We start from the raw sequence: 108,974 nt of genomic DNA on the forward strand, positions 1-108,974 counted from the left end.
GCGGCGGACCTGCCGCCCGGGTGTGGGCCGAGGGGCTCGAGGAAACGGACGCCGGCGGGGTGCCACGCTTCGACGTCGACGTGCTGGAGGCCGCCCTGCGGCCCGTCCACGAGCGGCCCCGGTGGGAGGAATGGGGGCAGATCGCCGCGCCAACCCTGCTGATCACCGGGGAGAACGGGTACGTGCCCGCCGGAGAGCTGGACGAGATGCGGCGGCGGCGCCCGGATGTGCGGCACGTGCAGATGCCCGGCGCGGGGCACGACGTGCACCTGGACGCGCCCGAGCGGGTGGCCGAGCTCGTGCGGGGGTTCGCGGCCTGATTGATCTGGGGCAGGATCACCCCATGGACCACAAGCAGATCCTCCACGACGGGCTGCGCCGCCAGCGTGCGGCCCTCCTGCACAAGCTCGAGGGCCTCAGCGAGCGCGACGCCCGCCTGCCGCGCACCCCCACCGGCACCAACCTGCTGGGACTGGTCAAGCACGCCGCCGTCATCGAGCTGGAGTACTTCGGTGGGACGTTCGGCCGTCCCGCGGAGGTGCAGCTGCCCTGGGCGGCGGCGGGGCAGCCGGAGGAGGACAACGTGGACATGTTCGCCGCCGAGGGCGAGTCCCTGGAGGACGTCCTCGAGTTCGCCCGCCGCTGCTTCGTCCACGCGGACGCGACCATCACGGCCCTCGGCGCCGACGCCCCCGGGCGGGTGGCGTGGTGGCCCGACGACAAGGCGGAGGTCACGCTCGCGCAGATCATCGCGCACGTCGCCCTGGACGAGGCCCGGCACGCCGGCCACGCGGACATCCTGCGGGAGCAGATCGACGGGCAGGTCGGCCTGCGCTCCCCGGGGAACAACCTGCCCCCATGGGACGCCGACCGCTGGGCCGCCCACGTGGACCGTCTGACCGCCATAGCGGAGGGGAGCGGTGGGGTGGGCTGGAACTGAAGGCACACGCCTCCCGTGCCCGACCTGCCCGCCTGCCTCGAGCGCAAGCCGCTGACCCGCGCCGTCGTCACCGGCTACGCCGCGAAGGTGACCGCCGAGGCGCTCGCGGCCCTCGGCGTCGACCTCGCCGACGTCATGGACCCGTGGAAGCCGGCCGTGGAGGCGGGGGAGGAGCCGACGTCGTGGGCAGTGCGCCGACGCCTGCTGGAGGCCGGAGCGCACGGGCTCATCGACCCGTCTCGCACGGCCCCCGGGCTGTGGCACCTCACCCTGTTCCGGTGGAACGAGGACGGCGCACCCCGGGTGACCCGTAGGCCCGCCCCCTCAGCCCCGGTCGCTCGCGAGCGTCGCGTAGACGAGGGTGTCCGTCCACTCGCCCTTGCTCCACCAGTCCTGCCGGTGGTGAGCCTCCCGGCGCAGACCGACGGCCTCGGCCAGCTGGGCGGACGCGGTGTTGCGGGCGTCCATCTGCGCCACCACCCGGTGGAGGTCGTATGTCTCGAACGCCAGGGTCAGCAGCGCGGCCGCGGCCTCCCGTGCGAACCCCTGCCCGGCGTGCTCGGGGTGCAGGGCCCAGCCGATCTGCGCGACGCCGCGCTCGCGGTCCGTCAGCCAGAGGATCACGTCCCCCACCGGCACGCCGCGGTGCTCGACCACCAGGGACACCGCCCCGGATGGGCCGGCGAGGCCGTCCCACGCGATGCGCTTCGCCAGCTTCTGCCGGGCGGTCGCCTCGTCCCACGGCTCGTCCAGCAGGTGGCGCACCACCTCCGGCCGGGCGTACATGTCCCGGAGCCAGCCGAGGTCATCCTCCCGATGCGGGCGCAACGTGAGGCGCTCAGTTCGCAGCGGCCAGTCGGGGGCCGGGCCGACCGCCGCCGCGCCCTCCCCGTGCTCCACCTGGGGCGGGACGTCGACCTCGGCGGGGACCGGCGTCGTCGTGCCGGTCTCCCAGTCCTGCCGCAGGACCGCGTACGCCACGGACGCGAGCGGCTCGCCGCCCTCCACGGGCCACCCCCGCCGGTAGTGCGCCTCCTTGACCCAGCCGGCCCGGCGGAAGGTGCGCAGCATGGGGACGTTGTCCTCGCGGGTCTGCCCCTCGAAGCGGTCCACCGCTGGCATCGTCTCGAACACGAGTCGGGTGAGCGCAGTGAGGATCGGCGCGCCGAGCCCGCGCCCGCGGAAGCGCTCGGTCACGCGCAGGTCGAACAGGGGGGTGGGGTCCGTCAGCTCATCCAGGCGCACCACCCCGACGCGCCCGTGCTCGGGATGCTCGATCCAGAGGGTGCGGTGGTCCTCGTCCTCCCAGGCGCCGCCGTCGACGGCCTCCTCCGCCTCCGACCGGGTAATGCGCGGGCGCATGTGGAACGGCCAGACGTTCTCGGTGAGCAGGGCGACGAGCGCGTCCCGGTCGGCGCCCGCCGGGTCGAGCGGGGTGAAGGTGACGTCCATGGGGCCGAGCGTAGGGGAGGAGACGTCACCGCCGCCCGCTACCGTGACCCCATGGCCACGCCCCTCCTCGACCTCGCCGCGCGCCGCGGCGTCGCCTTCCCGCTGCGCACCGAGCGGCTCACCCTGACGCCGTTCACTGCCGTCGACGCCCCCGCCGTCTGGGACTTCTGCCGCCTCGAGGAGGTCCGGACATGGACCTCCGGGCGGGCCGGCTCGGCCGCCGAGCTGCGGGAGGAGTACCTCGCCACCGGGGACCGGCTCACGGTGCGGGACGGCGCGGGCGACGTCGTCGGCGTCGGGAAGCTGGCCGTGCAGGACGCGTGGAGCCAGGGCGGCCCCCACCCCGACGCCCGGGACGCCCAGGCCGAGCTCGGCTGGACGGTCGCCCCGGAGCACGCGGGCCGGGGCTACGCCACGGAGATCGGCCGGGCCCTGCTGGACCTCGCGTTCAGGGGCCTGGGCGTGCGGCGCGTGGAGGCGGGGGCCTTCGCGGACAACGCCCCCAGCCTGCGCGTCATGGCGAAGATCGGCCTGCGCCACGAGGGCACGTTCCTGGGCGAGTCCCTGCACCTCACCCGCGGCTGGATCGACGGGGTCACGTTCGCGCTGCTCGCCTCGGAGTACGAGGGCGGCGCGGCGGCGAGTCGGGCCTGATCCGGCGGGCGCGGACTCAGGCCTGGCGCAGCCGGGCCGTGGGCAGGGGCAGCCGCACCGTGGCGGTGAGGTCCAGCGACTTCGCGACGGCGGCCGAGTCCAGCGCCGGAGCCACCACCACCGCGTCCCGCGTGACCTCCAGGATGCGCACGCACAGGGGCTCGTCGCCGTCGGCGTCCAGGATCCAGTCCTCGGCGAGGAGGCGCAGGCCGATCTCGTCCAGGACGGCCTCGGCCTCCTCAAGGCCGCCCGGCTCGCCCCTGCGCCGGCGCAGCAGGTCGTACGGGACGAACGCGCCGTCGTCGGTCATCTCGATGTACCCCACGTGCTCGCGGTCCTCCGCGCGGAGGTGGTCGAAGTCGGTCATGCGGTCAGCGTAGCCCCGGCGCCGCGCCAGGCTCCCGGCGTCCTGGCCGGCCACGACGGCGTCCCACAGAGCCCGCAGAGCGGGGGCGTCCGCGCCCTCACCCCTGCGCCGCGGCGTCCGCGAGGTCGTTGAGCTCGTAGGAGCCCGTGCCGTCGATGCTCTCCCGGATGAGGTCCGCGTGGCCCACGTGGCGGGCGACCTCGGCGGTCACGTGCAGCAGCGCCCACCGGGCCTCCCACGTCTTCAGGTCCGCCGGGAACCACGGTGCGTCCGGCACGGGCACGGGGGCCGAGAGGTCCGCCACGGCCGCCAGGTTCTGCCGGGCCACCTCCACGCACCGGTCGAAGCGCTCCAGCACCTGGGCCAGCGGGCGCCCGTCCGCCACCAGCTCGTCGAGGCTGTGGTCCTCGTTCACGTCCTCCGGGAGCACCGGCTCCCCGGGGGCGGAGGCGGCCGCCGCGGTCCAGTAGACGGCCACCTCCCCGGTGTGCAGGAGCAGGCCGGTGAGGTTGAGGGCGGAGGCGGACGGGACGCTGTGGGCCTGCTCGTCGGTCAACCCGTGCACCGTGGTGCGCATCTGGGCCAGCTGCTGCAGGGCGTAGGTGGTCAGCACGGCGAGCTCGCCGTGCGCCTGGGGGGTCAGGAAGCCCATGGTGTTCTCCTTCGTCGGTGGTCCACGGGGGGCCAGGGTCGGGCCGGCAGGGCCGCCGGGCCCGTCTCGACGCCGGAGGTCCCCGGCGTCGAGACGAGCGTCCACCCCGATGCGGACAGATCCTGTCCTCGACATCCGGCACCATGGGGGCCATGACCGACCCCACCTCCCGGGCCCTGCGCCTGCTGGGCCTGCTCGAGGCCCGGGCCGTCTGGACCGGCGCCGAGCTGGCCGAGCGCCTCGGCGTCACCTCGCGGACCCTGCGTCGCGACGTGGACCGGCTCCGCACCCTCGGCTACGTCGTCGAGGCCGATCCCGGCCCCGGCGGCGGCTACGCCCTCGGCCGGGGGCAGGTGGTGCCCCCGCTTCTGCTGGACGAGGACCAGGCGGTGGCCGTCACCCTCGCCCTGACGCGCGCGGCCCACGCGGGGGACGGCGTCGCCGCGGAGTCGGCGCTGCGCGCCCTCGCCACCCTGGACGCCCTCATGCCCGCGGACCTGCGGCACCGCCTCGAGGGGCTGCGCGCCGCGTCCACGGTCGGCGCCGGGGACGGCCCGCCGGTCGGCCCCGAGCTGCTCGCCTGCGCCGACGCGGTGCGCCGGCGCGTGCGCCTCACCTTCGGCTACCGGGACCGGCGTGGGGCCCGCACCGAGCGCCGCGTGGAGCCGCACCGGCTCGTCGCCCGGGCCCGAGCCTGGCTCCTGGTGGCCCACGACCTGGACCGGGACGACTGGCGGACCTTCCGCGTGGACCGGATCGTGGACCCCGCCGTCGGCACCTGGGCCTTCACTCCGCGGCCGGACCTCGCCGAGGCCCTGGCCCGGCTCGACGAGCCGACCCCGCCGGAGGCCTGGCGGCATCGCGTGAGCGTCCGCGTGCACGCGCCGCTCGAGTCCGTGCGGGCGTCCCTGCCCGCCACGGCCGGCCGGCTGACCGCCCTCGACGCGCGGACGACCGCGTTCGAGACCGGCGCGGACGACCCGGCCGAGGCCGCCCGGTGGCTGGCGTTGCTGGGCCACGAGTTCGAGGTGCTCGGGGACGAGCCGGTGCGCGCCGCCGTCGCGGCCCTGGCCGACCGGCTGCACCGGTCCACCGTCCAGGTGCTGCGCGGGTAGCGTCCACCCCATGGCCTTCGAGGTGCACCCCCTGACCCTGGACCGCGTCGACGACTTCGCGGACGTGGTCAACCCGAACCGCCGGTCGACGCACTGCTGGTGCCTCTCCCACCGGCCTCGGCGCCGCAGATGCGCGAGTTCGGTGAGACCCGTGGGGACGCGATGCGCGCGCTCGCGGCCCGCGACGTCGCCCCGGGCGTCGTCGGGTACGCCGACGGCGAGCCAGTGGCGTGGTGCAGCATCAGCCCGCGCCCGCAGATCCCGCGGCTCGAGGCCTCACAGCTGATGCCCCGCACCGACGACGTCGACGTGTGGAGCGTCATCTGCTCGGGGCACCGGCGTCAGGGGCACACCACGCGCCTGCTCGAGGCCGCGGTCGCCTTCGCCCGCGAGCACGGCGCCCCGGCCGTCGAGGCGCACCCCGTGGACAATCGGCCCGACGGCGGCGGGGCGGCTTCCGGCACCGACGCGCCCGACCGCATCGACACCACGATGGCGTTCGCCGGCACGTGGTCGATGTTCGACCGCGCTGGCTTCGAGGTCGTGGGGGAGACCGCTGCGAAGGGTTCCGGCCGGCCGCGGCTGGTGATGCGCCGGGACTGCTGACGGGCCGTCGCCGTCCGTCGGCTCAGATCAGCTCGCGCAGGTCGGTGGCCGAGGCGAACACCTCCGGCACGCCCCGCTCGACGTCGAACAGCGTGTACACGGCCTCCATGGCGGTGCGCACCGAGTACTCCGTGGTGAACACCGTGTCCCGCGTGGGGGATTCGGCGAAGTTGCCGATGAAGGCCAGGTTCATCGAGCCCTCCGGCATGACGGCGGGACGGTCGCCCGCCCGGCGGGGCATGAAGTAGGACGTGATGAACGGCATGTACACCAGCACCGTGTTCACGGACTCCTGCGCGGCCGGCTCCGGGATCCGGTCCTCCGGCACACCCAGGTGGTACAGCCACTCCTGCGTGATCTCCTCGCCGGTGCACTCGGTGACCGGCTTCTTCACGTAGGCACCCTCGGTGTCCGAGTAGAGGGCATGGATCCACACGATGGTCTGGTCCGGCCGCTGGGTGGGGAAGTGCGGCTGGCGATGCACCGTGAAGCTCAGCATCCACGGGGAGTCCGTGGCCGTGACGATGCCGCCGGTGTTGACCTTGCCGTCGTGCAGCGGGCGCTGGGTCAGCCGCTCGATGTGCTCCTCCACCTCCCGGCTCTCCACGGTCGCCGTCGCGGAGACGAACCAGCTGCGCTCCGGCAGGCCCCGGTAGAAGACGCCGGGGCGCCCGAACAGCGGCGACTGCTCGGCCAGGTTCTCCCACAGGGTCCAGCTGCCGCCGGGCTCGGTGGTCGACGGGGCGGGGGTGTGGTGGTCGCCGTAGGTGGTGGACTCGGTGATGGAGCCGTTGGTGACGGACACCAGGTCGTCCTCGCCGACCTCCTGCTCCTGCTGCACGCCGTCCACGGTGAGGAGCAGCCTCTCTGCCCGGACCTTGCCGTCGGCGGTCTCCACCCGGACGTCGCGCACCGTGGTGCTGTAGCGGAAGTCCACGCCGTGGGGCTCGAGGTAGGCCAGGAGGGGCTTCACCATGGAGTCGTACTGGTCGTAGCGGTTGAACTTCAGGGCGCTGAAGTCCGCAAGCCCGTCGATCGCGTGGACGAAGCGCAGCAGGTAGCGGCGCATCTCGGCCAGCGAGTGCCATGTCTCGAACGCGAACATGGTGGCCCAGTAGGTCCAGAAGTTGCTCTCGAAGAAGTCCTCGGAGAACCACTCCCCGATCGTGCGGCCCTCGAGTGAGGACTCCGAGGCGATGAAGAGCTTGACGATCTCCTTCTGTGCCCTGTCCGAGAGGGTGAAGTCGCCGTCCGTGGGGACGCGCTCGCCCTGCTGGCGGATGAGGCGCCCGTGGGAGGAGTCGGAGTCGAGGACCTTGTGCGGTTGGAGGCTTTGGACGGCCTGGTCGCCCCTGACTTTCCCCACACGCCCGCCTCGCATCACGACCCGCTGCCGGCCGACCTCTCCGCCCGGATCGCTGGTGGAGACGCTCGAGCCTTCGGAGCCTTCCACCGCGGTGAGCTGGTGGGCTTCACCGTCGTGGTGCAGGCGAAGGAGCGGTGGGAGGTCGACCGTACGGCCGTGGATCGGCGGTGGCGCGGCCAGGGAGTCGCTCAGGCGGTGAAGGCCAGCTCCGTTCTGGACACCTATGCCGACGGGGTCCGTGTCTGGGGCACGGGCGGGGCGGCGGTGAACACGGCGTCGCGTCGGATGAACGAGGCGCTTGGTTTCGTCCTCGAACCGTTCTGGCTAGCCCTGGTTCCGCCGGTTGGTTGGCGGGAGTACGCGGAGTCCGGGCCAGGTGGCATGCGTGTCGAATCATGAAGAGTTCACCGAGTTGCACTGTGCGGTCTTCCTTGCATCTCTACAGAAACCTTCGCTGCATCTCGACAGGCGCGTTAGGCGTCCAACCGGGTATACCATCATGAACACCCCGTGCCGGCGCCTGCCGGGGCGGCACTTGCGAGCCTCTACCAAACCCGGGGCGATTCAGCACAGGGTGTCCAGGGCGTCGATCAGTGCGCCGGGGCCGACGGGAGGAGCGGTCGACGCGGTATCCCGGGCCATCGCAGTGAAGTCCTGCCCCGCCTGGATTACCAGCGCGGACTCGCCGACGGCGTCGGCGACCCCGTGCGTGTGCGCATCCAGGAGGTCACGCGCACGGTCGTGACCGTCGCTCCAACCGTGAACGGCGCCGTGGGGGAGGTCGCCAAGAGCATCGACCCCGCTGCGAGCATCACCCTGTCCCTGCCCACCGAGCGGCTGTGCCCGGCGTCGTGAGGACGTGTGGGGAGCCACGCGCATTCTGCGCACCAAAGTTGCTCAAAGTTATGGCAAGCATGCCCCAACATTGGTTCGAGTCCTCATAACTATGGATACTTATGGGATGGACCTTGGACCCCTCCTCGCCGCGGGCGAGACCCTGGACGTCGAGTTCAAACGACGCCTGGGGAAGGACGACCTCTACCAGGCCGTCGTCTGCATGGCCAACGGCATTGGAGGCCGGATCCTCGTCGGGGTCGACGACGACGGCACCGTCGTCGGGACGACGGCCGACCATGGCGGTGCCGTGGACGCAGACCTGCTGGCCGGTCGCATTCAGAACGGGATCGAACCACCGTTGAGCGTGGACGTGGAGGTGGTGCCGTGGGAGGGCAAGGACGTGGCGGTCATCACCGTCCCCCAGGCGAAGTCCTCGTTCGTCGGCACGCGCAAGGGGTTGTTCGTCAAGCGCGTCGTGGGGCCGGACGGTCGCCCCGCGTGCATGCCCATGACGCCCATGGACGTCCTGCGGGCTGGGTTCGACGGCGTCGGCCTGGACTATGCCCGGGCGGAAGCGCGCGGGGCCGAGTGGGGCCACCTCGATCCAACCGAGTTCGACCGGTTCCGGCGACTGGCCGGCCAATCGGCTGGTGACAGCGGGCTTGCGGAACTCACGGATGCGGAACTGCTGCGGACACTGGACCTCCTCACTCCGGACGGCGGCATCAGTCTCGGCGCGGTTCTGGTCTTCGGCACGTCGGAAGCGCTGCGCAGGTGGGCCCCGACTGCGGAAGTCCTCTTCCAGGACTCCCGACCCCACGGTGTGGAAGCGAATGAGGACCTGCTGCTTCCCCTGTTGAACGCATTCGAGGAGATCGAGACCCGCTTGGCTCTGCGGAACTCCATCACACCCGTGGAGGTGGGCCTCGTCCGCGTCGATGTACCTCTGCTGGCCGAGAGCGTGCGGCGCGAGTCGATCGCCAATGCCCTTGTGCACCGTGATTACGCCGAGGCGGGGCCGATCCAGGTGACCCTCACCGGGTCCACGTTCTCCGTCGCAAGCCCTGGCGGGTTCCCCCGTGACGTTTCGCCAGCCAACATACTGAACCGCTCGGCTCCCCGCAGCCCTGCCCTGGCGAATGTGTTCAAGCGCGCCGGGCTCGTCGAGCGCCGGGGCAAGGGTGTGCAGGACATGTTCGCCTCGCAGCTCCGAGCTGGCCGGGGTGCGCCGGACTACAGTCGCTCCACGCATCGGTCCGTGATCGTCGACATCCCCTTGGGTGATGAGGACAGGGAGCTGCTGATCTTTCTGGCCCGTCGGCAGAACGAGGGCCAGCGTGCACTCACCCTGACCGAGCTGCGGGTGGTCCACGAGATCAAGCACGGGGGGCCTGCGGGGGCGGCGGAGGCAGCGGAACGCCTTCGACTGCCCGTGGCGGACGTGCGCGCAGCTGCCACCGCGCTCGTTGAGGCCGGCGTCCTGGAATCGAGGGGGAACGGCCGGGCGCAGCGGTACATGCTGACCGCGCGGTTCTACGAGCTGGCCGAAGACCGAGCCGCCTACCTGCGCCTGCGTCCGGTCGACCGAATCCAACAGCGACGGCTGATTGCCGATTACATCCGCGAATACGGATCCATCACCCGCGGCAAAGCCGCGGAACTGTGCCAGATCGCGCCCACGGCCGCGCGGGCAGTGCTCAAAGGCATGACGGAGGAGGGTCTCCTCGAACTGCGCGGGGAGCGGCGCGCAGCGCACTACGTGCTCCCGGACTCGTAGCGGTGTGCTCGACCGCGCGTGCCGAGGCGATCGCGCGGCTCAGCAGCGTCCGTGCACAACGATGGTTCCTACGCAACGATCAATCCATATCGTTACGTAACATGCCTGCATGGGCATGGATCAGACCATCAGCACGGCCGTCGGCTGGGAGGAGCGCCCCTGGACCGCGGACCCCGACGACGCCGGCGCCCTCACCCGGCGCGCTCGCGTGCGCGCGTCGGGCCCGTATCGAGCTGCGCTCCCAGCCCGTATCGCCCGACTCGGGCTCGACCTGCCCTCCGATCTGGCGACCGCGGTCGAGGAGGCGACGGCCGCCGTCGTGCGCTTCGACGCCGAGATCAGCCACGCCCTCCCGGGGCTCACTGGAGAGATCGCCCCGATCGACGCGGTGCTCCTGCGCACCGAGTCCGCGTCCTCCTCGCAGATCGAGCACATCACCGCGGGCGCGCGAGCCCTCGCCCTGGCGACTCTCGGCGAACGCACCCGCCCCAACGCAGCGCTCGTGGCGGCGAACGTGAAGGCCATGGGCGCTGCTTCCCGGCTGGCCGCCGACCTGGACGAGCCCGCCCTGCTGGCCGCCCATCGTGCCCTCATGGACGGTCAGGAGCATGCCCGGCCGGGCGCCTACCGCGATGCGCAGGGGTGGATCGGGGGAGGGGCGCCCACGCCGCACACGGCGCAGTTCGTCCCGCCCCACCCGGAGCGCCTGCATGCCGAGATGGACGATCTCTTCGCCTACCTGCGACGCACGGACGTGCCCGCCCTCGTGCAGGCCGCCATCGCGCACGCCCAGTTCGAGACCATCCACCCGTTCGCGGACGGCAACGGCCGCACCGGGCGCGTCCTCGTGCACGCCGTGTTGTACCGGGCCGGCGCGATCACCCGTATGGGGGTGCCCCTCTCAGCGGGACTCCTCACGGACACGGCCGGATACTTCGACGCCCTCACCGCCTACCGCGACGGCGACCCCGAGCCCATCGTGCGCCGCTTCGCGATGGCCGCCCTGGCCGCCGTCGGCAACGGCCGGGAGCTCGTCGCGGACCTGGACGAGGCTCTGACCGGCTGGCGCGAGCGGCTCACCGCCCGGCGGGACGCGGCGGTCTGGCGGGCGCTCGCGGTGATCATCGCTCAGCCTGCCGTGACCGTGGACCACCTGGCCCAGGTGCTGGGGGTCTCGCGCCCGGCCGCCCAGCGGGCCGTGGACCAGCTTGTCGAGGCCGGCGCTCTGCAGGCCGTGTCCGCTCAGCGTCGGAACCGGGTGTGGCTGGCCACCGAGGTGCTCGCCTGTCTGGACGAGTTCGCCGCGCGTGCGGGCCGCCGGGGCTGACGGGGGGTGGTCTACAGGGCTGACCAGCCTCAGTGCCGTGTGTCGTGCCCCGACCATCCGGGCGGGCGTCGGGTTGCGGGCGTCCATCTGTGCTACCACCCGGTGCAGGCCGTACGTCTCGAACCCCAGGTTCAGCAGGGGCACCGATCCGGCAGGGCCGGCGAGGTCGTCCTCCCGGTGCGGACGCGGCGTCAGCCGCGCGGTGCGCAATGGCCAGTCAGGGGCGGGGCCGCCGGCAACCGCGCCCTCCCCGCGCACCCCTGACCTGCACAGGACTCGGCTGACAGCCGCCCCGCATGCCCGCTTCGACAGGCGCCGGCATCTTGTGCCCCTCCCCACCCGCGCCCCTTCCGAGTCCGACACAATGCATACATCCATGCATGCATCTGATTATTCTGGCCCGCATGACTCCACTCTCCGACCCCTTATGGGGCAGTCGTGCCACGGCTGCCGGCCGCCTGGCCCACGACGTCGCCTGGCGCATCGTCCGCGGTGAGATCGCCGCGGGGGAGATGCTCACCGAGGTCCAGCTCTCCACGGACGCCGGCATCTCCCGGACGCCGGCCCGGGAGGCCCTCCTCCAGCTCGAGCGTTGGGGTCTGGTGCGGCTCCTCCCCAAGAAGGGTGCGGCCGTGCAGGCCCTCACGCCGCAGAGCGTGGCCGACCTCACGGCCCTGCGCGGCCTCCTCGAGTCCACCGCCCTCGCCACGGTCGCCGCGCGGCCCGACGCCGTCGGGCCCCTCGTCGCCACGCTGACCGCCAACCTGGAGCAGCAGCGCGCCGCCCTGGACGCCGGCGACCTCGCGGCGTTCTCCGCGCTGGATGTGCGCTTCCACCGCGACGTGATCGCCATGTGCGGCAACGCCGCCTTCGACGAGATCATGGGCACCTTTGCCCCCCGCCTGGCACGCCTCATCCACGCCGCCACCGGCGGATCCGTGGACGCCGCCCGCCGCCTCCTCGATGGGCACGTCCAGATCTGCGCGCAACTGGCCGCCGGGCGCGCCGCAGACGCCCAGCGCGCCCTGCAGGCGCACCTCGACGCCGCGGGGGCCGGCGTCGTCGTCCCCGGCCTGCTGCCCGTGGGCTCGTCCGAGGCAGGTGAGCCCCGATGATCGAGGGCCTGCTGATCCTGCTGCTCTGCCAGCTGGCGGGCACGCTCGTGGCCGACACGCTGCACCTGCCGATCCCCGGGGCCGTGCTGGGCATGCTCCTGCTGCTCGGCCTGCTCGCGTGGCGCCGGCCGGCCGAGGACGCGCCCGTGATCACCGCGAGCCACCAGTTGCTCCAGCACCTGCCGCTGCTGTTCGTCCCGGCGGGAGTCGGCGTCGTCGCGGTGCTGGGCCTCATCCAGGAACACCGGGCGCTGATGCTGGTCGGCTTCGTGGTGCCCTGGCTGCTGGGGCTGGTGGTCACGGCCGGCGTCGCCGCCCCGCTCGCCCGCCGCCTCACGAACAAGAAGGAGGACGCACAGTGAACGCCGCCGAACTCACCGACTCCCTCGCCGAGGCCTGGGACGCGCTCCTGCACACACCGCTGTTCGGCATCGCGCTGACCCTCGCCGTCGCCGTGCTCGCCCGCCGCCTGTGGCTCGCCGCCCGGCAGACCGCCCTGCTCACGCCCGTGCTCGTGACGATCGTGCTGGTGGCCGCGTTCCTGGCCCTGACCGGCATCGACTACGAGACTTACATGATCGGCGGCAGCTACCTCACCTTCCTGCTCGGTCCCGCCACCGTGGCCCTCGCCGTCCCCCTGTACCGGGCCGGACCTGACATCCGGAAGCTGCTGCTGCCGGTCGCCGTCGGGGTCACCGCCGGCTCGCTGACCGCCATGGTGAGCGCCGTGCTGATCGTGCGGGTGATGGGCGGGGACGCCGCGCTGGCCGCCACGTTCGCCCCCAAGTCCGCGACGACGCCGATCGCCATGGCGGTGGCCGACGCCGGCGGCGGCATCGTCTCCCTCGCCGCCGTGCTCCCCGTCCTCACCGGAGTGCTCGGCGCCGTGCTCGCCCCCTGGGTGCTCGACCGGCTGCGCGTGCGCGACCCCCGCGTGCGCGGCCTGGCCATCGGCGTGAGCTCCCACGGCATCGGCACCGCCCGCGCCCTCGCCGAGGGGCCGAAGACCGGCGCGTTCTCCGCCCTCGCCATGGCCTGCTCCGGTGTGCTCACCGCCCTGCTGGCCCCGCTGGTGCTGGCGATGACGGGGTGAGGGGTCGGGCGGCTGCCCCCCGACAGAGGTCGGGCAGCCGCCTCGACCCGCTCCGGCCGCGGCGACCTCCTTACCGTGTCCACCCCTCCTGCCGCCCTGGCCCTCTTCCTTCCCCGCGGGCCGCCCGCCGGCCCTCGCGGGTGCGGCGACGCGGCCTGGCTGGCGCTCACGCACGGGCAGTCGCCGGTCGGCGTGCGGCACCTGCCTGCCGAGCTCCAGCTGCTCGGTGCAGTGACCACCGCCGGCGCGGCCATGATCAGCGACTGGGACTACCCCCGCGCCACCGCCATCGCGACGGCGGCCGCCTCCATCCACGTGCCGATCGCGGGGCACGTCTACACGCCGGGGCAGGGGGTCATCGCCGCGTTCGTGGCGGCCGTGGCCGCCAAGGCCCTCCGACTGCTCCCGAACCGGGGATGGAGGGCCGCGTGGCCACTCGGCATCCTGGTCGCGGTGTCGGCGACCGTCTTCAGCGACGGGCTGCGGTGGATCCCCGTCTCCGTGGCCGTCGGCGTGAGCGTGCACATCCTCGGCGACGCCCTCACCAACAACGGGGTCGCCCTGCTCTGGCCGCTCAGCCCGGAGCCTCCCGCGCGCCTGTGGTGGTGGCAGTCCTCCGGACGGTTCCGGCTTCCCCTCCTCGGCCGGACCGGGTCCTGGCGGGAGTGGGCGCTCGTCTCGGTGGTCACCGCGTTCACCGTGGTGCGGGCCGTGCGGCTCGTCCCGCTCGCCGCTCGGGGGGCGGCACTGTTCTGAGCGGCGGCGCCCAGCGACTCCGCCCCCTCACGCCTCCGGGAACCACCCCGCCCGCACGGTCGCCTCGGTCCCGCGCGGCAGCCTCGGGCGGCCGCCGGCGGCCAGGTCCCGGCACGCGTCCTTGAGCGCCTCGAACGGCCATCCCGGGACCCGGCCCTGTCCCTCGGCCGTGCCGTCCGAGCGCCAGTGCACGTGCCAGTCCCGGCGCCGCAGCCCATGACGGCCCCGCAGGTTCACCCCCGTCCCGACTGCGCTCGCGACCGCCTGATCCACGGCCTCGAGCAGCTCATCCGACCCGGGGCCGCAGGCGTCGCATCCGCAGTCCGGGAGCAGCGCATGCACCTGCCCCGGGGCGCCGACCGCCACCCGGATCACCGGCAGCACCCCGCCGTCGTCGTCCTGGGGCACGTCCGTCTCCAGCAGCCACCAGGGGGAGGCGCCGTCGACGCCGGCCGGCGGCGCCACCCGCAGCGCCCGGTCCACGGGGACCGTCAGGTCGGCGCGCCCGGCTTCGTCGAGCGGGATGCCACGCACCGGGTCCGGCACGACGACGGCGCCCGTCTCCGCGAGCACCTCGGCCCACACGCGGGCCCGGGCGGTCACCCCGAGATCACTCCGCCGGCGTCAGCTCCCGCTTGAGGATCTTGCCGGTGGCGGTCTTGGGCAGCCCGTCCCGCACCCTCACGGTGCGCGGGTACTTGTAGGGGGCCACCTGGGACTTCACGTGCTGGATCAGCTCCTCCTCCGTGGCGTGCGCGCCGGGAGCGAGCACCACGTGCGCGGCGACCTCCTGGCCGAGCTCCGGGTGGGGCACCCCCACCACGGCGGCCTCCGCGACGGCCGGGTGCTCGTAGAGCACCTCCTCGATCTCGCGCGGGTACACGTTGAGCCCGCCGCGCAGGATCATGTCCTTCGTGCGGTCCACGATGTAGTAGTTGCCCGCGGCATCACGCCGGGCGATGTCGCCCGAGCGGAACCAGCCGTCCTCGGTGATGGCCTGGGCGGTGGCCTCCGGCTTGCCCCAGTAGCCCTTCATCACGTTCTCCCCGCGGATCCATACCTCGCCCAGGGTCTCCTCGTCGTCCTCGGGCACCACGGCCCCGTCCGGCGTCACCAGCTGCATCTCGCACCCGCGGACGGCGCGTCCGATCGAGCCCGGCTGGTGCTCTTCGCCCGGATGGTTGAAGCACGCCACCGGGGAGGTCTCGGACAGGCCGTAGCCCTCCAGGATCTCGCAGTCGAAGGTGGCCTCGAAGCGGCGCAGCAGCTCCACCGGCAGGGCGGACCCGCCGGAGACGCCCAAGCGCAGGCTGGCCAGGTCCTCCGGATGGTCCTTGGCCGCGGCCAGCACGGCCCCGTACATGGTGGGCACGCCGATGAACACATCCACCGCGCACTCCCGGACGGTCTGCGCGGCCACGGCGGGATCGAAGCGGGGGATCAACGCCAGGCTGGCACCCGTGGTGACGGGCGCCATGAGCGCGCACGTGAGGCCGAACACGTGGAACAGCGGCAGGCAGCCGAGCACGGTCTCCCCGTGCTGGAGCTGGATCAGGGTCTCCGCTGCGGTGTCCGCGTTGGTGCCCATGTTCCGGTGGGTCAGCTGGGCCCCCTTGGGGCGGCCGGTGGTGCCGGAGGTGTAGAGGATGACGGCGTCGTCCTCAAGGTCCCGCTCGACGGTCTCGGTCACCGGGCCGGGGCTCTCCGCGAGGTGCGGGGCGAGGCCGTCCTCGCCGAGGGTGCGCAGCGGCACACCGCGTTCTCGGGCGCCCTCCACGGCTTCCTCGGACGGCACGGACCACAGCATCGACGCGCCCGAGTCCTCCAGGTAGTACTCGATCTCGCGGCGCTTGAACAGCGGGTTCATCGGGACGACGACGGCGCCCAGCTGCAGGGCCGCGAAGAACACCACCGGGAACGCCGGGATGTTCGGCACCATGAGCGCCACGCGGTCCCCTGGGCCGATGCCCTCCTGCCGCATGAGCCCGGCCAGACGCTGGGACTGGTCCTGCAGCTCGGCGTACGTCATGCGGTTCTCGCCGAGGATCAGGGCGGTGGAGTTCGGGTGTTCGGCGGCGGTGCGCTCGAGGCGGGCGGGCAGGGTGAGGGTCATGACGGGCCTCCGAGGGGAGTCGGATGTGATGGGAACCACAGCGTAACGCCCGGCGTCGCTCATTCGCTGTGAGCCGAGTGGCGCGCGGTCATCCACCGGCCCCACCTGCGCCGCCGATGTGTCGTCTCCACGGCCCAGGGGCGCAAGACTGGTCCCCGCACACCGCCGCCCGGACCGCCGGGCCAGACCGGAGGACAGACCATGACCGCACAGACCCCCACCACCCCTGCCATCCCCGAGACGATGAAGGCCGTCGTCATGCGCGCGCCCGGCGACGTCGTCGTCGAGGAGGTGGACACCCCGCGCGTCGTTCAGCCCACGGACGTGGTCCTGAAGCTGGCCGCCGCGTGCGTGTGCGGCTCTGACCTGTGGCCCTACCGAGGCCACAACGACGTCGACCACCGGCGCATGGGCCACGAGTACGTCGGCACGATCGTGGAGAAGGGCGAGGACGTCGCCACCCTCGAGGTCGGCGACTTCGTGATCGGCTCCTTCATGCTCTCGGACAACACGTGCGAGATCTGCCAGGCCGGCTACCAGTCCCGCTGCGTCAACGCCGGCGAGTACACGGGAAGCCAGGCGCAGTACATGCGCGTCGAGCTCGCCGACGGCTCCCTCGTGAAGGTGCCCGGGGGCGAGCCCTCGGACCCGGACCGCCTGGCCGACTACCTCGCCGCCTCGGATGTGCTCGGCACCGGATGGTACGCCGCCGTCGCCGCGCAGGCCGGCCCCGGCAAGACCATCGCCGTGGTCGGCGACGGCGCCGTCGGCCTGTGCGCCGTCCTGGCCGCCAAGACCCTCGGCGCGGAGCAGGTCATCGTGTTCTCCCGCCATGAGGATCGGGCCGCGCTCGCCCGTGAGTTCGGCGCGGACGTCGTGATCGCCGAGCGCGGCGAGGAGGGTGCCGCCCAGGTGCGCGAGCTCACCGGCGGCTACGGTGCGCACGGGGTGTGCGAGGCCGTCGGCACGCAGGGCTCCATGGACCAGGCCCTGGCCTCGGTGCGCCCCGGCGGGTACGTCGGGTTCGTGGGCGTCTCCCACGACCAGACCCTCGACGGCTCCGACCTCTTCGGCCGTGAGATCCACCTCGAGGGCGGCCCCGCCCCCGTCCGCCGCTTCCTGCCCGAGCTGATCGAGCGCATCCAGTCCGGGGAGATCCAGCCCGGCCGCGTGTTCACCGCGCGCATGCCGCTCGACGACGCCGCCGAGGCGTACCGGGCCATGGACGAGCGCCGCGAGATCAAGGTGTTGCTGGAGGTCTGAGGCCGTCGGTCTCGAGCAGGCTGGGCGACGCTTGACCCTCCCCTTGGGGGAACGCCCACGCTGGGAACACCTGAGAGAAAGGTCGCCCCATGAGCCCCCTGATGACCGTCGGCGAGTTCGCCCTCGCCACCGGACTGAGCGCGAAGGCGCTGCGCTTCTACGACGAGCGCGGCCTCCTCGCCCCCGCCGACGTCGACGCCCACTCCGGCTACCGCCGCTACGAGCCCGGCCAGATCCGGACGGCCGCGCAGATCCGCGTCCTGCGGGCGGCCGGCCTCACGGTCGACGACGTCCGGTCCGTCCTCGCGGACCCCGCCTCCCTGCCGGCGCGGCTCGAGGCGCACGCGGCCGAGGTGCGACGCCGCCGCGACCTCGAGGACCGCGCGCTTGCGCTCGCGGCTGCCGGTGTCTACGCGGCCCCGGATCCCGACGACGACGGCGGCCCCGCCCGTCCCGGCCCCGTGGCGGAGCGCACGGTCGGGCCGACGCCGTGGGCCGGCGTCGTGCAGCGGGTGGCCCTGGACGAGGCCGGTGAGGAGGCCACCACCGAGCGCGCGAACGCCGCCTTCGCGACGCTGTTCCAGGCACTCGCGGAGGCGGGGTCGGCACCCGCCGGGCCGCCGTGGACGGCGCTGCGTCCGGTGCCGAGCGCCGCCGACGTCGTGGAGACCGTCCTGGCCGTCCCGCTGAGCGGTCCGGCTCCCGCGGGCCTCAGGGTCGACGGGCACGAGGTGGTGACCGGAACGCTGCCACGCCGCGTGGAGCGGTACGTGGACGTGCGCGCCGATGCGGGCGAGGTCGACCTCCTCGACGACGCCCCCGGCGGCGCGCTGCCCCATCCGGGCCTGCTGGGACTCATGGACGCGTTCGACGTGGAGGACGCCGGCACCGCGCCGGAGATCCGCCAGATCCTCGCGGACCCGGAGGCCGGACACGTCGAGCTGGCGGTGACGGTGCGGGAGGAGGCGGGGGCGGGGCAGGGGTGAGCTGGCCCGGGGACCGGACGGCGTGTCTGGCCGGCCGACCCTGCCGGTCCCGCGCCGACCCCCGGGGGGCTCAGGGGTGCCCGGGGTGGCCCGAATGTGATGGAGTGCACGGATCCTGTCCGCGACCTGGGAAGTGACCATGGAGCAGTTCGTCACCGCCGCCAACTCGATCATGTGGAGCCTGCCCATGGTCGTCGGGCTCCTCGCCCTGGGCCTGTACTTCACGATCCGCATGGCGGCTCCCCAGGTGCGGCTGCTCAAGGACATGGTGGGTCAGCTGGTCAGGGGAGGATCGTCGTCGGCGGGGATCAGCTCGTTCCAGTCGTTCGCCATGGCCCTGGGCGGGCGCATCGGGGTCGGCAACATCGCGGGCGTCGCGGCCGCGATCTACCTGGGCGGCCCGGGCGCGCTGTTCTGGATGTGGGTGACGGCGATCCTCGGCGCCCCCGTGGCGCTCGTGGAGAGCTCGCTGGCGCAGCTCTACAAGCACAAGGTCCGCGGCGAGTACCGCGGCGGGCCCGCGTACTACATCCTCGAGGGGCTCGGCCGGAACTGGCGGTGGCTGGCGGTCGCGTACGCCGCGGCCACCGTGTTCGCGACGGTCTTCACCGGCCCGCAGATCCAGGCCAACGCCGTCACCGCCGCCACGACCGAGGCGTGGGGCTGGGACCCGCTGTGGGTGGGTCTCGGGATGGCCGTGCTGTTCTGCGTGATCGTGTTCGGCGGCATGCACCGCCTGGGCCGCACGGTGGGCCTCGTGGTCCCGTTCATGGCCGGCGCGTACATCCTGGTGGGGCTGCTCGTCGTCGGGCTGATGTGGCAGCAGGTCCCCGCGATGTTCGGGCTGATCTTCTCCAGCGCGCTGGGCCTGGACTCGGTCTACGGCGGCATCCTCGGCGCCGCCGTCGCGTGGGGCGTGCGCCGTGCCGTGTACTCCACCGAGATCGGCACCGGTTCGGGCGCCCAGGCCTCGGCGGCCGCCCACGTCTCCCACCCCGTGAAGCAGGGCCTGGCCCAGGCGTTCTCCGCCTACGTGGACACCCTGTTCGTCTGCACCATGACCGGCCTGATGATCCTCGCCACGAACAGCTTCAACGTGCTGGGCCCGGACGGGGAGAGTCTGCTCGCGGAGAACGTGCCCGGCGTCGAGGAGGGACCGGCGTGGGTCCAGATCGCCATCGACGCGGCACTGCCCGCCTTCGGTCCGTCCTTCGTGGCGATCGCCGTCTTCCTGTTCTCCTTCACCACCCTGCTCTCCTTCGCGTTCTACGCGGAGACGAACGTCGCCTACCTCATCCCGAACAAGACGGCGCAGCGCGCGGTCATCGCGATCGCCCGGCTGCTGCTGGCCGGCTCCATGGTGTTCGGGTCCGTGCAGAGCTCGGCCCTCGTGTGGGCGTTCGCCGACTTCGGCGTCGGCCTCTACACGTGGGTGAACATCGTGGCGCTCATCCTGCTGAGCCCCGTGGCCATCCGGCTGTTCAAGGACTACGACCGCCAGCGCCGTGCCGGCCAGGACCCCGTGCTGGACCCGGCGGCGATCGGCGTCCGCAACGCCCGCCTGTGGGAGCAGATTCACGCGGCGTACCAGCAGACCGGGGACCTCGACCGCGCCATGGAGCACGTCGCCGACACCGCCCCGGACACCCGCGCGATCACCGTGGTGCGCGGGGGCCCGGAGCGCGGGGAGGGGTGAGCGGGACGGGGTCGGCCCTGGGCTCGCGACGATCCGAGGCTGTCCGGCCGGCCCCCTGGCCGCCGCCTCAGCGGGCCCGCTCGTACAGGCCCAGCGCGTCCCAGGCCACCCAGCCGCCCTCGGCGAGGGTGAACTCCACGACGTTCTCGCCTGCGGCCAGCGCCCCGGTCGGGAGGGTGAACTCGTGGTACGAGCGCAGCAGCGTGGACCCGGGCAGCGTCGCGTCGCCCTCACGGGAGCCGCGCGTCGCCCCCTTCGCCAGCTCCACGGACCGTACGCTCTGCCCGTTCACCGCCACGTCGAGACGCCCGCCCAGGCGCGTGGTGTCCACGAACCACAGCGCCAGGTCGACCTCCCGCTGCGGGGCGGCGTCGAGGGTCACCGTCCAGCGGGCGCGGTAGGCCTTCCGGCCGGCCCAGGCGTCGCCCGGACCCGGCAGCAGGTACGGCCAGGCCTCGGCGGGGGTGTCCACACCCTGGACGTAGTCGATCACGGCCTTCGGGTAGGCCTTCGGAATCTGCCCGTACTGGGCGGGGGCGAAGCGCAGCTCGAGGGACTTCCCGTCGAACTCGCCGATCCGTGCCAGCTCACGGCCGGTCGCGGTCACGGACCTCTGGGACTCGCCCACCACCGCCGAGGACGGGCGACCGCGCCGGCCCGCGTCGGACACCGCGACGACGACGTACCGGAACGCCTCCCCGGCGGGGTCGAGGCCGTGGTGCACGAAACGCGGATACACGGTCTTGCCCACCAGGTGCGTCTCGTCGGGCGTCCCGCCCCTGCCGGACGTCGGCAGGGCGTACACACGATAGTGGTCGATCAGCGGCTCCCACGGCAGGGGTGTCCAGGTCAGCTCGACGCGGGAGATGGCGCCGGTGGCGGCCACGTCGGTGACGGTCTGCGGGTTCTTGCTCATCGGTGTCCTCCTCAGGCCTCGATCAGGCGGCTGCTGCCGGCGGGGGTGGTGAAGCGGGCACTGAGCTCCTTGGGCGCGGTGTCGTCCGACTCCACCCAGGGCACCACCCAGAACGAGGACGTCAGCTGCGCCGGCGTGAACCGCAGGTGCAGGTAGCCGCGCCGCCCGTCGTAGTGGCGCACGTAGTCGTGCCGCACCCAGTCCGGCGTGTACTTGTCCGTCTTCGCACCGTCGCCGTCGGAAGCCGCGGACGTCGTCACCAGTTCGACGCCGGCCGGCCCGGCCGGCAGGCCCGCCGACTCGCCGCGGAGCTCGGCGGCCACGTGCTTGTGGATGTCGCCGGTGAGCATCACGGCGTTGCCCGCGCGCTTCATCTCCGTCAGCAGGCGACGGCGGGCGGCCGGGTAGCCGTCCCACTGGTCGGTGCGGTCATCGGAGATCGGCGCGAGCACGACGCCGCCGGCCAGCACGTTCCACTGACTCTGCGACGTGCGCAGCCGCTCGGTGACCCACCGTTCCTGGGCCGCGCCCAACATGGTGCGGTTCTCGCGCTCGCGGTCGGCGGCGTCGGCCGGCGGGGCGTCTCGGAACTGGCGGGTGTCCAGCAGGGAGATGCGGGCCAGCGCGCCGACGTCGAGCCCCGCCACGATGTCCGACTCCGGCCCCTCCGGCAGGGCGTCGATGTCCACGGGCAGGTTCTCGTAGAAGGCCCGGTAGGCGACGGCGATGCGGTGCGCGAACAGCTCCTCGGGGATACCGGTGGAGGAGGCGGCGCCCACGTAGTTGTTCTGCACCTCGTGGTCGTCCCAGATGGCGACGGCGGCCGCTCGGGCGTGCAACGCCTGCAGATGCGGGTCCGACTTCGTCAGGGCGTACCGCAGCCGGTACTGCTCGAGAGTCTCGATCTCCACGGCGTGCGCGGGCGTGACCTCGGCCCCCTGACGCCACAGGTTCGCGGCGGTGATGCCGTACTCGTAGATGTAGTCGCCGAGGAAGACGGTGAGGTCCAGGTCCTCTTCCTGCGCCAGGTGGCGGTGAGCGGCGAAATGGCCGTGATACCAGGCCTGGCAGGAGATCAGGCCCACGGTGTAGTCGTCCGTGGCGGCGCCCGCTGCGGGGAGGGTGACGAAGCGGCCGACGGGGCTCGTCTGCGGGCCCACCACGAAGCGGTAGAAGTGCTCCGTGCCGGGCGCCAGGCCCTCGACGCGCGGGTGGACGGAGTGCGCGAGCTCCGGCTGGGCCAGCGCGGTGCCGCGGGCCACGATGCGGCGGAAGTCGGCGGTCCGCGCGACCTCCCACTTCACGGGCACCGAGCGCAGCGGCATGCCGCCGTGCCCGTTCTCCGCCAACGGCTCCGGTGCGAGCCGGGTCCACAGGACCGCGCCGTCCGGCCGCGGATAGCCGCTGGCCACCCCGAGTCCGAAGAGGCCGTCCCGCTGGGGCAGCGGCTCGGCGTGTGCCGCGTCGGGGGCGTTCACCCCGAGGGCGAGGACGGCGGCGCTCGCTCCGCTGAGGCCGAGCAGGCGCCGGCGGCTGAGGGTCGGGGAGGGGGAGGACATCGTGGCCTTTCGTGCGTGGGTCGGGTCCGGTCCAGGGGGACCGGCGTGTCGCACCGTAGGGGCGCGGTGTGAACGGCGAGCGAGCGTGTGGTGGCTGCCCGGGAACGGGAGGGGGTCGGCCGGTGCATTTCGTGGACACCGGGCCTAGGCTCGACAGCGGGGGCACAGGATCGACGTCCCGCCCGACCCTCCGCAGCCGGCTCCCGCACCCGAGAGGACCCCGTCATGACCGACGTCTCCACCTCCACCGACACCGCCGTCGGCGACTCCGACACCCGCCCCGCCGCCGCGCGCACGGACGCCCCTGCCGCCACGGTGCTGCTCGCCGGCCGGGCCGCGCTGGTCACGGGCGGCACGCTGGGCATCGGCTCCGGCATCGCCGCGTCGCTGCGGGATGCCGGGGCGCGGGTCGCCGTCACGGGGCTGACCGAGCAGGAGTGCGCGGCCGCCCGCGAGGCCGGGTTCCCCGCGTACGTGCTGGATGTCCGCGACCGCGCGGCGTGCGCCGAGGTGGTGGGCGCCGTCGTCGAGGAGTTCGGCGGGCTGGACGTGCTCGCGTCCAACGCGGGCATCTACCCCCAGGCCCGGATCGCGGACATGACGGACGAGGACATCGACCTGATCTTCGACGTCAACGTGAAGGGCACCATCCACGCGGTGCAGGCGGCGCTGCCGGCGCTGGTCGCCTCGGGCCGGGGCCGCGTGGTGATCACGAGCTCCATCACCGGCAACCACACGGGCTACCCGGCGTGGTCGCACTACGGGGCGACCAAGGCGGCGCAGCTGGGCTTCGTGCGGTCCGCGGCGATCGAGCTGGCGCGCCAGGGCGTCACCGTGAACGCGGTGCTGCCGGGCAACATCATCACGCCGGGTCTCGAGGAGATGGGCCAGGAGTACCTGGACTCGATGGCGCGGTCCGTGCCTGCCGGGCACCTCGGCGAGCCGGCGGACATCGGGGCGACCGTCGCGTTCCTCGCCTCCGACGGCGCCCGGTACATCACGGGTCAGGGCATCGTGGTCGACGGCGGCCAGATCCTGCCGGAGACACCGGAGGCGCTCGAGGGGCTCTGAGGGCCCGCGCGGGGCCGCCGAGGCAACGGTGGTCGAGTTATCACGGGTTTTCGCGCCCAGGACCCGCGATAAGTCAACCAGCGTTGCCTCGGGCGGCAGATCCGGGGCCGCCAGCTCCTCTGGTGAATCCGCGCCCGGCGCCCCGGCAGAATGACCCCATGGCATCCCCGCAGCCCCCCGCCTTCGGCCCCGTCCTCCACCACCGCGCCCACGGCATGGCCCCCGGCGACGCCATCTCCCCGCCGCTGGTGCACGCCTCCGCGTTCCACCTGCCCGGGGCCGGGCCCGACGGCGCCCCCGTCGCCCCCGGTGCGGACGTCGCCTTCCAGTACGCCCGTTGGGGCACCCCCACCTGGGCCGCGCTCGAGGCCGCCCTCGGCGTGCTCGAGGACGCGGACGTCGCCGTCGTCCCCTCCGGCATGGCGGCCATCGCCGCCGCCCTGCTGCCCGTGCTCCGCCCCGGCGGCCGCGCCCTGCTGCCCTCGGACGGCTACGGCGCCACCCGCGCCCTCGCCGCGGAGCACCTCGTGCCCGCCGGCGTCCACGTGGACTTCGTGTCCACGCCGGGCCTCGCGGACGCCGGCTTCTCCGCCTACGACCTCGTGTTCGTCGAGACCCCCTCCAACCCCGGGCTGCGCGTCGCGGACCTGGCCGACGTCGCCGCCCGCGCCCACGCGAACGGGCGGCGGGACGGGAAGGGGGCGCTCGTCGTCGTGGACAACACCTCCCTGACCCCGCTGGGGCAGCGGCCGCTGGACCTGGGGGCGGACGTCGTCGTCGCCTCGGACACGAAGGCCCTCAACGGGCACACCGACGCCCTCGGCGGGCACGTCGCGTCCCGCGACCCCGAGCTGATGACGCGCGTGCGCGGCTGGCGCACCCTGGCCGGCGGGATCCTCGGCACCCACGAGGCCTGGCTGATCCACCGCGGTCTGGAGACCCTCGAGGTCCGCTTCGCCCGCATGTGCGCATCCGCGCTCGCGGTCGCCGAGCTCGCGGCCGGGCACCCGGCCGTGCGTGCGGTGGCCTACCCGGGGCTGCCGGACCACCCGGACGCGGCGATCGTCGCGCGCCAGATGACGGCGGCCGGCGGCGTCGTCGGGCTGGAGTTCGCGGACGCGGCCGCGGCGGAGCGGTTCATCGGGGCGGCCGCGTACGTGGTGGCGCAGACGAGCTTCGGCGGCACCCACACCGCGGCGGAGCGCCGCGCCCGCTGGGGCGACGACGTCCCGGCCGGTTTCGTGCGCCTGTCCGTGGGCGTCGAGCCGACGGCGGAGCTCCTCACCGACCTCGCCCGGGCGCTGGACGCGGCGGCCGGGCCCGCCTGAGCCCGACCCTGCCCGCCTGAGCCCGGCCCGGCTACGCTCGCGAACCATCCCCCGCCGCCCCGCCCCAGGAGACCCGCCCCATGCAGCTCGACCTGATCGTGGAGAACGCCCGCCTCATCACCGGCGACCCCGCCCGGCCGTCGGCCTCGCGGCTGGGGGTGTGGCGGGGCGTCGTCGTCGGGGTGGACGAGGAGCTGGACGGCCTCGCAGCGGGCGAACGCCTCGACGCGCGGGGGCGCACCGTCCTCGCCGGGTTCAACGACGCCCACGCGCACAGCGTCTGGTTCGGCCAGTCCCGGCTGGACGTGGACCTCGAGGGTGCGCGCACCGCGGAGGAGGTCCACCGCCGGGTCCGCGCCCGCGCCGCCGAGCTCGACCCCGGCGCCTGGGTGACGTGCACCGGCTTCGACCCCGGCCACCTCACCGGACCCCAGCCGGACCGGGACAGCCTCGACGCCGCCGCCTCCGGGCGCCCCGTGCTCATCCGCCACAACACGGGCCACGCCGTCACGGTGTCCGGGGCGGTGCTGGTCCTGGCCGGTGTGGGGGAGCAGGTGCTGCAGCAGCCCGAGGGCGGGCGGATCCTCACGGACGCCGCCGGCCGCCCCACCGGCCTGTTGGAGGAGACCGCCATGAGCCTGGCGACCCGGCTGCTGCAGCCGGAGTCCCACGAGCACATCGGTGCGTGCCTGGCGCGGGCCTCGCAGGAGTACGCGGCCGAGGGCATCACCTCGGTGACGGACGCGGGGGTGGCCGGCGGGTGGATCGGGCACAGCCCGCTCGAGTTCGGGGCGTATCAGCGCGCCCGGGACGCGGGGCTGCTGCGCACCCGATTCCAGACGATGGTCACCCTGGACGCGCTGCGCCCGGTGGACGGCCATCCCGACGACGGCACGCACCTCACCCTCGACGCCGGCGTGCGCACGGGGGTGGGCGACGAGTGGCTGCAGATCGGGCCGGCGAAGGTGTTCACGGACGGGTCGATGCTGGGCCAGACAGCCGCGATGACCGAGGACTACTGCGGCCACGGCCACGGCCGCGGCTACCTGCAGCAGGACGCGGGGGAGATGCGCCGGGCGTGCCTCGGTGCGGCGGCCGCCGGCTGGGCGCTGGCCCTGCACGCGATCGGCGACGCCGCCCTCGACTTTGCGCTCGACGTGATCGCCGAGGCGCGGGGCCGGTTCGGCCGCCCCGTGATGCCGCACCGCGTGGAGCACGGCGGGGTGGTCCGCGACGATCAGGTGGCCCGCATGGCCGAGCTGGAGGTCGTGATGGCCACCCAGCCGAACTTCATCAGCGCGTTCGGCGGGTCGGTGCGGGAGCGGATCGGGCCGGAGCGGGCCGCGCTGTCGTACCCGGCCGGGCGGCTGCTGCGCGCGGGCCTGGTGCTGCCGGGCAGCTCGGACCGCCCCGTGGCCGGCGGCCGCCCGCTGGAGGTCATCCAGGACTTCGTGCTGCGCCGCACCGAGACCGGCGAGCAGTATGGCCCGGACGCGGAGCGGCTGACGGTGGCCGAGGCCCTGCACGCCTACACCGTCGGCTCCGCCGAGGCGACCGGCTGGGGCGGGCGCAAGGGACGGCTCGCCGCGGGCCAGCTGGCGGACTTCACGGTGCTCAGCGAGGACCCGCGCGCGGTGCCGAGCGACCAGATCGCGGCGATCGACGTCGTCGCCACCGCCGTGGGCGGGGAGTTCGTGCACGGCGGGCTGTGACGCCCAGCCTGGCCCCGGCCCCCCGCGACACCCGGCCCCCCGCGACGAGCCCTGCGATATGGCCCCTACCCGCCTGGTTGAGGGGCCATATTGCAGGGCTCGTCGTGCAGGGCGGGCGCGGAGCCGCATCGTGAGACGTCCGTCGTGCGCCGCCGGCCCCGCTGATAGCTTCTGCGCATGACCCTCACCGTGGCGCTGCTCTCCTTCGCGCTCCTGGCCCTGCTGATCACGCTCACGCCCGGCCTGGACACCGCCCTGGTGCTGCGGTACGCCGGCCGTCAGGGCTCCGGGGCCGCGTTCGCCGCGAGCGCCGGCATCTGCGCCGGCCTGTTCGTGTGGGCGGTCGCGGCCGCCCTCGGGGTCAGCGCCCTGCTGGCCGCGTCCGAGCTCGCGTACACCGCGCTGCGCTGGATCGGCGCCGCCTACATGGTCTATCTCGGCGTGCGCATGCTGATCGCGGCGGTCCGGGGCACGTCCGGGGACCACGACGGCGACGCCGCCCCCGCCCTCGTCCGCCGCGGCCAGGCCTTCCGCACCGGCTTCACCGTGAACCTGCTGAACCCGAAGGTCGGCGCGTTCTACGTGGCGCTGATCCCGCAGTTCATGGTCCCCGGTGTGGCCCCCGCGGTGATGGGCGTGCTCCTGGCGGTCGTGCACATCGCGGTCTGCCTCGCCTGGTTCGTCTTGCTGATCGCGTTGGTGGGCGTGGTGAGCGGCTGGCTGCGACGCCCGGCCGTGCAGCGCGGGATGGACGGCGTGGTCGGCACCGCCCTCGTGGGCTTCGGCGCCCGCCTGGCGCTCGCCAAGGCCTGACCCGGCCCGCGGGCCCGCCCGGCCGCACCCCCGCCCCCACGCCCGTTCCCTTCCGCCCCCATGCCCGTCCGCTTCCGCCAGGGCTGGCAGACACGCCGCTACCTCGCGGGGATTGCGGCGTGTCTGCCAGCCCTGGCGGGGGGGCGAGGGCGGGGGGCTTCGCGGGGACCGGGCCGGCGCGGGGCGGCCCGCCCAGGCCGGTCAGAGCGTGAGCGTCCCGTCCACCAGCACGGCCGCGCGCCCGCCCACCCAGATGCGCGCGCCGTCGTCGTGCACGTGGATCCGCCCGCGCCGCCCCACCTGCGAGCCCTGCGCGGCCGCGTACCGCGGCGGCACCAGTCCGGCCCCGCGCAACCACTGCGCCAGCGCGCCGTTGAGGCTGCCGGTCACCGGGTCCTCACCGCCGTACGCGAACGCCCGCACCTCGTAGGCGGTCTCCGCGCCCTCGGGCTCCAGCCCGACGACGCCGACCTTCAGCTCCTCGTGCCCGCGCGGCTCCAGGGCGCGCACGGCCTCGGCGTCGGCCACCCGGACGAGCTGCCAGCCCGGGCCGTTGTCACCCCACCCGTGGTCGAGGATCGCATCCCGGTCGATGCGCAGACCCGCCGCGATCGCTCGGACGTCCTCCTCACCCAGCGGCCCGGAGCGGCGGAGCGGCGGCGTGGCGAAGGCGAGGAGGCCGTCGCCGGCCAGGGTGACGGGGACGAGACCCGCGCCGCACTCCTGCACCAGCGCCGTCGAGCCACCGCCCCGCCCCGGGGTGCGCGGCGTGCCCCCGGTGTGCAGCCAGGCCAGGGCGGTGCCGAGGGTGGGGTGCCCGGCGAAGTCGAACTCCTCGCGCGGGGTGAAGATGCGCACGCGGTAATCCGCGGCGGGGTCCGTGGGCGGCAGCAGGAACGTGGTCTCGGAGAAGCCGGTCCACGCGGCCACCGCCTGCATCTGCCCGTCCGTGAGGCCCTCGGCGTCCACGACGACGGCCAGCGGATTGCCCGTGAGCGGCCCGGTGGCGAACACGTCCACCTCGAGGAAACGGCGCGGGCGGGCGGGGGAGCTGTCGGGAAAGGGTGCGTGCGACTCGGTCATGGGCACCATCCTCCGGCACGCCGGACCGGCACACCCGTGCGGCATCATGGACACATGACCCACGCAGGAGATCGCCCTTCCCGCGGCGGCCACCCCGCCCGCCGGGCCCTCGGCATGTTCGCCGGGGCGGCCGCCGTCACCCTCGGCGCCGGGGGCTGTGCGGTGCCGGAGACGGTGGTGTGGGGACCCGACGGGGCGGCCGTGAAGTCCGCCACCCGGGACGTCATCGCCGCGGCCCAGCGGGGCGGGGACGGCCTGCCCGCGTGCCCCGGAGTCTCCGTGGTCACGGGTGATCCTGCGGCCTGGCGCGGCGCCGGCGCAGGCGAGCCCGAACGGCCCGGTCCGGACCTCCCCGCCGAGCTGACGCGGGGTGGCGAGCCGGCCTGGGTGATCAACGTGGAGGCCGGGGCCGAGGCGGCCGCCCCTGGGGCGCGGGTCCCGGGCTCGCTGGCCTTCTCCGACCTGGCCGACGGCGGCCTCTGCCTCTCTGGGCTCGACTGGGCGAACGTCGGCGGGTGAGCGCCACCGTCGTCCACAGCTGGCTGTCGCCCCGCTGACCCCGCCCCTACGGTGACCCCATGAGCACCCTCTCCGAGACGCACGTCATCGACTTCCCCGGCTTCCCCACGGTGGTGGTGCATAGCCCGGGCCAGGCGATGGGCACGCTGCCGCAGTTCATGGACACTGCGTTCCGCGCGCTCGGCGCCGCCGTGCAGCGGGGCGCGTGCGCCCCCGCGGGCCCGGCGTTCTCCAAGTACCGCGGGCTGACCGGCGGCTCCGGTGAGGCGCCGGAGTCCGCTGACCGGGGACGTCGGTCCATCGATCCTGCCGTTGGTCTGCGGACGAGAGGGCCGGGTGCGCTGGTGCCGGATCCCGAGTTCGTGGCAGGCCAACTGGACTGGCCCGTCTCGAAGGCGAAGACGGAGGTGGATGCAACGCCCGGTCGTAGTGGGGTCAGTCGTGCATGGGCTTGCCTGTCTCAATCCAGGTCTTGATGTTGGAGATGAGGAACAGGCTGCCGGGCCCGACCTGTCGCGCCGTTTCGGTGGATGGGTCGAGCTCGTAGTGCTCGACAGTGAGCAGGGTGGCCCCGCCCTGGGCAGCGAGCGACCACACGAGGCGGAACGGGGCTTCCGGCGTCACCGCGTCGTCCCAGGTCGGCGAGAAGGTCATCTCGAGGCGCTGACCGGGGTCGGCGGCGATGATCGTGCCCTCAGCGGCCCGTCGTCCGTCGGGGTAGGTGTAGGTGTAGTCGCTGCCCGGTTCCAGCGATGAGTTGAGCGTGGTGGCGAAGAACCAGGAGGAGCATTCCTGGGTGAGGGCGGTCCAGACGCGTTCGGGCGTGGCGTCGATGACGATGGCCTGGCGGTGCAGGGGCGCGGCGGTGGTCATGGCTTCCGGTCTCCGTTCGGACGTGCTCTTGAGGCGGTTCAGTGCCTGCCCCCAGCCGAGGGCGTAGTCGTCGAGCCAGCGTTGCGCCAAGGCGACCAGGGGGGCGGCGTTGAGGTAGCAGAGGCGGGTTCGCCCTGCCTTGTGGGACGTGACCAGACCGGTGTCCTCCAGGACGCCGAGGTGCTTCAGCACTGCATGACGACCCAGTTCGGGCAGGGCCTGTCCAAGATCGGTCACGCTCTGGCCGTCGCGCTCGTGCAGGGCATCGAGCAGCGCCCGCCTGCCCGGATGGGACAGGGCCAGGAGGACCGTGTCGTCGTCAGAAGAGGTCACGTCGAGAACAATAGGTGACCCTGAAGTCACCCATCAAGGCCCAGTGGTTCCACGGGTCGATCAACGTCGCCGGTCAGTACAGCTAGCTGTGATGTCCAGGGAGGTTGTTGAGCCTGCTGGCAGGTGCGGCTCCGATCGCGGAGTGGACTCGGTGATGATTGTAGAAGTGCACCCACCCAGGCAACGCGGCCCTGCGTTCGGTCTCTGAGCCGTAGAACTTGGCGTAGGCCCACCCGTCAGCGAGCGTGCGATGGAACCGCTCGATCTTCCCGTTCGTCTGCGGTCGGTAGGGCCGAGTCCGCTTGGGCTTGATCCCGAGCTCGGTGCAAGCATCCCGCCAGGCATGCGAGCGGTAGGCCGAACCGTTGTCCGAGAGCACCCGCTCCACCTCCACGCCCAGCTGCGCGAAGTGAGCGACCGCGCGGCGCAGCACCGCGATGGCGGTCTGGCTGCGTTCGTCGGAGTGCATCTCGACATACGCGAAGCGGGAGTGGTCATCGATCACGGTGTGCAGGAAGCCCACCCCGAGCCGGGGCTGGTATCGGGCATCACGGGTTCCTTCTCGGTCCGAAGTCGCCGCGCGGTGCTTCATGCCCTGCTGACGCCCGACGAATCGGTGCCCGCCCCCGTCGGGGATGCGTCCGAACTTCGTGACGTCAACGTGGATCAGCGAGCCGGGGTGGGGGTGCTCATAGCGGCGGATCGGCTCGGCGGTGACCCGGTCCAGACGGGCGAGGCGGTTGATCCGGCAACGCACGAGCACGGCATGGACGGTGGATGCCGGCATCCCGAGTTCTGAGGCGATCTGCACGGGCCCCAGGCGCCGGCGCCTTCTGGCGGCCACGATCTGTTTCACCACTGCAGGCGATGTTCTGGTCGGCATCGTGGCCGGCCGGCTGGACCGGTCGACCATGCCTGCAGGTCCCTCGGCCCGGAAGCGGGTGGCCCATTTGCGTGCGGTGGGTGGGGAGACCATGAACATCTTGGCCGCGGTGGCGACCGGCTAGTGCTCATCGACGATGAGCTTGGCCAGGCGTAGACGGGCGCGAGGGGTCAGGGCGGCGTTAGCGTGGGACATGAAGGCCTTCTGTTCGCGTGAGCGGTTTCTTGACAACTCCACTCTCGCAACAGGAGGCCTTCGCCTGTCAGCTGCTCACGCAACAACGTCCCTGGACATCACAGCTAGCGGCACCGCTCGAGGTGGACGGGGTGCGGATCGAGCCGTCGGACCTCCCGGCGGGCAGCCTCGGCGTCGCGAAGCACACGGGCACCTACGAGCTCCTCTCCGAGGCCTGGCCCGCATTCCTGGACGCCCTCCGCGAGAACGGCCACGAGCCCGGCGGCCTCTGCTGGGAGGCCTACGACACCCCGCCCACCCCGGACACCGACCCGGAGACCCTCGTCACCGGGCTCGCCGTGCCGGTCCGGCCGGCGGCCTGACCCTCCCCACGCACGACGAAGCCCCCCGCGGGCTCACCCGCGGGGGCCTCGTCACGCCGGCCCGACCGTCCGGCGTCGTCCGTCAGGCGACCGGTTGCCCCTCGGTCATGACGGCGTCGCGGCGGGCCTTGCGGCGGGCGCGCAGGGCCTGGATCGCGATCGGGGCCACCGAGATGACGATGATCAGGATCATGATCCCGTCGATGGACTTCGTGATGCCCGGGATCTGGCCGAGCAGGGCGCCCACGGCCACCATCGAGCAGACCCACGCGACCGCGCCGCCGATGTTCCAGCCCACGAAGGAGCGGTAGGGCATGCCCGCGGTGCCCGCGGCCACCGGCACGTAGGTGCGGACGATGGGCACGAAGCGGCCGAGCACGAGGGCCAGCGGGCCGCGGCGCTCGAAGAAGGCCTCCGCCTGGGCGAGGCGCTCGGTCTTGAGCACCCGCGCGTCGTCCTTGAAGAGCCGGCGCCCGTACCTGTGGCCGAGGTAGAAGCCCACCTGGTCGCCGAGGATGGCGGCGAGGCCGGCCACGAGGATGATCGCCCACAGGGCGATGCCCAGCTCCACGTGCAGGGCCGCGGCGGTGACCAGGAGGGAGTCGCCGGGCAGGAACGGGAACAGCACGCCGGACTCGATGAACACCATCGAGCCGATGCCGCCGAGCGTCCAGGGGCCGAGCGAGTGCAGGATGGAGGCGGCGTCGAGGATGTTCGTCAGCACTGGCATGGGCGGGTGTCCTTCCGTGGGGGTGGCCCGGGCGGGCCGTCGCGGTCCATCGTCACCGCCCGGCTCCCAGAATCGGCCAAGATTGGCCGCACCCGGCGCTAGGGTGTCGGCGTGAGCCCGACCCCCGCCCTCCGCGGCCGCCCCGCGCCCGGCCCCGACGCCGCCCTCGTGGCCCGCGCCGCGCGCCGGATCGGTCTGCGGACGGCCCTGGCGTGCGCCGCGCTGGTCCTCGGCGGGGCGGGCGTCTTCTTCGGCTACCTCTGGTGGCAGATCGCCCACCCGGGCGTAGACCCCCGGGACGCCGACGCCACCGTCACGGTCCAGCTGGACCTCGTGGACCTGGCCACCGCGGCCATCCTGGCGGGCGCCGCCGCCGTGCTCATCACCGGGTTCGCGAGCCTGTGGTTCTCCCGGAGCGCCGTGCAGCCGCTCGCGGACGCCCTGCGCCGCCAGCGGGAGTTCGTCTCCAACGCCAGCCATGAGCTGCGCACCCCGCTGACCGTGCTGAGCGCGCGCACCCAGGTCCTGCAGGCCCGCGTCCCCGCGGGGGACCCGCTGGAACCCCTCGCGGACGAGCTGCGCCGGGACACCGACGTCATGGCCGGGGTGGTCGAGGACATGCTCAGCACCGCCCGCCTGGACTCCGCGCCGGAGGGCATGTGCGACGCCGGCGAGGTCGCCGCCGCCGCGTGCGCGGACCTGAGTCTCGTGGGCGCCGAGGAGCGCGGGGTGCGGCTGCGCGCGGACCTGCCCTCCCTGCCGGTCGCCCTCCCGGAGGCGGCCCTGCGCCGCATGCTGGCGGCCCTCCTGGACAACGCCCTGGGCTTCGCCCCGCCGGGCACCGAGGTGACGGTCTCCGGGGAGCGGGTCCGCGGCGTCGTCGAGCTGCGGGTGGCGGACCGAGGAGCGGGCATCCAGGGCGTGGAGCCGGACCACGTGTTCGACCGGTTCGCGCGCGGCAGGCCCGCCGCCGTGCCGGGCTCGGGGCCGGGGGCGGTGCCGCGGTCCTCCCACGGGATCGGCCTGGCGCTCGTGCGGGAGACCGCCCATCGCTACCGGGGCGAGGTGCGCGTGGAGTCCACGGGTCCGGAGGGGACCGTGATGCTGTTGACCCTGCCCGCCGCGCAGGAGGCGCGATGACGGGCCCCGACCTGCTGCTGATCGAGGACGACGACCGCCTCGGCCCCCTGCTGCGCGACCTGCTCTCCCTGGACTGGGAGGTGACCTGGTCGCCCACCCTGGCGGCGGCCCGGGCCGAGCTGGACCGCCGGCTGTTCGCCGTCCTGGTGGTGGACCGCGGCCTGCCCGACGGCGACGGCGTCGACCTGGTCCGCGAGCTGCGCGCTCGCGGCGTGGCCGTCCCGGCCCTGCTGCTCACCGCCTACGGCGAGCTCGAGGACCGCGTGCACGGCCTCGACGCCGGCGCCAACGACTACCTCGTCAAGCCGTTCGAGGTGGCCGAGCTGCAGGCCCGGCTGCGCGCCTTGACCCGCGACTACTCGGGCCGCGGGGCGGGCGTGGAGATCGGCTCGTGGATGTTCTACCCGGACAACCGCACGGTGGAGTCGCCCTACACCGGGCGGATCCTGCTCACGGAGAAGGAGTCCGCCCTGTTGGCCGTGCTCGCCTCCGCCCCGGACACCGCGTTCACCCGGGCCCACCTGCTCAGCGCCGTGTTCGAGCACGGCGAGCAGGAGGGCACCGTGGACACCTACGTCCACTACCTGCGTCGCAAGACGGACCGATCCCTCGTGGAGACCGTCCGCGGGGTCGGCTACCGCCTCGGCACCCCGACCTGAGGCGGTGCGGTGCGTCCTGGCGGCGGGTGCTCCGCGGGTCAGGCGCGGTGCGCCCCCCGGCGGTCCGTCAGGCGGCGCAGGGGCCCGGCCACGAGCCCGGCCAGCTGCCACATGAGCGGGCCGGCCAGCAGGACCCACGCCAGGGAGGCGAGCACGTCCGTGGGGTAGTGCACGCCGAGCACCAGGACGGTTGCCACCATCACCGCCACGGCCACCACGCCGAGCACCGCGCGAGCCGCGCGCTGACCGGAGGTGCGGGACGCGAGGACCAGCATGAAGGCCATGGCCGCCACGAAGGCGACGTGGCCGCTGGGGAAGGTCCAGTCGACGGCGGGCACCGCCGTGGGGTGCGGCAGGGCGGCGGCCGCGGGGCGGGGGCGGTGCACGAGCAGCTTCACTGCCCCCACCGGCAGCCAGGCGAGCGCCACGGCCAGGCCGAGGCGCACGCCCAGCGCCAGGTCCCCGCGCCGGAGGGCCACCAGGCTCGCCACCGCCAGGGCGAGGACCACCGCGAACGCCGGTTCCAGCGCCTGGTACAGGGCGTTGCTGAGCACACCCACCGCGCCGGTGTTCCAGTCGTTGAACGCGCGGGTCACCGGCAGGTCGGCCGTGACGGGGATGAGCGCCAGTCCGCCGCCCACCACGAGCACCGCGGCGAGGAACGCCGCCACGATGCGCACCGGGGCGAGCGCGGGGCGTCCGCCGGGAGCGCGGCGGAGGGGGTGGGACGGGCTGTTCGGGGGGAGGAGGGCGGTGGCCATGCCTCCAGCGTGGGCGGCCCCTTCCAAGAAGCCGCCCAGAAACCGGCCGGTCGCGGTCGGGCCCGGCGCCGCGCACCAACCGTGGCCCGCGGACCAGGCCGGTTCCTATGGTGGAGGGACGGCGCGTCGACCGCGCGCCGTCCCTGAGAAGAGAAGGAGTACGCCGTGGCGAACGACGACACCAACACCACCACCACCGACCAGCTCACCCTGCAGGACCCCACGAAGCGCTACCCCGTGATCAGCCCGCCCGAGCAGTCCCTGCCCGGCACCGGCCTGGACGCCGAGATGACCCCGAAGGCCGACCTGGGTGAGAAGTCCTACCGCGGCACCGGCCGTCTCGAGGGCCGCAAGGCGCTCATCACCGGCGGCGACTCCGGCATCGGCGCGGCCACCGCGATCGCGTTCGCGCGCGAGGGCGCCGACGTGGTGCTGACCTACCTGCCGGAGGAGGAGAAGGACGCGCAGCACGTCAAGGAGGTCATCGAGGCGGAGGGCCGCAAGGCCGTGACCGTCTCCGGCGACCTGCGGGACAAGCAGTTCTGCAAGGACCTCGTGGAGCGCGCCGTGCAGGAGCTCGGCGGCCTCGACATCCTCGTGAACAACGGCGGCAAGCAGGTCGCCCAGGAGGAGTTCGAGCAGATCGACGACGAGCAGCTCGAGGCGACCTTCGACATCAACATCCTGGCCCAGTTCCGCCTGGTCCGCGCCGCCCTGCCGCACCTGAAGCCGGGCTCCACGATCATCAACACCACCTCCGTGGTCGCCTACATGGCCCCGGAGCAGCTGGTGGACTACTCCTCCACCAAGGCCGCCATCAACACCTTCACCAAGGCCCTCGGCCAGCAGCTGGCCCCGAAGGGCATCCGCGTGAACGCCGTGGCGCCCGGTCCGATCTGGACCCCGCTGCAGCCCTCCGGCGGCCAGAAGCCGGAGGCCCTGCCGGAGTTCGGCCAGTCCACCCCGCTGGGTCGCGCCGGGCAGCCCACCGAGCTCGCCCCGGCGTACGTGTTCCTGGCCTCGCCGGAGTCCTCCTATGTGGTGGGCGCGACCATCCCGGTGACCGGCGGCATGCCGACGCCGTGACCTGACGCGGCGGCGGGGCGCTCCGCCCGCCGGCACGACGACGCCGGCCCGGTCCCCGCGACCGGGCCGGCGTCGTCGTGCGGACCCCGGCCGGGGTCAGTCCCCGGTGTCGAGGATGCAGAACTCGTTGCCCTCGGGGTCGGCCAGCACGGCCCAGCCGAGATCGCCGCGGCGGTCGTCCACCATGCTCGCGCCGAGGCCCAGGGCACGCTCGACCTCCTCGTCCCGCGTGGTGCCTGCCGTCATGAGGTCCATGTGGGCGCGGTTCTTCACGCGCTTGGCGTCCGGCACCCGGTAGAAGAGCACCGTGTACCCCTCGGCCGTGGCCAGGTAGCACTCGTCGGATCCGGGGGCGTAGGAGTCGGGCTCGGCGACGTCCCAGCCCATCAGCTCGCGCCAGAACTCAGCGACGGCGTAGGGGTCCAGGGCGTCCCAGGTGGTGTGGGACAGGCGCAGGCTCATGCGCTCATGCAAGCACCGCCCGCGCGTCCGCGGAAGGCCCCCGCGCTCCGACGGCGCCGGGCTCCGTCGGCGTGATGCTCCCCGCGGCTGACCCGGGGTGCCCCCACCCGTGACCGGGGGCACATCCCGCCCCTAGGGTGGGGCACCGACCGCCGACCCCGCCGGCGCCCTGCCGACCTCACCTGGAGGCTCCCGCCATGATCCGCTTCGAGCACGTGGGCAAGGTCTTCGACGACGGCACCGCCGCCGTGGAGGACTTCAGCCTGGAGGTGCCCTCGCACACCACCACGGTGCTGCTGGGCTCCTCGGGCTGCGGGAAGACCACGCTGCTGCAGATGGTCAACCGCATGGTGGACCCCACCTCGGGCCGGGTGTGGATCGACGACGCCGACGTCGCCTCCGTGGACCCGGTGCGCCTGCGCCGCCGGATCGGCTACGTGATGCAGCAGGCGGGCCTGCTGCCCCACCGCACCGTGCTGGACAACGTCCTCACCGTCCCGCGTCTCACGGGCCGGGTCTCCGCCGCGGATCGCTCCCGGGCGCACGAGCTGCTCGAGCTGGTGGGCCTGCCCGCAGACGCGGCCCGGCGGCGCCCGGACCAGCTCTCCGGCGGCCAGCGCCAGCGCGTGGGCGTGGCCCGCGCCCTGGCCTCGGACCCAGACATCCTCCTCATGGACGAGCCGTTCTCCGCCGTGGACCCCGTGGTCCGGGCCGAGCTGCAGGCCGAGCTGCTGCGGATCCAGCGGGAGCTCGCGAAGACCGTCCTGTTCGTCACCCACGACGTCGACGAGGCCGTCCTCCTCGGGGACGAGGTCCTCGTGCTGCGCACGGGTGCGCAGGTGGCCCAGCGGGGCCGCGGGGAGGAGATCCTGCTGCACCCGGCGGACGGGTTCGTCGACCGGTTCGTGGGCGGGGACCGGCGTCGCCTGCACGTGGAGGAGCGCGCCGGCACGGCCACCGTGGTGGACGCCGCCGGCCGCGTGGCCGGTCTCCTGGAGACGCCATGACCTGGATCGCGGAGAACCTGGACCTGATCCTGGACCTGACCCTGCGGCACGTCGCACTCGCGGTGCCCGCGATCCTGCTCAGCGTGCTGATCGCCGTGCCCCTGGGCCGGGCCGCGAACGTCTCCCGCTGGGGACGACGCCTGGCCGTGGGCGGCTCCAGCCTGCTCTACGCGATCCCGTCCCTCGCGGTGTTCGTGATCCTGCCCGGGCTGATCGGCACGAGGATCCTGGACCCGCTGAACGTGGTCATCGCCCTGACGCTCTACGGCGCCGCCCTGCTGACCCGCAGCGCCTCCGAGGCGTTCGACGCCCTCGACCCCGACGTCCTGCACGCCGCCACCGCGCAGGGCCACAGCCCGTCGCAGCGGTTCTGGGGCGTCGAGCTGCCCCTGGCGGGGGAGTCCCTGCTGGCGGGCACGCGCGTGGTCAGCGCCTCCACGCTCTCCCTGGTGTCCGTGGGCGCGCTGATCGGCGTCCCCTCCCTGGGCACCCTGTTCACCGAGGGGTACGCCCGCGCGTTCCTCACGGAGATCCTCGTGGGCATCGCGGGCACCGTGCTGCTCGCCGTCCTCTTCGACGCCGCGCTCGTGGCCCTCGCCGCCGCCCTGATGCCGTGGACGCGGCGCGGACGCCGGACCGTTCCCGCCCCCGAGGACGCCCGGCACGACGCCGCCCTCACCGACGCCGTCACGGACCCCGTGACCGCCCCCGCCGAGGGGGTCACCCGATGATCGCCGACCTGTTCGCCTGGTTCGCCGACCCCGCCCACTGGACCGGCCCCGGCGGCGTGCCCGCCCGCGTGGCCGAGCACCTCGGCTACTCCCTGCTGGCCCTCGCGATCGCCGCCGTGATCGCCCTGCCCGCCGGCGTGGCGATCGGCCACACGGGGAAGGGGCGGCGCGTCGTCGTCGCGGTGTCCAGCGCGCTGCGCGCCCTGCCGACCCTGGGCCTGCTGACGTTCCTCGCGATCGTCCTGCAGGTGGGCCTGCGGCAGGCGCTGATCCCCGCGGTGATCGTGCTGGTCGTCCTGGCCGTGCCGCCCCTGCTGGCCGGTGCCTACGCGGGCGTGCATGCCGTGCCCCGGGACGTCGTCGTCGCGGCCCGCGCGAACGGGCACTCCACCCGGCAGCTCGTCTCCCAGGTGGAGGTGCCGCTGGCCCTGCCGATGATCGTCGGCGGGCTGCGCTCGGCCTCCCTGCAGGTGCTGGCCACCACGTCCGTGGCCGCGTACCTGGGCCTGGGCGGGCTGGGGCGGTACCTGTTCGACGCGCTCGCCGTGCAGGACTACACCACCATGCTCGCCGGGGCCGTGCTGATCGCGCTCCTGGCCCTCGTCTCCGACGCCGTCCTCCTCCTGTTCCAACGCCTCGTCACCCCCGCCTGACCCCACCTGACCGAAAGGACCCCCGCCATGGCGACTTCCCCGCGCCCCTCCGCCCCCCTCTCCTCCGCCCTGAGTCGTCGCGCGCCGCGCCGCGCCGTCCTCGGCCTGCTGGCCGCGTCCCCGCTGCTGGCGGCCTGCGGCGGCGACCCCCTGGCCGAGGGGTCGTCGAGCCCCGCGCCGGGCTCCGGCGGCACCGACGCCGGCGGCGCCGTCACGGTGGGCTCCGCGAACTTCGCGGAGTCGGAGATCCTCGGCGAGCTGTACGCCCAGGTCCTCGAGGCCAAGGGCCTGCAGGTGGAGCGCCGCATGCAGATCGGCGCCCGCGAGGTCTACCTCGACGCGCTCAAGGACGGCTCGATCGACCTGATCGCCGAGTACACCGGCAACCTCCTGGGCTACGTCGACAAGGAGGCCACCGCGACGTCGTCGGCCGACGTGGAGGCCGCGCTGAAGGCGGCCCTCCCGGACCACCTGACGACCCTCGCCGTGGCCCAGGCCGAGGACAAGGACTCCTACAACGTCACCAAGGCGTTCTCGGAGGAGAACGGGATCACCTCCCTCGCCGACCTCGCCGCCCACCCCGGCACCCTCCGCGTGGGCGGCCTGCCCGAGCTCGCCCAGCGCGACTACGGCGCCGGCCTCGCCGGCCTGGAGGAGGTCTACGGGGTGCCCCAGGACAAGCTCGAGTTCACCCCCATCAGCGACGGCGGCGGCCCCCTCACCGTGCGCGCCCTCGTGGACGGGGACGTGGACCTGGCCAACATCTTCTCCACGACGCCGGCCATCAAGGACAACGGCTTCGTCACCCTGGAGGACCCGAAGGGCATGATCACCGCGCAGAACGTGGTCCCCCTGATGGCCAAGGACAAGGTGACGGACCGCATCCGCGAGGCCGTGGAGGCCGTCCAGGCGCAGCTGACCACGGACGACCTGCTGGCCATGAACGCCGCCAACGCGGGCGAGGCCAAGCGCCAGCCGCGTCAGGTGGCGGCGGATTGGCTGCGGCAGAAGGGGCTGGTCTGATCCGGTCCCGGGTCGGAGGAGCCTGGGCGCCCGCCCCCGGCCCGCACGATCCCCGCCTGCCCCTGCGCAAGGCGGGGTTCCGCCACGCCGGCGACGCCGCCCGGTGGGTGCGCAGCCTCACCCCGCTCGGCGCACCGGTGCCCCAGGGGGCGGAGTTGACCCGCCGCATCCTGCAGGCCCGGCCGGAGCTGCCCGTGGACGCGGCGCAGGCCCTGACCCTCCTGGCCGAGGGCGCAGGGCCGGGGGAGGACGCGGCGTCGTGAGCGCGGCGGCGGGTCGTCACAGCGACACCCGCCGCCCTGCGGCAGGAGTACCCTCGTCCCCATGCAGATCCGTGCGCAGCAGTGGTGGACCGCCTGAGGGCGGTCTCCACGTCGTGCGCACACCACGAACGAGCCGTCCGGAATCCGGGCGGCTCGTCCCATGAGCGGCCCGGGACGGCCAGGCTCCCGCCTGACCCCACCCTGAAGGAGACCGCCATGACCCACCGCAATCCAGAGGACAACGCGCTCCGGGCCGCCGACGCCGCCCGCCCCGAGCCCCGCACGCTCGCCGAGGCCACGGACCTCGTGCACACCCCGGACCTCACGGCCGGCGCCGACGGCATGTTCGGCACCTACGGCGGCGCCGTCCTGCCGCCGGAGCTCGCCGGCCCCATGGCCGAGGTCGCCGAGGCCTACGAGGAGGCCCGCCACGACCCCGAGTTCTACGCCGAGTACCGCCGCCTGCTGCGCGACGTCGTCGGGCGTCCGTCCCCGCTGACCCCGCTGGACCGCCTCTCCGACGAGCTGGGCGGCGCCCGGATCGTCCTCAAGCGCGAGGACCTGAACCACACGGGCGCCCACAAGATCAACCACACCATCGGTGAGGCGCTGCTGGCCAAGCGCATGGGCAAGCGCAGCCTGATCGCCGAGACCGGCGCGGGACAGCACGGCGTGGCCCTGGCGACGGCGGCCGCGATGGTCGGCCTGGACTGCGAGATCCACATGGGATCGATCGACGTGGCCAAGCAGCACCCCAACGTGGTGCGCATGCGCCTGCTCGGCGCCACGGTGGTCTCCGTGGACCGGGAGGGCCGCTCGCTCAAGGAGGCCGTGGACTCCGCGTTCGACGTGTACGCCTCCGACCCGGCGCACTATCTCTTCGCGATCGGTTCCGTGGTGGGCCCGCATCCGTTCCCCACGATCGTGCGGGACTTCCAGGCCGTGGTCGGTCGCGAGGCGCGCGCCCAGTTCCTGGAGCGCTACGGCGCGCTGCCGAGCGCCGTCGTCGCGGCGGTGGGCGGCGGATCCAACGCGATGGGCGCGTTCACCGCGTTCCTCGACGACGCCGACGTGCGGCTGATCGGCGTCGAGCCCGGCGGTCGTTCGGCCACGAAGGGCGAGCACGCGATGTCGATGGCGCAGGGCGTGGACGGCGTCCTGCACGGCATGGCCACGAAGGTCCTGCAGGACGAGCAGGGCGTGCCGGACCCGGTGCACTCGATCGCCTCGGGCCTGGACTACCCGGGCGTCGGGCCGCAGCACGCACGCCTGGCGCAGCTGGGCCGCGTGGAGTACGTCGCCGAGGACGACGCCGCGGTGCTCGAGGCCTTCCAGCGCCTCACCAAGCTGGAGGGCATCATCCCCGCGCTCGAGTCCGCGCACGCCGTGGCCCGCGCGATCCGCATGGCTCCCGGGCTCGGCACGGACCAGCGGATCCTGGTGAACCTCTCGGGCCGCGGCGACAAGGACGTGGACTACGTGGCCGAGACGCTCGGCCTCACCGGGGACGCCGACGAGGTGGTGCGCTGACGGCGCCGCGCGGGCGGACGGCGCTCTCAGCTCAGTCCGCGGGCGCCGAGCCGGCCAGCCGCGCCTCGAGTCCCGCGCGCACCGCGGGCCACTCGGCGGCGAGCACGCTGAAGTAGTCGACGTCCGCGACGGTGCCGTCCGCGGCGGGCCGGAAGGCGCGCAGCGTGCCCTCGAAGGTCGCGCCGAGGCGCAGGATCGCCCGGTGGGAGCGGGTGTTGCGGTGGTCGCACCGCAGCCCCACCCGCTCCACGCCGAGCGCCTCGAACGCGTGGCGGAGCAGGAGCAGCTTGCACGCCGGGTTCACCTCCGTGCCCCAGACCTCGCGCGCGTAGATCGTGTGCCCCACGTCCACGCGCACCCCGGGCACGTGCTCGTAGTACGCGGTGCGGCCCACGAACTCCCCGTCCCGTTCGACGGCGAACGCGGTGAGGTCCTCGCGGGCCATGAGCTGGGCGAGGTGGGCGGCCATGGCCTCGTCCGACGTGGGCAGGGGCGAGCTCATCCCCGCCCATGACCCGGCGTCGACGAGCGCGCGGAGCCGCGGGGCGTCGTCGAGGGTGAGGGGGCGCAGGCGCACCGCGCCGTGCTCGAGGAGGAGGTCGGCGGGGAGCTGCGCGGCAGGCATGGGCGTGAGCGTAGCGCGCGCTGCCGTGCGAGGGCACGCGATCCGCGGGGCTGTTCTCCCCGAGCCAGCGCCCGGTGAAGGGCCGGGCGCGGCCGGGAAGCCGGGCCTCACCGGGGCGGTCCGCCGCGGCGCGTCCGCATCTTGTTGAACAATTCGTCCACGGAGAGGCGCCGCGGCTGACGGTTCGTCTTCACTCCGGGGGTGTCGAGGCCGCCGCCCTGGTCTGCCGGGGGCGCAGGGGCCTAGCGTCGAACCCTGGCACACAACGTCGTGGCCGCCTCCGTGGCCTCGGCGCGCCCTCGACCAGGCCGGCCTCCGCAGACCCCTCCCGGCGTCCGCGGGATCCGACCCGGTGAGCCCACCCGCTCATTCCGTCCACGAAGGAAGACCTTTTTCGATGACCTCCGCATCGTCCCCGCTGGCCAATGCCCTGGCCCAGCTCGAGAGGGCCGTTGAGACCCTCGGCTACGACGAGGGCACCCACCAGCTGCTCGCCAACCCGCGCCGCGAGCTCTCCGTCAGCATCCCGCTGCGGCGTGACTCCGGCGAGGTCGAGGTGTTCCACGGCTACCGCGTGCAGCACAACTTCTCCCGCGGCCCCGCCAAGGGCGGCGTCCGCTTCAGCCCCTCCGTGGACCTCGACGAGGTGCGCGCTCTGGCCATGTGGATGACCTGGAAGTGTGCCCTCGTGGACGTGCCCTACGGCGGCGCCAAGGGCGGCGTGGCCATCGACCCGCGCACGTACTCGCAGGCCGAGCTGGAGCGTGTGACCCGGCGCTACACCACCGAGATCCTGCCGATCATCGGCCCGGAGAAGGACATCCCGGCCCCGGACGTGGGCACGGACGAGAAGACCATGGCCTGGATGATGGACACGTTCTCCGTGGCCATGGGCTACACCGTGCAGGGCGTCGTCACCGGCAAGCCCGTCTCCTTGGGCGGCTCCCTGGGCCGCGCCGAGGCCACCTCCCGCGGCGTCGTCCACATCGCGCTCGCCGCGCTCAAACACAAGGGCATCGAGCCCGCCCAGGCCACCGCGTCCGTGCAGGGCTTCGGCAAGGTCGGCGCCGGCACGGTGGAGTTCCTCGCCGACGCCGGCGTGACGGTCCTGGCCGTGTCCGACCAGTACGGCGCCGTCCGCCGCGAGGAGGGCATCGACTACGCCGCCCTCGCCGCCCACGTAGCCGAGACCGGCTCCGTGGTCGACTGCCCCGGCACCGAGCCCATGGACCCCGCCGAGCTGCTCACCATGGAGGTCGACGTCCTGGTGCCCGCCGCTGTCGAGGGCGTGCTCACCAAGGACAACGCCGGCGACGTCAAGGCGAAGATCGTGGTGGAGGGCGCCAACGGCCCGACCACCGGTGAGGCCGACGCCATCCTCAACGAGAACGGCGTGCTCGTGGCCCCGGACATCCTGGCCAACGCGGGCGGCGTGATCGTCTCCTACTTCGAGTGGGCGCAGGCCAACCAGGCCTACCGCTGGACGCTCCAGGAGGTCAACGACCGCCTCGCCGCGCGCATGCGCACCGCGTGGGACGGCGTCCTGGCCGCCAGCCAGAAGCACGGCGTGAGCCTTCGCGAGGCCGCCACCGTGACCGCCGTGAAGCGCGTCAAGGAGGCCCACGAGATCCGCGGCCTCTACCCGTGATCTGACGCCGGCCCCGGCACGACGACGCCCCCGCAGCCTCCACGAGGAGGGTGCGGGGGCGTCGTCGTCAGCTCCCCGAAGACGTCGAGGGCGGGGTCGGCTCAGGCGTCCACGACCACCACGGTCACCAGCGGCGCGCGGCGGTAGGCGCGCTCCAGGTGACGGGTGACGGCGTCGCCGATCACGCGCTCGAGCTTCTCGATGTCGTCGATGTCCTGGACGTTCGAGCGGGACAGGGCGGACTTCACCTTCTCCGCGGCGCCCTTGAACACGGACGCGTCCTGGATGAAGCCCTTGGTCATGAACTCGAGCGGCTCGGCCAGCTGGTTGGTGTCCGGGTCGACGATCGCCACGACCGTGACGACGCCGGCCTCCTGCATGGTGCGGCGCTCCTCGAGGGTGCCCTCGGTGACCTTGCCGATCGTGTCGCCGTCCACGTAGACGAGGCCGGCCTCGACCTTGCCCGCCACGGAGACCCTGCCGTCCACCAGGTCCAGGACGTCGCCGTCCTTGGTGATGAACACGCGGTCCTCCGGGAGGCCGGTCTTCTTGGCCAGCTCCGCGTTGGCGTGCAGGTGCGCGGCCTCGCCGTGCACGGGCATCACGTTGCGGGGCTGCACGATGTTGTAGCAGTACACCAGCTCGCCGGCGGAGGCGTGGCCGGAGACGTGCACCTTCGCGTTGCCCTTGTGCACCACGTTCACGCCCATGTCCGTGAACTTGTTGATGATGCCGGTGATGGAGGTCTCGTTGCCCGGCACCACGGAGGAGGCCAGGAGGACGGTGTCCCCCTTGTTCAGCTTGATCTGGTGCGTCTGGTTGGCCATGCGGCCCAGCGCGGCCATCGGCTCGCCCTGGGAGCCGGTGGAGATCAGGGCGATCTTCTCGTCCGGCATGTCCTGCAGCTTCTTGAAGTCCACCACGAGGCCCTTGGGGATCTTGAGGTAGCCCAGGTCGCCGGCGATGCCCATGTTGCGCACCATCGAGCGCCCCACGAAGGCGACCTTGCGGCCGGAGGCGTGGGCGGCGTCGAGCACCTGCTGGATGCGGTGCACGTGCGAGGCGAACGAGGAGACGATGATCCGCTTCGGCGCCGTGCGGAACACGTGGTCGATGGCGGGGGTCAGCTCGCGCTCGGAGATGGTGAAGCCCGGGACCTCCGCGTTGGTGGAGTCCGTGAGGAACACGTCCACACCCTCCTCGCCCAGGCGGGCGAAGTGGCGCAGGTCGGTGATGCGGCGGTCCAGCGGGAACTGGTCCATCTTGAAGTCGCCGGTGTGCAGGATCAGGCCGGCCTCCGTGCGGATCGCCACGGCGAGCGCGTCCGGGATGGAGTGGTTCACGGCCACGAACTCGAGCTCGAACGGGCCCATGTGGCGCTTGTCCTCTGCGACCACCATGTGGGTCTTGGGGACGATCTTGTGCTCCTTGAGCTTGGCCTCGATGAAGGCCAGCGTCAGCTCCGAGCCGATCAGGGGGATGTCCGGGCGCTCCTTGAGGAGGTACGGGACGCCGCCGATGTGGTCCTCGTGGCCGTGGGTCAGCACGACGCCGACGACGTCCTGCAGGCGGTCACGGATGGAGGTGAAGTCCGGCAGGATCACGTCGATGCCGGGCTGGTGGTCCTCCGGGAAGAGCACGCCGCAGTCCACGATCAGGAGCTTGCCCTGGTGCTCGAAGACGGTCATGTTGCGGCCGATCTCGCCGAGGCCGCCGAGCGGGGTGATGCGCAGACCGCCCTTCGCGAGCTGGCCGGGGGCGCCGGAGGACCGGGGGCGGCGGGACTGGCCGCCGCCGCGGCGACGGGAGGAGGAGTTGCGGGAGGAACGAGTCAAGTCAGCGTGCTTTCGTCAGTCGGACAGAGGGGTGGGCGCGCGCTCGGATCGAGGGCGTGCCGCGTGTCCCGCCCGCGGCGGGCCCAGGGGCGCGCGCAGGGAGCGGGTGAAGTCTTCCTCTAGACTACGGCCTTTTGCCCAGGCCGGGGGCGACGACGCCGCCCGCTCACCCCCGGCGGGCGCGGCGCCGGGACGCGCGGAGCCCCGCGGGGACCTGCGGCGAGGACGCCACGACCATGGCCGCGAGCGCCCCGAGTGTGCCGACCACCGTCAGCCAGGTGACCTGCGCACCGGGGGCGGGGGCCACGACGTCGAGCAGCAGGGAGCCGACGAGCTGGCCGGCGACCATGCCGAGGGTGGTGAGGAACGCGCCCACCCGAGGGATGAGGAAGGCGCCCAGCCCCACGAACACGGTGCCCAACGGCCCGCCGAGGTACATCCACCACGCCGCGGGGAGCGGCCCCATGCCGGCGCCCGTGCCCGCCGCGACGGCCGTGGCCGCGGCGAGCACCGCCGTCCCGGCCGCGAAGTTCACCAGCGTCGGGGGCAGCGGGGTGCCGAAGTGCGCCGTCTGGTGGCCGTTCATCGCCTGCTGGCCGCTCGTGGCCACGCCCGCCGCCAGCGGCAGCACCGCCAGCGCCAGCCAGGCCCCCGGGGATCCCGACTCCTGCAGCCGCGGCCACACCACCGCGGTGACCGCGCAGAACGCCAGGAGCGCCCCGAACAGGCGGCGCCGGCTGATCCGCTGCACGCCCGCGGGTGTCCACCCGAGCCGGTCCCAGAGCATCCCGCCGAGCATCTGCCCGGTCACGACGGCCACCGTGAACACCGCCACGCCGATCAACGGGATCGTCCACGCCTGCGTCAGCACGAACGCCGCGCCGATGGTGCCGGCGAGCAGCTGCCACCAGCGCACGTCGCCGTTCCGCACGGCGGCGGGGATCCGTGCGGCGCCCCGTCGGCCGGAGGGCAGCAGGAGCGTGGCGAGGACCAGGACGGCCAGGCCCGTGGCGAAGGACGCACACGCAGCGAGCGCCGGCGAGCCGACCGCCAGGGACAGCGCCGAGTTCACCCGCCCCTGGACCGGCATGGCCAGGCCGGCGACGAGCGCCAGCAGGAACAGCAGCGCCGTCGTCGCCCCGGAGCGCGGCGCGGGCGTGAGGGCGGGGGAGGAGGCAGGCACCGGCCCAGGATGGCACGCGACGGCTCGGGGTCCTGCCGATGCGTCCGCCCGCGTCAGGACGCGCGTCCTGGCCAAGACCCCCGCGTGCCGGGAAGACTGGCGGACGGACGGGCGGCGAACGCCGCCCGCGGACGTGCCGCAAGGAGGCCCCATGACCAAGGTCTTGTTCGTCGTCAGCGCCGCCGACCAGTGGACGCTCAAGGACGGCACCGTGCACCCCACCGGCTTCTGGGCCGAGGAGTTCGTGGTGCCGCACCAGACGTTCACCGAGGCCGGCTGGCACGTGGACATCGCGACGCCGGGCGGCCGCGTGCCCACCGTGGACCAGCTGAGCCTCGGGATGATGGCCGGGTCCCCGGCCAAGCGCGAGCAGCTGAGGGCCGCCTTGGACCGGCTGCGCCCCGCGCTGGAGCGCCCCCTGGTGCTCGCCGACGTGGACGACTCCGCCTACGACCTCGTGTTCTACCCCGGCGGCCACGGCCCCATGGAGGACCTGGCCTACGACCCGGTGTCCGGTGCGCTGATCGCCCGCCGTCTGCTGGACGAGGCCCCGCTGGCCCTGCTGTGCCACGCCCCGGCCGCCGTGTTCGCGGCCAAGCGCGCCGACGGCACGATCGTGGCCGAGGGCCGCCGCATGACCGCGTTCTCCGACCTCGAGGAGAAGCTGAACCCGTTCGCCCGCAAGGCGAAGTGGACCCTCGAGGCCCAGCTCAAGCACGGCGGCGTGCAGTACGAGAAGGCGCGCTTCCCCATGCAGTCGCACGTCGTGGCGGACGGCGCCCTGTACACCGGGCAGAACCCGCAGTCCTCGGCGGCCCTCGCCGAGCGCCTCGTGCACGACCTCAGCGCCCGCGTCGAGCGCTGAGTCCGGGGCAGCCGCCGCTTTCGTGCGCGAAACGGACGGCGTGTCGCTCGCTTTCGTGCGCGAAACGGACGGCGTGTCGCTCGCTGTCGTGCGCGAAACGGACGGCGTGTCGCTCGCTGTCGTGCGTGAGGCCGACGGCGTGTCGCTCGCTGTCGTGCGTGAAACGCACGCGGGCAGGGCTCGCCTGCCGTTTCACACACGAAAGTGCCCGGGGAGGGGTTCATTTCACGCACGAAAGCGCGGGGGGTGCGGGGGTGATCAGGGGGCGGCGGTGATCCGCTCCGCGAGCGCCGCCGACTCGTGCGCGTCCAGCACCACTGCCGGGTGCGGCCCCGCCGCGTGCAGCGCCGCGGCGTCCATCCCGGCCAGGCCCGGGCCGGCGACGAGCACCGCGTTCCCCAGCTCGCGCCGCTCCAGCACGGAGTTCGGGCCGAGCGTCCACGGACCGGGCACGCCCGCCCCCTCGGCGGCGTCCGCGCAGGCCGCCTCCAGGGCGGTGAGTTGCGTGGCCAGGTAGGCGAGACCGTCGTCGTCGCCGATGTTGACGCAGAGCACCCCGCCCGGGGCGAGCAGCTCCAGCAGCTCCGCGTGGAAGGCCGCGCCCGTCAGGTGCGCGACGGCGCCGGCGTCCGTGTCGATGTCCAGCACGACGGCGTCCCACGCCCCCGCCTGGGACTCGCCCTCCAGGGGGTCCAGGAGGTCGTCGACGACGGCGCGCGCATCCGCGACGACCACGTACACGTCCGCGTCGGCGGGCAGGGGGAGCTCCTCCAGGACGAGGCCCATGAGCTCGCGGTCCAGGTCCACGACGGTCTGCACGGAGCCCGGGCGGGTGGCGGCCACGTACCGGGGCAGGGTCAGAGCCCCGCCGCCCAGGTGCAGCACGCGCAGGGGCTCTCCGGCAGGGGCGAGCGCGTCCAGGACGTTCGCGATGCGCCGCAGGTACTCGTAGCGGACCTGCGTGGGGTCGGCGAGGTCCACGTGGGACTGCACCGCCCCGCCGACCTCCAGCATCCAGCCGCCGGCGTGCGGGTCGGGCAGGATCCGCGCGTCGACGCCGGAGGCGGCCAGGTGCACGGTGCGGGCGGTCGGGCTGGGCGCGGGGGAGGAGGCGTCGTCCTGGGGCTGCGTGGGCATGGGGCCATTCTTCCGGCCCGCGGGGGCGGCAGGTGGTCCCTTCGCGGACGAAAGCGTCCGACACGCCGTTCGTTTCGTGCGCGAAAGCGTCCGACACGCCGTCCGTTTCATGAACGACAACGCCGGTGGAGGGGGCGCAGCCCCTGCCGGGCCTCAGGGCAGGGCCAGGCGGAAGACCTTCCGCCACGCGGAGCCGGAGCGGCTGACCAGCTCGGCCGCGATGGGTGTGGCCAGTGAGTCCTTGGCGAGCTGCCGGACCGCCTTCACGGCCACCGAGGCCAGGTCCCGGCGCAGGTCCGCCACGGGCTTCTCCCCGGCGCGCACCTTGGCCAGCTCGAGGTCGTAGATGGCGATGCCCCACTCGAAGAACGGCGCCAGGATCGCGTTGATCACCGGGTTGAGCAGGTGCCGGGGCTCCCAGGGCTCGGCCTCGTCCATGCGCAGCACGTTGTAGCCCAGGTCCTCGTCCAGGCCGGTCACATTGGTCCAGCGGTGGTGGGCGTCGTTGTGGGTGTGCTGCCACGCGCTGGAGGGGGTCACGAAGTCCCACTCCCACGTCGTCGAGTGGATGTCGGGGTCGCGCATCCAGTCCCACTGGCCGTGGAGCACGTTGTGCCCGATCTCCATGTTCTCGATGATCTTGCCCGCCGTGGCCGAGCGGATCATCCGCGTGGTCCCCGAGGAGATCCCGGCCTACGCGGCCGCCCTCGACGCGGACACCCGTGACCTCATGGCCGCCCTCGGCGCCGGTGAGTTCCGGGAGGGCCGCACCATGCACCACCTCCTGGGCGCCTACCGCCTGGCCGCCCGGATCGCCTTCCGCGAGCTCTCCGAGGAGTGCGCCCGCCAGGGGATGGGGATGGACGTCGTCGTGGACCTGGGCGAGTCCATCTGGGCGTACATCGACGAGCTCTCCTCCGTCAGCGCGCAGGCCTACGCGGCCGCCCAGTCCGCTCGCGCAGGCGTCGTGGACCGCCGCCGCGCCCGACGCCGTCACCCGTCTCGGCCTGGGCCGCGCCGGGCCCGTCCTGGAGCGGGACGGGCAGATCGTGGTGCTCTCCGCCCCGCCGCGGTCCCCGGTGGTGACCCGACGGCTCCTGGCCGCGCTGCAGGGGACGGGTGCCGTCGTCGGGCCGGAGGTGGACGCCCTGGAGGTGGCGCGGTCCCTGCACGTGGCCCGGGCCGTGCTCGCCCGCCGGGACGCCCTGAGCGGTGTGGCCCCCGGGGCGGCGGTCCTGGCGGAGGAGCACCTCGCGGACGTCGTCCTCGGGGCCGAGCCGGAGGCGCTGCGGCGCCTGTCCGAGCGCGTCCTCGCGCCGCTGGACGGGCTCAGCGACGCCAAGCGCGCCACCCTGGAGGCCACCCTCGCGGCCTGGCTCGCGCACCGGGGCGCGCGTGGCCCCATGGCGGCGGAGCTCAACGTGCATCCGCAGACGGTCGGGTACCGGGTGGGGCGGCTGCGGGAGCTGTTCGGGGGCGCCCTCGACGACGCCGATGCCCGCTTCGACCTCGAACTCGCCCTGCGCTCCCGCCGCGGTCAGGGGTGATGACCCAGCATCTGGACGAGGGCTGGGGGAAGTGGACATGCCCGCTGGGAGTCGTCTAGAAATGGCTTGTCAGGCGCACCTTCTGTCGGGTGCGCCACCATCACCGCACTCCATGACGAGGACTCCCATGAAGAAGACCGCCACCGGCCTCACGCTGGCCGCCGCCCTGTCCCTGACCGCCTTCGCCGCGGCTCCGGCCCAGGCCGACGAGCCCATCTTCGAGAACTGCGCCGAAGCCCGAGCTGCTGGATACGGCAACTTCACGAGCGAGCACGCGACGTTCCGCCACCTGAATGACATCGACAACGACGGCGTCGTGTGTGAGGGGCCGAACTCCCCCTACGGGCCCAACGGCCCCGCTGTTGCGAAGCCGTCCCCGAAGCCGGCCGCCCGCCCGCAGGCCTCCCTGCCGTCGCACGTCACCCAGCCCGACGCGATCGACAACCAGTACACCTACCCGGACTGCAAGGACGTGTTCGCCGCCGGCCTCGCGAACCTGCCCAAGTCCTCGAAGTACTACCACGCGGATCTCGACGCCGACCTGGACGGCATCGGCTGCGAGGTCAACGGCGACGACGCCTGGGTCCCTGCCGCCATCAAGGCCAAGTACGCGCCCGCCACGGCGGCCCGGGCCGAGGAGTCCGCGGCCGCCGAGGCTCCCCAGGTCACCGTGGTCCCCGAGGGCACACCCAAGACCGGTCCCGAGGGCGTCGCGCTGGCCCCGTTCGCGCTGGGCGCCGTGGCCCTCGCCGGTGTCGCCGGTGCCGGTGTCGTCGCCCGCCGTCGCCAGGCCTGAGCCGACCGCCTCTGCATGACCATCCGTCCTCGCCGCCGCGGGCGCCTCATCGCGTCCGCGGCGGCGCTGTGCGTGGGAGTCGTCGGCTGCGGTCCCACCCCGGACGCCGAGCAGCCCGCGGCCTCGTCTCCTGCGCGGCCCTCCTCGGCGTCCACGCCGTCCGCCTCCCCGCCGGCGAGCGCACGGCCCTCGGCTTCCGCGTCCGTCTCCGGCTCCTGGGTCCGTGAACGAGAGGTGGACCGCTACTGGCGCAGCGGGTCCTCGCCGAGCGCGACCGCCTCGCCGAGCGCGAGTGCCGCGTCCAGGGCCCAGCCCGCTGCGTCGTCGTCCCCGGTGCCCGACGACGTCCTCCCCGCCTCACGCCCCACGCGGGTGCGTGTGCCGAGCCTGGGCATCGACTCCTCCCTGATCGAGCTCGGACTCCAGGACGACCGCACCGTCGAGGTCCCTCCCACCGCGCCCGGATCGCCGGCCGGCTGGTACGAGAACTCCCCGACACCCGGCTCCCGCGGCCCCGCCGTGCTGCTCGGTCACGTGAGCGACACCGAGGACGGCACGGGGGTGTTCGGCCACCTCAGGGACATCCAGCCGGGCGCCCTCGTCGAAGTGGACCGTGCCGACGGCACCACCGCCGTGTTCCGCGTGGATCGCGCCGTCTCCTACGACCGGGGCGGGTTCCCCAAGGACGAGGTCTACGGGAACACCGACGACGCCCAGCTGCGCCTCATCACCTGCGACTCCTACAACGCCTGGACGGGGCACTGGGACAACAACTTCGTGGCCTTCGCGACCCTCGTCCGCTGACCTGCGCCCCCGGTGCGGGGCAGACTCGACGGGACACGTCCGCTGCCGGCGGCCCGGGCACCCACCGTCCCGCGCCAGGAGGCCCCCATGGAGCACGTCACGTTCAGCGACCCCGCCGCCGAAGGAGACGGTGGACGCGTGGCCGAGGGCGACCTGGGCGTCCTGATCTGGGGTGCCACCCACGTCCACACACAGGACCACCGCGACGCCGTCGCCCGCCATCCGCGCGCCCGCCTGGTGGCCGAGGTGCCCGACGGCGACCCCCGCCCGCCGTCCGCGAGGTCGGCGTTGGGCCGGGCAGGTGCCGTTCAGGCGAGACGCATGCCCAGCACGGTGCGGGCCTCCGCCCCGATGGCCTCCAGGTATGACGCGTCCACGCCGGTGCGGTCCTCCTCGAGGACCTCCATGCCGATCTTCTCCGCGACCCGGCGGGACGCCGTGTTCTCCGGGTGGACGATGGCCACGAGCTCGGGGGCGCCCAGCACGTCGCGGGCGTGGTCGCGGCACGCCGCCGCGGCCTCCGTGGCGTACCCGCGCCCCTGCAGCACCGGGGCGACGTGGTAGCCGACCTCGAGTCGACGCTCGCCGTTCACCCGCTGCCAGGTCAGCCCGCACTCGCCCACGAAGGCGCCCGCGTGGGTCTCCACGATCCACAGCCCATGGCCGTGCTCGGCATAGCTCCGCCGGTTCCAGGCGATCCAGTCGGCGACCTCGGCACGCGTCTTCGGTGCGGGGTAGAACTCCATCACCTCGGGGTCCCCCAGCAGCCCGACGAGGACGTCGAGGTCCGCCTCCGTCATCTCGCGGAAGCGCAGTCGGGCGGTGCCGGCGGGGACGGCAGCCGCTCCGGGGGCCTCGGGCCGCTCCCGCGGCCAGGGCTGTTCGCGGAGCTCCTCCGAGCCCTCGTTGAACCGCCGCAGCAGCCGGGCCAGTGCGGCCACGTCGGGCGCGGGCCAGGAGCGGGTGACCTCGGCGACGGCCGCCCGACGCGCGGCGAGCTCCCCCTCGAGGGCCGCCCGGCCGGCGTCGGTGGCGCGGTGCAGGCGCGCCTGGCCGCCCGCCGGATCCCGGAAGCGCTCCACGAATCCCGCGCGCTGGGCCGCGCCGATCTGGCGCTGGAGGGTGGAGACGTCGAGGCCGAACGCGGCGGCGAGCTCGGCCATGGTCATGGGTCCCTGCGCCTCGAGGCGGGCCAGCAGGAGCACGGCGCTGCGGTCCAGGGCCTCGGGGCGGCGGTAGGCGCCCAGACCGTGCACGGCGCGGCGGAGGAGCAGCATGTGCTCCCGGACGACGTCGTCGAGCGCGTCGGTCCCGGTGTTGCCCGGGTCGGGGTGGCGCGGGATGGGCTGCGTCATGGCTCCTCCGTGTCCGGCCGGTGGTCCCAGCCCGTGTTCCAGGAGTCTAGACTGCCATGTGCATCATGCAATGTGCATGGTGCACATGGGGCCGTGCCACTCGGCGCGCCCCGCTCGCCGTCGTCGTGGAGGACCCCCGTGCACCATCCCGTCACCGCCCCCGCCGAGGCCGCCCCCCGCATCGTGACGCCGGTGTTCGCGGTGGCCTGGCTGGTGAACTTCGCCCAGTACCTGACCTTCTACCTCCTCGCCACCACCATGGCGCTCTACGCCGTGAAGCAGTTCGGCGCCGGGGACGCGGCGGCGGGCTTCGCGTCCAGCGCCTTCGTGGTCGGTGCGACGGTCGCGCGGATCTTCGCCGGGCACGTCGTGGACAGCCTGGGCCGCCGGCGGATGCTGCTCGTCTCCCTCTCCGTGGTGACCCTGGCGTGCGCGGCCTACCTCCCGGCGTCGTCGCTGGGACTGTTGGTGGCCGTCCGCCTGGTCCACGGCGCCATGTACGCCGTGGCCAGCACGGCCGTGATGACGCTGGCGCAGTCGGTCATCCCCGCCTCCCGACGCGCGGAGGGCACCGGGTACTTCGCGCTCGGCACCACCCTGGCCACGGCCCTCGGCCCGGCGGCGGGGCTGATGCTCGTCTCCGCCGCGGGCTACCCGGGCATGTTCTGGGCGACGACGGCCGTGGCCGCCGTGGGCCTGGCGTTCGGGCTCGCGCTGCGCGTCCCCGACGAGCCCGCCTCCGCCCGTCCCCACCTGGTGCGGGGCTTCCGGCTCGGCGGGATCCTCCACCCCGCCGTGGTGCCGATCGGCGTGTTCATGCTGCTCGTGGGCGTGGCCTACGCGGGCGTCATCACCTACCTCAACGGGTACGCGGAGCAGCGCGGCCTCGGCGCCGGGGCCGGCCTGTTCTTCCTCGCGTACGCCCTGGTGACGCTCGTGATGCGCTTCGTCCTGGGGCGCGTCCAGGACCGCCGCGGGGACAACGCGGTGGTGGGGCTCGGCCTCGTCTGCTTCGCGGCGTCCCTCGTGCTGCTCGCCGTGGCCCGGCAGGACGCCGTGGTGGTCCTCGCCGGCGCCCTGTGCGGCCTGGGCTACGGCACGCTGATGCCCGCCGCGCAGGCCATCGCCGTGCGCCTGGTCCCGCCGCACCAGATGGGCACCGGCATCTCCACGCTCTACCTGGGCGTGGACGTGGGCATCGGACTGGCGCCGCTGCCGCTGGGCGCCCTCCTGGCCGCCGGGGGCTACCTGTGGATGTACCTCGTCCTCGCGGGGTTCGTGGTCCTGGCAGGGGTGTACTACGTGCTCGTGCACGGGCGCACCCCGGCCGCCCGGGCCGTGGCGCGGTGACCGGGGCGGCAGATGACGCGGATGAGGCGCCCCACGGCGAACCCCGTCAACGGGCGACAGGACGCCGGCAGCCACCCGCACGACGCCGGTGGTGCGGGGGCCGCGCGTCGTCGTAGGGCAGTGGATCAGTCCACCGTGAAGCTGCGGATGTGGTTGGAGAACACGAACCGGTTGAACACCGTGCGGGTGGTGGAGGGGTCGTGCGCGGCGCCCATGGTGAGCAGCAGCGGCACGTAGTGGTCCGCCGTCGGGTGGGCGATCCGCGCGCCCGGCGCCCTGTCCAGGTACCCCATGAGCGCGTCGACGTCCCCGGCGTGGGCCATCTCGGCCGCCCACGTGTCGAAGGCGTCCACGTGCCCGAACAGCCGCGGGTCCCGCATGGCGGCGAACGAGTGCGTCATGAAGCCGGAGCCGATCACGAGCACGCCCTCGTCCCGCAGCTCGCGCAGCCGCTCGCCCAGGCGCAGCAGGTCCGCGGGGTCCTGGCTGGGCATGGAGACCTGCAGCACCGGCACGTCCGCGTCCGGGTACATGGCCATGAGCGGGATGTACGCGCCGTGGTCCAGGCCCCGGTCCGTGTGCTGGTGCACCTCCTGGCCCTGGGCGCCGAGCACGCCGGCCAGCCGGCGGGCCAGGTCCGTGGCGTCAGGGGTGTCGTACCGGAGGGTGTAGTACCGCGGGTGGAATCCGCCGAAGTCGTAGACCAGCGGCGTGCCGGCGGCGGACGCGGAGATCGCGGCGGGGGCGTTCTCCCAGTGCGCGGACACGATCACGATCGCCCGCGGCTTGGGCATGGTCTGTGCCCACTCGAACAGGTCGTTCAGCCACTGCGGCTCGTCCAGGGTGGGCGGGGCGCCGTGGGAGATGAACAGCGCGGGCATGCGCCCGTCGGACGGCTCCCAGAGCTTCTGCCGCCGGGTGAGGGGCAGGGCGCGGGCGAGCAGGTCGTCGTAGGCGCCGGCAGGCGTCGGCTGGGCCCAGGGGTCGGCGAGGGTCATGGTGTCCTCCTTCACGGGGCGCCGCGGCCCCGTCTCTGGGGCCGACTCTACGTCCCATGACTTCACGGTGCAAGTGTTCCTCGCGTCACGGGGACTTAAGACCTGAAGGCCCGCGACTAGGATGGAGGGCATGTCCGACGCCGCCCGCCCCGCATCCGACCCCGTCGCCGACACCGCACCCGAGTCCGTGGTGCCCTGGCTCGACGACGAGGAGCGCCACGCCTTCCTGGCGCTGATGAGCGTGGTCCTGCGCCTCGAGCCCACCCTGGACGCCCAGCTGCGCCGCGAGGCCGGCATCAGCCACTTCGAGTACACCGTCCTGGCGAGCCTCTCCGAGGCCGAGGGCGGGCAGCGCCGCATGAGCGAGCTCGCCTACCTGTCCTCCGGCTCCCTGCCCCGCCTCTCCCAGGTGGTCACCCGGCTGGAGAAGCGCGGTTGGGTCGAGCGCCGCCCCGACCCCGAGGACGGCCGCTACACCCTGGCCGTGCTCCTCGACGAGGGGCGTGAGGTGGTCGTCGCCGCCGCGCCCGGCCACGTGGCGGAGGTGCGCCGCGCCGTCGTCGACCCGCTCACCCGCGCCCAGCTGCGCCAGCTCACCGCCATCGGCCGCCGGATCATGGGGGTCATCGACCCCGAGGACCGCTGCCTCGAGGACTGAGCGCCGCCCGGCGGCGCAGGGCCGCGTCCACGGCCGCGGCGGCGAGCACGCCCGCCAGGTACAGCAGCAGGTCGCTCCACAGGAAGCCCGTGCCCAGCACCAGCCGCGCGGGCGGGAACGCCCTCCCGAGCGCGGCCGGGATGCCGGTGAGCTGGAACAGCTCGATCGCCGCGCACACGCCGAACGCCGCCGCCGCGAGGGGGAGCGTCCGCGCCCGCGGCGCGATCCAGGCCAGGAGCAGGAACACCAGCACCGCGTAGAGCGCGTCCCCGAGCGGGCCCGTCCACGCGGCCGCGCCGGGGACACCGCGCAGGCCCACGCGCACCAGCAGTCCCGCCGCCACCGTGGCGGCCGCCGCCAGGGCCAGCCGGGACCGGCGGCGGGGCGTCGTCGTCGTGGGGCCGGGCGCCGCGGGGGCGCTCACGCGAGCGCCTCCAGGGCGGCGACCTCGATCTTCCGCATGGCCATCATGGCCTGGATCTGCGCCGGGCTCTGCAGCAGCCGGCCCATGTCCGCGGGGATGATCTGCCAGGAGACGCCGAAGCGGTCCTTGCACCAGCCGCACTGCTCGGCCTCCGGCACGTGGGAGAGCGCCGCCCAGTAGCGGTCGATCTCCTCCTGGTCCCGGCAGGCGACGACGAAGCTCACCGCCTCGCTGAGCGTGAAGGCCGGGCCGCCGTCGAGGGCCCCGAAGCGCACCCCGCCCAGGCGCACCCACGCGCTGATCACCTTCCCGGCCATGCCCGCGTAGTGCGGGTCCAGGGACTCGTCCGGGTAGCGCTGGATCTCCTCGATCTCCGAGTCCGGGAAGACGTCCACGTAGTAGCGGAGGGCCTCCTCGGCGCCGTCGTGGAACCAGAGGAACGGGGAGATCAGCTGGGGTGCGCCCGCGGCGGCATCGCTCATGCCGTCAGTGTGACACCGTCCGTTCCCCGCACGAAAACGCGCGGCGCGCCGTCCGTTTCGCGAACGAAAGCGGGCGACGCGCCGTCCGTCTCCCGCACGAGAACGTGGGGGCTGGTCACTTCTCCAGGGCCGGGTGCAGGTCCTTCATGCGGAACCGCTGGCGGCGGCGCACCACCGCCATGTCCAGGAACAGGCAGGCCGCGCCGAACACCGCGAGGAACGCCACCGCGCCCCAGAACTGCGCCGGCTGGCCGCCGGAGAGGGCGTAGCGGATCGCGTTGATCGAGTGCGTCATGGGCATCAGCGGGCTGACCCACCGGAAGAACGGCGGCAGCACGTCCGCCGGGTAGGTGCCTCCGGCCGAGCCGAGCTGCAGGATCAGCGTCACCAGCAGCACCGCGCTGCCCGGGGTGCCCAGGGCCGTCATCACCAGGTGCGCGAACAGGGAGAACGCGAGCGCGGTGAACACCACGAGCCCCACCAGGTGCCACGGGTGCACCGGGTCGATCCCCAGCGGCACCGTGGCCGCGAGCATCACCAGGGAGCCCACCACGGAGAGCAGGCCCACCGGCAGCCAGGCGCTCAGCGCCAGCAGCAGCGGGTTGCGGCGGCCGGCCAGCAGGCGGCCGTTCACCGGGCGCATGACGTTGAACGCGGCGATGCCGAACACCCACAGGGCGATCGAGAAGAACAGGGGGGCCACGCCGCGGCCGTACACCCCGGCCGGGTTCAGCACGTCCATGTCCACCTGCACCGGGCGGGACATCACGAGCGCCGCCTCGTCCGCGGCGTCCTCGGAGAGCGCGGGGATCTTGTCCGTGCCCGACGCCAGGCCGTCGTGCAGCTGGGTGGCGCCGTCGGAGAGGCTGTCGAGGCCGGTCTTCAGGTCGCCCGAGCCGGTCTCCAGCTGCGCCAGCCCGGAGTCCAGGCTCGTGGCGCCGTCGGAGAGCTTCCCGAGGCCGGTCTGCAGCTCGCCCGCGCCCTGGTCGAGCCGACCGGCGCCGTCGGCCAGGTCACCCGCGCCGGTCTCCAGCTTCCCGAGCCCGTCCACGAGCCGTCCGGAGCCGTCCTCCAGCTGCGCCAGGCCGTCGTCGAGGGCGGTCGCGCCGGCGGCCAGCTGGTCCAGGGCGTCGGCGAACCTCCCGACGCCGTCGGCCAGCGCCTGCGCGCCCGTGTTCGCCTGCCCGATGCCCGCGTGGAGGGTGTCCGCGCCCTCGGCCACGGCGTGGGCGCCGTCGTTCAGCTTCGTGATGTCCGCCTTGGCGTTGCCCGCGACGTCCTCGGACACGAAGCCCTGCACGCGGGAGTTCACGGCGGCGGAGCGGTCCGCGACGTCCTGGGCCGTCGACGTCGCCGAGCCGGCCTTCTCCTTGGCGTCCGTGAGGGACTGCTGCAGCGCCGCGTACTCGGGCGCGACGGCGATGTCCGGGTTCGACTCGGCGAGCGCCTGCAGCTGCTCGGACGCCGTGTCGATGTCCCCGCCGGCGCCGGATCCCGCGGTGGCGACGGCGTCGTTGAGGGTCTGCACGTCCTGGTTGACGGTGGCGACGTCGGAGGCCACCTTGTCCTGACGCTCGATCACGGCGTCCAGGCCGGGGATGACCGTGTCGTAGAGCTGCTGGGTGCCGTCGGCCACCTGGTGGGCGCCGTCGGCGAGGTCCGCCGAGCCCGTGTCGAGCTGGGTGAGCCCGTTGGAGAGGGCGGTGGCGCCGTCGCGCAGGTCGGGGACCTTCGCGGCGATCTGCCCCGCGCCGTCGGCGAGCTTCTGCGAGCCCTCCCGCGCCTGGCCGATGCCGGTCTGCAGCTGGACGGCGCCGTCCTTCGCGGAGGTCGCGCCGGCCGCCAGCTGGTCCGCGCCGTCCTTCAGCTGCCCGGCGCCGTCGGCGAGCTGACCGGCGCCGTCCTGCGCGTCGGAGGCGCCCTGGGCGAGCTGCCCGGAGCCGTCGTGGGCCTGGACGATGCCGTCCGCGAGCTGCGCGGCGCCGTCGTCGGCCTGACCGGCGCCGTCGGCGAGCCTGCCCGCCCCGTCCCGGGCGTCGGCCATGCCCTGCCGGATGGTCGCGAGGTTCTCGAAGACGGCCTTGAAGTACGCCTCCACGGCCGCCTTGTCCACGGCGTTCTCGATCTTCGACTGCGAGGAGGAGGTCACAGAGCCGATCACGAAGCCGTTGGCGTCGTTGCGGCGCAGCGTGATGTGCGCCTGTTGGGGGTCGGAGGTGTTCGCGCTGACCAGGTCCGCGCTCAGCCCCTCCGGGATCTCCATGACCAGGTAGTAGCGCCCGTCGCGCAGGCCGGCCTCGGCGTCGTCGCGCGTGGTCTCGTGCCAGTCGAAGGTGTGCTGGTCCACCAGCTCCTCCGTGATGTCGGCGCCGGTGGTCAGGGTCTTGCCGTCGGACTCCACGGGCCTGTCCTCGTTGACGATCGCCACCGGCAGGGAGGACAGGTTGCCGTAGGGGTCCCAGTTGGCGGAGAGGTAGAGCGCCCCGTAGATGGTGGGCACCAGCACGATGAAGAGCAGGGCGATGGTCGGCAGGACGCCGCGGAAGCGGCGCAGCTCGTAGCGGAACAGCATTCAGTCCTCCAGGGAGGGACGGGTGGGGAGGGCGGCCGGCAGGTCGTCGTGGCCCGGGGTGGGCAGCTCGACGACGACGGCGCCGCGGGGCACGGGGGCGGAGGTCAGGGCGCTCACCACGAAGCGGTGACCCAGGCGGCCCAGGGTCTCGAGCACGCGGTAGACGTGCTCGAGCTGGGGGCGGGTGAGGGAGGAGTCGATGTCGTCGTAGACGATCACGTCGGCCGGGCGCAGGCAGGCGAGCATGCAGGTGAGGATCGTGCGGTCCTCCACGGGGAGGGAGCTGACCTGGTCGCCGTGGTCCGGGTGGAAGCCGACGGCGGCCTCGAGGCGCGCGAAGCGCTTGCGGCCGGTGCGGCGCGAGATCCCCTCGGCGAGGCAGTGCTCGTCGATGCACTCGCGGATCGTGAGCAGCGGCTCGAGCTCCACGTAGTCGGTGATGCGGGCCACCGTGGTGGCGCGGCGCAGCCGGTGGGGGTGGCGGATGCCGTCCATGTCCCCGAGGGTGAGCTCGCCGCCGACGCCCTGGAGGCGCCCGACGAGGGCGAGCAGCAGGGCGGAGCGGCCGGAGCCCTGGGTGCCGAGGACGGCGCCGGGCACGCCCGGGGGCAGGTCCACGTCCACCGGGCCGAACACGGTGCCGCGGATGGAGCGCAGGGTGAGGCCCCGCGCGGTGAGGGCGCGGCCGACCTGGTGGGAGCCCCCCGGGGCGGGCTCGGGCGCGCGCTCGGCGACGACGTCGTCCGTCTCGATGGGGGCGGGGGTCTGGTCTTCGGTCACGGGGCGGGGCCTCCATGGGTGGTTTGCGTGGTGTGCGCAGGTTCGATACCGTCGGTATTCAATACCATCGGTATCGAAAGGGCAAGATGGCCTCCCGACCCCGCCACCAGGACGTTCGCGCCGACCTCCTCCAGTACGCCACCGAGGCGTTCGAGCGGGACGGCTACGGGCGCGCCTCCCTGGCGGGCATCGCCGCCGACGCCGGCTACACCAAGGGCGCCGTGTACTCCGGCTTCGGCAGCAAGGCCGCCCTCTTCGCGGAGGTCTGCGGGGCCCAGTTCGAGGCGCTCACCCGCCGGACCCTGGACGTGGTGGGCCGCGAGCTGGCCGTGGAGGGGGGCGGCCGCGCCGACCTCGTGGCCCGCCTGGCCGCCGTCCTGACCTCCTTGACCTTCGACGGCGACGCCCGCTGGCCCCTGCTGCTGCACGAGTTCCAGGCCGTGGGCCTGCGGGATGAGTCCGTGGCCTCCGAGTACCGTGCCCTGACCGCCCGCCGCGTGCGGTTCCTGGCCGAGGCCCTGGGGGAGCACCCCCGGCTGGCCGGGCTGAGCGCGGAGCGGCTGGAGCGCACCTCGTCCCTGACGCTCGTGCTGGTGCACACCCTGGCTGTGGAGCACCGGCTCTCCCCGGAGGCCATGGACCGCCGCGGCGGGGAGCTCTCCTTCACCGCCCTCCTCGACAGCGCGCTCCCGGACTGAGCGTCCCGGCCGGGTGGGCCGGTCAGGCGCCCGGCCCGAAGGCCAACACCAACACCACCAGGAGCAGCAGCACGGCCATGGCCGCGACGGCGGCGGCCGCCGTGCGCACGGCCGAGCGGGCGCGGTCCGGGGGAGGGGTCACCGTGCCAGTCTGGCACGCGCCCGCCGTCGCATCCCGCCGCCGCGGCGCGCGGGCGCATACTGCAGGGGTGAGCATCTCCCTGGCGGCCGTCGTCTTCCTCTGCGTGGCCGTGGGCGGTGTGCTGCAGCGCATCAGCGGGATGGGCGTGGGCATGGTCGCCGCGCCCACGCTCTCCCTCCTGGTGGGCCCGGTGGCGGGGGTGACCATGTCCAACGCCGCCGCCTCCGTCTCCGCGCTCATCCTCTTCTGGATGCTGCGCCGGCACGTGGACTGGCCGCGCTTCCTGCGCCTGGCCCCGCTGCTGGTGGTCGGCGCCCTGGCCGGGGCGTGGACGGTCCGCGTGATGGACCACGCCTGGCTGGAAGTCGTCCTGGGGGCGTGCGTGCTCGTGGCGATCGCCGCCGTGCTCGGCCTCCAGGACCGCCTCACCCTGCGCGGCAGCGCGGCCGTGTTCGGCTCCGGGGCCGTGGCCGGGTTCATGAACACCACCGCGGGCGTGGCCGGGCCGGCGCTCGCGGTCTACGCCGTGGCCTCGAAGTGGGAGCAGCGCTCCTGGGCGGCCACCCTCCAGCCGATCTTCCTCACCGCCAACGTCACCTCGATCGTCCTCAAGGCCTCCCTGGGCGCGACGGCGGGGGCCGCCGCGGTGCCGTGGTGGGCGTGGGCGGCGGCCGTGGCGGGGGCGCCCGCGGGGATCGCGGTCGGGTCGAGGCTGGCCCGGCGCGTGGACCCGGGTCGGGCCCGCCGGGTGGCGGTGACGCTGGCCGGCGTCGGTGCCGCGGTGACGCTGGTGCGCGGCCTGGCCTCCCTGTGAGGCGTACCGTTCCCCCATGCCCACCTCCCCGACGCCCCGTCCCGTCCCCGCCGTGATCCGCCCCGCCACGCCCGCCGACGTCCCCGCCCTGGTGCGCGTGGCGGCGGAGACCTTCCCGGACGCGTGCCCTCCCACCACCTCGCAGGAGGCCAAGGACGAGCACATCGCGAGCAGCCTCAACGCCGAGGTGATCGGGGGCTGGGTCGCGGGGCCGGGGCACGCCGTGCACCTGGCGGAGGCACCCGCCGGGCGCGACGACGCCGGCCGCCTCCTCGGGTACGTCATGGCCGAGCTCGCCCCCGAGGAGGAGCCCGCGGTGACCGCCGTGCTGGGGGAGGGCGCCGCCGTCGGCTGCCTGTCCAAGCTGTACGTGGTGCGCGAGGCGCGCGGCACGGGTGCCGCGGCCGCCCTGATGGCGGCGGGCCTCGACGCGCTGCGGGTGCGGGGGCTGACCCACGCCTGGCTGGGCACGTCCGAGGAGAACCACCGGGCCAACGCGTTCTACGAGCGGGTCGGGTTCCGCACCGTCGGCTCGCGCACGTTCCTGGTGGGCGGCCGCCCCGAGCGGGACAACGTCCGGCTGATCACGCCCTGACCTGGGAGGAGGCGCCGTCGGCGGCCGCCCGTGACCGAATCGTGAAGCCGCCCATGCTGGCCCGCGGACCCCCTCGAGGGTCACCATGGAGTGGATCGAATCGACGATGGAGGCAGACCAGTGGAGTACTCGCGACGGCATGTGATCTTCGGCGGCTCGGCCCTGCTGGGCGCCGGGCTGCTGGCCGCCTGCGCGCCCGCGCAGGACGGGGCCGCCCCCTCGGCGGGCGGCGGGTCGTCGTCGGAGGCGGCGTCGTCCTCCGCGGCGCCGAGCCCGTCCTCCACCCGCCCCGTGATCCCCTCCGCGCCGGAGCCCGCGGGGAAGCCCGTGGCCTGGAAGGACGTGGCGAAGGTCCCGCACCTGTTCTTCCACTCGCTGGTGGTGGACCCGGAGAAGGCGTTCCATGTGCACGGCGAGTCCGACGGCTACCTGAACTACATGGTCACCCAGGCCGAGTTCGAGCGGATCCTCCCGCAGCTGTGGGCGCTGGGCTACGTGCTCGTCTCCCCGCACGAGCTCTATGAGGTCGGCCGGGACGACGTCGTGCGGGCGAGGACGCTGATGGTCCCGGAGAACCGGACCCCGCTGATCATCTCCCTGGACGACTGCTCCTACTACGAGTACATGGAGGGCGACGGGTTCGCCACCCGCCTGCTCGTGGACGACTCCGGCCGGGTGCGCACCGAGTACACCGACCAGGAAGGGAAGACGACGATCGGCGCGAACGACCTGGTGCCGATCCTCGACGACTTCGTGCGCGACCACCCCGACTTCACGCTCAACGGCGCCAAGGGCGTCCTCGCCCTCACCGGGTACAACGGCGTGCTCGGCTACCGCTCCTCGCCGACCATGTATCCGGAGGGTCCGGAGCTGGACGAGGCCGTCGCCACCGCCAAGGAGGTGGTGGCCGCCATGAAGGAGACCGGCTGGGAGTTCGCCTCCCACTCCTGGTCGCACCGCTCCATGGCCCAGATGTCCCTCGCCGACCTCAAGGAGGACTGCGAGCGCTGGATCGAGGACGTCCAGCCGATCGTCGGCCCCACGGACATGCTGATCTACCCGTTCGGCGCGGACATCGCGGGCATCGAGAAGTACTCCGGCCCGGAGTACGAGCACCTGCGCTCCCTGGGCTTCCGCTCCTTCTTCCTGGTGGACGGCTCCTCCAAGGCCTGGGGCCAGCTGGAGCCGGGCTACTACCGCGGCTCCCGCATCAACGTGGACGGCATCTCCCTCGCGGGGGCGAAGGACGGCTCCCGGCCGGTGCTCGACGAGTTCATGGACGTGGACTCCGTGCTCGACCCGGCCCGCCCGGAGAGCATCCACGCCCCGAGCTACGTGCCGCCGGAGGAGCGCGCGGCCGCCTCCTCCGGCGCACCCTCGGCGAGCCCCTCCTCCTGACGGGGCGCCGGCGTCGTCGCCGCCCGCCCGCGGGCCCTGGAACCGGGCGTCCGGCGCGACTGGCCCGCGCCGTCCCGCGCGGGGGACAATGACCGGTGCATCCGCACCCGCACCGAGCCGCGCCGCCTCATCCCGGCGCCCCCAGGAGGAGCCCCATGAGCACGCAGACCGACGTCGAGCAGTACTGGATGGACTGCGTCGAGCCCTTCACCGACGTGGTCCGCGCGGTCGAGGACTGGGACGCCTCCACCCCCTGCAAGGGCTGGAGCGCCCAGGACCTGCTGGACCACGTGGTGGTGGCCGAGCGGGACTTCGCCGCGCGCCAGGGCCGCGAGATCCCGGTGTTCGACGGCTCCCGCAACGAGCTGTGGACCCAATGGGTCAAGCACGCCTCCGCCGTCACCGCCCTTGCCGGCGACGAGACCTTCATCATGCAGTCCCTGCACACCGCCACCGGCGACATGACCGTGGGCGAGGCCCTCCTTCACTTCCACGGCTTCGATCTGCTGGTGCACCGCTGGGACCTGGCACGCTCCCAGGGCCGGGACGAGCAGTGGACCGACGAGGAGATGGACAGGATCGAGCGCGCCCTGGACAGCTTCGGCGAGCAGGCCTACCAGCCGGGCATCCTCGCGGACCCGGTCCCCGTGGCCGACGACGCCCCCCGCCAGGTCCGCCTGCTGGGCCGCCTGGGTCGCCGCGCCTGAGGGGCGGGACTCAGGCCCCGCTGATCTCCCGCCAGAGCGCGTCCACGCGGACCTCGATGTCCGCGACGATCTCCTGGAGGCGGTCCCAGTCCACCTCGGCGGGGTCCCCCACGGGCCAGTCCCGCGCGTCCTGTCCCAGCCGGACGGGGCAGTCGTCCCCGCAGCCCATGGTGATCACGTAGTCCGCGGACGCGAGGACCTCCTCCGTGATGGGCTTGGGGAAGATCCGGGCCGGGTCCGCGCCGTGCGCCGTGAGCACGGGCTGCACGTTCCCGTGGATCCGGCCGGCGGGCTGCGAGCCGGCGGAGCTCACGCGCACCGCGTCCCCGGCGCGCTCGGCGAGCAGTGCCGCGGCCAGCTGGGACCGGCCGGCGTTCTGCACGCACACGAACAGCACGTGGGGCACGCCCGAGCGGGTCACCCCCCGTGCGTCCGCGAGCGAGGCCAGGCGGTCGTGGGCGAAGCGCACGGCGATCGATTCCCGGTGCGCCGGGTCGGCGGCAGCGGGGGAGAGCCCGGCCGCGGACTCCTCGACGATCCGGTCCACGGTCTCCTCGCCGAGGGCGGGACCGAAGACGCGACGCAACTCCGCGGCCCCGTGCGCGAGGATCCCGACGTGCTCGCCGATGCGCGGCAGCGGACCCGTGGACGGCGACGGTCCGGTGCCGGCGACGGCGGGGTGTGCCTCGGCCATGGCGGGACCTCCTGGGGGCGGGCGACGTCGGGCGGTCCCTGCCAGCGTACGTCGGCCGCCCTCCTCGGGTCAGGCCCCGGCGGGGTCGGCCAGGAACGCGCGGGCGGCGTCGAGGGCGGCGGGGACGGCCGTGTAGTGGGCCCACCGGCCGCGCTGCTCGCGGGTGACGAGCCCGGCGGCGGTGAGGGTCTTGAGGTGGTGGGAGAGCGTGGGCTGGCTGATGCCCAGGGGCTCCGGCAGGTGGCAGGCGCAGACGGTGCCCTCGGGAGAGGCGGCCACGTGGGCCAGGACGCGTACGCGGGTGGGGTCGGCCAGGGCCTTGAACACCGCGGCCAGGCGGGCGGCGTGCTCCGCGGGCAGCAGGGCGGGGCCGGCGGGGGCGCAGCAGGTGTCCGAGGGGGACGGGGCGGTCGTGGTCATGACAGGGGAGTCTACCCGCGTCACATTGACGGTTGTCGATACGTCTGACAGGATCACCTCGTTCCGGCGACGTCCCGCGACGCGTCACGCCGCCGCGACGTCGCCCCCTGGTCCGTCCTCTTCGAGAGGCCCCGTGTGAGCTCCACCCCCCGCACCACCGCCGAGGCGGCGCCCGTCGCGGCCCGCCTGTCCTCCCTCGACCGCCTCCTCCCCGTGTGGATCGGCGCCGCCATGCTCGTCGGCCTGCTGCTCGGGCGCCTGGTGCCCGGCCTCGGCGGGGTGCTCGCCGCCGTCGAGGTGGACGGCGTGTCCCTGCCCATCGCGCTCGGCCTGCTCGTGATGATGTACCCCGTGCTGGCCAAGGTGCGCTACGACCGCCTGGACTCCGTCACGGGGGACCGCCGTCTGCTCGTGGCCTCCCTCGTGCTCAACTGGGTCTTCGGCCCGCTGCTGATGTTCGCGCTGGCCTGGATCTTCCTGGCCGACCTGCCCGAGTACCGCACCGGCCTGATCATCGTGGGCCTGGCCCGCTGCATCGCCATGGTCATCATCTGGAACGACCTCGCCTGCGGGGACCGGGAGGCCGCCGCCGTGCTGGTGGCCCTGAACTCGATCTTCCAGGTGATCGCGTTCGCGGCGCTGGGCTGGTTCTACCTCTCCGTGCTGCCCGGCTGGCTGGGCCTGCCGCAGACCGGCCTGGACGTCTCCCCATGGGATATCGCCCGCTCCGTCCTGATCTTCCTGGGCATCCCGCTGCTGGCCGGCTTCCTCAGCCGCGTGATCGGCGAGCGCCGCTGGGGCCGCGCCGCCTACGAAGGCTCGTTCCTCCCGACGATCGGCCCGTGGGCGCTCTACGGGCTGCTGTTCACCATCGTCGTGCTCTTCGCGCTCCAGGGCGAGCAGATCGCCGCCCGCCCCTGGGACGTCGCCCGGATCGCCCTGCCCCTGCTCGTGTACTTCGCCGTGATGTGGGGCCTGGGCTACACCGTGGGCCGCAGGCTCGGCCTGGGCTACGAGCGCACCACCACGCTCGCCTTCACCGCCGCCGGCAACAACTTCGAGCTGGCCATCGCGGTGGCCATCGCCACCTTCGGCGCGACGTCGGGCCAGGCGCTGGCCGGCGTCGTGGGTCCGCTGATCGAGGTGCCCGTGCTCGTGGGGCTCGTGTACGTCAGTCTGTGGCTGCGCCGCCGCTTCCCCCCCGCCGCCGACGCCGGCACCCCCGCCTCCGCCATGACCGTCCCCGCAACGACCGCCCAGGAGAATCGATGACCTCCGACCGCCCCTCCGTGATGTTCGTCTGCGTCCACAACGCGGGCCGCTCCCAGATGGCCGCCGCCTACGCGCAGCACCTCTCCGGCGGCGCCGTGGAGGTCCGCTCGGCCGGTTCCGCCCCCGCGGATCAGGTCAACCCGGCCGTGGTGGAGGCCATGGCCGAGGAGGGCATCGACCTCTCCGCCGAGCGTCCCAAGGTCCTCACGCCGGAGGCGGTCCAGGCCTCGGACGCCGTGATCACCATGGGCTGCGGCGACGCCTGCCCCCTCTACCCGGGCAAGCGCTACGAGGACTGGGTGCTCGAGGATCCCGCCGGCCGGGGCGTGGACGCCGTCCGCCCCATCCGGGACGAGATCCGCGGCCGCGTGGCCGGGCTGCTGCGCGAGCTGGGCGTCGAGCCGGTCGCCTGAGCCGGCCCGCCCGACGACGGCGGTCGGGGCGCCGGGAGTGCCGCCGGTCACCCTTCTCCACAGATGTGGACAACTCTGTGGAGAAGGGTGTGCAGGAGCGGTGGGCGGGTGTGGACGGCCCGCTCAGGCGTGGCCGACCCAGTCGTCCTCGTCGTCGTGCTCGTCCGGGCCGGCGCCGGCGTCGTGCACGGCCTGGTGCAGGCGCTCCATGCGGGCGTCGAGGTCGTGGGCCACGCGGGCCGCGGCGGCCAGCTCCGTGGTGATGGCCGGCGGCACATGCCCGGCGAACTTGTAGTTGATCTTGTGCTCCAGGGACGCCCAGAAGTCCATGGCGATGGTGCGGAACTGCAGCTCCACCGTCACGGGCACGGTGCCGGTGGTGAGGTGCACGGGCACCTGCACCAGGCAGTGGAGCGAGCGGTAGCCGGAGGGCTTGGGGTCGCGGATGTAGTCCTCCACCTCGAGGACCCGGATGTCCGGCTGGGACGTGAACTGCCGGAACACCCGGTACACGTCCTCGGTGAAGCTCACGATCACGCGGGCCCCGGCGATGTCCGTGACGCCGGAGCGCAGCGCGTCCAGGTCCAGGGACAGCCCCCGTGAGGCGGCCTTGCGCAGCAGCGACTCCGGCGACTTCACCCGGGTGGCGATGTGCTCGATGGGGTTGTACTCGTGCAGGTGCGTGAACTCGTCCTGCAAAGTCTCCAGGCGGGTCTCCACCTGCAGCAACGCGGAGCGGTACTCCAGGTCGAACCGCTCGAAGTCCGTGCGCAGGGACGCCAGGGCGTCGGCGACCTCGCCCGGGAGCTGGGTGAGGTCCGTCAGGGGCGTGGCGCGCAGGGCCTCGAGGGCCGTCGACGCCGAGGTCACGCCACGGCCGCCGGGCGCGGGGCGCTCGACGGGTGCGGGATCGTCCGCAGGCGGAGGGTGGTCCACGTCACGGGGCATGCCGGCCAGCCTAGCCGCGCACCCTGGACGGCCGCTGGGCCGTCCACAGGTCCGAGGGCCGTCCGCGGGGCGTGCGCCGGCCGGCCCGGCTCAGCCCTCCGCGGGGACCAGGACGGCCTGCAGGCGGGCGCGGCGGGCGTCGTCGTGAGGGAGCGGGGCGCCGGTCTCCGGGTCGAGGTGGACCATGACGGCGTCGCAGGTCACGCAGCGCACGCCCTCCTGCCAGAGCTCGTGGTGGAGCGTGTAGGACGTGCGGCCCAGCGCTCTCACCCAGACCTTCGCGGTGAGCTCGGGGCCGTACTCCACGGGGCGCTCGTACTCGGTGGTCATGGCGCGGACCACGCGCATCACGTCCCGGCCGACGTCGCCCTCGTCCCACGCCTTGAGCGCGCGGACGCGGGCCTCCTCGGTGAGGGTGAGGATGCGGACGTTGTTGACGTGGCCGTAGAGGTCCATGTCGGACCAGCGCAGGTCGAGGACGCCCTCGTAGGGGCGGGGCTGGGAGTCGCTCATGAGTGCACGATACCGGCGGGGCTCACGGGGTGAACACGATCCCGGGGTTGAGGATCCCGCGCGGGTCGAACACGGCCTTGATCCGCTCCTGCAGCCCATGCTGGGCCTCCCCGAGCTCCTCCTTGAGGAACGCGCGCTTGAGCAGCCCGACGCCGTGCTCCCCGGTGAGGGTGCCACCGAGCTCCAGGCCGGCGCGGAACAGCATGCCCGCGGCCGCCCAGACCTCCGCGGGGATGGCCTCCTGCGCGCCGTCCTCCCCGCCGACCCGGGACGGCTCGCCGAACAGCACCACGGGGTGCAGGTTCCCGTCCCCGGCGTGGGCGGAGGTGGGGATGCGCAGGCCGGTCTCCGCCTCGATCTCGCGGATCCGGGCGAACATCTCCGGCATGCGGCTGCGGGGCACGGCCACGTCCTCCACGAGCGGGGTGCCCAGGGCCTCCAGCGCCGGGAAGGCGGTGCGGCGCAGGGACACCAGGCGGTCCGCCTCGGCCGGGTCCGCGGTGACGGTGACCTCGCCCCCGGCGGAGCGGATGAGCTCGGCCATGGCCGCGGCCTGCTCGTCGGCCCCGGGCCCGTCCGCCTGCACCAGGAGGAAGGCCCCGGTCTCGGGGAGGCGAGCGGCGTCGTCGGCGGAGACGTGGGCGCGCACCGCGGCGAGCGTGGCCTCGTCCATCAGCTCCATGATCGCGGGCACGTGCCCGGCCCCGGTGATCGCGGCGGCGGCGCGGGCGCCGACGGCCACGTCCGGGAAGAACGCGCCGAGGGTGTGCACGGCGCCCTCGGGCAGGGGGCGCAGGGCCAGGGTGGCCTCCACGATCACCCCGAGCGTGCCCTCGGAGCCGATCATCAGGGCGGTGAGGTCGTAGCCGGTGACGCCCTTGACGGTGCGGTGCCCCAGGCGCATCAGCGTGCCGTCCGCGAGGACCACGGCCAGCCCCAGCACGGCCTCCCGGGTGACCCCGTACTTGGCGCAGAGCAGGCCGCCGGCGTTCATGGCGATGTTCCCGCCCACCGTGGAGATCTCCTTGGACGCCGGGTCCGGCGCCCACCACAGCCCGTGCGGCTCCAGGGCCCGGTTCAGCGCCCCGTTGAGCACGCCCGGCTCGACGACGGCGACCCGGTCCTCCGGCGCGACCTCCAGGATCCGGTCCATCCCGGAGAGGTCCAGGACCACCTGTCCCGGCCCGGCCACGGCCCCACCGGCCAGCCCCGTCCCGGCGCCGCGGGTGACCAGGGGCGTGCCGGTGGCGTGGGCGATCCGGCACGCCGCCTGGACGTCCTCCACCGTGCGGGCCCGCACGGCCGCCAGCGGGGCGCCGGGGGAGCGGTGGCCGGAGCGGTCCGCGCGCAACGGCTCGAGCGCGGCCGGGTCGGTGACCACCGCGTCGCCGAGGGCGGCGCGCAGGCGGTGGAGGACGTCGTCGGGGGAGACGGATATGATGCAGGTCATGCCTCCCAGGGTAGGCCGGGCGCGCCCCGGGGCCCTGCCGCCGTCCCTCCCGCGGCCCCTAGGCTGGGCTGCATGTCCGACGCCGCCCGCCGCCCCCGCCCGCTCGTCACCTCCCTGCGCCCCGCGGCGGCCGCCGACCACCCGGACGCAGCCGCGGTGGCCGGGATGGCCGGGGCCCTCGCCGAGGCGTTCGCCGAGGACCCGTACACCACCTCGTTCCTGCCGCCGGACCGGCGCGAGGAGCGCCTGCGCGACTACTTCGACCTCCTGGTCCGCGAGTCCCTGGACGCCGCCGCGCGCGGACACGGCGCGGTGGACGCGGCCGTGGACCCGCGCACCGGGGAGGTGCTCGGCGTCGCCCTCTGGGAGCGGCCCGGGGCCCCGCGTCCGCCCGCCGGGCTGCTGGGGGCGCTGCGCCCGGCCGTCCCGACGGCGGCCCGCCGGTGGCGCGCGTTCGGCCGCCACGCCCTCGACCACGTCCGCACCGTGGCCGCCTGCCAGGCCGTGCGGCCCTCCGAGGAGCACTGGTACCTGCTGGAGCTGGGCACCGTGCCGTCCGCCCGCGGCCGCGGCGCGGGGCGGGCGCTCCTGGAGCGGCGGCGGCGCGAGGCCCGGGCGGCCGGCGTCGGGATCTACCTGGAGTCCTCCTCCGCGGAGAGCACCCGTTTCTACGAGCACGTCGGCTTCCGGCCGCACGGCACGGCGACGGTCCACGGCGCCGACGACCTGACCACGATGTGGTGGAAGGACTGACCATGCCCACGCTGCGCACCGTCGAGCTCTCCCCGGCCACCCGTGCCGACCACCTGGCGCGGCTGCGCGCCGCGGACGCCGACCACCCCCTGGACGTCCTCGTCGTCGGCGGAGGCTCCGCCGGGGTGGGCGCCGCGTTCGACGCCGCCACGCGCGGCCTGGACGTCGGGATCGTCGACGCCGGCGACTGGGCCGGCGGCACCTCCTCCCGCTCCTCCCGGCTGATGCATGGCGGCCTGCGCTACCTGGAGATGTTGGACGTCAAGCTCGTCTACGAGGCCCTGCGTGAGCGGGACCTGCTGCTCACCCGCACCGCCCCGCACGTGGTGCGCCCCCTGCGGTTCGTGTTCCCGCTGGAGCACGCCCGGGACCGCGGCTGGATCGGCGCCGGGGTGGGCGTGTACGACGCCATGCAGTCCGTCGGCCGCCGCCGCGCCGTGGGCGGGCACCGCCACCTGGGGCGGAAGGCGCTCGCGGAGACCTTCCCGGGGCTGGACCCGGAGGCGGCCGTCGGCGCGGTGGAGTACGCGGACGCCCAGTTCGACGACGCGCGGCTCGCCCTGCTGCTGGTGCGCTCCGCGGTGGACCTGGGGGCGGCGGCGCTGAATCACGCGCCCGTCGTCGGGTACCTCAAGGACGGCGCCGGCGCCGTGGTGGGCGCGCGCGTGCGGGAGTCCCTCACGGGCGAGGAGCTGCAGGTGCACGCCCGTGCGGTGATCCTGGCCGGCGGCGTGTGGACGCAGGAGCAGCAGGAGCTGGCCGGCGTGGACGGCGGCCTGGAGGTGCTCGCCTCCAAGGGCGTGCACGTCACCGTGCCCCGGGAGCGGATCGCGGCGGAGCCGGGCGTCGGGGTGATCACCCGCACGGAGAAGTCGGTGCTGTTCGTCATCCCCTCGGACGAGCACTGGATCATCGGCACCACGGACACCCCGTGGCGCCAGGACGTGGACCACCCGGCGGCGACGGCCGCGGACGTGGACTACGTGCTGGAGCACGCCAACGCGGTGCTCTCCGAGGACCTCACGCGCGCGGACGTGGTGGCGGTCTACGCGGGGCTGCGCCCGCTGCTGCAGCCGGCCGCGGGCGCGGACGACGCGTCCACCAAGGTCTCCCGGGAGCACACCGTGACGGAGCTGGCCCCGGGGCTGACGGCGGTGGCCGGCGGCAAGTGGACCACCTACCGGGCCATGGCGGAGGACACCGTGGACTTCGCGGTGCGGGACCTCTTCCCCACGCGCCCCTCCCTGACGGCGCACACGCCGGTGCTCGGCGGCCTGGGCTACGCGGAGATCGCGGCGCGAGCCGCGGAGATCGCGGCGGAGCGCGGGTTCGACGCCGCCCGCGTGGACCGGTTGCTGCGCCGCTACGGCACCCTGCTGCCGCACGTGCTGGCCCTGGTGGACGCGGACCCGGCCCTGGGCGAGCCCCTGCCCGGCGGCGAGGCCTACCTGCGCGCGGAGGTCGTCTACGCGGCCCGCGCCGAGGGCGCCGTGCACCTCGACGACGTCCTGGAGCGCCGCCTGCGCCTGTCCACCGAGGTCCCCGACCGGGGCGCCGACGCCGCCTCCGAGGCCGCCGCACTCGTCGCGGACGTCCTCGGCTGGGACGCCGCGCGCCGGGACGCCGAGGTCGCCGCCTACCGGGCGCTGGTCGCCGCGCGCCGCCGCGCGGAGGGCCTGGACGACGACGCCGCGGCCGCCGCCGAGCTGGCCGCCGCGGGCGAGCGGGCCGGCGTCGTGCCCGTGACCTCCCGGGAGACCGTGACCCCCGAGGAGAAGGGGGGCGCCCGATGAGCGCGCCGCGGTACGTGATGGCGATCGACCAGGGGACCACCTCCACCCGGGCGATCCTCTTCGACCACGCGGGCGACGCCGTGGCCACCGGGCAGTTGGAGCACGCCCAGCACTTCCCGCGCGCCGGCTGGGTGGAGCACGACCCGCTGGAGATCTGGCGGAACACCCGCGAGGCGATCGGCCAGGCGCTCTCCCGCGCGGACGCCACCCGGGACGACGTCGCCGCGATCGGCGTCACCAACCAGCGGGAGACCGCCGTCGTCTGGGACCGGACGACGGGGCGCCCCGTGCACCCGGCCATCGTCTGGCAGGACACCCGCACCCAGCACCTGTGCGAGCGGCTCGGCGGCGACGCCGGCCCGGACCGCTGGCGCGAGCGTACCGGCCTGCCCCTGGCCACCTACTTCGCCGGGCCCAAGGTCGCCTGGATCCTCGAGCACGTGGACGGCGCCCGCGAGGCCGCCGAGCGCGGGGACCTGCTGTTCGGCACCACCGACTCCTGGACCGTGTGGAACCTCACCGGCGGCGTCCTCGGCGGTCAGCACGTCACGGACGTCACCAACGCCTCCCGCACCCTGCTGATGGACCTCGAGACCCTCGAGTGGGACGCGGAGATCGCCGCCGAGATGGGGATCCCGGGGGGCATGCTCCCGCGGATCGTCAGCTCCTCCGCCGAGGTGGGCCACGCCGCGCCCACCTCGCTCCTGGGCGGGGTGCCGATCGCCGGGATCCTCGGGGACCAGCAGGCCGCCCTGTTCGGGCAGGCCTGCTTCGAGGCCGGGCAGGCCAAGAACACCTACGGCACCGGCAACTTCCTGCTCGTGAACACCGGTGCGCGGCCCGTGCGCTCGCGGCACGGCCTGCTGACCACGGTGGCCCACCGGATCGGGGACGAGCCGCCCGCCTACGCCCTCGAGGGGTCCGTGGCCGTCACCGGCTCCCTGGTGCAGTGGCTCCGGGACAACCTCGGCCTGATCCGCGACGCCGCCGAGGTGGAGGAGCTGGCCGCCGGCGCCCCGGACAACGGCGGCGTGTTCGTGGTGCCCGCGTTCTCCGGCCTGTTCGCCCCGCACTGGGACCCCACCGCGCGCGGCACCATCGTGGGCCTCACCCGCTACGCGGACCGCCGCCACCTGGCCCGCGCCGTCCTCGAGGCCACCGCCTTCCAGTCCCGCGAGGTCCTCGACGCCGTCCTCGCCGACGTCGCCGAGGCGGAGGAGGGCGCCGGCGTCGTGGGAGGGCTGACCGAGCTGAAGGTGGACGGCGGCATGGTGGCCAACGACCTGCTCATGCAGTTCCAGGCCGACGTGCTGGGCGTGCCCGTGGTGCGCCCGGAGGTCACGGAGACCACCGCCCTGGGCGCGGCCTACGCCGCTGGGCTGGCCGTCGGCTTCTGGGCGTCCACCGCGGAGCTCGCCGCGCACTGGTCCGAGGACCGCCGCTGGGAGCCCGCCATGGACCCCGAGCGCGCCGCCCGCCTGTTGCGCCTCTGGGCGCGCGCCGTGGCGCGCTCCCGCGGCTGGATCGACGACGACGTCGAGGCTCTCGCCGCCGAGACCCGCACCGCCCCCGACGCCACCCCTGCCGGAAGGACCCCGTGAAGCATCCCGTCCCCGACTACCTCCAGCACCTGGTGGACTCCCTGCGGGAGGACCGCCGCGGCGCGCTCGCCGACTACATCCCCGTCCTGGCGCAGGCCGACCCGGAGCGCCTGGGGATCGCCCTGGCCACCGTCACCGGGCGGCTGCACTCCGCCGGCGACGACGAGACCGAGTTCACGATCCAGTCCGTGTCCAAGCCGTTCGCGTACGCGGCGGCGCTGCAGGACCGCGGCCTGGATGCAGTGGACGCCCGGGTGGGGCTGAACCCCTCCGGCGAGGCGTTCAACGAGCTGTCCCTGGAGGCCGAGTCCAAGCGCCCGGACAACGCGATGATCAACGCCGGCGCCCTGGCCGTGCACCAGCTGCTGGTGGGCCCCTACGCGGGGCGGCAGGAGCGGCTCGACCGGCTGGTGGGGTTCATGTCCACGCTGGCGGGCCGGCGTCTGGAGATCGACCGGGAGACCTTCGAGTCGGAGATGGCCACCTCGGACCGCAACCTGTCCCTGGCGCACATGCTGCGCAGCCACGGGATCATCCAGGACCGGGCCGAGGACGTCGTCGCCGGGTACATCGCCCAGTGCTCCGTGCGGGTGACCGTGCGGGACCTGGCCCTGATGGGCGCGTGCCTGGCCTCCGGCGGCGTCCACCCGCTGACGGGCGAGCGCGTGCTGCCCTCGCTGGTGTGCCGGCAGGTGCTCTCCGTGATGTCCTCCTCCGGCATGTACGACGCCGCGGGCCAGTGGCTCGTGAACGTGGGCATCCCGGCCAAGTCGGGTGTCTCCGGCGCGGTGCTGGGGGCGCTGCCCGGCCAGGTGGGGCTGGCGGTGTTCTCCCCGCGCCTGGACGAGGTGGGCAACTCGGTGCGCGGGGTGGAGGCGTGCCGGCGGATGTCCGAGGACATGGACCTGCACCTCATGGAGGGCGACTCCCTGGGCGGCACCGTGGTGCGGTTCGCCCGCCGGGAGGGGGACACGGTGCTGCTGCACCTGCAGGGCGTGATCCGGTTCGGCGGGGGCGAGGCCGTGGTCACGGCCATGACGGACCTGGGCACCGGCGCGGCCGGTGGGGGTCGCGCGGCCTGGTCCGAGCACGACTACCCCGAGTGGGAGGACGCCCCCCACGGGGACGTGGCCGCCGAGGCCGGGGACCGCCGCCCCGTCGACGCCGCCGACCCGGAGGCCGCCCGCGCCGCCGCCACCGGGGACGGCTCCGTCCACGAGGCCGCGGCGTGCGCGGTGGCCGAGGACGGGCTGCCCATCCGCACCGTGGTGCTCAACCTCGAGCGTGTGGACCGGGTCACCGCGGTGGGCCGGCGGCTGATCGACGAGGGCGTGGACCGGCTGCGGGCCGACGGCGTGGCCGTGGAGGTCGTGGACCCGGACGGCCTGCTCGGCTGAGGGCGCGCGGCCGGGCCGGTGCGGATGTGAGCCGCCCGGCCCGGCGACGTGTTTCCCCTCTCACCCTCTTCTGTTCACCTGGTGTTCATGTTTGAATGGTCGGCACTCCCCGACCCGACCACTCCCGAGGAACACCCATGCCCGCCTGGCTCGCGCGCTTCACGCGCCCCCGCCCCGCCCCCCGGCCCTCACGCGCCGCCCGGGCCGGCTGGTGGGCCGCCGGCGCGCTGCCGCTGGTCGGCTGCCTCACCTCCTTCCCCATCGGGGCGTCCAAGCCGACCATGGTGATCCCCGGCGTCGGCTACCACGGCGGCTTCGAGGCCGGCTGGCAGCACGCGCTGAACCAGCCCGCCTACTTCACGTGGCTGTCCAACGCGATGGTGGCGGGCACCTCCCTGACGCTGGCCGCGCGCCGTGACGCCCCGACGTCGGACGCGTTCTGGGCGCTGCGCACCGCCGGGCTGGGCTCGGTGATGGTCACGGGCATCGTCTACAACGCGGTGCTGCGCGGCATGGAGCAGGACACCCTGCTCTACCGGTTCAACGACGCGGTGCAGCACGTCGTGAACCCGGTGCTGGCGCCCCTGGTGTGGGCGGCGTTCGACCCCCGCGGGCAGATCACGTACCGGCGAGCCGGGCTGGCCGCCGTCGTGCCGCTGATGTGGGCGACGGCCACGCTGGTGCGCGGAGCCCGGATCGACTGGTACCCCTACCCGTTCCTGGACGTGCCGCGCCTGGGCTGGCGGGGCGTGGGCGCGGCCGTGTCGGTGGTGCTCGCCGGGTTCTCCGCCGTCCTGGGACTGCTCGGCCAGGTGGACCGCCGGCTCGGCACCCGCTGAGCCGGGCCCGCCGGCGGCGGGGCGCCGTCAGCCGTGCGCGGCGGTCAGCCGTCCTGGCGGGCGAGCCACTCCCGGCGCAGGATCCCCATGCCGAGGGAGTCGATCCAGCGGCCGTCCTGCCACAGGGCCTCCCGCATGGTGCCCTCGCGGACGAAGCCGAGCTTCTCGTAGACGTGGATCGCGCGCGGGTTGTGCTCGAACACGTCCAGGCTCACGCGGTGCAGCTCCACGGTGCGGAACGCCCAGTCCAGGGCGAGGGTGAGGGCGGCGGTGCCGATGCCGCGGTCGGTGGCGCCGGTGATCCACAGGCGCAGCGCGCAGGAGATGTTCGGCGGATCCAGGTCCATGAGGACCATCTCCCCGACGATCGTGGCGTCCTCCTCGATGACCCACACGGCCCGGTCGTCCGCCACGGACCACGCGTCGTAGTCCTCGGCCAGCTTCTCCGGGGAGCCCCACGGCTGGATCTCCCCGGAGACGATCCTGTCCGCGCGCGCCGAGCTGTGGGTGGAGCCCGTGAGCAGGAGGGTCTCCCGGTCCTGGAGCAGCGGGTAGAGGGCCGCGGCGTCGTCGGCGCCGGCGGGGCGCAGGGTGATGCGCCCGTCCGTGAGCTCCGGCGGGGAGTAGAACAGGGCCTGCACGCGGGTGGGCTCGGAGGGGCGCCGCTCGTCCGGGCCGGCGTCGTCCGCGGGGGCGCGTCCGGGGTCGGCGGTGACGGCGACGGTGGGCGCGGCCTGGGGCGATGCGTCGACGCTGGGGTCCGGTGTCATGCCCCTATGGGACCACACGGGGAGCGGGCCCGGTCGCCGGCCTCCCGCCTGGAGCGGGTGACCAGGCGACCTGGGTGCAGTACTGCCACGTATCTCCCGCTGTGCCTGGCAGTACTGCGCCCAGGTGGGGTACTGCGCCCACGTGGCGCGGGGCGGAGTGAACGAGGTCGCGGCCCGCCCGCCCTCCGGGCTCACCCCTGCAACCGGCGGACCTCCACGGGCTGGCCGCACGCATAGGAGCCCTGCGCGGCGAGACCGCGGGCGGCGGCGTCGTCGGCGGCCTCCACTATCCAGTACCCGCCGAGGGCCATGTCCCCCTGGGCGAGGGTGCCCTCGCGGACCTCGGCCTGCGCGGCCGCCTGCCCGGCGTCGGACGCGGCGACGGCGTCCACCACGCGGGCCTCCCCCGGCGGGGTGAGGCCGCCCGCGGCGACGAACGCGCCGGAGCCCATCAGCATCCGGTTGAAATCGTCCACGCGGGCGAACGCGGCCTGCATGTCCTCCTCGGACTCGTAGGCCGTGCCGGCGGCGTGCACGCCCGGGGCGTGCCACACCGTGATCATGTACTGGCTCATGCGGTCATCCCACCACAGCGGCGGGCGCCGTCACAGGCGGGCCGGTCAGCGCCGGAACACGTCGTCGACCGGGGTGTCCCCGTCCACGAACTCCACCTGCCGGCCGATCGACGCCCCGGAGTCCACCGCGGCCGCGATCATCCGTGCCACGTTGCCCCGCGAGGTCCCCGGCAGCTCCTCGGACGGCCCCTGCGGGTCCACCTGGACCCGGCCCGTCGGCTCGTCCAGGGTGAGCGCGCCCGGGCCCAGGATGGTCCAGTCCAGGTGTGAGCCGCGCAGGTGCTCGTCCGCGGCCGCCTTGGCCTCGGCGTAGGCGAAGAAGGAGCTGTCCTCCGGCACGCCGTGGTGCACGGACGCCCCCCGGTAGGACACCATCACGTAGCGCCGCACGCCGGCGGCCCGGGCGGCGTCCATCGAGGCGATCGCGGCGTCCCGGTCCACCGCGTAGGTGCGCTCCGGGTCCCCGCCGCCGGCCCCCGCGGACCAGACGACGACGTCCCGGCCCCGCATGGCCGCCTCCAGCTCGGCGGGGGAGGAGTGCTCCACGTCCAGCACGAGCGGCTCGGCGCCGGCGGTGCGGACGTCGTCGGCGTGCTCCGGGTTGCGGATCGCCGAGGTGACGGTGTGGCCGGCGTCGGCCAGCAGGGGAGCGGTCAGCAGGGCGATCTTGCCGTGGCCGCCGATGATCAGGATGTCCATGAGGGGCTCCTTCGCAGGTCGGGTGTGGTCCTGCTCGGCACAGCGTCGGCGCGGGGCGGGGTATTCCGATCCCGCCCTCAGCTCTCCGCCTGCCCCTGCCGCCAGTAGCCCATGAAGGAGACGTTCTTCTTCGGGATGTCCCCGCCGTCCACGGCCAGCCGCCGCAGCGCCCGCACCATGCCGGACTCCCCGGCCAGGAACACGTACGTGTCCGGGCGGTCCACGCCGGTCACGGGCTCCAGGTCCGCCAGCGTCCACTCGCGGGCCGCGCCCTCCGCCGGCGGGGCCTCCACCACTCCATCCACGCCCACGACGCCGGCCCGCGCCGTCCCGCTCAGCCCCAGGAGGGCGCCCAGCCGGGCCTGCGCCCATGCGCCCACCGGCCGCCCGGGGGCGGTGCGGCCCACGTGCAGGCGCACCCGCCCGTGCTCGGCCACGTCCAGGGGGCGGGACTCGTCCCACGGCTCCGGCACGGCCAGGCGCTCGGCGATCAGGTCGGCGAGCTCCGCGTCCGCGGGCAGCTCCAGCACCAGGTCCGCCTCGCCGTCGAACCCGCCGAAGGGGTCCGCGAGCTCCTCCGCCACGGAGAGCAGTGCGGGGGCCGCCGTCGCGTCCCCGACGGCCAGCACCCGCCGGGCGCCGGTGTCCCGCCAGCCGGCCCACGCGGGCGCCTCCCCGGTGGGCACCAGCACGTTCACGGACTCGCCCGCGGCCACCGTGCGCGCCCAGCGCAGCCCGGGGCCCTGGTGCGGGTCGGCGGCGTCGTCGGGGTCGCCGTGGAGGACGACGTCGATGGTCAGCGCCGGCACCTCCCGCCCGTCCACGCGGGTGCGGCCGGCCGAGCGCACCGTGTAGGTGCGCATCCAGCCGCGCTCGTCCTCCGGCACGGCCGTGAACCCGGCCCGGAACCCCGCGGAGAGGTCCGGGTCTGCGGACACCCCGCCCGGCGGGGGCACGAGCACCTTCACGTAGGCGTCCCGGCGCGGGCGCGAGCCCCGGTAGATCGCGTGCAGGTCCGGCACGCCCGGCGGCAGGGTGCCCAGGAGGTCCGCGCTTGCGTGCTCCAGGTCCTCGCCGGCCAGCACGATCCGCCGGAACCCCCGGCACGGCTGGGACGTGGAGACCACGCGTGTGTGCGCCACGAACATCGCCTCGGTGCTCATGCCCGGTCCCCCCTCCCGCGTGGCAGCACCACGGGGTGGCCGAGCAGCGGGTCGGGGACGACGTCCGCGTCCAGCCCGAACACCTCCGCGAGCACCTCCGGGACGATCACCTCCGCGGGCGTGCCCGTGGCGACGACCCGGCCCCCGGCCATCGCCACCACGTGGTCCGCGGCCCGCGCGGCTAGGGAGAGCTCGTGGAGGACGGCCACCACGGTCGCCCGGGGCGGGGGCCCGGCCTCTGTTCCGGCCCCGCCCCCGACGACGCCGCCCGCCGCCTCCACCGTCCGGGCGCCCACGGCCCGCGGGTCGGGCAGGGTGCGGACGAGGTCCAGGACCTCCACCTGGTGCGCGAGGTCGAGGTAGCTGGTGGGCTCGTCCAGGAGCACGACGGGCGTCTGCTGGGCCAGCACGAGCGCCAGCCAGGCGCGCTGCCGCTGGCCTCCCGAGAGGGTCGCCGCGTCGCGGGCGGCGAGGTCCACGAGGCCGGTGCGCGCCAGGGCGGCGGCCACGGCGGCGTCGTCGCCGGCGGCGCGCCCGCCCAGCAGGCCCCGCCAGGGGTGGCGGCCGCGCTCCACGAGCTGCGCCACCGTGAGGCCCTCGGGGGTCACGGGCTGCTGCGGCAGCAGGGCCACGGTGCGGGCGTAGTCCCGCGCGGACATGCCCGCTGCGTCCCGGCCCAGGACATCCACGGTGCCCGCGCGCAGGGGCAGCTGCCGGGTGAGCCCGCGCAGCAGCGTGGACTTGCCGCAGCCGTTGGCGCCGATCACCGCGGTGACCTGCCCGGCGGGCACGTCCAGGTCCACGGGGCCCACCGTGGGCGGCGCGGACGCCGGCCCGTAGGAGAGCTCCACGCCGCGCAGGCGCAGGGCGGGAGCCGGGGCGGTCGAGGGGGCGGCGGGGGTCGGGGGCGAGGAGGTCATCGGGTGCCTTCCGAGGAGCGGCCGGCGCGCAGCAGCAGCGCCAGCATGAGGGGGGCGCCCGCGGCGCCGGTGAGCACACCCGTGGGCAGGGCGGCGCCGTCGGCTATGAGGCCCAGGGCCTCCGTGCCGAGCACGTCCGCGAGCAGCACGATGCCCGCGCCGGTCAGGGCGGCGGCCGGCAGGGACGGGCGGCCCCGCGTCAGGCCCAGGGCCAGGGGCGTGGCCAGCAGGGCCACGAAGGACAGCGGGCCCACCGTGGCGGTGGCCGCGGCGGCCAGCACGGCGCCCACGGTCAGCGCGAGGGCCGCGGTCGTCCTGGGCCGGGCGCCGAGCGCGTGGGCGAGGTCGTCTCCGACGTCCGCCGGGGCCAGCCGCCGGTGCAGCCAGCCTGCCGCCGGGAGGGCGAGCGCGAGCACGGCGGCCAGCAGCCCGATCCGCCCCCACGTCACCCCGTTCAGCGAGCCGGCGATCCACCGGGTGGCGGAGGCCAGGTCGTGCTCGGAGAGGCTCAGCATGGCCCCGGACACGATCGCCTGGCCCGCCGCGGCCACCCCGACGCCCGCCACCACGAACCGCTGCCCGCCCACCGAGCGGGCCGCCAGCAGCACCGCCGCACCGGCCGCCAGCGCGCCCAGCAGGGCCGCCCCGGCCCGGGCCAGGTCGGAGGAGCCGCCCGCCTGCCCGGCGGAGGCCGTCAGCGTCAGCACGACGCCGGCCGCGGCCCCGGCGGTCGTCCCCAGCACGTCCGGGGAGGCCAGGGGGTTGCGGAGGGTGCGCCGGTAGAGGGCGCCGGCGGCGCCGAGGGCCGCGCCGGTGAGGGTGGCGGCGACCGCGCGCGGCAGCTTCTCCTCCCACACGATGAACGAGGCCCCGGCGATCCGCTCGCCGCCGAGAATCCGCACGAGGTCCGGCACGGTCACCTGGTAGGTGCCCCACGTGACGCGCAGCAGCATCAGGCCCGCCGTCAGCACCGCCAGGCCCAGCACGACGCCGGCCACCCGGCGCGCGTCGGCCCGGCGCAGGGCCCGGACGGTCTCCGGGGCGTCCCCGCCCGGCGCGGCGTCGCGTCGGCCCGGCGTCGTCGTCTCCCGCCGCGCGCTCACGAGCCCAGCCCCGTCCGGCGCAGGAGGACGAGCAGCACGGGCACGCCGAGCAGCACGGTGGTGACGCCGAGGTGGATCTCTGCCGGGGCGATCACCAGCCGGCCGAGGAGGTCGGCGGCCACCAGCAGGACGGCGCCCCACAGGGCGGAGCCGATCAGCAGGGTGCGGGTGCCGCCGGGGCGCAGGCGGCGCAGCGCGTGCGGCACCACCAGTCCCACGAAGCCCACGGGCCCGGCCAGCGCCACCGCGGCGGCGGTCAGCAGGACCACCGCCGCCAGCAGCAGGGCGCGGGTGCGCCCGGGGCGGGCGCCGAGGCCGTGGGCGAGGTCGTCGCCGAGGGCCAGCGCGTCGAGGCCCCGGGCCGCGGCCAGCGCCAGGACGATCCCCAGGCCGATCACCGGCGTGAGCAGGGCGGCCTCGCCGAGGTCCGCGCGGGCCACGGTGCCCACGGCCCAGAACCGGAACCGGTCCCGCACCACGGGGGAGAGCACCAGCAGGGCGGTGGTCACCGCACCCGCGCCGGCGGTCACGGCCGCCCCCGCCAGCACCAGGCCGATCGGCGTGGGCGCGCCTCCCGCGCCGGCCCCGCGGGAGGCCGCCGCGGCCACGGCGTACACCAGCAGCGCCGCCGCCAGGGTGCCCGCCGCCGCCAGCGCCAGCACCCAGAACGTGCTCCCGGAGACCCCCAGGGCCAGGCCGATCGCCGTGGCCAGGGATGCCCCCGCGGACAGGCCCAGCAGGCCGGGGTCGCCCAGCGGGTTGCGGGTCGCGCCCTGCAGGGCCGCACCCGCCACGGCCAGCGCGGCCCCCACCAGGGCGGCCGTCAGGGTGCGCGGCACCCGGGAGGCGACGGCGGCGGCGTCGACGCCGGCGGGCACACCCTCCCCGGCGAGCATCGCCTGGAGGGTGGTGGCCGTCGTCGTGAGGGGGACGGGGCGCGCGCCGAGCGCGAGCGCCGCCAGCCCTGCCGTGAGGAGCAGGGCCAGCGGCAGCAGCCCGAACAGCAGGGCGCCCCGGGTGGGGGAGGAGGGCATGGGGGAGGGTCAGCCCTTCGCGGCGCGGGCGGCCTCGGCGATCGGCGGGACCACCTTCTCGAGGGCGTAGGGGATGGACAGCGGGGAGATCGCGGAGACGGAGAGGACCTCCTGCTGGTCGACCTGCAGCACCAGCCCGCCCTTCTCCACGGCCGGGATGGCGCCGAGCAGCGGGTCGGCCTCGATCGCGTCGGCCACGTCCGCGGAGGCGGCCCAGGAGACGAACACGTCGGACTCCAGCTCGTCCGCCCGCTCGGGGGACCAGGTGAAGAAGAAGGCGCCGTCCTCCGGTGCGTTCTCCGCGACCACGGGGGCCAGCTCCATGCCGAGCAGCTCGAGGAACTTGGGGCGGTTGTCCGCGGCGGTGTAGATGCTGATCTGGTCGGCGGCGGCTGGGTCCAGGGTGCCGTAGATGAACGAGGCGCCGGCCAGGCCGTCCTCCTCGGCGCCGGCGTCCGCGATCTGCCGCTCCAGGTCGGCGACGAGGGCGGCCGCCTCCCGCTCCTTGCCCAGGACCCGGCCGATCACCTCGGTGGACTGCTGCCAGGAGGTGCCGAACGCGGGGACGTCCTTCGGGTAGGCCACCACGGGGGCGATCTTGGAGAGGCGGTCGTAGTCCTCCCGGGTGAGGCCGGAGTACACGGCCAGGATGACGTCCGGCTTCACGGCGGCGATCGCCTCGGCGTCGATCCCGTCCGCCTCGGACCACTGGACGGGCGTCGGCCCGCCGAGCTCCTTCAGCTTGGCGTCGAACCAGTCGGTGGACTTGTCCGCGTTGCCGCCGAACTCGACGGCGGGCACGCCCACCGGGACCACGCCCAGGGCCAGGGCCACATCCTGGTTCACCCAGGAGACGGTGGCCACGCGCTCGGGGCGGGCGGGGATCTCCGTGGTGCCGTAGACGTGCTCCACGGTCAGCGGGTACGCGGCGGAGCCCGAGGCCGACGACGACGCGGCCGCCGAGCCCGCGGAGGAGGCGGGGCTTGAGGAGGGGACGGAGGACCCGGCGGGGCCCGTGGAGCACGCGGCGAGCAGCAGGGCCAGGCCGGAGCCGCCGGCGGCGAGCACGGAGCGGCGGGACGGGGACTGGGGCATGGAGGGCCTCTCGGGAGGGGTTGTCGGATGGACGGGCCGATTAGGTGATGCGCGTATGCGCTAATCCGAGAGGTTAGCCTAGCCTAAGTTCACGGTGCAAACGTGCTGCGCCCGCTACCGTGGAGGGGTGAGCGAGACCTCCCCCTCCCCCCTGCCGCGCCCCGCCTCCCTGGCCCACGACGCCGACCACGGCGCGCGCGTGTCCGGCATGTTCGACGCGATCGCCGGCCGCTATGACCTCATGAACACGGTGATGACGTGGGGGCAGGAGCCCCGCCTGGTGCGCCGCACCGTGGAGCGCGCCAACGTCCCCGCCGCCGCGCGCGTGCTGGACCTGGCCACCGGCACCGGCGACCTCGCCCTGGAGATCCTGAAGCAGCACCCGGACGCGCACGTCGTCGCCGCGGACTTCGCGCCCGAGATGATGGAGGTGGGCAGGACCCGCCCGAACGGGGACCGCATCGAGTGGGTGGAGGCGGACGCCCTGGCCCTGCCCTTCGCCGACGGCGAGTTCGACTCCCTCACCCACGGCTACCTGCTGCGCAACGTCGCGAATATCCCCGCCGCGCTCGCCGAGCAGTTCCGCGTGCTGCGCCCCGGCGGCTGGGTGGCCGCCCTGGAGACCTCCCCGGCGCCGGACAACCTGATCAAGCCGTTCTCCAGCTTCTACATGCACCGGATCATGCCCCGCCTGGCGCGCCTCATCACGGACAGGGCGGAGGCCTACGAGTACCTCTCCTCCTCCACCCGGGCGTTCCACACGCCCGAGGAGATCGCCGGGATGCTCGCCGATGCCGGGTTCGTGAACATCGGCCACGAGCTGCACATGTTCGGCACGCTGGCCACGCACTGGGCCATGAAGCCCCTCGACTGAGCCCTCCCGCGCCCGGCTGATCTTCTGAGGGCGCTGAAGCAGACCTGCGTGGTGCACCATCGGGTGAGCGCAACGTCGTAAAGTAACGATCCGGCTACGGCTCGGCCGCCTCATCCCCGGTGGCCCGGCACGTCGCCCGGAGAGCTGCCCGCCGGAGTCCATCCCCCCCCCGTCCGGCCCCGGCCCTCCGCGCCCGGGGGCGCCCGCCTCCGGGGACCAGGGATCGGACACGGTCCCGCAACGGACAAGGACACCTCTCCGTGACCTCTGCAGAGCACACCGTCTCTCCCGCCTCCATGGCCGAGCTGCGCGAGTCCCTCCCGGACCTGACGCACCAGGACGGCTCGCCCGTCCGCGTCCTCGTGGCCGACGCCGAGGGCCTGGAGGCCGACCTCCTCTCGATGGGCTACTCCCTGCTCGGCTGGGAGACCGTCGTGGCCAAGGACACCGCCGCGGCCGTCCAGGAGGGAACCGCCCGCCGCCCCGACCTGGCCCTGCTGGACGCCGGCCTGCCCGACGGTGGCGGCCTGGAGGTCCTGGCCCGCCTCCGCGCCCACTGGGCCGAGATGCCCGCGATCGTCCTGGCCTCCCCGGCCGAGGCCGAGGACCGCATCGCGGCCCTGCTGGCGGGCGCGGACGACGTCGTCGCCAAGCCCTTCGCCGTCGAGGAGATCCTCCTGCGCTCGCACCACCTGGTGCGCCGGGCCGGGCTGAACGCCTCCACCGGCGAGGAGCTCGTGGTGGGCGACCTGGTGATGAACACCCGCACCCACGAGGTCACCCGCGGCGGCGACCTCATCGAGCTCACCGCCACCCAGTTCAACCTGCTGAAGTTCCTCATGGCCAACGTGCGCACCGTGCTCTCCAAGGACCGCATCCTCCAGGACGTCTGGGGCTACGACTTCGGCGGCCGCGCGAACATCGTGGAGCTCTACATCTCCTACCTGCGCAAGCGCATCGACGCCGGCCGCGAGCCGATGATCCACACCGTGCGCGGCGCCGGCTACGTGATCCGCCCCGCCGAGGGCTGATCCGCCGGACGGGCAGCGGATGGACCAGCCGCAGGTGCTGCGCGACGCCGTCGCGGAGGGCGTGCTCGCGGACCGGGTGGGCGTGGATGTGATCGACGTGGGGGAGCATCACCGCCCCGACTGCGCCGTCTCCCACCCGGACCTGGTGCGCGCCGCGATCGGCGCGCGCACCGCGCGCTCGGGGCCGGCCGGTTCGGCATGGAGCACTCGGACGCCCCCTCCCGCACGCGGCCATGATGCGCTCCATCGAGCTCTACGGCACGAGGGTCGCGCCGCTGGTCCGCGAGATGCTCGAGGCGGGCTGAGGCGGCCCGTCGGCCAGGGGGATCGGGGGCTCTTCCCGGCCACCATCCGGGCGGTCCGGAGGCGGATTCGCCCAGGTCGGAGAGTGATGGATCAACTGAATTCCTTCGGCCCGCAGGGGTTGACGGAACCCCACCCCCCTTTGCATAAGGTGCATGGGTATGACCGAGATGGACGTCGGCGGAACCGCCGCCGGGGTCCGCACCAGAAGCCGGTCGGCGCCCGCCGCCGGCGAGAGGAGAACGATCATGGCTGACATCCGCAAGACCGCCACCGCCCTGACCCTGAGCGCCGCCGTGCTGGTCGGCGCCGGCGCCCCGGCCGCCACCGCCGCTGAGAGCTCGACCGCCCCGGCGACCGAGACCGCCACCACGGCCCCGGCCTCGTCGCAGTCGCCCGAGCCGGAGCAGACGGAGGAGAAGGACGACAACGGCAACTGGGGCCTGTGGGGCCTCGCCGGCCTCCTCGGCCTCGCCGGCCTCGCGGGTCGCGGCAAGAAGCGCGAGGTCGTGCACGCCCAGCCCGTGCGGGAGGCCCCGCGCGTGCAGCCCACCCACACCGAGAACCACCACGTGGACACCACCCGCGTGCAGGACGGCGTGCGCGACGCCGGCCACCGCGCCGGCGGCACCGACGGCACCCCCGGCAACGGCCGCTGATCCCGTCTGTCGGCCCCCGGAAGGCGGGGCCGGCCCGGTGACGCGGGGCCCGGCGCCCCGACCCCCGCGACGGCGGGGATCCGCTCCGGCGGGTCCCCGCCGTCGTCGTGCGTGGAGCCACGCCGGGGCGCTCACCCGGCGGGCGCCGCCGCGGTCACGGCCGCGGTGAGCCGGTCCAGGGCGGGCGTGCCGGCGGACCAGCGCTGCCAGTAGAGCGGCACCTCGGCGGTGCCGAGCTCGGGGACGAGCTCCAGGTCCGGGTGGGAGCCCGCCGCGAGCTCCGGGGGCACCTGCCCGGTGGGCAGCATCCCCCAGCCCAGGCCCATCCCGACGGCGGACGCGTAGGCCCCGACCGACGGGACCAGGTGGTGGGGCGGGCGCGGGACGGAGACGCGCCCCCGGGCCGCGCGCTCCAGCATGGTGCGCTGGAGCCCGTCGCGGGGGCCGTAGTCCACGACCGGCATGGTGGCGACGTCCACGCGGCCGTGGGCGTCTCGGTGGAGGTCCAGGAGGAAGGACGCGGCCACCGCGTGGTACCGCATGGTGCCGATCCGGGTGACGGTGCAGCCGGTGACGGGGGTGGGGTCGTCGGTGACGACGGCCACCACGGTCCCCTGCCGGAGCAGCTCCGGGGTGTGGCCCTGGTCCTCGGCATGCAGGTGGAGGACGACGTCGTCCCAGGTGGCGGCCTCGCGCAGCACCGGGGTCCACCACGTCTCCAGGGAGTCTGCGTTCACGCCCACGCGGAGCGGGGCGCGGCGCCCGGTGCCCCGGCCGAGGGCCGCGAGGGCCTCCTCCTCCAGGGGCAGCGTCTGGCGGGCCAGGCGCAGCATGCGCTCCCCGGCCTCCGTGGGGCGCACGGGAACGGTCCGGGTGAGGAGCACCTGGCCGGTCTGCCCCTCGAGGGCCTTGATGCGCTGGGAGAGGGCGGACCCGGAGATGCCGAGCCAGGCCGCGGCGGCGTCGAAGGTGCCCTCGTCGACGGCGGCGGCCAGGGCGCGGAGGTGGTCGCTGTTCACGGCGGCCAGGGTAGCCCGCCGACCTGAAGGATCGCTTCAGATCCTGAAGGATCCTGCGCTGGAGCGGATCGGGGACGATCCCTACCCTCGTCCCTCGTGACCGTCTTCTCCGCAGGCTTCCTGACCTACCTCGCCCTCATCGTCGCCATCGGCGCGCAGACCCTGTTCCTGCTGCGCCAGGTGGTGCGCGGGGACCGCGCCTGGACGGCCATCGGCGTCTGCTTCCTGTCGGACATCGTCCTGCTCCTGGCCGGCGCGGCCGGGGTGGGCGCCGCCGCCGAGCGGGCCCCCTGGCTGGTCCCCGCGCTCACCGTGGCGGGCGTGGCGTACCTGGTGTGGTTCGGCGTCAGCGCCCTGCGCTCCGCCCACCGGGGCGACCGCACCCTCGCCGGCGCCGCCGCCGAGGTCGAGGACGACGCCTGGGCCCCCACCGCCGAGGAGGTCGCCGCGATGACCGGCAGCCTGCCCGTCGTCGCCGCCGGCCCTGACGCCGGGGCCGACGCCGCGACCGCTCCGGCCGGGACCGGGGGCGGCGTCGCCCTCCGCACCCGCCCGGTCTCGACGACGGCGCCCGCCTCCGCCGCGCCGCGCCCCGCGCTCACCCCGCTGCCGCGGCTGGTGCTGCTCTGCCTCTCCGTCTCCCTGCTCAACCCCCACGCGATCCTCGACGCCGTGGTGATGATGGGCACCTTCGCCCAGGGCTACGGCGCGGACAAGTGGCTGTACGTCGCCGGCGCCGTCGCCTCCTCCGCCCTGTGGTTCCTGGTGCTGGGCTGGGGCGGCGCCAAGCTGGCCCCGCTGATGAACACGCCGCGCACCTGGCGGATCGTGGACGGCGCGGTGGGCGTGGTGGTGCTGGGGATCGCCGGGAAGGTCGCCCTCACCCTGTTCTGAGCCGCCGCGGGGGAGGATGGGGGCATGACCGCTCCCGCCGCCCGCTCGGACGAGCCCGCCGAGATCCGTGTCTCCGCCGTGGTGATCGCCCGCCCGGATCGCAGGGTCCTCACCGTCCGCAAGGCCGGCACCGCCGTGTTCATGTTCCCCGGCGGCAAGCACGAGCCGGGCGAGACGCCGCTGGAGACCGCCGTGCGGGAGACCCGCGAGGAGACCGGCCTGCGGATCCGCCCCGACGAGCTGGTGCACCTCGGCGCCTGGGACACCCCCGCCGCCAACGAGCCCGGCATGGCCCTGCACTCCGAGGTGTTCGCGCTGTGGCGGCCCATGGCCCGGCACGAGGTCCCCGCGGCCGACGACGAGATCGCGGAGCTCCACTGGATGGACCCCGCCGCCCCCGCGGCGCCCGCCGGCGCCGGGGTGGCGCCCCTGCTGCTCCCCGTCCTGGCGCGGGTGGCGGCGCAGCCCCTCTTCTGACCCCGCCCCCGCCCCCGCCCCCAGCGCTTTCGTGCGTGGAACGGACGGCGCGTCGTCCCCTTCCGTGCGTGGAATGGACGCCTCAGCGCCCCGCCGACGCCGCCCCGCCCACACCCCGGCGCGCCTGCACCGTGGCCTGCAGCTCGTCCACGCGGCCGAGCACCCCCACCTGCAGCAGGCCCGGCCAGCCGTGCACCAGCAGGCCGGCCACCACCGCCACCACGCCCCACAGCGGGTGCCCCGCCGCCGCCAGCGCGACCCCCGCCGCCGCGTGGAGCACCGCGGACAGCCCGTGGTTCAGCAGTCGCCCCACGGCCTCCCGCCGGAACGCCAGCACGTCCGCGCGGGAACGGATCCTCCGGCGGATCCGCGCGTCGGAGCCCGCGACCCGCAGCTGCCGGGCGAGCCACCAGGTGTGGGCGCGGGCGGCCAGGGCGCGCAGCCGGCGCAGCCGCCGCCAGGGCAGGTCCACCACCGCCCGGGTCGGCACGCCGTAGAACGGCCCGAAGCCCACCGTGGCCGCCGTCAGCACCGCCACGTAGGCGCCCGGGGACGCCGGCACCACCTGCCTGAACCCCCACGCCAGCAGCGTCACGACGGCGACGGCGGCGCACACCGCGGGGATCCTCATGGCCGGTGACTCTACCGGCGGGGTGCCGGCCTCCCGCGGCTGTCTACCCTTGAGCGGTGAGAGCCCTGCTGCGCATCCTCCGGTTCGCCCCCCAGCTCAACCCCCTCTACCTCGGCATCGCCGTCTGCTCGGTGCTCGCCGCCGCGCTGTCCCTGGCCACCCCGTTCCTCATCGGCGCCGCGACCAACAGAATCGTTGACGCGATCGCCGGCCGCAGCACCCTGGACGACGCCGTCGCCGCCGTGACCTGGCTGGCCCTGGCCTTCCTCGCGGTCGAGGTGGCGACCACCGCCGTCGTCAGCGTGGGCGGCTACTGGGGTGACGTCATGGCGGCCCGCATGCGCGCCGCCCTCTCCGGCCGGTACTACGACCACCTGCTGCACCTGCCCCAGCGGTACTTCGACACCGCGATCACGGGGCGGATCGTCAACCGGCTGAACCGGTCCATCACGGAGCTCACCCAGTTCCTGCAGTTCTTCTCCAACAACGCGTTCACCATGCTCATCACCACGGCCGCCGTGCTGGTGATCACCGCGTTCTACTGGTGGCCGCTGGCCGTGCTGCTGGCCGTCGTGTTCCCCGTGTACATGTGGCTCACCGCCAAGACCTCCGCGAAGTGGCAGGGCTGGGAGGGGGAGAAGAACACGGAGGTGGACATCGCCTCCGGCCGCTTCGCCGAGACCGTCGCGCAGATGAACGTGGTCCGCGCCTACAACCGGCAGGACCACGAGCTCGCCGGGTTCACCGAGCGGTTCAGGCGCACCGTGGGCATCACGCGGAAGCAGTCCCGGTTCTGGCACGGCATGGACGCCGGCCGCCGCCTGGCCCTGAACCTCGTGTTCGGCGTGATGTACCTGATCGTGTTCGTCCGGACCGCCCGGGGGCTGTTCTCCGTGGGTGACATGGTGATCCTCCTGCAGCTGATGAACATGGCCCGGCAGCCGATCTTCTCCATGAGCTACCTCGTGGACTCCGCGCAGCGCGCCGTCGCCGGCTCGAAGGACTACTTCGGCGTGCTGGCCGAGGAGCGCGAGCGGTCCGGCGGCGCGGCCCTGCCGGCCGGCCTCGGGTCCGCGGAGGCGCCCACGACGACGACGGCGACCGGCGTCGTCGTTCGGGACCGGGCCGAGGCGCCCACCGGGGCGCCGGTGCGGGCGGGTGCGGACGTGCCGGCCGTGCGCTTCGCGGACGTGACCTTCGCCTACGACCCGGAGGCCGAGCGCCCGGTGCTGGACGGCGTCACGTTCGACATCCCGCAGGGGGCGAAGGTGGCGCTCGTGGGCGAGTCCGGTGGCGGCAAGTCGACCCTCGCGCACCTGCTCATGGGCCTGTACCCGGTGGGATCGGGGCGGGTGGAGGTGTTCGGCCGGGACGTGGCGGGCCTGGACCTGGCGGTGCTGCGCGGGCAGGTGGCCGCGGTGTTCCAGGAGCCGTTCCTGTTCTCCGGGACCATTCGGGAGAACATCGCCTACGCGGACCCGGACGCCTCCGGCGAGCGGGTGCGGGCGGCGGCGAAGGCCGCGTTCGCGGACGGGTTCGTGGAGGAGTTCGAACACGGGTGCGAGCAGCTGATCGGCGAGCGCGGCCTGCGGCTTTCCGGCGGGCAGAAGCAGCGGATCGCGGTGGCCCGGGCGGTGCTCAAGGACGCGCCGGTCCTCGTGCTGGACGAGGCGACCTCCGCCCTGGACACCAAGTCCGAGCGGCTCGTGCAGTCCGCGCTGGACGACCTCATGGTGGGCCGGTCCAGCCTGATCGTGGCGCACCGGCTGAGCACCATCGCGTCCGTGGACCGGATCGTGACGCTGCGCGGCGGGCGCGTGCAAGAGGTCGGGACGCCGGCCGAGCTGGCCCAGTCCGGCGGGATCTACGCGCAGCTGCTGCGCCTGCAGAAGGCCGGCACCAAGGAGGCTCGGAAGCTCCTCAAGGAGTACGGCCTCTCCGGCTGACCCCCGCCGTTTTCGTGCGTGAAGCGGACGGGCTCAGGACCACTCTCGTGCGTGAAACGGTCGGCGCCGAGCGGAGGCGCGGTGTCAGCGGCCCTGGAGCACTGCCAGGCGGCCGGCCTCGAGCGGCGCCACCTGGAACTCGTAGCGCACGGCTCCGTCCACGATGTGCTCCGGGCGCACCGTGTGGCGCACATCGATCGGCGTGCAGCCCAGGCTGGAGGCGATCGCCGCGTGGGTCTCGCCCGCCACGACGTCCACTCCGGCGGTCTCCTCGTCCCGCCGCGGCGAGGTGTACTCGCACAGCAGCACCAGCCGGTGCGTGACGCCCGGGCCGGAGACCGGCACCGTCAGCACCCCCGGGTTCCTGAGACTGTCCTGGTCGGCGGGGAGCACGGCCTCGGCGACGACCGGCTCGGTCTTCGGGTCCCAGCCGCCGAGGTCGGGCATCCGCGGGTCGGAGCCGTCCGCCTGCCAGGCGTCGGTGGTCCGCGCCCAGGCGTCGAAGGTCGTGCCTCCGCCGCCCGTCTCGAACAGGGCGGCGGGCAGCGTGACCACCGCGTGCCGCGGCACGGCCGTCGCCTCGGAGGAGGCGGCCGCCTCGTGGGACGCCCGCGCGGAGGCCGCCCGGTCGTCCCCCTCTGCGGCCGCCCGCGCATTCGAGAGCGGCTCGGCGCTCTCGGGGGCATCGATCTCTGCGCCTCCGCGCACCACGTCCCCGGCGGCGGAGGTGGTCTCGGACGCCGCGGCGGACGACGCCGCCTCCTGCGGCCCGCCCGTGCAGCCGGTGAGGCCCAGCGCCAGGGCGAGGGCCGCCGTCGTGAGGGGGAGGAGGGGGCGGCGCGTGCGCGTCCTCGGGTCCATGGCGTCGGCGGCTCAGCCGCGTGCCGGCGGCTGGTTCAGCTGGAAGGTGGCGCCCGCGGGGTCCACCACGGAGGCGACGACGCCGAACGGCGAGTCCATCGGCCCGTCCACGATCCGGCCGCCCTTCTCCTCGACGACCTTCACGGACGCGTCCATGTCCGTGGTCTGGAAGTACACCCGCCAGTGGCTCGGCACGGCCTCCGGCAGCCATGCGGCGGCGTCGCAGAGGCCCGCGGTGGCCTGCTCGCCGGTGTGGTCCGTGGCGTAGGCCGGCATGCCGTCCTCGTCCGGCGCGGCGTCGTCCTGCTGGCCGTCCGGGCCCATGGGGACCACGTCCCAGCCGCAGACGGCGCGGTAGAACTCCGCGTCCGCCGCGAAGTCCTTGGACATGACCTCGAACCACACGGACGTGCCGGGGGTCAGGGGGAGGTCGTGGCCGGAGAACTCGCCCGGCTGCCAGAAGCCCACCGCCTCGCCGCCGGGGGTCATGGCCAGGGCCATGGAGCCCAGCTCGCCGACGGGCATGGCCTCCACGATGACCTGGCCGCCGTGTTCGGCGACCAGGCCGAGGGTCCGGGCGATGTCCTCGGTCTTGAGGTAGACGGTCCAGGCGGCGGGCTGGACGGGGCCGCCGGAGAACTGCGCGGACAGCTCGCCGTCCATGGCGCCGCCGATCACCGCGTCGCCGGCCCGCACCATGGTGTAGTGGCCGTAGTCCTCGCCCTGGTCCTGGAAGGTCCAGCCGAAGAGGGCCGAGTAGAAGGCCTGCTGCGTGGCGAAGTCGCCCGCGGAGTAGTCGATCCAGATGGGGGAGCCGGAGGGGATGGCGGTGTGCTGTGCGCTCATGCGCCCAGCATGCGCCAGCGGGGCCCGGGGGACAATGGCCGGATGAGCCCCGCCCGTCCCCACTCCCCGTCCGCCGCCGCCTACCCGGGCCTGGCCTGGGACGTCGTCGTGAGCGCGGAGGAGGTCGGCGACGCCGACGACGACTCCCTCGACCTGCTGGAGATCACCCGCGACCGCATGCTGGACGAGGACTGGGACGTCGCCGTCGGGCTGACGGGCCACGCCCTCGTCCAGGGGCCGCACACGCTGCGGTCGCAGGTGTCCCCGGTGCACGCGGCGGGCGTCGTCTCCCTGGACCTCGCGGACGGGGGCGCGCGGGAGGCGGTGGAGGACGTCGTCGCGCGCGTGCTCGGCCTGGACCCCGACGACGGCGCCCCCTCCGCCGGGGAGCGCACCGCCGCCGTGGCCCGCGCCCGGCAGCGCGCCGAGGACGTGGAGGCCCGCGCGGACGAGTCCGGGGCGTCGTTCACCTGGCGGGTGCTGCGTGCCAACGCGCGCCTGCTGCTGGGCACGGTGCGGGGCAACCGGCCGTGGCTGCTGGCCGTGTCCCTGACCCGTTCCATGTCCACGGCCCTCGCGGCCGGCGCCCTGACCCTGCTCACCACGGACCTGTGGATGCTCTCCGCCGCCTACGACGGCGTGCAGATGTCCCTGCTGGGCCTGCTGGCGGTGGCGGCCGTGAGCCTGTCCCTGGTGGTCGGCGCGAAGCTGTGGGAGCGTCCGCGCCGCGCCGCCGAGCGGGAGCAGGTGGCCGTGTTCAACCTGGCGACCGTCCTGACGGTGGTCATCGGCGTCCTCGTGCTCCACGCCCTGCTGATGCTGGCCGCCCTGGCGGGGGCGCTGCTGCTCGTGGACGGGGACGTGTTCACGGAGGTCACGGGGGAGCCGGCCAGCCCGTGGCAGTACGCCAAGCTCGCCTGGTTCGTGGGCGGGCTCGCCACGATCGGCGCCGGCCTGGGCGCCGGCCTCGAGGACGACGACGACGTCCGCGAGGCCATCTTCACCCGCGGCGCGACCCGCTGAGGGGCGCGCCGCGGGGAGGAGGCGGAAGAGGCTCAGACCGTCGCCAGCCCCTCCACCGGGCTGAGCCGAGCGGCCCGCCCCGCCGGGGCCAGGGAGGCCAGCAGGCCCGCGACGGCGGCCACCGCCACCACCAGCGCCAGCTCGGCCCACGGGACCTCGGGCCACACCAGCGCCCGGTCCTCGCCCAGCTGGGCGACGAGCTGGCCCAGCACCAGCTGGGAGCCGGCCCAGCCGTAGAGCACGCCCAGCCCGCATCCCAGCACCGCCGCGACGCCGGCCACGAGCACCGCCTCCACGGCGATCATCCCGCGCAGCCCGCCCCGGGTGAGGCCGAGGGCCCGCAGCAGCGCGTTCTCCCGGGTCCGCTCGATCACGGACAGGCTCAGCGTGTTCGCGACGCCGATCAGCGCGATCAGCACGGACACCGCCAGCAGCCCCACGACGATCCACAGCAGGGCGTCGATGATCTGCGCGTACACGGCGCGCTCCGCGGCGCCGCCGTCCACGATGGACGCGCCCGCGCCGGCCGCGGCGGTGAGCGCGGCCGACATCTCCTGCAGGCGGTTCACCGAGACGTCGTCCGCGGCGGCGACCAGCACGAGTCCCGCCACGGCCTGGTCCTCGGCGGCGGGGCCGGCGGCGTCGGAGGCGGTGCCCGCGTCCGCGGCGACCCCGTGCCGGCGCACCCACTCTGCGGTCTCGGGGGTGAGGAACACGCCGGTGGTGAGCCCGGAGCCGCGCACGGAGGCGAGCCCGGAGACCCTCCCGTCCACCACGACCTCCGTGGTCGCCCCCGCCCAGGCGGGCACCAGGACGGAGGCGCCGTCACCGAGGGCGCGGTCCTGGCCGTCGGGCAGGGCGGCCACCACGGAGCGCAGCGCGTCCGCCTCCACGGCGTAGGCGGGGCTGCCGTTCACCGTGGCGCCCACGGGGGACGCCGCGGCCACGGAGCCGACGCCGTCCACCGCGCCCAGCGCCCGGGTGGCGGCGGCGAGGTCCCCGCCCGCGGGCACGGACACCACCAGGTCCACGGGGTACTCCTCGTCCAGGAGCGCGTCCAGCCGGATCTGGGCGGTGCGCCCGCCGGTGAGGACGAGCGCCACGAGCGTGGTGCCGATCAGCAGGGCGGACGCCGTCGCCGCGGTGCGCCGCCGGTGCCGGACGGCGTTGAGCCCGGCCAGCCGGCCCGGCACCCCCGCCGGGCGGGCCAGCACGGCGGCCGCACGCACGGCCCCGGGCACGAACAGCCGGGCCAGCAGGAGCACGCCGAGGAAGGAGAGCACGCCGCCGCCGAGGGCGGCCGCGAACGCCGAGCCCCACGCGCCCCACCACATCAGGGCCGCCCCGCCGACGGCGAGCAGCAGCCCGAGCCCGGCGCGCACCAGGCCGACGCGGGAGCGCACCGGGGCCTCGTCCACCGGGCGCAGGGCCTGCACGGGGGCCACCCGCGTGGCCGCCCGGGCCGGGCCCAGCGCCGCGACGGCCGCCACGGCCGTGCCCAGCGCCACCGCCCCCGCCAGCGGGAGCCAGTCCACGCCCAGGGTGAGGGCGTCCGCGCCGAGCGCGCCGCGCGCCACGGCCACCACGGCCGCGGTCAGGCCCACGGCCAGCACGACGCCGGCCACGGCTCCCGTCAGGCCGGTCGCCACGGCCTCCAGCAGCACCGCGCCGCGCACCTGCCGGGCCTCGGCGCCCACGGCGCGCAGCAGGGCGAGCTCGCGGGTGCGCTGGGCGACGGGCACCTGGAACGTGTTGGCGATGACCAGGGCCGTCACCACGAGGGCCAGCAGGGCGAACCCGCCGAGCACCCAGCCGAGCAGGTCCGTGCCGCCGGAGAGCGAGGCCAGCTGGTCGCGCACCGCCTGGTCCGGGGTCTGCACGGCGGCAGGGACGCCGTCGTCGTGGAGGGCACGCGCGGCGGCCTCCGCCACGGCCTCCCGGTCCGCGCCCGGCGCCAGGCGCAGCAGCACGGCCGTCGTGTAGGGGACCTGCCCGTCCGGCGCGAGGTCCTGTGCCACGGGGCGGGACGCCCACACCTGGGCCTGGGAGGAGAGCATCGGGTCCGGGGACACGCTCGTCAGGCCCGTCACCGTGGCGCGCACGGGCGCCCGGGTCGGTTCCCCGGTCAGGGGCAGCTCGTCGCCCACGCCCACGCCGAGGGCGCGGGCCGTCTCCTCGTCCACGGCCACGCCGCGCGCGTCGGCCGGGTCGGGCAGGGCGCCGGCCACCGCGCGCACCCCCAGCAGGTCGGGGTGCGCCGGCGCGGGGATCACCGCCGCCGGCCGCGGGGTCCCGCCGCCCGGCGCGGCGGCCTCCGCGAACCCGGGGGTGGGCGCCCATGCCTCGGCGACGTCGTCGAGGCGGGCCAGGGCGCCGGGCGTCTCCGGGGTGCCGGCCAGCGCCGCGAGCCGCTGCCCGGGCGGGGGGCCGGAGGCGTCTGCGGAGGTCTCGGGGTCGTCCTCGGGCTGGATCACGAGGTCCGCTCCCGCGTAGACGGAGCCGAGGGTGGTGCGCAGGGTCGCCTGCGCGGTGGAGGCCACCAGGAAGGAGGCGGCCAGGAACATGGTGCCGATCAGCACGGCCAGCACCACGGAGGCGTAGCGGCGCCGCCGGGCGCGCAGCTGGGACAGGGCCACGGTCCACATCTCAGCGGCCCCCGTCCTGCGGGAGCGGCCGGCCCTGCGGGAGGGGCCGGCCCTGCTGCAGGGCCGTGAGGGCCTCGGCCACCCGCTCGGCCGTGGGCGCGTGCAGCTCCCCGGCCAGCGCGCCGTCCGCCAGGAGGACCACCCGGTCCGCCGCGGCGGCGGCCACCGGGTCGTGGGTGACCATGATGACGGTCTGCCCGGTCTCCCGCGTGGCGCGCCGCAGCAGGTCCAGGACCTGGGCGCCGGTCGCCGAGTCCAGGTTGCCGGTGGGCTCGTCCCCGAAGACGACGTCGGGCCGCGTCAGCAGCGCCCGCGCCACCGCGACCCGCTGCTGCTGGCCGCCGGAGAGCTCGTGCGGACGGTGGGCGAGGCGGTCCGACAGGCCCAGCCGGTCCACGATCTCCGCCAGCCACGCCCGGTCCGGGGTGCGTCCGGCCAGCTCCATCGGCAGGACGATGTTCTGCTCCGCCGTGAGGGTGGGCACCAGGTTGAACGCCTGGAACACGAAGCCCACGCGGTCCCGGCGCACGCGGGTCAGCGCGGCGTCGGACAGGCCCGTGATCACCGTGTCCCCCAGGGTGACGACGCCGGCGTCCGGCGTGTCCAGCCCCGCGAGGCAGTGCATGAGCGTGGACTTGCCCGAGCCGGAGGGGCCCATGATCGCCGTGAACCGGCCGGTCTCCACGTCCACGTCCACCCCGCGCAGCGCGTGCACCGCCGCGTCCCCGCGGCCGTACGTCTTGGTCAGCCCGCGGGCGGAGACGGCCGGGGCCGGCGGGGCAGCGGCGTGGGCGAGGGGTGTGGCCAGGGCGTGGGCGCCGGCGTCGTGCGCGGCGGAGCGGGGCGAGGTGATGTCCATGCCACCAGGGTCCCGCGGGGCCCCGCCGTCGGGATCGGAGCGCGGGAGGGACTGTCGCGGGGCCTGGCCGCGGAGGACCTCGCTTCCCTGCTGGCCGCCCAGGAGCGCATGCAGGAGGAGGACACCCCGCCCGCGGAGGCCATGGGCCGTGCCGAGGACGCCGTCATGGGGCTCGCGGACCGGGCCGTGGACCTGGCGCGCGAGGCCGGCCTGGTGGGCGACGACGTCACCGGCCGGGCCTACATGAACGGGCTGATCGCGGTGACCCGGCCGCCCCTGCCGGCCCTGGAGTCCTGCCGGGACGACCTCGAGGACTGGCTGCTGACCGTGTTCCTGCGGGGTCTGCGCCCGGCCGCCTGACGCCGCCGCGGCCCCAGCCCGGAGGTCAGTCCTCCAGCGACGGGCGGGTGAACGCCAGCGTCAGCGCCCCCGCCAGCCCGGACGCGCCGAGGCTCAACAGCACGCGCAGGAGCGGCCCCAGGTCCGTGGCCAGCGCCAGGCCCGCCATGACCAGGGCCGCCGTGACCAGCGCCAGGAAGAACGCGAGGCACTCGGCGTCGCCGCGCTCACGCTCGCGGTCCGACGGCGACGTCCCCTCCGGCTCACGGGCGGCGGGCGGGACGGCGGTGACGGGCGGGACGGCGGGTGCGGCGGGGGAGGGGGCGGGGGCGGCGCTCATGGGGGTCCTTCGGTGCGGTCGGAGGTGGGTGTCCCAGGTGAGACCAGGATGTCGCGCCGGTGCCGTCGGCCGGCACCCTCCTGGGGCTGAACCGCGCCGGAGGGGGGTCATCCCTGGGTAGGAGCCCCGCTGGCCGAAGGTGCCGCGAGGCCGGGCAAGGGCCGGCTCAGAACCCCACGAGCCCCGTCCGGTGCGCGATCAGCACCGCCTGCACCCGGTCGCGTGCCGAGAGCTTCGCCAGGACCCGCCCCACGTGCGTCTTGACGGTGGCCTCGGAGAGCACCAGCTGGGCGGCGATCTCCGGGTTCGCCGCGCCCTGGCCCATGAGCACGAGCACCTCCCGCTCGCGCGGGGTGAGGGAGCCGACGGCGGCCTGCTCGTCCGCGCACTCGGCGCTGCGGGCCGCGTCCTGGCGCAGCCGCGGCGCCATGTGGGCCAGCAGCCGCCGCGTCGTCGACGGGGCGATCACCGCGTCCCCGCCGTGCACCGTGCGGATCGCGGCGAGCAGCTCCTCGGGCGGTGCGTCCTTGAGCAGGAACCCGGAGGCCCCGGCCTCGATCGCGTCCATCACGTGCTCGTCCAGGTCGAACGTCGTCAGCACCACCACGCGCGGCGCATCGGGCCGGCGCAGCAGGGCGCGCGTGGCCTCGATCCCGTCCATCTCCGGCATCCGCACGTCCATGAGCACGACGTCGGCGCCCGCCACGGCCACGGAGGCCGCCGCCTCGCGGCCGTCGGAGGCCTGCGCCACCACGGTCAGGTCCGGCTGGGAGTCGATCAGCATGGCCAGGCCGGAGCGGATCAGGGCCTGGTCGTCCACGAGGGCCACGCGGATGGGGGTCGGCTGGGCGTCGTCGGGGCTCATACGGGCATCCTCCCAGACGTCGCCGACCTCCGCGCTGCGCCGACCGCGGCCCGTCAGACGTCCGCGTACGGCAGCTCGGCCCAGACCCGCCACCCGGCGCCGACGCGCGGCCCGGCCTCCATGGTCCCGCCGAACAGCGCCACGCGCTCGGCGATCCCGCGCAGGCCCTGGCCGCTGCCGGTGGTCTCGGCGTCGGCCTGGCTGCGCCCGTCGTCGTCGGCCTGGATCTCCAGTCCGCGTGCGGTCCAGCGGAGGGTGAGGAAGGCGTGCGCCCCCTCCCCGCCGTGGCGCAGCGTGTTGGTGAGGGCCTCCTGGACGGTGCGGTAGGCCGTGAGCTCGCCGCCGGCGGGCAGGTCGCGGCGCGGGCTCCCCTGCTCGAGCAGGGAGATCTCCAGCCCGGACAGGCGCAGGGTCTGGAACAGGGCGGGCAGGTCGGCGAGGCCGGGCGGGGCGCGGTGCCCGTCCGGGGCGGCGGGATCGCGGCGGGCGCGGTCGGGGCCGCCGGTGGGCTCGGCGGGGCCGCGCAGCACGCCCAGCAGCTGGCGCATGTCCGCCAGGGCGGAGCGGCCGGTCTGGCCGATGGTCTCCAGGGTCTCGACGGCGAGCTCCGGCTTGGCGGCGGCCGCGTACCGGGCGCCGTCGGCCTGGCTGATGATCACCTGCAGGGAGTGGGCCACGATGTCGTGCATCTCGCGCGCGATGTGGCTGCGCTCGTCGGCGGCGGCGAGCTCGCGCTCCTGCAGGGCCTGCGTCTCGAGGCGCCGGGCGCGGTCCTCGAGGGCCTGCACGGCCAGCCGGCGGTTGCGGACCACGTCCCCGAACGCCCACGCGGTGAGCACGGCCATCCCGCACAGGACGGCCATGACCACCATGGCCACCGGCTCTGCGGGGGACTGGACCTGCACACCGTCGGGCGTGGTGAACCGGGGCGGGAACAGCCACACCTTCAGCCCGTTGGCCAGGCCCCCGGCCAGGCCCGTGGCGAGCCCGGCGAGGGACGCCCAGCGGGGCCCGATCGCGGCCAGGTTGTAGACGGTGGCCGGGACCATGGCCAGCGCGATCGTGAACTCGGGTCCGACGGCCAGGTGCAGCAGGGCCCCGGCGACGGTCACCCCCGCGGCGGCCACGGGCCGCACCCGGCGCAGCCCCCATGCGCCGGTCATGAGCAGGCCGGCGACGACGGTGCCGGCCGTCTGCCAGGCCGCGGGGCTGCCGACGCCGCCGCCGAGCATCACGAGGGGCGCCAGCACCAGCACCAGGGTGAGCAGCACGGCCGCGGTGACGTCCGTGCGCACCGGGTGTCGGCGGAGCAGGACGTCCAGGCGGCGCAGCGGGTTCACGGCTCAGCCCGGGGGGCCAGGGAGGCGAGCACCTCCGCGGCGCCGACCTCCTCCACGCGGTGCGCGCCGGTGCCGGCCCACAGGTGCACGTGCTCCAGGTCCCCCTCCTCGGCCGCGGCCCGCCGCAGCGGCCCGGTGAGCCCGTTGACCTCGGGGTACGCGGCGGGGGCGTCGTGGTGCTCGTCCATGAACGGGGTGACGAGGCCGCGGGCCCAGCGCCCCGTGTAGGCGCGGGTCAGGGCGGTGGAGGCGGCGCCGTCGTCGGGATGGGCGAAGGCGACGCCGGCCGAGGCCTGGCGCAGCGCGGTGCGATGCGCCGCGGAGGTGCCGGCCTCGGGGGTGAGCAGGAACGCGGTGCCCGCGGCGACGGCCACGGCCCCGGCCTCCAGCAGGGGACGCACCTGCGCGCCGTCGGTGATCCCGCCGGCGGCCACGAGCGGCACGGCGGCCGGGCCGAGGGCGTGGCGCACCGCGAACACCAGGGTGCGCAGGTCGGTGATGCCCGGGCGGCCCTGGGGGTCCAGGGTGGCCCGGTGTCCGCCCGCCTTGGGGCCCTGGACCACCAGGAACCGGGCCCCGCTCGCGACGGCGGCCATCGCCTCCGCGGGGCTCGTCACCGTCACGCCGGCCGGGATCCCGGCCGCGTCCAGGCGGGCGAACACGTCCGGGGCGGGCAGCCCGAACGTGAAGGACACCGCCGGCCAGGACTGCTCCTCGGCGGCGGCGAGCATGTCCTCGAACGCGGCGCGCTCGGCGTCGGGGTCCGGGGTGACCGTCAGGACGGAGGGCAGCTCCGCGCCGAGGTCCGCGGCCAGGGGCGCCAGGCGCTCCCGGTAGGAGGCCACCGCCTGGGCGCGCGCGATCCGGGCGGCGCCGCCGCGGGCCGAGGCGGCCACGGCCGTGTTCACCGCGTCCGGCACGAAGAGGTTCACACCGAACCGGCCGGCCTCCTCGGGGGCGGTGAGCAGGGCGCGCAGTCCGTCCACCTGCTCCCGGACCTGCGCGGCGGACCGCATGCCGCCGGCCAGGAACGCGCCGCCGCCGGCCCGGATCACCGCGGCCGCCAGCTCCGGGGTGGAGGGCCCGCCGGCCATGGGCGCCGCGAGCACCGGCACGGGCGGGTCCAGCGGGGCCGGGACGGGCGCGGGGACGGACGGGACGGTCGTCGAGCTCATGCGCCCAGCGTAGGACCCCCGGCCCCGCCGGTCAGGGGGTCCTACAGTGATGGGGGCCGGACGCGCCCGTCGTCGAGCTGAGGAGGGAGGGCGGAGCCATGCAGGTGCTGCTCGCCCTGGCGCCCATCCTGCTGACCCTGGGCCTGCTGATGACGCGCCTGCCCGCCTGGGCGGCGCCCGCCGCGGGCTCCGTGGCCGCCGTCGTCCTGGGCCTGACGGTGTTCGGCGTGGACCCGGCCGTGCTGGGCGCGGCGGTGGGGCACGGGGTGCCGACCGTGCTCGAGATCCTGGCGATCATCGCCGGCGGCATCACCCTCTCCCGCGTGATGGAGCACTCCGGCGCGCACGCCCGGCTGGGCGGCTGGCTGTCCGCGGGCAACGGCCCCACCCTGGCCACGGCCCTGCTCATGGTGCACGGCGTCATCCCGTTCCTGGAGACCGTCACCGGGTTCGGGGTGTCCCTGGTGGTGGGCGTCCCGCTGCTGCTCGGCCTCGGGTTCACCGCCTACCGGGCGGCGCTGCTCTCGGTGCTCTCGCTGACGATCGGCGTGTGGGGCTCCATGGCGCCGGGCACGCTCATGGGCGCCCGCCTGGCCGGCCTGGACGTCCAGGAGGTCGGGGTCACGGCCGCGGTGTTCAACCTGCCCGCCTCACTCGTGGCCGGCGTGGCCACGGTCCTGGCGGTGCGCGGCGCCCGCGGCCTGCGCGACGACAGCGCCCCCGCCCGCCTGGCACCCTGGCTCGGCGTCGCGCTCGCCTCCGGGACGGCCCAGTGGGCGCTGATCCTCGGTGCCAACCTGCTGGTCGGCACGGCACCGGCGGGCGCCGTGGCGACCTTCGCGCTCACCCTGGCCTGGCTGCTCGTGATCCGCCGCGGCCGACTCACCCCCGGGCCGGGGCGGGACGTCGTCCCCTACGTGACGCTCATGGCGGGCACCGTGCTCGGCACCACCGCCGAGGACGCGCTGGGGCTGACGGGGCCGCTGTCCGTCGTCGGGACTCCGGCCCTGTGGTCCTTCGTGGCGGTGGGCGTGGGCCTGCGGCTCCTGGACCTCGACGCCGCCGCGCGGCGCACCGTCCCCCGCGAGTCACTCCGGCTCTGGCGCGGCACCGCGGTCCCCAACGCGCTCTACGTGGCGTTCGGCCTGGTGCTCTCCGCGGGCGGGGCGTCCCCTGCGCTCGCGGGCGCGCTGAGCGGCCTGGGGGAGTCCTACCTGGCGGCCATGCCGTTCATCGGGGCCTTCGCGGGGTTCGTCACGGCGTCCAACACGGGGGCGATGGCCCTGGTGGGGCCGCTGCAGATGGACACGGGCGCGGCCCTGGGAGTGCCCCCGGCGTGGTCCAACGGACTGCACAACGCGGCCGCGGGGTGGGGCATCATCGCCGGCCCGGCCCGCATCCAGGTGGCCCACGGCATGGCCGCCCCCGCCCAGACCCCGGACATGCCGGGCCGGGCCGTGAGCCCCCGTGGCCTGGTCGCGGCCCTGTTGCCGGCCTCGCTCGCGGGCGTGGCGGGGATGTCCCTCATGGGGTGGCTCCTGCTGCCGCGGTGAGGCAGGGGCAGGCGCGGTCGGCGGCCGCTCATGCCCGGCGGCCCACGGCGGCCGGCTCAGGCGGGGACGCCGAAGGGGATGCGCACGTCCACGTGCCAGCGCCCCTCCCGGGGTCCGACGTCCGCGCGGCCGCCGAGCAGCCCTGCGCGCTCCCGGATGTTCAGCACCCCGAACGAGCCGTCGGGCTGCGGCGCGTCCCGGGGTCGGCCGGGGTGCTGGGCGGGGGACAGTTCACTGAGCACCCGCAGACGCACCTGCCCGGGGGACAGGGTGAAGAGCACCTGGCACGCGCCCCCGGCGGGGGCGTGCTTGACCACGTTGGTGACCGCCTCGTGGGCGATCCGGTGGACGGTCGCGTCCACGTGGCGGGGCGCGCGCACCCCGTCCTGCTCCTGGACCTGCAGGTCGACGTCGAAGCCGTGCGCGCGAAGCCGCGCGGCGGCGTCCCGGGCCGCCTGCGCGGAGGAGGTCACCAGCGCGGTGTCGAGAGCGTCCGGCGTGCCCGTGCCCCGGCGCGCGTCGACGTCGGTGCCGGCGTAGAGCACCTGGAGCAGGCCGCGCAGATTGGCGTGGGCCTGCCGGGCGACGTCGGCCACGGCGTCCGCCATCCGCTGCTGGGCGGCGCGGTCGGGGGCGACGCGTATCGCCTGCGTCTGCATGGCCAGGACGGCGAGGTCCTGGGCCACCACGTCGTGCAGGTCGCGGGCCAGGCTGCGCCGGATGTCGGCCGTGGCGCGGTCGCGCGCCTCCACGAGCTCGAGGTTGCGGCGGCGGGCGCGCTCCAGGGAGACCGACTCACGCCGCAGGAGCAGCCCCACGGCGGTGCCCGCCAGTGCCGGCACCAGCATGAGCGGCAGCACGTCCAGGTGGTCGGGGCGGAGGGCGGCGGTGAGCACCGTGGTCGCCAGGAGGGTGCAGCTGAAGACCACCAGGGGCGTCCTGGAGAGGTACAGGGCGGCGAACCCCATGGCCAGGCCCACGGTCACCACCGGCAGGGCGTAGAACCCCGAGGCCAGTGCGGACAGGACGAGCAGCGTGTAGCAGCCCATGAGGGCACGGGCGCCGGCGAGCGCCAGGACGAGCGTCACGCCGGTGCCGAGGGAGAAGAGGGCGTCGGCCGAGTCCAGCAGCCCGCCGCCCGGGCGGCCGGCCGCCCCGAGGGCCAGGTCCGCGGTCTCCCAGACCAGGAGGAGGCCACCGACCACGGCCAGCAGCCGGCGGAGGCGAGGGGAGAGCCGGCGCGGGGGTTCTGCCAGGAGGCCCCATGTGGCCCGGCCCCATGCTGGGACGTTCACGTCGTCCAGTATGGGGCCGGGCCGGGTGCGGCCCGCAAGGTGCCGTCGGAGCCGCGTCGGGGGGGCTCAGCAGGGGATGATGGGCACGCGGCGGCAGATGTACCGGTAGAAGTCCGGGGACGCCGTCCCCGGGTCGGAGATCCGCATGTCGTGCCCCAGGGGGGAGACGGCGGGGGCGGCCGAGGCGGCCGGGGCGCCGATCATCAGCGCCGGGAGGACGGCGACGGCGACGAGGGTGGAGCGGAGGCGGGCGGCGGGGCGGGGTGCGGTGGTGGTGGTCATGCCCTCGAGCCTGCCCGCCCGGGGGAGGGATCCGCGACGCCCGTTCCGGCACACCCGCCTGTCCTTTCGGGCATGGTCGGCTGCCCGAAGCGACGGGGTCGGGGCCACTAGGGTGGCCGCATGGACGCCATCACCGTGCTGATCGTGGAGGACGAGCCCCTCCTCACCCAGGCCTATACGATGATCCTCGAGGCCGACCCCGGGATACGGGTGGTCGGCACCGCCTCCGACGGCGCCGCCGGGGTGGCCGAGCACGAGCGCCTGCGACCCGACGTGGTCCTCATGGACCTGCGGATGCCGGTGCTGGACGGTGTGGAGGCCACGGGGCGGATCATGCGGGAGCACCCGGAGGCGAAGGTGCTCGTGGTGACGTCCATGACCACGGAGGACTACCTCTCCCCGGCGCTGGCCAACGGTGCCGCCGGCTACCTCACCAAGGACACGGACGCCGAGGGTCTGGTCCGCGCCGTGCGGGCCGTGGAGGCCGGGACCATGGCCCTGGGCCCGAGCATCGCCCGGGAGGTGGTGGACCTGCTGCTGCGCTCGGGCGTCGCTCCGCGCACGGACGCCCCGGCGTCGCCCCGCGACCTGCCCGAGGCACTGACACCCCGGGAGCAGGACGTGCTGGAGCTGCTGGCCGAGGGCCTGACCAACCAGGAGATGGCCGCCCGTCTCTACGTGTCCGACTCCACGGTCAAGTCCAACCTCGCCCGCGTGATGCACAAGCTCGGGGCCAACAACCGCGTGCAGGCCCTCGTGCTGGGGGTCCGGGCCGGCCTCGTCTCGATCCCGGGCTGACGCCGCGTCCCCTCCGTCCGTTCGGGCGGCCTCCCCCGCCCCGTCACCGCCTCCGGTGACGGGGCGGCGTCATGTGCGGGGCGGTCAGAGGGCTCCCTCGGCCCGTGCGGCCCCCTGCCCGAACGGGTGCGCCCCCTGCCCGAACGGCTCGGGGATCATGCCCGAACGGCACGCTGAGCCTGCCGGAACGGCTGTATTCGGGCTGTGTGGCCCTCCGTAGATTCAGTGGTGTCGGAGCAGGAGAGATCCCGCGGCCGACGACCACCACACCGGATCCCGCGGGATCCCCATCGAAGGAGAACCCATGTCCACCTCGCTCGTCGCCCTCGACTCCGCCGCCACCCGCCGCTCCGTCGGTGTCGCCGCCTCCCTGTCCGTGATCGGCCTGATCGTCGGCGGTGTCACCCTCGCCTGGGTGGCCGGCTCGCTCGGCATCTCCGCCTCCGCCGCCTCCCAGATCGTCAACGCCGTCCAGGTCGGAGGCCTGGCCCTGACCCTCGTGGGCGCCGCGTTCGGCTTCGGCGTGGGCTCCGCCTTCGTGGCCACCGTCCGCTGGTACATCCTCCGCAAGGGCAAGGCCGTCGCCATCGCCTGAGCCCGACCCGGTGCGCCCCGGCCGGCCCGTCCGCCTCGGCGGGCGGGCCGGCCGGACCGGGCGTCCCGCCCGGACGCCGCGACCCCTCCGCCCCTCCACCGAACGGAACCTCCCCATGAACCCCGCCGCCCCGGCGCCGGCCATCCGCCTCGCGGACGTGAGCGCCGCCTACGACCGCCGTCGCCCCGTGTTCACGGGCGCGGACCTCGTCATCGACGGGCCGGGCCTGGTCCGCGTCCACGGCCGCAACGGCGGCGGCAAGTCCACTCTCATCGAGCTGGTGTCCGGCTACCTGCGCCCGTCGGACGGACAGGTGCGGATCGGCGGCCTGCCCGCCCACGACCCCCGTGCCCATGAGCGGCGCCGCGTGTGCCGCACCGAGCCCGCCCTCTACCCCCTGATGGACGTGCACGACCACGTGGTGTTCGCCAGCCGGTGGGCCGGTGCGGACCCCGCGGAGGGACTGGCTCGGGCCGAGCGCTACGGGCTCGGCCCGTGGATGCACGCTCCCGCCCAGACCCTCTCCACCGGCAACCGCCGCCGCCTCTGGATCGTCCAGTGCACGGTCGGCGCCTTCGACACGGTGGTCCTCGACGAGCCGTTCAACGGGCTCGACGACGAGTCCTCCGCCGTCCTCGCCGCTGAGCTGGCCGCCTGGGCGCGCACCCGCTGCGTCGTCCTCATCTGCCACCTGCCCCCGCCGGGGCTGGCCTTCGACCGGGTGGTCCGCTGGCCCCCGGGACAGGCCGCCGCCGACCCCGCACCCCCCGCCGACCCAGGAGTCCGACCATGACCGCCGCTCTGGAGCGCGGGAGGCCCCTCGAGGGGGCCCCCGCGCGGCCCGCCACCCCACACCGTCGGGCCCGCTGCACCCCGCCGTGGCCCCGCCCCGGCGTCCTGGCCCTCGCTGCCGTGCTGGCTGCGCTCCTCGCCCTGGCCGGCGCCGCGGTCGGCCACTCCGCCGCCGGGTCCCTGCCGGCCGGGCTCCTGGGCGGCCCGCACACCTCCGACGCCGACTGGACGCTCACCGGGATCCTCGGCCGCAACCTCGGCGCCGCCCTGCTGGTCTTCGGCGGCGTGGTCACCGGCGGGGCCCTCACCGCCGTCACCCTGCCCCTCGTGGGCGTGTGGGTGGGGGCCACCCTCCGCCTCGCCCTCGACGCGGCAGGCTGGGAGGGCGCCGTCGGCGCCACGGTGCTCTACGCGCCCCTCGAGTTCGCGGGGGTGCTGCTGGCCGCCGTCGCCGGCCTGGTGCCCCTGGCCGCGGCGCTCCTGCGTCCCCGCGACGCCGACGTCGTCCCGGGCCCTCTCTCCCGGTATCTCGGCGCCCTGCCCTCGGCCTGCCTGCTGATCGGGTGCGCCCTCCTCCTCATCACCGCCGCCGGCGTCGTCGAGCACCTCGTGGTCTCGGGACGCTGACCCCCCAGGAAAGGACCTCCCATGTCCAGCTCGTCCCCCGCCCTGCCCGTCACCGCCCTGCGCTTCCCCGAGCACTCCGCCCCCCGGCCCGGCGTGCCCGGCGCCGACGCCCCCGCCGGACCGCGCACCCGCGGCGCCGTCTCCTGGGGCGTGTACCTGGCCGTGTGCGCCGTCGCGGGCCTGCGCCTGCCGGCCATCCTCGAGGCCACCCGCGATCGCATCGCGGCGGAGGC

113 protein-coding genes and 4 pseudogenes (2 of these 117 only partly in view) are annotated in these 108,974 nt (G+C 74.7%); 65 read left to right on the plus strand and 52 right to left on the minus strand.

Annotated features, from left to right (window positions below):
- Together KW076_RS02090 and KW076_RS02095 are read left to right on the plus strand one after the other, a co-directional pair.
- Positions 1–320, plus strand: partial view of an alpha/beta fold hydrolase gene (locus tag KW076_RS02090; RefSeq protein ID WP_224356008.1) — the final stretch only. The gene continues 487 nt to the left of window position 1, outside the view; only the last 320 of its 807 coding nucleotides appear in the window; the start codon falls outside the window, past its left edge; it ends in the stop codon at positions 318–320.
- A gap of 23 nt (positions 321–343) precedes the next feature.
- Complete coding sequence (locus KW076_RS02095) at positions 344–940, plus strand: DinB family protein (RefSeq protein WP_224356009.1); 597 nt, start codon at positions 344–346, stop codon at positions 938–940.
- Positions 941–1,264: 324 nt separating this feature from the next.
- Here the strand turns inward: KW076_RS02095 and KW076_RS02100 are convergent, their stop codons facing one another.
- Positions 1,265–2,392: a GNAT family N-acetyltransferase gene (locus tag KW076_RS02100; protein WP_224356010.1), complete on the minus strand. Its 1,128-nt coding sequence runs from the start codon at positions 2,390–2,392 to the stop codon at positions 1,265–1,267.
- A 51-nt stretch (positions 2,393–2,443) separates the two neighbouring features.
- Between KW076_RS02100 and KW076_RS02105 the strand changes: the two genes are divergently transcribed.
- Positions 2,444–3,046 carry a GNAT family N-acetyltransferase gene (locus KW076_RS02105; protein ID WP_224356012.1) on the plus strand — a complete coding sequence of 201 codons (603 nt, stop codon included), beginning with the start codon at positions 2,444–2,446 and terminating at the stop codon, positions 3,044–3,046.
- Positions 3,047–3,062: 16 nt separating this feature from the next.
- On the opposite strand, the gene KW076_RS02110 is transcribed toward KW076_RS02105, so the two are convergent.
- Positions 3,063–3,413 carry a serine/threonine protein phosphatase gene (locus tag KW076_RS02110; protein ID WP_224356013.1) on the minus strand — a complete coding sequence of 117 codons (351 nt, stop codon included), beginning with the start codon at positions 3,411–3,413 and terminating at the stop codon, positions 3,063–3,065.
- A 97-nt stretch (positions 3,414–3,510) separates the two neighbouring features.
- Positions 3,511–4,065: a mycothiol transferase gene (locus KW076_RS02115; protein WP_224356015.1), complete on the minus strand. Its 555-nt coding sequence runs from the start codon at positions 4,063–4,065 to the stop codon at positions 3,511–3,513.
- Between the two features lie 152 nt (positions 4,066–4,217).
- On the opposite strand from KW076_RS02115, the gene KW076_RS02120 reads away from it, so the two are divergent.
- The gene (locus KW076_RS02120) at positions 4,218–5,180 is read left to right on the plus strand and encodes a helix-turn-helix transcriptional regulator (RefSeq protein WP_224356017.1); all 963 of its coding nucleotides are present in this window, start codon (positions 4,218–4,220) and stop codon (positions 5,178–5,180) included.
- Between the two features lie 99 nt (positions 5,181–5,279).
- Positions 5,280–5,786: a GNAT family N-acetyltransferase gene (locus KW076_RS02125; protein WP_224356018.1), complete on the plus strand. Its 507-nt coding sequence runs from the start codon at positions 5,280–5,282 to the stop codon at positions 5,784–5,786.
- 22 nt (positions 5,787–5,808) lie between these two features.
- Here KW076_RS02125 and KW076_RS02130 read toward each other — a convergent pair whose 3' ends face one another.
- Entirely contained in the window at positions 5,809–7,152 is a 1,344-nt protein-coding gene (locus KW076_RS02130) for an oleate hydratase (RefSeq protein ID WP_224356020.1), read from the minus strand.
- Here KW076_RS02130 and KW076_RS02135 point away from each other — a divergent pair.
- From KW076_RS02135 to KW076_RS02170, 8 genes are all read left to right on the plus strand, one after another.
- The gene (locus KW076_RS02135; protein WP_224356021.1) at positions 7,105–7,551 is read left to right on the plus strand and encodes a GNAT family N-acetyltransferase; all 447 of its coding nucleotides are present in this window, start codon (positions 7,105–7,107) and stop codon (positions 7,549–7,551) included. The two genes, KW076_RS02130 and KW076_RS02135, sit on opposite strands and share 48 nt — an antisense overlap.
- Before the next feature lie 306 nt (positions 7,552–7,857).
- Entirely contained in the window at positions 7,858–8,007 is a 150-nt protein-coding gene (locus tag KW076_RS02140; RefSeq protein WP_224356023.1) for a hypothetical protein, read from the plus strand.
- A gap of 106 nt (positions 8,008–8,113) precedes the next feature.
- Entirely contained in the window at positions 8,114–9,766 is a 1,653-nt protein-coding gene (locus KW076_RS02145) for a DNA glycosylase AlkZ-like family protein (RefSeq protein ID WP_224356025.1), read from the plus strand.
- Positions 9,767–9,875: 109 nt separating this feature from the next.
- Positions 9,876–11,093: a Fic family protein gene (locus KW076_RS02150; RefSeq protein ID WP_224356027.1), complete on the plus strand. Its 1,218-nt coding sequence runs from the start codon at positions 9,876–9,878 to the stop codon at positions 11,091–11,093.
- Positions 11,094–11,497: 404 nt separating this feature from the next.
- Complete coding sequence (locus KW076_RS02155; protein WP_224356028.1) at positions 11,498–12,208, plus strand: GntR family transcriptional regulator; 711 nt, start codon at positions 11,498–11,500, stop codon at positions 12,206–12,208.
- Complete coding sequence (locus KW076_RS02160) at positions 12,205–12,570, plus strand: CidA/LrgA family protein (protein ID WP_224356029.1); 366 nt, start codon at positions 12,205–12,207, stop codon at positions 12,568–12,570. The genes KW076_RS02155 and KW076_RS02160 overlap by 4 nt, the downstream gene beginning before the upstream one ends.
- Positions 12,567–13,301, plus strand: a complete 735-nt coding sequence (locus KW076_RS02165) for an LrgB family protein (protein ID WP_224356030.1) — start codon at positions 12,567–12,569, stop codon at positions 13,299–13,301. Before KW076_RS02160 ends, KW076_RS02165 begins: the two co-directional genes overlap by 4 nt.
- 75 nt (positions 13,302–13,376) lie before the next feature.
- Positions 13,377–14,057, plus strand: a complete 681-nt coding sequence (locus KW076_RS02170; protein ID WP_224356031.1) for a metal-dependent hydrolase — start codon at positions 13,377–13,379, stop codon at positions 14,055–14,057.
- A 27-nt stretch (positions 14,058–14,084) separates the two neighbouring features.
- Here KW076_RS02170 and KW076_RS02175 read toward each other — a convergent pair whose 3' ends face one another.
- Positions 14,085–14,660 carry a DUF6226 family protein gene (locus KW076_RS02175; protein ID WP_224356032.1) on the minus strand — a complete coding sequence of 192 codons (576 nt, stop codon included), beginning with the start codon at positions 14,658–14,660 and terminating at the stop codon, positions 14,085–14,087.
- A gap of 7 nt (positions 14,661–14,667) precedes the next feature.
- Complete coding sequence (locus tag KW076_RS02180; protein ID WP_224356033.1) at positions 14,668–16,170, minus strand: long-chain-fatty-acid--CoA ligase; 1,503 nt, start codon at positions 16,168–16,170, stop codon at positions 14,668–14,670.
- A 201-nt stretch (positions 16,171–16,371) separates the two neighbouring features.
- Here KW076_RS02180 and KW076_RS02185 point away from each other — a divergent pair, with 201 nt between their 5' ends.
- From KW076_RS02185 to KW076_RS02195, 3 genes are all read left to right on the plus strand, one after another.
- Positions 16,372–17,433: a zinc-binding dehydrogenase gene (locus tag KW076_RS02185; RefSeq protein WP_224356034.1), complete on the plus strand. Its 1,062-nt coding sequence runs from the start codon at positions 16,372–16,374 to the stop codon at positions 17,431–17,433.
- Between the two features lie 89 nt (positions 17,434–17,522).
- Entirely contained in the window at positions 17,523–18,419 is an 897-nt protein-coding gene (locus KW076_RS02190) for a MerR family transcriptional regulator (RefSeq protein ID WP_224356035.1), read from the plus strand.
- A gap of 139 nt (positions 18,420–18,558) precedes the next feature.
- Complete coding sequence (locus KW076_RS02195; protein ID WP_224356036.1) at positions 18,559–20,115, plus strand: alanine/glycine:cation symporter family protein; 1,557 nt, start codon at positions 18,559–18,561, stop codon at positions 20,113–20,115.
- A 67-nt stretch (positions 20,116–20,182) separates the two neighbouring features.
- On the opposite strand, the gene KW076_RS02200 is transcribed toward KW076_RS02195, so the two are convergent.
- Positions 20,183–21,031 (minus strand): polysaccharide lyase family protein, encoded by an 849-nt coding sequence (locus KW076_RS02200; protein WP_224356037.1) that lies wholly within the window; start codon positions 21,029–21,031, stop codon positions 20,183–20,185.
- An 11-nt stretch (positions 21,032–21,042) separates the two neighbouring features.
- A complete protein-coding gene (locus KW076_RS02205) occupies positions 21,043–22,590 on the minus strand; it encodes an alkaline phosphatase D family protein (RefSeq protein WP_224356038.1) in 1,548 nt (515 codons plus the stop codon).
- Positions 22,591–22,815: 225 nt separating this feature from the next.
- On the opposite strand from KW076_RS02205, the gene fabG reads away from it, so the two are divergent.
- The 4 genes from fabG to KW076_RS02225 all read left to right on the plus strand — a co-directional run bounded on the left by fabG (position 22,816) and on the right by KW076_RS02225 (position 27,514).
- On the plus strand, positions 22,816–23,661 hold the full coding sequence (gene fabG, locus KW076_RS02210) for a 3-oxoacyl-ACP reductase FabG (RefSeq protein ID WP_224356039.1): 846 nt from the start codon (positions 22,816–22,818) through the stop codon (positions 23,659–23,661).
- 158 nt (positions 23,662–23,819) lie between these two features.
- Positions 23,820–24,989 carry a cystathionine gamma-lyase gene (locus KW076_RS02215; protein ID WP_224356040.1) on the plus strand — a complete coding sequence of 390 codons (1,170 nt, stop codon included), beginning with the start codon at positions 23,820–23,822 and terminating at the stop codon, positions 24,987–24,989.
- An 80-nt stretch (positions 24,990–25,069) separates the two neighbouring features.
- Positions 25,070–26,701: an amidohydrolase gene (locus KW076_RS02220; protein WP_224356041.1), complete on the plus strand. Its 1,632-nt coding sequence runs from the start codon at positions 25,070–25,072 to the stop codon at positions 26,699–26,701.
- Between the two features lie 177 nt (positions 26,702–26,878).
- Positions 26,879–27,514, plus strand: coding sequence for a LysE family translocator (locus tag KW076_RS02225; protein WP_224356042.1), 636 nt, complete (start codon positions 26,879–26,881; stop codon positions 27,512–27,514).
- Positions 27,515–27,715: 201 nt separating this feature from the next.
- Here the strand turns inward: KW076_RS02225 and KW076_RS02230 are convergent, their stop codons facing one another.
- A complete protein-coding gene (locus KW076_RS02230; protein WP_224356043.1) occupies positions 27,716–28,597 on the minus strand; it encodes a PhzF family phenazine biosynthesis protein in 882 nt (293 codons plus the stop codon).
- 54 nt (positions 28,598–28,651) lie between these two features.
- Between KW076_RS02230 and KW076_RS02235 the strand changes: the two genes are divergently transcribed.
- Positions 28,652–29,116 (plus strand): hypothetical protein, encoded by a 465-nt coding sequence (locus tag KW076_RS02235; protein ID WP_224356044.1) that lies wholly within the window; start codon positions 28,652–28,654, stop codon positions 29,114–29,116.
- 59 nt (positions 29,117–29,175) lie between these two features.
- The gene (locus tag KW076_RS12685) at positions 29,176–29,592 is read left to right on the plus strand and encodes a hypothetical protein (RefSeq protein WP_434084353.1); all 417 of its coding nucleotides are present in this window, start codon (positions 29,176–29,178) and stop codon (positions 29,590–29,592) included.
- On the opposite strand, the gene KW076_RS02245 is transcribed toward KW076_RS12685, so the two are convergent.
- On the minus strand, positions 29,552–30,322 hold the full coding sequence (locus KW076_RS02245; RefSeq protein WP_224356045.1) for an ArsR/SmtB family transcription factor: 771 nt from the start codon (positions 30,320–30,322) through the stop codon (positions 29,552–29,554). The genes KW076_RS12685 and KW076_RS02245 overlap by 41 nt on opposite strands.
- Before the next feature lie 82 nt (positions 30,323–30,404).
- A pseudogene (locus tag KW076_RS02250) lies at positions 30,405–31,400 on the minus strand (IS481 family transposase).
- A gap of 131 nt (positions 31,401–31,531) precedes the next feature.
- Here KW076_RS02250 and KW076_RS02255 point away from each other — a divergent pair.
- Positions 31,532–31,762 carry a GyrI-like domain-containing protein gene (locus KW076_RS02255; protein WP_224356046.1) on the plus strand — a complete coding sequence of 77 codons (231 nt, stop codon included), beginning with the start codon at positions 31,532–31,534 and terminating at the stop codon, positions 31,760–31,762.
- 82 nt (positions 31,763–31,844) lie between these two features.
- Here KW076_RS02255 and KW076_RS02260 read toward each other — a convergent pair whose 3' ends face one another.
- Positions 31,845–32,492 carry a DedA family protein gene (locus KW076_RS02260; protein ID WP_224356047.1) on the minus strand — a complete coding sequence of 216 codons (648 nt, stop codon included), beginning with the start codon at positions 32,490–32,492 and terminating at the stop codon, positions 31,845–31,847.
- Between the two features lie 111 nt (positions 32,493–32,603).
- Here KW076_RS02260 and KW076_RS12565 point away from each other — a divergent pair, with 111 nt between their 5' ends.
- Entirely contained in the window at positions 32,604–33,632 is a 1,029-nt protein-coding gene (locus KW076_RS12565; RefSeq protein ID WP_286670228.1) for a sensor histidine kinase, read from the plus strand.
- On the plus strand, positions 33,629–34,291 hold the full coding sequence (locus tag KW076_RS02275) for a response regulator transcription factor (protein ID WP_224356761.1): 663 nt from the start codon (positions 33,629–33,631) through the stop codon (positions 34,289–34,291). Before KW076_RS12565 ends, KW076_RS02275 begins: the two co-directional genes overlap by 4 nt.
- Positions 34,292–34,329: 38 nt before the next feature.
- Here the strand turns inward: KW076_RS02275 and KW076_RS02280 are convergent, their stop codons facing one another.
- Positions 34,330–35,052 carry a phosphatase PAP2 family protein gene (locus tag KW076_RS02280; protein WP_224356048.1) on the minus strand — a complete coding sequence of 241 codons (723 nt, stop codon included), beginning with the start codon at positions 35,050–35,052 and terminating at the stop codon, positions 34,330–34,332.
- Positions 35,053–35,217: 165 nt separating this feature from the next.
- On the opposite strand from KW076_RS02280, the gene KW076_RS02285 reads away from it, so the two are divergent.
- Positions 35,218–36,138, plus strand: a complete 921-nt coding sequence (locus tag KW076_RS02285) for an SDR family oxidoreductase (RefSeq protein WP_224356049.1) — start codon at positions 35,218–35,220, stop codon at positions 36,136–36,138.
- Positions 36,139–36,234: 96 nt separating this feature from the next.
- On the opposite strand, the gene KW076_RS02290 is transcribed toward KW076_RS02285, so the two are convergent.
- Positions 36,235–36,600 carry a VOC family protein gene (locus KW076_RS02290; RefSeq protein ID WP_224356050.1) on the minus strand — a complete coding sequence of 122 codons (366 nt, stop codon included), beginning with the start codon at positions 36,598–36,600 and terminating at the stop codon, positions 36,235–36,237.
- Between the two features lie 197 nt (positions 36,601–36,797).
- Between KW076_RS02290 and KW076_RS02295 the strand changes: the two genes are divergently transcribed.
- The 5 genes from KW076_RS02295 to trpB all read left to right on the plus strand — a co-directional run bounded on the left by KW076_RS02295 (position 36,798) and on the right by trpB (position 41,807).
- On the plus strand, positions 36,798–37,607 hold the full coding sequence (locus KW076_RS02295) for an ABC transporter ATP-binding protein (RefSeq protein WP_224356051.1): 810 nt from the start codon (positions 36,798–36,800) through the stop codon (positions 37,605–37,607).
- On the plus strand, positions 37,604–38,338 hold the full coding sequence (locus KW076_RS02300; RefSeq protein ID WP_224356052.1) for an ABC transporter permease: 735 nt from the start codon (positions 37,604–37,606) through the stop codon (positions 38,336–38,338). Before KW076_RS02295 ends, KW076_RS02300 begins: the two co-directional genes overlap by 4 nt.
- Entirely contained in the window at positions 38,335–38,991 is a 657-nt protein-coding gene (locus KW076_RS02305) for an ABC transporter permease (protein ID WP_224356053.1), read from the plus strand. The genes KW076_RS02300 and KW076_RS02305 overlap by 4 nt, the downstream gene beginning before the upstream one ends.
- A 27-nt stretch (positions 38,992–39,018) precedes the next feature.
- Positions 39,019–40,014: an ABC transporter substrate-binding protein gene (locus KW076_RS02310; protein WP_224356054.1), complete on the plus strand. Its 996-nt coding sequence runs from the start codon at positions 39,019–39,021 to the stop codon at positions 40,012–40,014.
- Positions 40,015–40,493: 479 nt separating this feature from the next.
- Positions 40,494–41,807: a tryptophan synthase subunit beta gene (trpB, locus tag KW076_RS02315; RefSeq protein ID WP_224356055.1), complete on the plus strand. Its 1,314-nt coding sequence runs from the start codon at positions 40,494–40,496 to the stop codon at positions 41,805–41,807.
- A gap of 31 nt (positions 41,808–41,838) precedes the next feature.
- Here trpB and KW076_RS02320 read toward each other — a convergent pair whose 3' ends face one another.
- Positions 41,839–42,432, minus strand: coding sequence for a GNAT family N-acetyltransferase (locus KW076_RS02320; protein WP_224356056.1), 594 nt, complete (start codon positions 42,430–42,432; stop codon positions 41,839–41,841).
- 397 nt (positions 42,433–42,829) lie between these two features.
- Here KW076_RS02320 and KW076_RS02325 point away from each other — a divergent pair, with 397 nt between their 5' ends.
- Positions 42,830–44,080 carry a Glu/Leu/Phe/Val family dehydrogenase gene (locus KW076_RS02325; RefSeq protein WP_224356057.1) on the plus strand — a complete coding sequence of 417 codons (1,251 nt, stop codon included), beginning with the start codon at positions 42,830–42,832 and terminating at the stop codon, positions 44,078–44,080.
- 101 nt (positions 44,081–44,181) lie between these two features.
- Here the strand turns inward: KW076_RS02325 and KW076_RS02330 are convergent, their stop codons facing one another.
- Together KW076_RS02330 and KW076_RS02335 are read right to left on the minus strand one after the other, a co-directional pair.
- On the minus strand, positions 44,182–45,768 hold the full coding sequence (locus tag KW076_RS02330; RefSeq protein ID WP_239240679.1) for a ribonuclease J: 1,587 nt from the start codon (positions 45,766–45,768) through the stop codon (positions 44,182–44,184).
- 313 nt (positions 45,769–46,081) lie between these two features.
- The gene (locus KW076_RS02335; protein ID WP_224356059.1) at positions 46,082–47,098 is read right to left on the minus strand and encodes a DMT family transporter; all 1,017 of its coding nucleotides are present in this window, start codon (positions 47,096–47,098) and stop codon (positions 46,082–46,084) included.
- 151 nt (positions 47,099–47,249) lie between these two features.
- On the opposite strand from KW076_RS02335, the gene KW076_RS02340 reads away from it, so the two are divergent.
- Positions 47,250–47,963, plus strand: a complete 714-nt coding sequence (locus tag KW076_RS02340; protein WP_224356060.1) for a type 1 glutamine amidotransferase domain-containing protein — start codon at positions 47,250–47,252, stop codon at positions 47,961–47,963.
- A 258-nt stretch (positions 47,964–48,221) separates the two neighbouring features.
- Here the strand turns inward: KW076_RS02340 and KW076_RS02345 are convergent, their stop codons facing one another.
- Positions 48,222–49,100: a spermidine synthase gene (locus KW076_RS02345; RefSeq protein WP_224356061.1), complete on the minus strand. Its 879-nt coding sequence runs from the start codon at positions 49,098–49,100 to the stop codon at positions 48,222–48,224.
- Positions 49,101–49,286: 186 nt separating this feature from the next.
- Positions 49,287–49,751 (minus strand): annotated as a pseudogene (locus KW076_RS02350) (fatty acid desaturase family protein); the annotation flags it as partial.
- Positions 49,752–49,830: 79 nt separating this feature from the next.
- On the opposite strand from KW076_RS02350, the pseudogene KW076_RS12735 reads away from it, so the two are divergent.
- The 3 genes and pseudogenes from KW076_RS12735 to KW076_RS02360 form a co-directional block, all read left to right on the plus strand.
- Positions 49,831–50,028: pseudogene (locus tag KW076_RS12735) on the plus strand (RsbRD N-terminal domain-containing protein); the annotation flags it as partial.
- Positions 50,029–50,149: 121 nt separating this feature from the next.
- Entirely contained in the window at positions 50,150–50,647 is a 498-nt protein-coding gene (locus tag KW076_RS02355; protein ID WP_224356062.1) for a helix-turn-helix domain-containing protein, read from the plus strand.
- Positions 50,648–50,774: 127 nt separating this feature from the next.
- The gene (locus KW076_RS02360; protein ID WP_224356063.1) at positions 50,775–51,443 is read left to right on the plus strand and encodes an excalibur calcium-binding domain-containing protein; all 669 of its coding nucleotides are present in this window, start codon (positions 50,775–50,777) and stop codon (positions 51,441–51,443) included.
- A gap of 242 nt (positions 51,444–51,685) precedes the next feature.
- Here the strand turns inward: KW076_RS02360 and KW076_RS12495 are convergent, their stop codons facing one another.
- Positions 51,686–51,811, minus strand: coding sequence for a hypothetical protein (locus KW076_RS12495; protein WP_255612638.1), 126 nt, complete (start codon positions 51,809–51,811; stop codon positions 51,686–51,688).
- A gap of 4 nt (positions 51,812–51,815) precedes the next feature.
- Here KW076_RS12495 and KW076_RS02365 point away from each other — a divergent pair, with 4 nt between their 5' ends.
- A complete protein-coding gene (locus KW076_RS02365) occupies positions 51,816–52,247 on the plus strand; it encodes a sortase domain-containing protein (RefSeq protein ID WP_255612640.1) in 432 nt (143 codons plus the stop codon).
- A 308-nt stretch (positions 52,248–52,555) separates the two neighbouring features.
- Here the strand turns inward: KW076_RS02365 and KW076_RS12690 are convergent, their stop codons facing one another.
- The gene (locus tag KW076_RS12690; protein ID WP_434084366.1) at positions 52,556–53,062 is read right to left on the minus strand and encodes a GNAT family N-acetyltransferase; all 507 of its coding nucleotides are present in this window, start codon (positions 53,060–53,062) and stop codon (positions 52,556–52,558) included.
- 249 nt (positions 53,063–53,311) lie between these two features.
- Positions 53,312–53,602: pseudogene (locus tag KW076_RS12695) on the minus strand (MarR family transcriptional regulator); the annotation flags it as partial.
- A gap of 138 nt (positions 53,603–53,740) precedes the next feature.
- On the opposite strand from KW076_RS12695, the gene KW076_RS02375 reads away from it, so the two are divergent.
- Complete coding sequence (locus KW076_RS02375; protein ID WP_224356065.1) at positions 53,741–54,952, plus strand: MFS transporter; 1,212 nt, start codon at positions 53,741–53,743, stop codon at positions 54,950–54,952.
- Positions 54,953–55,077: 125 nt separating this feature from the next.
- Here KW076_RS02375 and KW076_RS02380 read toward each other — a convergent pair whose 3' ends face one another.
- On the minus strand, positions 55,078–55,950 hold the full coding sequence (locus KW076_RS02380; protein WP_224356066.1) for a dioxygenase family protein: 873 nt from the start codon (positions 55,948–55,950) through the stop codon (positions 55,078–55,080).
- Between the two features lie 130 nt (positions 55,951–56,080).
- On the opposite strand from KW076_RS02380, the gene KW076_RS02385 reads away from it, so the two are divergent.
- Positions 56,081–56,608, plus strand: coding sequence for a MarR family winged helix-turn-helix transcriptional regulator (locus tag KW076_RS02385; RefSeq protein ID WP_224356067.1), 528 nt, complete (start codon positions 56,081–56,083; stop codon positions 56,606–56,608).
- On the opposite strand, the gene KW076_RS02390 is transcribed toward KW076_RS02385, so the two are convergent.
- From KW076_RS02390 to KW076_RS02405, 4 genes are all read right to left on the minus strand, one after another.
- The gene (locus KW076_RS02390; protein ID WP_224356068.1) at positions 56,574–57,032 is read right to left on the minus strand and encodes a ribosomal maturation YjgA family protein; all 459 of its coding nucleotides are present in this window, start codon (positions 57,030–57,032) and stop codon (positions 56,574–56,576) included. The two genes, KW076_RS02385 and KW076_RS02390, sit on opposite strands and share 35 nt — an antisense overlap.
- A complete protein-coding gene (locus tag KW076_RS02395) occupies positions 57,029–57,514 on the minus strand; it encodes a VOC family protein (protein WP_224356069.1) in 486 nt (161 codons plus the stop codon). The genes KW076_RS02390 and KW076_RS02395 overlap by 4 nt, the downstream gene beginning before the upstream one ends.
- A gap of 115 nt (positions 57,515–57,629) precedes the next feature.
- Positions 57,630–60,086 (minus strand): YhgE/Pip domain-containing protein, encoded by a 2,457-nt coding sequence (locus KW076_RS02400; RefSeq protein ID WP_224356070.1) that lies wholly within the window; start codon positions 60,084–60,086, stop codon positions 57,630–57,632.
- Complete coding sequence (locus tag KW076_RS02405) at positions 60,087–60,866, minus strand: P-loop NTPase family protein (RefSeq protein ID WP_224356071.1); 780 nt, start codon at positions 60,864–60,866, stop codon at positions 60,087–60,089.
- An 86-nt stretch (positions 60,867–60,952) separates the two neighbouring features.
- On the opposite strand from KW076_RS02405, the gene KW076_RS02410 reads away from it, so the two are divergent.
- From KW076_RS02410 to KW076_RS02430, 5 genes are all read left to right on the plus strand, one after another.
- On the plus strand, positions 60,953–61,564 hold the full coding sequence (locus KW076_RS02410; RefSeq protein WP_224356072.1) for a TetR/AcrR family transcriptional regulator: 612 nt from the start codon (positions 60,953–60,955) through the stop codon (positions 61,562–61,564).
- Between the two features lie 209 nt (positions 61,565–61,773).
- On the plus strand, positions 61,774–62,520 hold the full coding sequence (locus KW076_RS02415) for a sulfite exporter TauE/SafE family protein (RefSeq protein WP_224356073.1): 747 nt from the start codon (positions 61,774–61,776) through the stop codon (positions 62,518–62,520).
- A 16-nt stretch (positions 62,521–62,536) separates the two neighbouring features.
- Positions 62,537–63,115: a GNAT family N-acetyltransferase gene (locus KW076_RS02420; RefSeq protein ID WP_224356074.1), complete on the plus strand. Its 579-nt coding sequence runs from the start codon at positions 62,537–62,539 to the stop codon at positions 63,113–63,115.
- A gap of 120 nt (positions 63,116–63,235) precedes the next feature.
- Positions 63,236–64,513, plus strand: a complete 1,278-nt coding sequence (locus KW076_RS02425; RefSeq protein ID WP_224356075.1) for a polysaccharide deacetylase family protein — start codon at positions 63,236–63,238, stop codon at positions 64,511–64,513.
- Between the two features lie 155 nt (positions 64,514–64,668).
- Positions 64,669–65,220 (plus strand): maleylpyruvate isomerase N-terminal domain-containing protein, encoded by a 552-nt coding sequence (locus tag KW076_RS02430; protein ID WP_224356076.1) that lies wholly within the window; start codon positions 64,669–64,671, stop codon positions 65,218–65,220.
- A 10-nt stretch (positions 65,221–65,230) separates the two neighbouring features.
- Here KW076_RS02430 and KW076_RS02435 read toward each other — a convergent pair whose 3' ends face one another.
- Together KW076_RS02435 and KW076_RS02440 are read right to left on the minus strand one after the other, a co-directional pair.
- Positions 65,231–65,914 (minus strand): arsenate-mycothiol transferase ArsC, encoded by a 684-nt coding sequence (locus KW076_RS02435; RefSeq protein WP_224356077.1) that lies wholly within the window; start codon positions 65,912–65,914, stop codon positions 65,231–65,233.
- Between the two features lie 69 nt (positions 65,915–65,983).
- Positions 65,984–66,334 (minus strand): ArsR/SmtB family transcription factor, encoded by a 351-nt coding sequence (locus KW076_RS02440; protein ID WP_224356078.1) that lies wholly within the window; start codon positions 66,332–66,334, stop codon positions 65,984–65,986.
- 135 nt (positions 66,335–66,469) lie between these two features.
- Between KW076_RS02440 and arsB the strand changes: the two genes are divergently transcribed.
- Both arsB and KW076_RS02450 read left to right on the plus strand, forming a co-directional pair.
- On the plus strand, positions 66,470–67,606 hold the full coding sequence (gene arsB, locus KW076_RS02445) for an ACR3 family arsenite efflux transporter (RefSeq protein ID WP_224356079.1): 1,137 nt from the start codon (positions 66,470–66,472) through the stop codon (positions 67,604–67,606).
- Entirely contained in the window at positions 67,603–68,019 is a 417-nt protein-coding gene (locus KW076_RS02450) for an arsenate reductase ArsC (RefSeq protein ID WP_224356080.1), read from the plus strand. Before arsB ends, KW076_RS02450 begins: the two co-directional genes overlap by 4 nt.
- A 123-nt stretch (positions 68,020–68,142) precedes the next feature.
- Here the strand turns inward: KW076_RS02450 and KW076_RS02455 are convergent, their stop codons facing one another.
- The 3 genes from KW076_RS02455 to KW076_RS02465 form a co-directional block, all read right to left on the minus strand.
- Positions 68,143–68,967 carry a GTP pyrophosphokinase gene (locus KW076_RS02455; protein ID WP_224356081.1) on the minus strand — a complete coding sequence of 275 codons (825 nt, stop codon included), beginning with the start codon at positions 68,965–68,967 and terminating at the stop codon, positions 68,143–68,145.
- Positions 68,968–69,057: 90 nt separating this feature from the next.
- Complete coding sequence (locus tag KW076_RS02460; protein WP_224356082.1) at positions 69,058–69,480, minus strand: acyl-CoA thioesterase; 423 nt, start codon at positions 69,478–69,480, stop codon at positions 69,058–69,060.
- A 22-nt stretch (positions 69,481–69,502) separates the two neighbouring features.
- Positions 69,503–70,930, minus strand: a complete 1,428-nt coding sequence (locus KW076_RS02465; protein WP_224356083.1) for an FAD-binding oxidoreductase — start codon at positions 70,928–70,930, stop codon at positions 69,503–69,505.
- A 72-nt stretch (positions 70,931–71,002) separates the two neighbouring features.
- On the opposite strand from KW076_RS02465, the gene KW076_RS02470 reads away from it, so the two are divergent.
- From KW076_RS02470 to KW076_RS02490, 5 genes are all read left to right on the plus strand, one after another.
- Positions 71,003–71,683, plus strand: coding sequence for a GNAT family N-acetyltransferase (locus tag KW076_RS02470; RefSeq protein WP_224356084.1), 681 nt, complete (start codon positions 71,003–71,005; stop codon positions 71,681–71,683).
- Positions 71,684–71,685: 2 nt separating this feature from the next.
- Positions 71,686–73,476 carry a glycerol-3-phosphate dehydrogenase/oxidase gene (locus KW076_RS02475; RefSeq protein WP_224356085.1) on the plus strand — a complete coding sequence of 597 codons (1,791 nt, stop codon included), beginning with the start codon at positions 71,686–71,688 and terminating at the stop codon, positions 73,474–73,476.
- Positions 73,473–75,077 carry a glycerol kinase GlpK gene (gene glpK / locus KW076_RS02480; RefSeq protein ID WP_224356086.1) on the plus strand — a complete coding sequence of 535 codons (1,605 nt, stop codon included), beginning with the start codon at positions 73,473–73,475 and terminating at the stop codon, positions 75,075–75,077. The genes KW076_RS02475 and glpK overlap by 4 nt, the downstream gene beginning before the upstream one ends.
- Entirely contained in the window at positions 75,074–76,474 is a 1,401-nt protein-coding gene (glsA, locus tag KW076_RS02485) for a glutaminase A (protein WP_224356087.1), read from the plus strand. Before glpK ends, glsA begins: the two co-directional genes overlap by 4 nt.
- Positions 76,475–76,611: 137 nt before the next feature.
- Positions 76,612–77,313 (plus strand): Pr6Pr family membrane protein, encoded by a 702-nt coding sequence (locus tag KW076_RS02490; protein ID WP_224356088.1) that lies wholly within the window; start codon positions 76,612–76,614, stop codon positions 77,311–77,313.
- Between the two features lie 44 nt (positions 77,314–77,357).
- Here KW076_RS02490 and KW076_RS02495 read toward each other — a convergent pair whose 3' ends face one another.
- The 8 genes from KW076_RS02495 to KW076_RS02530 form a co-directional block, all read right to left on the minus strand.
- Positions 77,358–78,083, minus strand: coding sequence for a GNAT family N-acetyltransferase (locus tag KW076_RS02495; RefSeq protein WP_224356089.1), 726 nt, complete (start codon positions 78,081–78,083; stop codon positions 77,358–77,360).
- A 191-nt stretch (positions 78,084–78,274) separates the two neighbouring features.
- Positions 78,275–78,658, minus strand: a complete 384-nt coding sequence (locus KW076_RS02500) for a YciI family protein (RefSeq protein WP_224356090.1) — start codon at positions 78,656–78,658, stop codon at positions 78,275–78,277.
- Positions 78,659–78,703: 45 nt separating this feature from the next.
- On the minus strand, positions 78,704–79,357 hold the full coding sequence (locus tag KW076_RS02505) for an SDR family oxidoreductase (RefSeq protein ID WP_224356091.1): 654 nt from the start codon (positions 79,355–79,357) through the stop codon (positions 78,704–78,706).
- Positions 79,358–79,434: 77 nt separating this feature from the next.
- On the minus strand, positions 79,435–80,520 hold the full coding sequence (locus KW076_RS02510) for a siderophore-interacting protein (RefSeq protein ID WP_224356092.1): 1,086 nt from the start codon (positions 80,518–80,520) through the stop codon (positions 79,435–79,437).
- Positions 80,517–81,440, minus strand: a complete 924-nt coding sequence (locus KW076_RS02515) for an ABC transporter ATP-binding protein (RefSeq protein WP_224356093.1) — start codon at positions 81,438–81,440, stop codon at positions 80,517–80,519. The genes KW076_RS02510 and KW076_RS02515 overlap by 4 nt, the downstream gene beginning before the upstream one ends.
- A complete protein-coding gene (locus tag KW076_RS02520; RefSeq protein ID WP_224356094.1) occupies positions 81,437–82,543 on the minus strand; it encodes an iron chelate uptake ABC transporter family permease subunit in 1,107 nt (368 codons plus the stop codon). The genes KW076_RS02515 and KW076_RS02520 overlap by 4 nt, the downstream gene beginning before the upstream one ends.
- A complete protein-coding gene (locus KW076_RS02525; RefSeq protein WP_224356095.1) occupies positions 82,540–83,577 on the minus strand; it encodes a FecCD family ABC transporter permease in 1,038 nt (345 codons plus the stop codon). Before KW076_RS02525 ends, KW076_RS02520 begins: the two co-directional genes overlap by 4 nt.
- Before the next feature lie 9 nt (positions 83,578–83,586).
- Positions 83,587–84,672, minus strand: coding sequence for an ABC transporter substrate-binding protein (locus tag KW076_RS02530; RefSeq protein ID WP_224356096.1), 1,086 nt, complete (start codon positions 84,670–84,672; stop codon positions 83,587–83,589).
- A gap of 127 nt (positions 84,673–84,799) precedes the next feature.
- On the opposite strand from KW076_RS02530, the gene KW076_RS02535 reads away from it, so the two are divergent.
- The 3 genes from KW076_RS02535 (at position 84,800) to KW076_RS02550 (ending at position 87,539) form a co-directional block, all read left to right on the plus strand.
- Positions 84,800–85,546, plus strand: coding sequence for a ubiquinone/menaquinone biosynthesis methyltransferase (locus KW076_RS02535; protein ID WP_224356097.1), 747 nt, complete (start codon positions 84,800–84,802; stop codon positions 85,544–85,546).
- A gap of 296 nt (positions 85,547–85,842) precedes the next feature.
- Positions 85,843–86,577 (plus strand): response regulator transcription factor, encoded by a 735-nt coding sequence (locus tag KW076_RS02540; protein ID WP_286670240.1) that lies wholly within the window; start codon positions 85,843–85,845, stop codon positions 86,575–86,577.
- A 551-nt stretch (positions 86,578–87,128) separates the two neighbouring features.
- Positions 87,129–87,539, plus strand: a complete 411-nt coding sequence (locus KW076_RS02550) for a WGxxGxxG family protein (protein WP_224356098.1) — start codon at positions 87,129–87,131, stop codon at positions 87,537–87,539.
- A 131-nt stretch (positions 87,540–87,670) separates the two neighbouring features.
- On the opposite strand, the gene KW076_RS02555 is transcribed toward KW076_RS02550, so the two are convergent.
- Positions 87,671–88,558 carry an ArgP/LysG family DNA-binding transcriptional regulator gene (locus tag KW076_RS02555; protein WP_224356099.1) on the minus strand — a complete coding sequence of 296 codons (888 nt, stop codon included), beginning with the start codon at positions 88,556–88,558 and terminating at the stop codon, positions 87,671–87,673.
- Positions 88,559–88,654: 96 nt separating this feature from the next.
- Between KW076_RS02555 and KW076_RS02560 the strand changes: the two genes are divergently transcribed.
- Both KW076_RS02560 and KW076_RS02565 read left to right on the plus strand, forming a co-directional pair.
- Positions 88,655–89,452: a LysE/ArgO family amino acid transporter gene (locus tag KW076_RS02560; RefSeq protein WP_224356100.1), complete on the plus strand. Its 798-nt coding sequence runs from the start codon at positions 88,655–88,657 to the stop codon at positions 89,450–89,452.
- A gap of 24 nt (positions 89,453–89,476) precedes the next feature.
- On the plus strand, positions 89,477–89,929 hold the full coding sequence (locus KW076_RS02565) for an NUDIX hydrolase (protein ID WP_224356101.1): 453 nt from the start codon (positions 89,477–89,479) through the stop codon (positions 89,927–89,929).
- Positions 89,930–90,011: 82 nt separating this feature from the next.
- Here the strand turns inward: KW076_RS02565 and KW076_RS02570 are convergent, their stop codons facing one another.
- Complete coding sequence (locus KW076_RS02570) at positions 90,012–90,560, minus strand: hypothetical protein (protein ID WP_224356102.1); 549 nt, start codon at positions 90,558–90,560, stop codon at positions 90,012–90,014.
- Positions 90,561–90,616: 56 nt separating this feature from the next.
- Here KW076_RS02570 and KW076_RS02575 point away from each other — a divergent pair, with 56 nt between their 5' ends.
- Positions 90,617–92,506 carry an ABC transporter ATP-binding protein gene (locus tag KW076_RS02575; protein ID WP_224356103.1) on the plus strand — a complete coding sequence of 630 codons (1,890 nt, stop codon included), beginning with the start codon at positions 90,617–90,619 and terminating at the stop codon, positions 92,504–92,506.
- 84 nt (positions 92,507–92,590) lie between these two features.
- On the opposite strand, the gene KW076_RS02580 is transcribed toward KW076_RS02575, so the two are convergent.
- Complete coding sequence (locus KW076_RS02580; RefSeq protein WP_224356104.1) at positions 92,591–93,367, minus strand: hypothetical protein; 777 nt, start codon at positions 93,365–93,367, stop codon at positions 92,591–92,593.
- Positions 93,368–93,379: 12 nt separating this feature from the next.
- Complete coding sequence (locus KW076_RS02585) at positions 93,380–94,213, minus strand: VOC family protein (RefSeq protein WP_224356105.1); 834 nt, start codon at positions 94,211–94,213, stop codon at positions 93,380–93,382.
- Between the two features lie 42 nt (positions 94,214–94,255).
- Here KW076_RS02585 and KW076_RS02590 point away from each other — a divergent pair, with 42 nt between their 5' ends.
- Positions 94,256–95,236 (plus strand): hypothetical protein, encoded by a 981-nt coding sequence (locus KW076_RS02590; protein ID WP_224356106.1) that lies wholly within the window; start codon positions 94,256–94,258, stop codon positions 95,234–95,236.
- Positions 95,237–95,268: 32 nt separating this feature from the next.
- On the opposite strand, the gene KW076_RS02595 is transcribed toward KW076_RS02590, so the two are convergent.
- Both KW076_RS02595 and KW076_RS02600 read right to left on the minus strand, forming a co-directional pair.
- Positions 95,269–97,881, minus strand: coding sequence for an FtsX-like permease family protein (locus tag KW076_RS02595; RefSeq protein ID WP_224356107.1), 2,613 nt, complete (start codon positions 97,879–97,881; stop codon positions 95,269–95,271).
- Between the two features lies 1 nt (position 97,882).
- Positions 97,883–98,740, minus strand: coding sequence for an ABC transporter ATP-binding protein (locus KW076_RS02600; RefSeq protein WP_224356108.1), 858 nt, complete (start codon positions 98,738–98,740; stop codon positions 97,883–97,885).
- On the opposite strand from KW076_RS02600, the gene KW076_RS12700 reads away from it, so the two are divergent.
- Positions 98,708–99,100, plus strand: a complete 393-nt coding sequence (locus tag KW076_RS12700; protein ID WP_434084354.1) for an SbtR family transcriptional regulator — start codon at positions 98,708–98,710, stop codon at positions 99,098–99,100. The genes KW076_RS02600 and KW076_RS12700 overlap by 33 nt on opposite strands.
- 25 nt (positions 99,101–99,125) lie before the next feature.
- Here KW076_RS12700 and KW076_RS02610 read toward each other — a convergent pair whose 3' ends face one another.
- From KW076_RS02610 to KW076_RS02625, 4 genes are all read right to left on the minus strand, one after another.
- Positions 99,126–99,419: a hypothetical protein gene (locus KW076_RS02610; protein ID WP_224356110.1), complete on the minus strand. Its 294-nt coding sequence runs from the start codon at positions 99,417–99,419 to the stop codon at positions 99,126–99,128.
- 166 nt (positions 99,420–99,585) lie between these two features.
- Positions 99,586–100,284: a response regulator gene (locus KW076_RS02615; protein ID WP_224356111.1), complete on the minus strand. Its 699-nt coding sequence runs from the start codon at positions 100,282–100,284 to the stop codon at positions 99,586–99,588.
- 53 nt (positions 100,285–100,337) lie between these two features.
- Complete coding sequence (locus KW076_RS02620; protein ID WP_224356112.1) at positions 100,338–101,624, minus strand: sensor histidine kinase; 1,287 nt, start codon at positions 101,622–101,624, stop codon at positions 100,338–100,340.
- Positions 101,621–102,799 (minus strand): nitronate monooxygenase, encoded by a 1,179-nt coding sequence (locus tag KW076_RS02625; protein WP_224356113.1) that lies wholly within the window; start codon positions 102,797–102,799, stop codon positions 101,621–101,623. The genes KW076_RS02620 and KW076_RS02625 overlap by 4 nt, the downstream gene beginning before the upstream one ends.
- A gap of 98 nt (positions 102,800–102,897) precedes the next feature.
- Between KW076_RS02625 and KW076_RS02630 the strand changes: the two genes are divergently transcribed.
- Positions 102,898–104,352 carry an L-lactate permease gene (locus tag KW076_RS02630; RefSeq protein WP_224356114.1) on the plus strand — a complete coding sequence of 485 codons (1,455 nt, stop codon included), beginning with the start codon at positions 102,898–102,900 and terminating at the stop codon, positions 104,350–104,352.
- A 56-nt stretch (positions 104,353–104,408) separates the two neighbouring features.
- Here the strand turns inward: KW076_RS02630 and KW076_RS02635 are convergent, their stop codons facing one another.
- Both KW076_RS02635 and KW076_RS02640 read right to left on the minus strand, forming a co-directional pair.
- The gene (locus KW076_RS02635) at positions 104,409–105,647 is read right to left on the minus strand and encodes a sensor histidine kinase (RefSeq protein WP_224356115.1); all 1,239 of its coding nucleotides are present in this window, start codon (positions 105,645–105,647) and stop codon (positions 104,409–104,411) included.
- 66 nt (positions 105,648–105,713) lie between these two features.
- Positions 105,714–105,929, minus strand: coding sequence for a hypothetical protein (locus KW076_RS02640; RefSeq protein WP_224356116.1), 216 nt, complete (start codon positions 105,927–105,929; stop codon positions 105,714–105,716).
- A 120-nt stretch (positions 105,930–106,049) separates the two neighbouring features.
- Here KW076_RS02640 and KW076_RS02645 point away from each other — a divergent pair, with 120 nt between their 5' ends.
- The 5 genes from KW076_RS02645 to KW076_RS02665 form a co-directional block, all read left to right on the plus strand.
- Entirely contained in the window at positions 106,050–106,727 is a 678-nt protein-coding gene (locus KW076_RS02645) for a response regulator (RefSeq protein WP_224356117.1), read from the plus strand.
- Between the two features lie 304 nt (positions 106,728–107,031).
- Complete coding sequence (locus KW076_RS12500; protein ID WP_255612643.1) at positions 107,032–107,322, plus strand: uberolysin/carnocyclin family circular bacteriocin; 291 nt, start codon at positions 107,032–107,034, stop codon at positions 107,320–107,322.
- A 115-nt stretch (positions 107,323–107,437) separates the two neighbouring features.
- Complete coding sequence (locus KW076_RS02655; RefSeq protein WP_224356119.1) at positions 107,438–108,115, plus strand: ABC transporter ATP-binding protein; 678 nt, start codon at positions 107,438–107,440, stop codon at positions 108,113–108,115.
- Entirely contained in the window at positions 108,112–108,741 is a 630-nt protein-coding gene (locus KW076_RS02660; RefSeq protein WP_224356120.1) for a stage II sporulation protein M, read from the plus strand. The genes KW076_RS02655 and KW076_RS02660 overlap by 4 nt, the downstream gene beginning before the upstream one ends.
- A 21-nt stretch (positions 108,742–108,762) precedes the next feature.
- On the plus strand, positions 108,763–108,974 hold the start of the coding sequence (locus tag KW076_RS02665) for a hypothetical protein (protein ID WP_224356121.1). The gene runs 379 nt beyond the window's last position; only the first 212 of its 591 coding nucleotides appear in the window; the start codon lies at positions 108,763–108,765; the stop codon falls past the right edge of the window.

The sequence above is a fragment of the Micrococcus porci genome (assembly GCF_020097155.1).
Taxonomy (GTDB): Bacteria; Actinomycetota; Actinomycetes; order Actinomycetales; family Micrococcaceae; genus Micrococcus; species Micrococcus porci.

Coding starts and splice junctions, on each gene's coding strand:
- KW076_RS02515 (WP_224356093.1), bottom strand. CDS start 81,440: ATGACCTCCTCGCCCCCGACCCCCGCCGCCCCCTCGACCGCCCCGGCT.
- KW076_RS02455 (WP_224356081.1), bottom strand. CDS start 68,967: ATGCCCCGTGACGTGGACCACCCTCCGCCTGCGGACGATCCCGCACCC.
- KW076_RS02100 (WP_224356010.1), bottom strand. CDS start 2,392: ATGGACGTCACCTTCACCCCGCTCGACCCGGCGGGCGCCGACCGGGAC.
- KW076_RS12685 (WP_434084353.1), top strand. CDS start 29,176: ATGAGCACCCTCTCCGAGACGCACGTCATCGACTTCCCCGGCTTCCCC.
- KW076_RS02495 (WP_224356089.1), bottom strand. CDS start 78,083: ATGACACCGGACCCCAGCGTCGACGCATCGCCCCAGGCCGCGCCCACC.
- glpK (WP_224356086.1), top strand. CDS start 73,473: ATGAGCGCGCCGCGGTACGTGATGGCGATCGACCAGGGGACCACCTCC.
- KW076_RS02540 (WP_286670240.1), top strand. CDS start 85,843: ATGGCCGAGCTGCGCGAGTCCCTCCCGGACCTGACGCACCAGGACGGC.
- KW076_RS02615 (WP_224356111.1), bottom strand. CDS start 100,284: ATGAGCCCCGACGACGCCCAGCCGACCCCCATCCGCGTGGCCCTCGTG.
- KW076_RS02180 (WP_224356033.1), bottom strand. CDS start 16,170: ATGACCCTCACCCTGCCCGCCCGCCTCGAGCGCACCGCCGCCGAACAC.
- KW076_RS02305 (WP_224356053.1), top strand. CDS start 38,335: ATGATCGCCGACCTGTTCGCCTGGTTCGCCGACCCCGCCCACTGGACC.
- KW076_RS02465 (WP_224356083.1), bottom strand. CDS start 70,930: ATGACCTGCATCATATCCGTCTCCCCCGACGACGTCCTCCACCGCCTG.
- KW076_RS02565 (WP_224356101.1), top strand. CDS start 89,477: ATGACCGCTCCCGCCGCCCGCTCGGACGAGCCCGCCGAGATCCGTGTC.
- KW076_RS02590 (WP_224356106.1), top strand. CDS start 94,256: ATGAGCCCCGCCCGTCCCCACTCCCCGTCCGCCGCCGCCTACCCGGGC.
- KW076_RS02360 (WP_224356063.1), top strand. CDS start 50,775: ATGAAGAAGACCGCCACCGGCCTCACGCTGGCCGCCGCCCTGTCCCTG.
- KW076_RS02260 (WP_224356047.1), bottom strand. CDS start 32,492: ATGCCAGTGCTGACGAACATCCTCGACGCCGCCTCCATCCTGCACTCG.
- KW076_RS02640 (WP_224356116.1), bottom strand. CDS start 105,929: ATGACCACCACCACCGCACCCCGCCCCGCCGCCCGCCTCCGCTCCACC.
- KW076_RS02220 (WP_224356041.1), top strand. CDS start 25,070: ATGCAGCTCGACCTGATCGTGGAGAACGCCCGCCTCATCACCGGCGAC.
- KW076_RS02200 (WP_224356037.1), bottom strand. CDS start 21,031: ATGAGCAAGAACCCGCAGACCGTCACCGACGTGGCCGCCACCGGCGCC.
- KW076_RS02205 (WP_224356038.1), bottom strand. CDS start 22,590: ATGTCCTCCCCCTCCCCGACCCTCAGCCGCCGGCGCCTGCTCGGCCTC.
- KW076_RS02225 (WP_224356042.1), top strand. CDS start 26,879: ATGACCCTCACCGTGGCGCTGCTCTCCTTCGCGCTCCTGGCCCTGCTG.
- KW076_RS02430 (WP_224356076.1), top strand. CDS start 64,669: ATGAGCACGCAGACCGACGTCGAGCAGTACTGGATGGACTGCGTCGAG.
- KW076_RS02160 (WP_224356029.1), top strand. CDS start 12,205: ATGATCGAGGGCCTGCTGATCCTGCTGCTCTGCCAGCTGGCGGGCACG.
- KW076_RS02525 (WP_224356095.1), bottom strand. CDS start 83,577: ATGCCCTCCTCCCCCACCCGGGGCGCCCTGCTGTTCGGGCTGCTGCCG.
- KW076_RS02570 (WP_224356102.1), bottom strand. CDS start 90,560: ATGAGGATCCCCGCGGTGTGCGCCGCCGTCGCCGTCGTGACGCTGCTG.
- KW076_RS02505 (WP_224356091.1), bottom strand. CDS start 79,357: ATGGACATCCTGATCATCGGCGGCCACGGCAAGATCGCCCTGCTGACC.
- KW076_RS02475 (WP_224356085.1), top strand. CDS start 71,686: ATGCCCACGCTGCGCACCGTCGAGCTCTCCCCGGCCACCCGTGCCGAC.
- KW076_RS02115 (WP_224356015.1), bottom strand. CDS start 4,065: ATGGGCTTCCTGACCCCCCAGGCGCACGGCGAGCTCGCCGTGCTGACC.
- KW076_RS02510 (WP_224356092.1), bottom strand. CDS start 80,520: ATGAGCACCGAGGCGATGTTCGTGGCGCACACACGCGTGGTCTCCACG.
- KW076_RS02230 (WP_224356043.1), bottom strand. CDS start 28,597: ATGACCGAGTCGCACGCACCCTTTCCCGACAGCTCCCCCGCCCGCCCG.
- KW076_RS02530 (WP_224356096.1), bottom strand. CDS start 84,672: ATGCCCCAGTCCCCGTCCCGCCGCTCCGTGCTCGCCGCCGGCGGCTCC.
- KW076_RS02330 (WP_239240679.1), bottom strand. CDS start 45,768: ATGACCGTCTTCGAGCACCAGGGCAAGCTCCTGATCGTGGACTGCGGC.
- KW076_RS02600 (WP_224356108.1), bottom strand. CDS start 98,740: ATGGACATCACCTCGCCCCGCTCCGCCGCGCACGACGCCGGCGCCCAC.
- KW076_RS02150 (WP_224356027.1), top strand. CDS start 9,876: ATGGGCATGGATCAGACCATCAGCACGGCCGTCGGCTGGGAGGAGCGC.
- KW076_RS02195 (WP_224356036.1), top strand. CDS start 18,559: ATGGAGCAGTTCGTCACCGCCGCCAACTCGATCATGTGGAGCCTGCCC.
- KW076_RS02400 (WP_224356070.1), bottom strand. CDS start 60,086: ATGCTGTTCCGCTACGAGCTGCGCCGCTTCCGCGGCGTCCTGCCGACC.
- KW076_RS02320 (WP_224356056.1), bottom strand. CDS start 42,432: ATGCCTGCCGCGCAGCTCCCCGCCGACCTCCTCCTCGAGCACGGCGCG.
- KW076_RS02490 (WP_224356088.1), top strand. CDS start 76,612: ATGCCCGCCTGGCTCGCGCGCTTCACGCGCCCCCGCCCCGCCCCCCGG.
- KW076_RS12500 (WP_255612643.1), top strand. CDS start 107,032: ATGTCCACCTCGCTCGTCGCCCTCGACTCCGCCGCCACCCGCCGCTCC.
- KW076_RS02580 (WP_224356104.1), bottom strand. CDS start 93,367: ATGGACCCGAGGACGCGCACGCGCCGCCCCCTCCTCCCCCTCACGACG.
- KW076_RS02275 (WP_224356761.1), top strand. CDS start 33,629: ATGACGGGCCCCGACCTGCTGCTGATCGAGGACGACGACCGCCTCGGC.
- KW076_RS02345 (WP_224356061.1), bottom strand. CDS start 49,100: ATGCCCACGCAGCCCCAGGACGACGCCTCCTCCCCCGCGCCCAGCCCG.
- KW076_RS02470 (WP_224356084.1), top strand. CDS start 71,003: ATGTCCGACGCCGCCCGCCGCCCCCGCCCGCTCGTCACCTCCCTGCGC.
- KW076_RS02325 (WP_224356057.1), top strand. CDS start 42,830: ATGACCTCCGCATCGTCCCCGCTGGCCAATGCCCTGGCCCAGCTCGAG.
- KW076_RS02550 (WP_224356098.1), top strand. CDS start 87,129: ATGGCTGACATCCGCAAGACCGCCACCGCCCTGACCCTGAGCGCCGCC.
- KW076_RS02235 (WP_224356044.1), top strand. CDS start 28,652: ATGACCCACGCAGGAGATCGCCCTTCCCGCGGCGGCCACCCCGCCCGC.
- KW076_RS02295 (WP_224356051.1), top strand. CDS start 36,798: ATGATCCGCTTCGAGCACGTGGGCAAGGTCTTCGACGACGGCACCGCC.
- KW076_RS02410 (WP_224356072.1), top strand. CDS start 60,953: ATGGCCTCCCGACCCCGCCACCAGGACGTTCGCGCCGACCTCCTCCAG.
- KW076_RS02460 (WP_224356082.1), bottom strand. CDS start 69,480: ATGAGCGACTCCCAGCCCCGCCCCTACGAGGGCGTCCTCGACCTGCGC.
- KW076_RS02145 (WP_224356025.1), top strand. CDS start 8,114: ATGGACCTTGGACCCCTCCTCGCCGCGGGCGAGACCCTGGACGTCGAG.
- KW076_RS02120 (WP_224356017.1), top strand. CDS start 4,218: ATGACCGACCCCACCTCCCGGGCCCTGCGCCTGCTGGGCCTGCTCGAG.
- KW076_RS02500 (WP_224356090.1), bottom strand. CDS start 78,658: ATGAGCCAGTACATGATCACGGTGTGGCACGCCCCGGGCGTGCACGCC.
- KW076_RS02110 (WP_224356013.1), bottom strand. CDS start 3,413: ATGACCGACTTCGACCACCTCCGCGCGGAGGACCGCGAGCACGTGGGG.
- KW076_RS02625 (WP_224356113.1), bottom strand. CDS start 102,799: ATGAGCTCGACGACCGTCCCGTCCGTCCCCGCGCCCGTCCCGGCCCCG.
- KW076_RS02310 (WP_224356054.1), top strand. CDS start 39,019: ATGGCGACTTCCCCGCGCCCCTCCGCCCCCCTCTCCTCCGCCCTGAGT.
- KW076_RS02190 (WP_224356035.1), top strand. CDS start 17,523: ATGAGCCCCCTGATGACCGTCGGCGAGTTCGCCCTCGCCACCGGACTG.
- KW076_RS02185 (WP_224356034.1), top strand. CDS start 16,372: ATGACCGCACAGACCCCCACCACCCCTGCCATCCCCGAGACGATGAAG.
- trpB (WP_224356055.1), top strand. CDS start 40,494: ATGACCCACCGCAATCCAGAGGACAACGCGCTCCGGGCCGCCGACGCC.
- KW076_RS02440 (WP_224356078.1), bottom strand. CDS start 66,334: ATGACCACGACCGCCCCGTCCCCCTCGGACACCTGCTGCGCCCCCGCC.
- KW076_RS02340 (WP_224356060.1), top strand. CDS start 47,250: ATGACCAAGGTCTTGTTCGTCGTCAGCGCCGCCGACCAGTGGACGCTC.
- KW076_RS02585 (WP_224356105.1), bottom strand. CDS start 94,213: ATGAGCGCACAGCACACCGCCATCCCCTCCGGCTCCCCCATCTGGATC.
- KW076_RS02660 (WP_224356120.1), top strand. CDS start 108,112: ATGACCGCCGCTCTGGAGCGCGGGAGGCCCCTCGAGGGGGCCCCCGCG.
- KW076_RS02595 (WP_224356107.1), bottom strand. CDS start 97,881: ATGTGGACCGTGGCCCTGTCCCAGCTGCGCGCCCGGCGGCGCCGCTAC.
- KW076_RS02630 (WP_224356114.1), top strand. CDS start 102,898: ATGCAGGTGCTGCTCGCCCTGGCGCCCATCCTGCTGACCCTGGGCCTG.
- fabG (WP_224356039.1), top strand. CDS start 22,816: ATGACCGACGTCTCCACCTCCACCGACACCGCCGTCGGCGACTCCGAC.
- KW076_RS02105 (WP_224356012.1), top strand. CDS start 2,444: ATGGCCACGCCCCTCCTCGACCTCGCCGCGCGCCGCGGCGTCGCCTTC.
- KW076_RS02645 (WP_224356117.1), top strand. CDS start 106,050: ATGGACGCCATCACCGTGCTGATCGTGGAGGACGAGCCCCTCCTCACC.
- KW076_RS02610 (WP_224356110.1), bottom strand. CDS start 99,419: ATGAGCGCCGCCCCCGCCCCCTCCCCCGCCGCACCCGCCGTCCCGCCC.
- KW076_RS02300 (WP_224356052.1), top strand. CDS start 37,604: ATGACCTGGATCGCGGAGAACCTGGACCTGATCCTGGACCTGACCCTG.
- KW076_RS02395 (WP_224356069.1), bottom strand. CDS start 57,514: ATGAGCGATGCCGCCGCGGGCGCACCCCAGCTGATCTCCCCGTTCCTC.
- KW076_RS02155 (WP_224356028.1), top strand. CDS start 11,498: ATGACTCCACTCTCCGACCCCTTATGGGGCAGTCGTGCCACGGCTGCC.
- KW076_RS02450 (WP_224356080.1), top strand. CDS start 67,603: ATGACCTCCGACCGCCCCTCCGTGATGTTCGTCTGCGTCCACAACGCG.
- KW076_RS02290 (WP_224356050.1), bottom strand. CDS start 36,600: ATGAGCCTGCGCCTGTCCCACACCACCTGGGACGCCCTGGACCCCTAC.
- KW076_RS02385 (WP_224356067.1), top strand. CDS start 56,081: ATGTCCGACGCCGCCCGCCCCGCATCCGACCCCGTCGCCGACACCGCA.
- KW076_RS02095 (WP_224356009.1), top strand. CDS start 344: ATGGACCACAAGCAGATCCTCCACGACGGGCTGCGCCGCCAGCGTGCG.
- KW076_RS02655 (WP_224356119.1), top strand. CDS start 107,438: ATGAACCCCGCCGCCCCGGCGCCGGCCATCCGCCTCGCGGACGTGAGC.
- KW076_RS02435 (WP_224356077.1), bottom strand. CDS start 65,914: ATGGCCGAGGCACACCCCGCCGTCGCCGGCACCGGACCGTCGCCGTCC.
- KW076_RS02215 (WP_224356040.1), top strand. CDS start 23,820: ATGGCATCCCCGCAGCCCCCCGCCTTCGGCCCCGTCCTCCACCACCGC.
- KW076_RS02380 (WP_224356066.1), bottom strand. CDS start 55,950: ATGACCCTCGCCGACCCCTGGGCCCAGCCGACGCCTGCCGGCGCCTAC.
- KW076_RS02420 (WP_224356074.1), top strand. CDS start 62,537: ATGCCCACCTCCCCGACGCCCCGTCCCGTCCCCGCCGTGATCCGCCCC.
- KW076_RS02280 (WP_224356048.1), bottom strand. CDS start 35,052: ATGGCCACCGCCCTCCTCCCCCCGAACAGCCCGTCCCACCCCCTCCGC.